The sequence below is a fragment of the Micromonospora carbonacea genome (assembly GCF_014205165.1).
Lineage (GTDB): Bacteria > Actinomycetota > Actinomycetes > Mycobacteriales > Micromonosporaceae > Micromonospora > Micromonospora carbonacea.
Genome location: NZ_JACHMZ010000001.1, coordinates 2,307,843 through 2,423,185, shown reverse-complemented (window position 1 = coordinate 2,423,185; position 115,343 = coordinate 2,307,843). Strand labels below are relative to the sequence as shown.

Genomic DNA, 115,343 nt, shown 5'->3' with positions numbered 1-115,343 from the left:
AGGTGGGTGCCGACGACCTCGTCCAACTCGTTGGCGAACCCGGCGGCCGCCCGACGGTCCTCGGGGCCACGCACCCGCGTCAGGACGTCCGCTGCCCGGGTGAGCAACACGTCGAGCCGGGTGTGCTCGGCCTCCATCTGTCGCAGGGACGCGTCGGCCGACGGGAACACCGCCGCCACCCTCGGAAAGATGGCCCGGTCCTCGTTCTCGTGGTGGTGCTGCAACACGGCGGCGAGACCGCGCCAGTGCTCGACGAGGGCACGCTGCCGCGCCTCGTCGATCTCCTCCCCCGAGCTGAGCAGATCGCGCAGCCTGGCGAAGTCGCGCCGGAAGCACTCGTGCGCGCGCAGGAAGGGCAGCAGGTCAAACTCGGTCACCATGTCCGTCGTCACTCGGTCAACCTCATTCGCTCGGGCCGGTCTCCCACCGGCCCGCCCGAGGTCGTCTCGAGGTCAGTCCGGTTCGTCGTCCGGCAGGTTCTCGCCGTTGTCGCCGTAGTCCAATGCCTTGCCGATGCGTTCGAGCAGGCTGTCGAGGGTCTTTCGCTCCTGCTCGGACAGGAGCGCGAGCGCGTCCTCCTCCAGGCCCCTGGTGATCGCCGGCACCACGTTGCGCAGCTGGTCACCCCTGGGGGTCAGCCACACCCGGACTCGCCTGCCGTCGCGCTGGTCGCCCGCGACGCGCAGCAGGCCGGAAGCCACCATCCGCTGGATGGCACGGGTGACCGTCGGCGCCTCGACGTTGATCGCCGTCGCGATCTCGCCCGGGGTCAGGCCGTCGCGTTCCCAGAGGCGGCCGAGCACGAACTGCTGGCCGGAGTGCACGCCGTGCTGGGCGAGGCGACGCTGCGCCTCGCTCTTCAACCGACGCGACACCAGCGCGATCCGTGAGAGGAAGACGTCTTCACCGGCGTACACAGGCTGATGGTAACCCCGTGGCACCGCCGGGTGTACGTCACGAGCTTCCTGCTCAGCGCCCACAGGAGCGGCGCGAGGTCACCGCCCGCACACACGCACGCTCCCGCACCAGAAACAATCGGTAAACCGGCACCCCCCAACGGTCAATTAGTGGACGCGGCCGTTCACATAATGCGGGGAACGCAATGTACCGTACGACAGCAGCGGAGAAGAAGGCAACCACGTATGGCCGAGGCAATTCCAATACGGACTTGTTCCGAGTCGCTATCAACCCGACGCGACCAACTCGTTGACGACCCCGCGCACGCTGTATACGCTCACGAACGTGAATGTGACCACACCCCGCCCTTTTCGGTTCGCCGTGAACATGATGGCGCCCGCCGCCCGCGCTGAATGGATCGCTAAGTGCCGAAAGGCCGAGCGTATCGGGTTCGACGTAATCGTTGTTCCCGACCATCTCGGAATGCCTGCGCCGTTTCCCGCGCTGGTGCTCGCCGCCGAGGCGACCGAGCGCCTGAGGCTCGGCACACTCGTGATCAACACCAGCTTCTACAACCCAGCCCTGCTCGCTCGGGACGTCGCGGGCACCGACCAGCTCACCGGCGGACGCCTCGAGCTCGGGCTCGGCGCGGGCTACGTCAAGGCCGAGTTCGACGACGCGGGCCTGCCCTTCGGCTCGCCGGGAAAGCGCATCGACCACCTGGAACGGACGGTCACCGAGCTCCGTACGCGCCTCAACGACCCGGAGCACCAGCCCCGGCCGGCACAGAAGCAGGTGCCGTTGCTGCTCGCCGGGCGCGGCGACCGCATGCTGCGCCTCGCGGCAAGGCACGCCGACATCATCACTTTCAGCGGGGTCGAGAAGCCGGCCGAGGACGGCCAGATGGCTCCGCTCGCGACCGCCGAACGGGTGGCCGAGCGCGTCTCCTACGCGCGGAACCTGCTCGGCGAACGGGCCCAGGAGGTCGAGTTCAACTTCCCGCTCCAGATGGTCCGCATCACCAACGACCGGCGCGCCGCCGTCGCGGAGTGGGAGGAGCGGGCCGGGCTGAGCGTCGACCAACTGCTCGAGATCCCGGGCATGCTCGTCGGCACCCCGAAACAGATCGCGGAGCAGTTGCGGCACACGCGGGAGACGCTCGGTGTCACCTACCTGACCGCCCTGGAACCGGACATGGACGACTTCGCCAGGGTTATCGAGGAACTCCGGTGAGGAACACGGCGGGTCCGCCTGCCGCACGTCAACCCCGGGGCAACGAGGCGCCCACCTCCTGACGTCGGCGAAGCTCGCCCCGATGGGCACATGGGATTGCTCGAAAAGGAGATCTCCACCGTGAGAATTGGCTACAAGGCCTCGGCCGAGCAGTTCGGCCCACGACCGCTCGTCGAGCACGCGGTGCGCGCCGAGGAACTCGGGTTCGACAGCGTGTGGGTTTCCGACCACTTCCTGCCGTGGCGGCGACACGGTGGGCACGCGCCGGCCGCACTGGCCTGGATGGCGGCGGTCGGGGAGCGCACCCGGCGGATCCAGATCGGCACGAGCGTGATGGTGCCGACGTTCCGGTACAACCCGGCGGTCGTGGCGCAGACCTTCGCCACCCTCGCCCTGCTCCACGACAACCGGGTCGCGCTCGGTGTGGGCACCGGCGAGGCGTTGAACGAGGTCGCCGTCTCCGGTCGCGCCTGGCCGGAGTTCAAGGAGCGGTTCGCGCGGCTACGCGAGGCCATCGGCCTGATGCGGGCGCTGTGGACCGAGGACGAGGTGACCGTCGACGGCGGTTACTACCCGCTGGTCGGCGCGCGGATCTGCGATCGCCCCGCCGCGCCGGTGCCGATCTACGTCGCTACCGGCGGCCCCCTGGTGGCCAGGTACGCCGGCCGCGTCGCTGATGGCCTCATCTGCACGTCCGGCAAGGGGATGGAGCTTTACGTCGACAAGCTCCTGCCCGCCGCCGTCGAGGGCGCCACAGCGGCGGGACGGGACGCGGCCGATCTCGACCGGATGATCGAGATCAAGATCTCGTACGACCGGGATCCCCACCTCGCACTGGAGAACACTCGCTTCTGGGCACCGCTGTCACTGCCGGCGGAGCACAAGCACTCGGTGTCCTCGCCGGACAAGTTGGAGCGGCTCGCCGACGAGTTGCCGATCGAGCAGGTCGCGGGACGGTGGATCGTCACCGCCGACCCGCGCGAGGCCGTGGCGCAGATCAGGCCCTATCTCGACGCGGGCATGAACCACCTGGTCTTCCACGGCCCGGGACACGACCAGGAGCGGTTCCTCACGCAGTTCGCCACCGACGTGGTACCGCGGTTGCGCGCGCTCGAGGGCACGGCGGCGATGGGCCGCCTTGGCACGATCCAAAAGCCGGCCTCGGTTATTTAGCCAGCTAATTAAAAGACCCGGGGCGAAAGCCCTGGTGGCGCACGTTTCGACCGCGCCCCGTTTCGAATTTGCGCGCCCGGGCGATGCCCTGTCAGCACTTGCGCCTGCGTTCGCTTCTGCTAGCGTAGACAGAAAGACCTGCGCCAATAAACGAAGGGCGGAGAATCAATTACACGCCATTCTTCGGGGAAGCCGCGTTTCCGCATCCAGTGACGACCACCCTCGCCATTGGAACAGGGGGAAGATCGTTAGATGGCGCATATCGAAACGGAACGCATGGTGGCCTCGGGGCGTTGCGTCCCCTGCGCGCAGGGCAGCGGAAAGCGGGGCCCGCGCCCCGTCTACGGACGCCACGGCAGGCTCTCCCGGCACGAGCGGCTGACTGGCACAGTCGGCTACGCGGACGAGCCTGTCCACGTGTCCGACGCGCCGGCGGAGCCACTCACGCCGGTCGCCGCCACGCCACGCCGGGGCCGACCCTGGGCAGCGCGAAGGCGTCCAGGGGAGCCTGAGGCGACGCCTGTCGCGTCAGCGCACGCCGGCGGAGTGCCGCTCGCCGGACGGCCACAGCCGTCCGGTTCCTCGGCGGCGCCCCGGGGACACCACTCGACGGCCAGAACGGACCGGCGGCCACGGGCGGGCGACGACGCCCCTCCCGTGACGGCGGCCGGCGACCCCGTGCCGACGGGCCGCAGGCGATCCGCTCGGCCCTCTCCTCGAAAGGCCACGCCGCGCCCCTGTGTACGTGGGAAACCGTCACGGTCGCCCGCACGCTCCACCAGATCGACACGACACTCGGCACGGTCACCGGCACCAGCCGGACGAACTGGCAGGAGGCAGACACGCACGGCGGTGGTGCTGCGACGCGGAACCAGATCGGACCGGCACTGATCACGGCGACATCACGAGGGGAGAACTGGTGTGACAACGGGGGAAGAGAGTTCGGGGCAGCGGTTAGAAGTCCTCGGCGCGCGGACGGGACGGCCGGTTGTCAAGCCCGCCGCGGGCCCGCGTCGGGGCACCGCCGGCGCCGGGGACATCATACGGATGCCCGGCACCCCGACCGGCGCGGCCGTGGAGAAACCGCGGTGAGCGCCGGGCGACCAGCCGTCGCACGCCAGGTGCCGCACCACGGCACCGAGGCGCATCGCCGGCATCCACGGACCAAGCCGGAGCAGCGGTTGCCTGGTCGACCACGCAGTGAACAGGCGAGCAGGGCGATCATCGCCGCGACGCTGGAGATGCTGGCCGAGGGCGTCTCGTTGGACTCGTTGTCGATGGAGGCTGTCGCCACACGGGCAGGGGTCGGCAAGGCGACCCTCTACCGCCGGTGGTCGAACAAGGCGGCGTTGATCTCCGATGCGTTGGTGTCGCTGTACGAACCGCCCGTCCCGGTCCTGCGCGGATCGGTGCGCGAGGAACTCACCACGGCGGTGGACGACCTGCGCCGGTGGACGCGGGACTCCATCGCGGGACGGCTGCTGACGCACTTCACCAGCGGACCCTGCTGCTCCCCCGAGTTGCGGGCCCAGTACTTCCAGTCGGTCATCGAACCCAAGAAGGCGGTTTTCCGCGAGATCCTGCGTCGGCGGATCGTCAACGGCGACGTCCATCCGAGCATCGACATCGAGGCGACCCTCTGGATCGTCTTCGGCTCGGTCCTGTTCGGCTACGCACTCTCGGAGGGGGCCGGGGAGGAACAGTTCTCGTCGGACAACATCGTCGACCTGATCCTCCCCGGCATCTCGTCCGCGTCACCGCCGCAGTGACCTCACCTCGCCACCGGAACGGCCTCGATCATGCTGTCCACCCGGGGGCTGGTGCCGACCGGCCCGTCCCACTGGGCGGTCACCGCAAAGCCGGCGGCGGCCAGCAGGGCACGCAACTCCCCCTCGGTCCGGTCCTTGCCGCCGAGCACCACGAGCATCTGGAGGTCGGCGAGCAAGGCCGGGTGGAAGCCGTCGGCGTCGGGCAGCAGGTGGTCTACGACCAGCAGCCGCCCCCCGTCGGCGATCCGGTCCCGCACACCGGTCAGCAGCGTGACGGCCTGCTCGTCGCCCCAGTTGTGCAGCACCCTGGACAGGACGAAGGTGTCCGCCCCCTCCGGCAGCGAGTCGAAGAAGCTCGCCCCGACGATCTCGCACCGGTCGGCGACGCCGTACGCGGTGAGGTTCTCCCCGGCACCGCGCAGGGCCTCCGGCAGGTCCTGCAGGATGCCGCGCAGGTGGGGGTGCGCGCGAAGCACGGTCGCGAGCAGGGTGCCAATGCCGCCACCGATGTCGGCGACCACCCGCGAGCGCGCGAAGTCGTAGTCGCCGAGCACCTCCGGCGGCCGGTCGGTGACACCCATCGTGCGGTGGAAGATGTCGTTGTACTCGGGGTGGGTCGCCAGGTAGTCGAAGAACGGCGTGCCGAAGGTGTGGTCGAACGCGGGCTTTCCGGTCCGGACGGTGTGCAGCACGTCGCTCCAGGAACGGAAGGTCTCGCCACCGTGCAGCATGATTCCCCAGCGCAGCGTGTTCGGCACGTCGCTGCGCAGCGCACGGCCCAGCTCGGTCAGGGAGAACGCCCGGCCCGAATGTGCCTTCAGCACACCGAGCCCGGCGAGCGCCCGGCAGAATCGGAAGAGCGCGTCCTCGTTCGCCTGGCAGGCCTTGGCGAGGTACGAGATCGGCACCGGTTCGGCGTCCAACTGGTCGGCAATTCCGAGACTGGCCGCGACATATAACGACTGGTTTATCCAGGGGCCACCCATGAGATGCAGTCTCAGCAACTGCTCTCCAGGGTCGACGCCTTCCGCGATGGTCATGGAGCCTCCTGTCCAACGTTGAATTCATGCTCTCAGGAGGCAATGTTTGTCGTCAAGCACCTATAGCAGGGTAATCGAATCCACAATTAGATACGGATCGGTATTGTTTGCAAATGCGGAAGGGCGGGGTTCGTCGGCGGTCGCCGACGAACCCCGCCCGGGTTTATCGTGAGGTCAGAATCCGAACGCGAGCAGGACGCGCCCGGGGATCCCGTAGAACGAGTAGTAGCCGGACTGCACGTAGAGCATGCCGTTGGCCACGACCGCCCCACCGTTGCCGGACACCGAGCCGCCGGAGCCCGTGGCACCGTTCACACCCGTGTACTGGCGGATGGTGTCGTACTCCCAGACCACCTGCCCGTCCCTGGCACGGTAGATCCGCATCTTGCCGTCGGCGCTGCCCTCGTACACCAGGTCCGGAGTGGTCGTCACCGCCGAGATGTGCGACAGGTTGCAGTTGCTGGGGAAGGCGATTGCCCCGCCCGTCGAGCAGCCGTTCGCCGGGTTCGGCGTGCGCCACAGGATGTGCCCGTCGGCAGGGTCGAGCGCGAACAGCGTGCCGGGGTTGGCCTGCCAGGTGGCGACGTAGAGACGCTTGCCGTCAAAGCTCGATCCCCATTGCACACCGCCCCAGCCGCCGTTGGGCTGCGGCACCCCCACCTGCTGCTGCCAGACGATCTCGCCCGTCCGCGCGTCGAAGGTGTGGTAGACGCCGGACTTCTGCCCGATGCCGACGAGCCGGCGCCCCTGCGGCGTGATGAAGACGTTGGGCGAGGCGCCGAAGTCGTAGTCCAGGTTGGTGCCGCCCTCCAAGCCCTCACAGTGCGGCTGCGGACTCGGCACGATGCACCCGACGGTCCAGGTGTCCTCCTGGTTCATCTGCTGCTTCCAGCGCAGGGCACCGGTCTTCGCGTCGAGCGCGATCACCGAGTTGTGGTCACCCGTGGTGCCGGAGTAGCTCTGGCCGGTGCCGAAGTACACGGTGTTCGAGATCGGGTCGATCGCCGGGCTGTTCCACACCGGTGCGCCGGCCGGCGCGTAGCGGGGCGACCCGTCAGGCCACGTTCCGTCGAGCACCGGCTGCGGGGTGGTGTAGTAGCGCCAGTCCACCGCGCCGGTCGCCAGGTTGAGCGCCACCAGCTGCCCGCGGAAGGTGCAGCACGGGTAGCCGGGGTCGGCGGACGCCTTCGCCTCGCTGCTCGACACACCGATGTACACCCGGCCGCGGTGCACCAGCGGGGAGCCGGTCAGCGCGGCGAGCGCGTGGTCGGACACCCTCGTCGCCCAGATCAGCGCCCCGGTGTCCTTGTTCAGCGCGTAGACGTAGCCTCGGTAGTCGCCGAAGATGACCTTGTTGCCGACCACCGACGGCCCGTCGCGCAGGGCATTGGTGTTCGTGGCGTCGATGGGGCCGGAGATCGGCGTGACGTCGAAGACCCACTTGGTCGCCCCGGTCGTCGCGTCGAGCGCATAGAACTTCGCGTCGCGTGACCCGACGTACAACGTGTTGTCCACGACGGCGGGCTGGCTGGAAGTGGCGCCGTCCACGTCCGGGAACACGAAGGCCCATTTGAGCTTCAGGCTCTGCACGGAATGTTCGGTGAACTGCTTCTCTTGCGGGTTGAACCTGCTGCCGATCACGTCCTTCTGCCACGTCGACCAGTTGCTGCCCGTCCGGGGGCCAGTGGCCGGAGCGACGGCGGCGGACGAAACCGGCGACATCACGGACAGGGTCAGCGAAATAGGCACCAACGCAGCCATGAATAAGGCGGCATACTTTTTTCGGCGCAGCACAATCAACGACACAACTCCCCCATGGCAGTTAGTTCCAAGGCAGATAATTACCCGGGTAACGAACGGTAGTGTACACGACCTCACCAACCTGACAACGGCTTAAGTAAATCCCTCTTCGCAATCAGACGATCACCCTGAGCTATTCCACGAGAACGGGCGACAGTATGGGTGACTGTCTGGAATGCCGGGAAGGAGTGAGACGCGCCAGATCTGTCTGGCGCGGAAAGAAGACGTGGCATCTCGATACGAAGTGGTTCTTCACAGACCTACTTCGTAGCGGTCCCGCATCGACACGATCGACACATCCACCGCCGCACAGTCGATACGCGAGGGGGCGGTGGACCGTCCGGCCGGGTCGCTCGACGCCGCACGCGCGTCGGGACACCACCGCGGGGCCCGGGCGCCGTCCTACCGCGAGGCGGATGGCGGTGCGGACGGCTTGGAGGTGTTCGTCGGAGAGGATGACGACGGCGCGGCGAGTGCGCGCTACGGATCAGCCGTCCCCGTGCGAGCCGTAGGTGACCTCACCTGCACGCCGGTACGTGCAGACCAGCGCGCCGGCGGCTGTGGCGCGGCTGTCCACCAGGGAGAACGCGGCGGCGCGGGCGGCCTCGGCGAACAGTCGCTTGCCGGAGCCGAGCACAACGGGGAACACCATGATCCGGTACACGTCCACGAGGTCGTGCTGAACGAGGGTGCGGAGCAGCCCCGCGCTGCCGACGACGTGCAGCTCGCCGCCGGGGCGGGCGCGGAGCCGCGCGATGGCCCCGAGCGTGTCCGCACCCAGCAGCGTCGAGTTCTCCCAGTCGGCCGTGCGGAGCGTGCGCGACGCCACGTGTTTCGGCATGGCATTGAGCGCGGCGGCGGCCGCCGCGTCCGGGTGATCGGCGGGCACGGCCGGAAAGTGTCGGGCGAAGACTTCGTAGGTCCGCCGGCCGAGTAACAACCCCTCGCAGGCCACGATCCCCTCGTTGACGAAATCCACCGCCGCCTGGTCCATGTACGGCACCTGCCATCCCCCGTGCGGGAATCCGCCGTCCCTGTCTTCGTCAGGGCTTCCGGGTGCCTGCATGACTCCGTCAAGGGTGACGAATGCATCGACTACGATCTCGCTCATGCAGGCCAGTCGATCATCTGGTCGCGCTTGGTCGCAAGGCTTTCGGTCGGAACCGCGTCGCGGGGCGATGCGACGGCTGTCGCGCACTGCGATGGGGCCCGCGCCTTCCACGATGACGTCCGCAAATCACGGGTCAGGCAGCCTCACAATGAGTTTCCCCGCTTCGATGGAGCTCCTGATGGTCCCCGGACCGCCTGGCGGTGCGGTTCTCCTGGAGCCGCTTCCTCATCGCTCGACAGTTGCCGGCCGGGTCGTCGGTGGGGTTTCGCGGCGCGTCAAGCGCCCTGCCGGGGGCGGGGGCGACTCGCGCACCCGCCCCCGTCGCATTGGCCGGTCAGCCCCTGCGCCACTTCTGGTTGGCCGTTCCCACGCAGTCCCAGAGCTGGAGGCGTGCGCCGTCGCTGCCGTTCGCGTCCTTGATGTCGACGCACTTGTTGGCCTGAAGGTTGACCAGGTCCCCGGCCCCGTTCAGGGTGAACTGCTGGGCGCCGGTGCCGTTGCAGGCGTAGAGCTGCACCACCGCTCCGTTCGCCGTGGACCCGGCGTCGATGTCCATGCACTTGTTGTTCTGGCTCTTCAGCGCCGTGCCGCTGAACGTCCACTTCTGCGCGTTGGTGTTGTTGCAGTTCCACATCTGCAACGGCGCGCGGTCGACGAAGTTGGAGCTCGGCACGTCGATGCACTTGTTGTTCCAGGTGCTGACCACGGGCACCCCGGTGGCCGGGTTGCCGCCGGTGCCGCCGGTGAACGGGCTGAGGATCAGTCCGGCCGCACGTGGGTCGCCGTCGTGCACCAGCGACTCGAATCCGCCGACGTCGTCGAAGGCGAACGCGTACGCGCGGCCGTCGGTCATGTTGGCGTGGATCAGGCGGGCGTACTGGTTGGTGGGGTTGTTGCGGTAGAAGTCGGCGGCGTTGGTGCTGGGCTGGGTGTCGATGGTGCCGAGCGTGCCCCGGTTGAGCGCGGCGCAGAGCGTACGCGAGATCGGGCCGACCACCTGGTCGTTCGGCGCGGGCAGGTCGCCGTCGCAGCCCCAGACGCTGGCCGAGGAGGGCCGGTTGAAGGAGGCGACCACCTGGCCGCTGCCGTTGGTGAAGGTCATGGTGTTGCCCGACGTGCGGCCGTAGTACCTGATGGCCGGCTGGTCGGCGAACGGCGCCACGGTCAGGGTCTTCGTGGTGTACGCGTTCCACGCCGAGGCGATGTAGGAGTCCAGGTAGGTGGTGCTCAGCAGGCCGGCCCCGGCCGCCTTGCCGGGGGCCAGGACGCGCAGCACGGTCCCGTCGGAACGGGTGTGGACGGTGTTGGCCCAGCCCGGCTGCGCCCTGATCCCGTCGATGACCGCGTTGCGGCCGTTGGCCACCACGTCGCCGGTGCGCCTGGTGACGCCGCTGGCGCCGGTCACGGTGACCGCGTGCGGGATCGCGAACATGTCGACCTGAGAACTGTTGAGCCACAGGCCGGAGTCGTTGTAGGTGAACTCGCTCCAGTCGAAGAGGATGTCGCGGTTCGCGTCACCGGCCGCCCAGGGAGCGGGCTGCACCAGCCCGTCCGGGGTGAGGAAGAACTTCAGCTTCTGCCCGAGGGCGAAGTAGACCCGGCCGGAGAAGCCACGGGGGAACTGGATCGTGGTGCTGCCGCCGTTGCCGGGGCCCGGTATGGAGACGTCCGGCGCGGGCGACGGCGGGATCTGCCCGCCGGTCCACGGCGCGAAGGCGCCGCCGGAGTTGACGTAGCCGAGCCGGCCGGAGGACAGCTGGACGCCGATGACATAGAGGTAGACCGCATCGCTGCGGCCGGTGGTGTTGGTGACTGTGACGGGCAGCAGGGCCGGTCCGACCGCGTGGGCGGGCGTGGCGACGACGGCGCCCGCGAGACCGGCGAGCAGTGCGGACGCGGCGGCGAGCAGCCTTCTTCGGAGACGCATGGCGACACCTCGCTGGAGACGGGACGGGAGAGCGCTCTCTCAGCAGGGTCCAATTGTTAACAATGTTTGTCAATAGGTGATTGCCTAGGCCCGCCGGCGACCCCGCCCGCTCCCCCGGCGCCCGATCGACCACGCCTCCGGCCCCGTGGCGGATCGGTCCGCGCCCCGGGGCCGTGGGGTGACCTGGCCGGGTGGCCGCCGACGCAGCGGTGCTGCGCCGGCGGCCACCCGGGGACCGGTCAGAGACCGGCCGCGTGGGCGGCGGTGGTGCCGCCGACCACCGGAAGAACGATCTTGCTGCTCTTCAGGGCGACCGTGATGTTCGCGGCGGTGGTGTCCGCCTGGCTGGAGTACTGCGGGTAGCTGGCCACGATGATCACGCCGATCCGGTGGCCCGGCTTGAAGACGTAGTCCTCCGGCAGCAGCGGGAAGGTGAAGTTGTACGACTCCCCCACCACCAGCGGCACGGCGGTGCGGATGGACTGCCGGTTCTGGGCGTCCATGATGCCCTTGGTGACCAGCTCGTTGTCGGCCGTGGCGACCCGCTTGGCGGTCTGCTTGTAGCAGCCGTCGTCGGTCGGGCTGTTCAGCCCCCAGCAGTCCTCGGTGGCCAGGGTGACGATGCCCTCACCGGAGGCCCGGTGCGCCACCCGCTCGTCGGTGCCGTAGTCGACCAGGATCGCCCCGAAGTTGGTGTCGGTCTGGTCGGCCGAGGCCCGTAGCTGCACCGTCGGCGTGCCCGAGATGTGCAGGGGCGCGGTCAGCGGCGCGGACAGGAACGCCAGCCGGTTCGGCTGCACCGTGTCCGGGTTGAGGATCATGGTGTTCTGGCTCTGGGTACGGCTGTCCTGGAACGCGCCGGTCGCCGGCTTGGCCGTCGGCACCAGCTTCAGGCCGCCGGCCCCGGTGGTGCCGGGCTGGAGGAACACCTCGGTGTCGGCCTTGCCGGGGACCGGCCAGTCGGCGTGGGTCTCCCACACGTCGGCCGCCCGCTCCAGGTCGACCCGGGGCTCGTCCATGATCCCGTTGGCCACCCCGTGCAGCCAGAAGTCGAACCACCGGTGCAGGGTGGACACCCAGACCGCGCGGCGCGAGTCGAACGGGTCGACGTGCCCCTCCTGGGAGAGCCACAGCTTGCGCGGGACGTTGTTCTCCGCCAGGGCGTACCAGAACTTGCTGAAGTGGTCCGGGCGGACGTTGTCGTCGTTGAGACCGTGGTAGAGCAGCACGCTGGCGGTCATGTTGGGGACCTTCTTGACGTAGCTGCGCTCGTTCCAGAAGGCGGTGTAGTCGCCGTGCTCGTCGCCGTCGGCGGCGGCCATCGCGTCGCGCACCGGCTTGCAGTAGTCCCGCCGCTCGGGGTTGGTGACCGTGTTGGCCAGCGACGCCACGTAGCTGTTGCCCCGGGTGACCACCCCGTTGCTGCGCACGTAGTCGTAGTACTCGGTGGGACCGCTGATCGGCACCACCGTGGTCAGGCCCTTGACGCCGGTCACCGCCGTCGCCATGGCCAGCGACCCGTCGTACGACTTGCCGATCATGCCCGACTTGCCGTTGTGCCAGTCGGCCGTGACCACCTCGCCGGCCGCGTTGCGCGCGGTGGCCCGGCCGTTGAGCCAGTTGATCGCCTGCTTGGCGCTGAGGTTGTCCTGGTTGGCGTTGGTGGTGGGGCAGCCGGTGGAGTTGTTGGTGCCCACCATGTCCAGCAGGATCACCGCGTAGCCGCGCGGCACGAAGTAGTTGTCGTAGAACAGCGGCCACTTGTCGAGCAGGCCGTCGCCGTCCAGGTCGGCCTTGCACTCGGACTCGTTGCCCCGGCAGACCGTCGAGTAGTAGGGGCTGGCGTCCATGATGACCGGCACCTTGAGCCCGTTCGCGGTGGCCGCCGGTCGCATCAGGTCGAACGCGATGATGTCGCGCAGACCGTCGTTGTCGCTGTCGAAGGTGGAGTCGATGAACAGGCGTTCCCGGATGGCGTCGGCGTAGCCGAACACCGGCTGGGTGACCCCGTCCTGGACCACGATCGCCGGTGCGTCCGACGCCGCCACCGCCCGTGGCGCCGCGCCCAGGGCGGCGAGCAGCACCGCGGACAGCACTGCCGCCCCGGCGCGAAGGGGTGTTCCCGTTGCAGCCATGCAGTCTCCTTGAATGTCCCGAGAACCGCACGCTATGGGCCGACCGACCGGCACCACCACCTGCACCTGTAGGAACTTTGCCTACACCGCTCCGACGACGCCGACGCGACGCGCCCGACGGCGGTGTGCCGCGCCGGTCAGTCCCGGTAGCCCCACTGCCGCAGCGGCTTGTCCAGCACCCGTTCCACGGCGGCGAGCTGCGCGTCGCCCAACTCCTCGTGGTAGGCGGCCTGTCGACCGGCGTGGAACCGGTACCGTCCGAAGCCCTTCTCGAACGCCGGCGACCAGTCCAGGTCGAGGAAGTCGAGCATCCGGGCCACCTCGCCGCGCGGGTCGGCGAGCAGGTCCTCGTAGCGCACGTCGAGCCACCGCGCCTCGGGGTGCGCCGCGCGGGCCTCGGCGAAGGAGTCCATCAGCAGCTTCCAGCCCAGCGCGGCGAGCACCGGGAACGACCTGTCGTACTCCTCCCACTCCCGGCGCAGGTCGGTCGGCAGCGGGCCGAGGAACCAGTTGTCCGGCCCGCGCCAGCCGTCCCACCAGCCCATCTGGAGCCAGGAGTTGGTCACCGCCCGGCCGTCGCGGACCACGTTGACCACCCGCAGCTCCGGGTAGCCGGCCCGCAGGAACCCGGTCCTCGGCCAACCGGTCACGTGGTGCAGCAGCAGGCGGCAGCCCTGCCGGGCGATCCGGGCGTCGAAGAAGGCGCGCAGCCGCCGCCGCAGGTACGGGGTGAGATCCTCGGCGGTCAGGTCCCGGCACGGGCGGGAGAACCCGGCGAGCACGTGCCGGTCCAGCAATTGGTATGCCTCCGACGGGGCGACCCGCAGCCGGCCCTTCTCCAGCAGCCGGCGGCTGTGCCGCAGCGAGGTCATGCCCGCCGGACGCGGCGCCGACCGCCGGTACAGCGGGCCGTTGAACCGGCCGGCCAGGTTGAGCCGGGACAGCTTGTCGTCGACGCCGGAGACGAACCCGACCCCGGGGTGCCGGGACAACAGCTCCTGCACCAGGGTCGACCCGCACCGCCCGGTGCCCACCACCACCGCCAACATCGCTCAGCCCTCCTCGTGCCGCGCCGGCCCCGACCGCCCGACGCCCACCGGCCGCCCACCGGCCGCGGCGGGCCCGTCCTGCGCGGACCGTCCGTCGCCCGCCGGCCGTCCGTCCCCCGCCGGGTCCGGGCGGCCGCGCCGCCACGGGTAGCCGAACCGGCGCAGCCCCGCCGCGGTCAGCGCGGTGACCAGCGCGTACGACCCGCGGGACAGGTCGCGTCGCCACTGCACGTCGGCGGTGATCGGCACCGGGCCGGTCCGGTGCCGGGACGGGTTGCCGGCCACCGAGTGCGTCGGCGTCAGCCGGACCGTCGCCGGGCCGGTGAACGGGCCGCCGTCGGGGTCGGCCCCGGCGAAGGCGGCGATCCGGCGCAGCGTCGGCTCCGGGTCGGCGGTCAGGTCCTCGTAGCGCACCCGCAGGTAGCCCCCCGGGGCGCGGTCACCCCACAGCCGGACGGTCACGGTGTTCCACACCAGCCAGAGCAGGGCCGCCTTCCACACCGGCGGCCGGCTCATCAGCTCCGGATCGGTGTCGCCGTCCAGCCCCCGGCGGCGACGCCAGGAGAAGGCGGTGGCCCGGGGGTCGCGGACCAGGTGCAGCACCCGCAGGTCGATGCCGGGCAGCGCGGCGACCAGCGCGCCGTACGGGGGCAGCTTCGACGAGTCGACCACCACCCGGGCCCCGGTGTGCCGGGCCACGGCCGCGTACAGGCCGGCCAGCGCCGCGTCGTCGGGGTGCGCGGGCACCGGCCGGTCCCCCCGGCGGTGGCGACGCAGCAGCGCCGGCAGCCCGCGCAGCCGCAGCCGGCCCCGCAGTCCGGCGGCGATCGTGGCGGCCCGTTCCACCGGCAGCTCCCGGCGCACCGCACGCCACAGCGGACAGTCCCGCAGCGGCCGGCCGCAGCCGCAGGGCCGGTTCTCCACCTCGCCGCGCTGCCACAGGTAGCGCAGCTCCCCGGCGGCGAAGACCCCCGGGTACTGCCCGAGGACGGTGGTGACCAGGGTGCTGCCGCTGCGTCCGCTGCCGGCCAGGTAGAGCACCCGCACCGGCGGGTTCACACCGGCTCCCGCACGGTCCGCGCGGCGGTCGCGTAGACCTCCCGCAACCGGGTCAGGTGCGCCTGCGGGGAGAAGTCCCGCTCCACCCGCGTCCGGCCGGCCCGCCCCATCCGGTAGGCCCGCGCCGGGTCGGCCAGCACCCGGGCCAGCCCGGCGGCCAGCGCGACCGGATCGTCGGCGGGCACCACCTCGCCGTCCACCCCGGCGGTCACCAGCTCGGGCAGCCCGCCCAGGTCGGAGGCGACCACCGGCACCCCGCAGCCGTACGCCTCCAGGACCGCCATCGGCTGGTTCTCGTTCCACCGGGACGGCACCGCCACCACCGTGGCCGAGCGGACCAGCTCGTGCAGCCGGGCCTTGTCCAGCCGGCCGTGGAAGCGGACCCGGCCGGGGGCCCGCCGCCTGGCCAGCTCGGTCAGCCCGGCGCGGGCCGGGCCGTCCCCGGCCACCTCCAGCACGACGTCGTCGGGCAGTCGGGTGAGCGCCTCGATGAGCACGTCGACGCCCTTCTCCGGGGCCAGCCGGCCGGCGAAGACCACCGGCCCGCCGGGGGCCGCCTTCACCGCCGTCGCGGCGACGTCGACGAAGTGCGGCACCACGTGCATCCGGTCGGGGAAGACACCGGCCCGGCGCATCACGTCGGCCAGGAACCGGCTGGGGCTGACGAACGCCTGCACCGGCCCGTACGCCCGGGTGGCGCGGTGCAGCCAGGACTCGACGGCCAGCAGCGAGCTGGCCCCGAACGAGCCGTCCTTGCAGCGGCGACGGGCCGCGCGCAACGGACCGCCGGTCACGCAGGCGTCGCAGACCGCCCCCCGGTCGAGCATCTGGTAGCTGGGGCAGGCCAGCTTGTAGTCGTGCAGGGTCATCACCGCCGGCACCCGGGCGGCCCGCACCGCGGCCAGCACCGACGGGGAGAGCTGGTGGTAGATGTTGTGCAGGTGGACCACGTCGGGCCGGAACTCGTCGAGCACCCGGGCCAGGCCCCGCCGGCTGGCCGGCGACCAGATCATCCGGGCCGCCACCGCCGCCCGGGGGCCCGCGCCGCGCGGCGCCGGGTCCAGCTCCACCCGAGGCGGGAAGTGCCGGGCGTACGGGGTGGGGGCGTCGTTGTCCGGGTGGGTCATGCCGAAGAAGGCCACCTCGTCGCCGTCGCCCCGTTGCAGCTCGGCGACGTCGAGCAGGTAGCCCTCGGCGCCGCCGCGCCGGTAGAGGAACTTGTTGACATGGAGGACACGCATCGGCCTGCTCCGGGGGTGGCTGCTGCGGTTCGTCGGGGTCCGGGGGTGGGGTGGTCGCCCCGGACGGCAGCGGTGACCAGGGGCCCCACCGTATGCACCAGCCGCGTCGTGAGTCCAGCTCATGATCCCCAAGCTGACCACACGGCCCATCGCCGGTTGACCACACGGCCACGTGGCCAGCCGCGATGATCTGCCGGTACCGTGTGCCCCACCCCGCCTGACGTGCCCGAGGAGGACCCGGTGCCGCACCCCGACGAGCCCTCGGCGCTGGCGTACACCGCCCGGCGGGTCCGTCGGCACCTGCGCTGGGCGCGCACCGAGGGCGTCCGGCGGCTGATCGAGGAGGACCGGCTCGACCCGGTCGAGCGGGCCCGCACCGCGCTGGCGAAGTGGCGCTGGCGGCGGGCCCATCCCGGGCCGCCGGGCCGGGCCGTCCCGGTCTACCTGGTGGGCCTGCAACGCTCCGGCACCAACATGCTGACCCGGGGGCTGGACGCCGACCCGTCGGTGGAGGTCCGCAACGAGAACGACCGGGCCGTGTTCCACCGCTTCCGGTTGCGCCCCGACCCGGTGCTCGGCGCCGTCATCCGGCGCAGCCGGCACCGGTACGTGCTGGTCAAGCCGCTGTGCGACACGCACCGGGTGGACGAGCTGCTCGACCTGGCCGGGGTCGCGCCGGGGCGGGCGCTGTGGGCGTACCGGGACGTCGACGACCGGGCCCGGTCCGAGGTGGCGAAGTTCGGCGACGCCAACCTGCGGGCGCTGCGGGCGATCGCCGACGGCACGATCGGGGACCGCTGGCAGGGGCAGCGCCTGGACGCGCCGACGCGGGACCTGATCGCCGGCTTCGACTACGACCGGATGACCCCGCACACCGCCGCCGCCCTGTTCTGGTACGTGCGCAACTCGTTGTACTTCTCCCTCGGGCTGGCCGACCGCCCGGACACCCTGCTCTGCTCGTACGACCTGCTGGTCGCCGACCCGGCGGGGTCGACCCGGCGGCTGTGCGCCTTCCTCGACCTGCCGTACGACCCGGTGCTGCACGCGCACGTCGGCGCGCGCACCCCGGCGCGGCCCCGGCTGGAGATCGACGCCCGGGTACGGGCGCTCTGCACCACCCTGGCCGGGCGGCTGGACGCGGCGGCCGGCCGGCGGGAGGCGGTGGGCCGTGGCTGAACCGCACACCCCGGCGGCGGGGGCGGGGGCGGCCCGGGGGCCGATCTTCCTGGTCGGCTGCCAGCGGTCCGGCACGACGATGCTGCGGCTGGTGCTGGACTCGCACTCCCGGGTCAGCTGCGGCCCGGAGACCCGCTTCCTGGCCGACATGCAGCGCATCGTCGGGCGGGACTGGGAGCGGCTGGCCCGCTTCGGGTTCCCCCGGGAGTACTGGCTGGGCCGCATCGCCGACTTCTTCGGCGGCATCCAGGCCGACTACGCCCGGTCCCGGGGAAAGACCCGCTGGGCCGACAAGACTCCGCTCTACGCGCTCTCCATCGACTTCCTGGCCGAGGTCTTCCCCGACGCGCAGTTCGTGCACGTCGTGCGGGACGGCCGGGACGTGGTGGTGTCGCACCGCAAGCGGTTCGGCTACTGGTCGGCGGTGAAGTGCGTGGTGAAGTGGCCGCGCTACATCCGCGTCGCCCGCGCCGCCGGGGCCCGGCTGCCGGCCGACCGCTACCACGAACTGCGCTACGAGGAGACGGTCACCGACCCGGAGAAGGCCATGCGTGCCCTGTTCGAGTTCCTCGGCGAGCCCTGGGAGGCGGGCGTGCTCGACTACGACGGCAAACAGCACGACGTGGCGGGCAAGTACACCGCCGAGGCGGACCGTCGGCGGGCCGCCGCCGGCACCGACGCCCCGATCTACGGCTCCCGGGTCGGCACCTACCGCCGGGAACTGGACCCCTTCCTGCGGGTGCTGGTCCGGATCTTCTCCGGTGCCACCCTGCGCGAACTGGGCTACCGGTGAGCCGCCGGACCGGGCGGCGGGTGCTGCTCGCCGGGGTGGCGCTGGCCGCCCTGGTCGCCGGGGCGGCCTGTTCGGACGACCCCACCCCCCGCCCGGCCCCGGCGGCGACCGGCCCGTCGGCGGCCACCCCGTCGGCCGGTGCCACCGGCGCGCCACCGGCCGCCGCGTCGGCCCGCAACCCGTTCGGCGCGCACTGGGACTGGTCCCGCCACGACCAGTTCGTGCCCTACCTGGAGAAGCTCTCCGGCTCGGCGACCTACCACGAGCTGAGCTGGTGCGACATCGAGAAGACCCAGGGCAGCCCGGACTTCTCGGCGGTGGACCGGATCGCCGAGCGCAGCCGGCAGCTCGGCATCACCCTGCACCTGAAGATCCGTACCGGGGTCTGCTGGGCCACCGGCGGGACGGCGAAGTTCACCCGGGGTCAGGCCAACAAGACCGAGTCGGCGATGCCCCGGGACCTCGCCGCCTACCAGACGTTCGTCCGCGCCCTGGTGCAGCGGTACGCCCCGTACGGGGTCCGCGAGTACGCCATCGAGAACGAGGTCAACGCGCAGCAGTACTGGGCCGGCAGCCCCGAGGACTACCGCCGGCTGGTCACCGCCGCCGCCGAGGCGATCCGGTCGGCCGACCCGCAGGCCAAGGTGGTCGACTCGGGCATGAGCAGCGTGGCGTACGGAATGGGGGTGGCCGACCGGCTGTTGCGCGCCGGGCAGCCGGACCAGGCCGTCGCCGCCTACCAGGCGTACTTCCAGCGGCGGATCGGCACCCGGGGGCGGCTGATCCCGGCGGTCGCCGACCCGGCGGCGCTGCGCGCGGCGCTGGACAACGCGCAGAACTCCCGCAACCTGGCCTACCTGGCGGTCACCGAGAAGCTGCTCGACGACCGGGTGGTCGACGTCCGGCAGCTGCACTTCTACGAGCACTTCTCCGGGGTGCCGGCGCTGCTGGACTACCTGCGCGCGGAGACCCCGGCCGGGGTGCCGGTGCAGGCGTGGGAGGTCGGCCAGTTCTGGAAGGACGGCGCGGACGACGCCGTGGCCCGGGGCGACGAGATGGTCAAGGTGGTCGGTCAGTTGGTCGCCGGGGGCGTCCACGAGGTGCTCTGGCTGCCGCTGGCGTACAACCCCGACAACCGGGCCGGGGCGGAGGTCCGCTACGGCCTGCTCGACCCGGACGGCACCCAGCGGCAGGCCGGCGCGATGATGGCCGCCCTGGCGGCGGCGGCCCGGGACGCGACCGTCGAACCCGTGAACGCCAAGGGGCTGACCGGGGTGGCGTTCCGCCGGGGCGCGGAGAGCACCCTGGTGGTCTGGTCGACCTCCACCGACACCGTGTCGTTGCCGGCCACGGCCGGGGTGACCGGCGGCCCGGTCGGTGCCGACCCGGCCGCCCGCACCGGCGCGCTGCCGATCGGGCCGAGCCCGGTGCTGCTGCGCGCGAAGGGCGCCCCGGCCGACGTCCTCGCCCCGATCCGCTGACGCGGTGGCCGTTCACCAGGTGCGGGGCCAGCCGAGCAGGGCGGCGAGGCGGGCGTTGTGCGGGGCGAACCCGGCGGACAGCTCGGCCCGCAACTCGGCGGTGAGCTGCGACGGGCCGCTGTCCGCCCGGCGGGTGTGCCGGGCGAACTCCGTCGGGGTGTACGGGGCCAGCCCGAGGAACCGCAGCACGCCCGCGTAGGTGGTCGCCGGGGCGGCGTACAGGTCCTCGCTGCGGATCACGTGCAGCCGTTCGGCGGGCAGGTGGGCGTACCAGCGGTCGAGCTGTTCGGCGTAGCGGCCCCGGGCGGCGTAGGAGAAGTTGCGCAGCGCGTGGTGGGCCGCCGGGGTGTCCGGCCCGTCGGCGAGCGCTGCGGCCAGCCGCCCCGGCTCGGCGACGAGCGCCTCGGCGAAGCCCAACGGCTCCAGCCCGTACGAGCGGGTGTGCAGGTAGTGCGAGTAGGCCCGCTCGACCGGGTCGCGCAGCAGCGCCACGAACCGGGCCTCGGGCAGCGTCGCCGCCACCCGGGCCGGCACGCCGGGGTGGAACAGGTAGTAGGGGCTGGCCTCGAAGCTGCGGCGGCCGGGGGCGGCCGGTGGGAAGTGCGCCCGGTACCAGCGCGGCCCCCGACCGTAGTGCAGGCTGAAGAACTGGAGTTCCTTGCCGGTGGCGGCCCGCACGTCGGGATGCGCGGCGAGGTAGTGGTGCAGCGAGGTGGTGCCGCACCGCTGCCCGCCGATGATCAGGAAATCGGGCAGCGCGCCGACCGGGCCGGGCCGCGCCGCCCGCGCCCACGCGCGGGTGCCGCGTACCATCCGGCGCAGCCGGTCCACGGTGGCCCGCCGCGGCCCCGCGCTCACCGCGACACCGCCCGGCCGGCCCCGTCGACGGCCGGGGCCGGATCGTCTCCGGCGGCGTCGGGCGGGCCGCCGCGACGGCGTCGGCGAGCCAGGGTGCGCAGCACCATCACGTCCTCCCGGCTGAGGCCCAGCGCCAGCACGGTCCCCAGGTAGACGGCCACGATCGCGGTCAGCCCGGCGGCCGGCCGCCCCGGCCAGCCCGGCACCAGCCAGCGCACCAGCAGGCCGGCGAGCAGCGCGGCGACCCCGGCGGCCAGCCCCTTGGCCATCCCGACGGTGAACGGCAGCGCGCCGGTCAGGTGGCGGACCTGCACCACCCGGGCGACGTTGACCACGATCAGCGAGGCGCTCCACGCCGCCGCCGCGCCGACGATCCCGTACGTCGGGATGAGCCACAGGTTGAGCAGCACGTTGAGCAGCAGGGCGACCAGGTTGTCGGCCATGTTGAGGGCCACCCGGCCGGACATGTTCAGCACCGTGCCACACGGGCCGGTGGCCGCGTTGACCAGCTGGCCGAGGGCGAGGATCACGGTCACGGCCGCGCCGGTGGCGACCTCGCCGCCGAAGACGCGCAGCAGGTCGCCGGGGAGGACCAGCAGCGCCACGAACGCCGGCAACGACAGCCGGACGACCCAGCCGGTGGCCACCGCGTAGACCCGGCGGACGTCGTCGAGGTCCCCCCGGTGGTAGAGGTGCGCCAGGTACGGCCCGAACGCGGCGTTGACCGGCGCGAGGACGAAGATGGCGACGGTGACCAGCCGGGTGGCGACGTTGTAGACGCCGATGTCCGGGTTGGCGAAGAAGCCGAGCAGCAGGGTGTCGACCCAGATCAGCCCGGTCGACGACAGCGACGACACCCAGCTGACCGTGGAGAAGCGGAACAGCTCCCCCGGCCGGTGCACCGGGCGGGCCGGCGGCACCCGGCGCACCAGCCGGCCCAGCGCCAGCAGGGCGAGCAGGGCGGCCGACCAGCCGGCCACCACCAGCGCCCAGAAGGCCCCGGTCAGCCCCGCCCCGGTGACCAGGGTGAGCGCGGTGAGCAGCAGCCGGGCGCCCGGCTCGTAGAGCTGGCCGATGAAGGTGAACGGCCGCTGGGTGCGCCAGCCCCGGGTCGCCGCGAGGGCCGCCTCGCAGACCGTCGAGGCGGGCAGGGTGAGCGCGACCAGCCGCAGGCCGGTGACCAGCCCCGGGTCGTGCAGCCGGTCGGCGAGCCAGGGCGCGCCCGCCGCCAGCGCCCCGGCCAGGACGACCGACGAGCCGGCCGAGACGGCCAGTCCCAACCGGATGGTGCCGCGCAGCGCCGGGGCGTCCGCGTCGGCCAGGTGCACCGCCACGAACCGGGTCAGCCCGGCCCGGAACCCGGACAGCGACAGCAGCCCGGCCAGCGACAGCACCGCGTAGCACTGGGCGTACCGGCCGACCTCCCGGATGCCCAGCACCCGCGCCAGCAGCAGCATGATCAGGAAGACCGCCGCCTGGCTGAGCAGGGCGCCGAGCAGGTTGAGCCCGCCGCCCCGGGCCATTCCCCGGACGTGCTGGTCGCCCCGCGCGGAACCTTCCGGCACGCCCGCCTACCGGTGCCGGGAGTGCTGCTCGGGCACGCTCGCCGTGACGGCCGGCAGCACCGCCGTGTCGTCGCTGCCGCGCCACCCACCGGCCGGGGCCGCCCGACCGACGGCCGACGGCTGGCCGGCCCGGCGACTGCGCGACAGCCACTCCAGCACCGCGACCAGGAGCACGGCCAGCAGCAGACCGGCGCCGAGCACCGGGAGCACCAGGCCGACCAGCGCCTTCACCCGGGACACCGGCTGCACCTCGCCGACGCTGGTCACCTTCTCCGGGTCGGCGGCCTGGGACTGGGCGCGGGCCTGTTGCAGCCGCTGCCGGGCCGAGGCCAACGCGCTGGCTGCGCTGTCCCGCTGCGCGATCAGCGCCTGGTAGTCGGGCAGCTTCGGGCCGAGCCCGTCGAGCCGCTTCTGCCCGGCGCTGATCGACTCGGCGGCGGCGTTGGCCCCCCGGGTGTTGCCGACCGCCTGCATCTGCAACTGCTGCTGCCGCAGGCTGGCGATCTCCTGGAGGGTCGACTGGTAGAGCTTGTCCGGCTGGCTGACCTTGTTGGCCTTCTCCCAGTCGTTGATCGCCCGGGTGGCGGTGGTCAGCTCGTCGGTGGCCGTCTTCACCTCGTCGGTGGCGATGCCGACCTGGCTGGCGAAGAGGAAGGCCAGGGCCCGCTTGCCGGTCGCGGCGAGCACCGGGTCGACCGTGGACCGGTCGGCGGCGGTGTAGGTCACGGTGAGCTGACTGCTCGCGCCGACCTGCTTGACCGCCAGCCCGTCGCGCAGCGTGTCGGCGGGCACCCCGGTGTCGGCCGCCACCTGGTCGACCACCTGCGGGGAGGTCACCGCCGCGGCGAAGGCTGCCGCGAACTGGCTGGCCGCCTGGGTGCCGGTGTACTGCTGGGCCGCGCTGCCGCCGACCAGGGCGGGCGCGGCGACGTACGAGGTGGCCGCGTACTGCTGCGGGCCGAGCAGGACGACCAGCGCGGCCGCCGCCCCGGCCACCAGCGGAATGCCCACCAGCAGCCAGAGTCGACGCCGCGCGACCCGCAGATAGTCGACGATCTCCACCCTGCCGCTCCCCACTGCTCGTTGCTTCATCGGTTGTGCCACCCGGTGCCCACCGGTCTGGGCGTCGCCACCCGGGTCGGCTCGGCCGGTAGCCCCCGGGCGACCGCGCCGGCTGCCGCGGCGAACGCCGCGAAGTACCACAGGGTGACCACGTTCGAGATCACGTTGGACGCCGCGCTGACCGCGACGAAGGCGACCGCGCAGCCCAGGAACCCGATCGCGATCCCCCGGCCGAGGCTCCCCGGTGGGGCCCGGCGCAGCGCGTTCAGCCCGGTGTGCAGACACAGCGCCAGCATCGCCAGGTACGCCAGCAGCCCGGCCAGCCCGGTCTCCACGTACGCGCGCAGGAAGTCGTTGTGTGGCTTCTTCGCCTCGTCGGCCTCGAACTTGGTCATGTTGGGGCCGATCCCGGTGACCGGGTTGCGGTTGGCCAGCGACACGATCTCCGACCAGTAGCCGACCCGCCAGGCGAGGGTGTTGCCGGTCGGGCCGCCGCCCACGGCAGTGCTGTCGGCGAGCTGCCCGAAGCGGTGCGCCACGCTCGGCAGCAGGGCCACCCCGGCCACCGCGACCAGGCAGAGCGCCACCAGCATCCGCCGGCTGCGGTGCAGCACCGCCACCACCAGCAGGCCCAGCCCCGCGCCGAGGATCGCGCTGCGGGTGTTGGTGAGCAGCAGGAACAGCAGCGACGCGGCGAGCAACGCGCCGAGGCCGAGCCGGAGCCGGCGGCCCAGGTAGCGGTGGATGCCGAACCCGAAGATCACCATGAACATCAGGTAGCGGCCGAAGGTGGTGGACTGGCCGAACGGCCCGCTGATCCGGGTGAAGCCCCCCTTGACCTCTGCCGGTGGGTGGCCGAGCAGGGACAGCACGACGGTGTAGCCGACCGCCAGCGCCAGCGAGGCGTACGCGGCGAGCAGCACCCGGCGGACCGCCGGCAGGTCCGGCATCAGTTGCTCCAGGACCACGAACATCACCACCACGGTGCCGATGCGCAGCGCCTCCAGGGCGCTGGGCACCGGCTGGGCGGCCCCCGCCGCGCTGACCAGGGAGGTGGCCCCGACCAGCAGCATCGCCACGCCGAGCGGCGAGCCGCGCAGCCGGCCCCGCTGGCGGAGCTGGGCGGCGAGCCAGAGCCCGGCGGCGAGCAGGAACAGCACCGCGAGGATCGTCGACGGGTCCATCGCCCGGGTCGCCGCCGCGCCGTCGGCGCGGCCGGCCGTCGGGCCGCTGAGCTTGAACAGGTCGACGCAGGAGCGGACCGCCAGCATCAGCAGCACGTACGCCGCGAACCGGGTCAGCGCGAGGACGCCGACGGCCAGCCCGGCGAGGACCGCCAGGGGCAGCACCGCGCCGACCCGGCCGCCACCGGTGGCGGCCAACCCGACGGCGACCGCCGCCACGGCGCAGAGCAGGGCCGCGCCGACGGTCAGCAGGCGGGCGGTCGGATCACCGGCGGCCCACCGTCGCCGCCCGCCGCCGGGCAGGGCGAGGTCACTCTCCGTGCCGTGTCGCTGTCCGTCCACCGCTCGCCGACCACTCGTTTCCAGGGAACTGTTGCCGGTCGCCGCCGACGGCCGGAGGAACGGCCTAATCTAACGGTCGCCGAGGTCGGGGGGCATGGGCCGTTACGCCGACCGTGGGCGACCCAACGTCCGGTTCCCCCCGGCGGGGGGCGCGCAGGGCCAGCGAGAAGTAGAGTTCCTCCAGCTCACGGGCGGCCGCGTCCCAGCTGTACTCGGCGAGCACCCGGTCCCGCAGCAGCGCGGCGCCGGCCCGTTCGGCAGGCAGGTCGGCGGTCACCGTGTGCAACGCGCGGCGCAGGTCGTCGACGTCGCCGTCGCGGAACAGCCGCTGCCCCGGGCCGTCGCGGTCGAGCATCTCGCGGTGGGGTTCGATGTCGCTGGCCACCACCGGCAGGCCGTACGAGGCGGCCTCCAGCACGGTCAGCGGCAGCCCCTCCAGGCGGGACGGCTGCACGAAGGCCGCCGCGTGCGAGTACAGCTCGGCCAGCACGTCGCCGTAGACGAAGTCGGTGAACACGATGCGCGGGTCGTCGCCAGCGGCGGCGCGGAGCTGGGCGACGTACCCGTCGGTGAAGGCCGAACCGCCGACGATGGCCAGCCGCAGGTCGGTCGGCAGCTGACGGAACGCCCGCACGAGCAGGTCCGCGGCCTTCTCCGGGACGAGCCGGCCGACCAGCAGCAGGTAGTTGCCGGGGCGCAGGCCGAACCGGGACAGTTCCCGGGGCGGCAGGTGGGTGGGGGCGACCACCCCGTTGGGGATGTAGCGGGCGGGCCGGCCGAACCGGCTGGCGTAGTGCGCGGCCAGGCCCCGCGACACGGTCACCCGGGCGTCGGGCAGGTGCCCGCTGAGCCGGTACGCGGTGCCGAGCACGGCCTGCGCCGCCCGGCCCCACTTGTCGCGCTGGTTGTCCAGCCCGTGCACGGTGAGCACCACCCGGGCCCGGGAGGCGTACCGGGCCAGCGGCGCGGTCAGCACCGGGCCGAGGCCGTGGTAGTGCACGATGTCGGGGCGCTCGGTCAGCGCCGCCACGGTGGAGGTGGCCGAGTGCACGATGGCGTCGAGGTGCTTGCTGGGCACGGTGCGGGCCCGCCGTAACCGGATGCCCCGGTGCCGGGTCTCCTCGACCGCGCCGTAGCTGTCCCGGCAGTAGACGGTCACCTCGTGGCCGAGGCCGGCCAGCCGGCTGGCCATCTCCTCGACGTGCCGTTCGATCCCCCCGTAGGTGGCCGGCACGCCCTTCTGGCCGATCATCGCCACCCGCAGGGGACGCCAGCCCGGCGGGCAGGTCACGCCCGGCCCCGGGCGGTCGGGGCGGGGCTGTCCCCCTCGGTCGGCGGCATCGTTACGGAACGGCACGGTCCCCCCTCGTTTTCGCTGCGTGCCGGGGCGGGGCGTGGCCCCCGGGCGCACGGGACGCTAGATCATCGACGGTCGGCCGGCCACTGGCCGGTCAGTCAGACCTGGTCGGCCACCGTCGCCACCGGCCGGGTCGGGCACCTGCGGGTGCCGCCCGGCCGGGTGCCGGTGGCCGCCCCGGTGCCGGTGCGACGCCGGGAGGACGGAGTCTCCGTCCTCCCGGCGTCCGGGCGGTGACGTCAGGAGGTCGGGCCGCCGAACTCCACCCAGTTGAGGTTGAACAGGCTGGTCGTGGGTCCGCCGGAGACGGGCTTGAAGACCAGGTAGAGCGCGTGCGTGCCGGCCGCCTGGCTGACCGGGAAGGTCTGGCTGGCCCAGGCGCTGGTGCCGGTGGTCGCGTTGAGCGTCGCGCTGGTCACCAGCTCACCGGTCGGCGAGTCGAGCCGCAGCTCGACGATGCCGCGCGGGGTTCCGGCGGTGGCCGTGGAGCCACCGGCGTACCGGAAGGTGATCGTGTCGATCCCGCCCAGGTTGATCGGGTCGAGCGCGATGTGGTCGCCGTCGTCGATGCCGGCCACGTGCTGGCCGCCACCGGCGTCGGTGGTGTTCGCCAGGCTGACGCCCTGCTGCACCTGGGCGAACTCGGCCTGCTGCCGGAAGGTCTGCAGGACCACCTGGTCGAGGGAGGACAGCGCCGGCTGGCCGTTGGCGCCCTTGTCGGTGTAGGTGGCGCTGATCGCGCCGTACAGGTAGCCGCCGGCGTGGTCGGCGCCGTCGGCCGGGGTCTCGAACGAGCCCGAGCAGCCGTTGGCGTCGCTCATGCCGTGGCCGTGGGTGTCGTGGCCCAGCACGAACGAGACCGTGACCCGGCTGCAGTCGATCGGGCCGTCCTCGGGGTCGGTCACGGTGACCGTCCACGGCACGGTGTCACCCCAGTTGAAGAAGGTGCCGGACAGCGGCGAGGTGACCTTCACGGTGGGCGCGGTGTTGCCCACCGTGATCTCGCGGGTGAGCACCGCCGTCTTGCCGCTGGAGTCGGTGACCGTCAGCTTGGCGGTGAAGACCCCGTTGGTGGTGTAGGTGTGCGACGCGTCCCGCTCGGTCGAGTCGGTGGTGCCGTTGCCGTCGAAGTCCCAGGCGTAGGTGATGGTCTCACCCGGGTCCGCGTCGTAGGAGCCCTCCGCGGAGAACTGCACGGTCAGCGGCGCCTGCCCGGAGGTCGGGCTGGCGTGCAGCTCGGCCACCGGGGCGCGGGTGCCCTTGGCGTAGCGGATCACCGACAGCGCGGCGTCCGGGTTGGCCCGGAAGAAGCCGTCGCCGTACTCCAGCAGGTAGAGGTTGCCGTCCGGGCCGAACTCCATGTCCATCGGGTTGTCGAAGACGAAGCCCGGCAGGAACTGCTCCACCCCGACCAGCTTGCCGCTGCCGTTGGTGCGCATCATGAAGATCTTGTCCCGGGTGAACTCCCCGAAGACCACCGCGTCGTGGTAGTACTCCGGGAACTTGGTCTCGGAGGCCAGCGCGGCGTCGTACTTGTAGACCGGGCCGCCCATCGGGCCCACGCCGCCGGTGCCGAGCACCGGCCACTGGAACTCACAGGTGCCGGGCGGGTTGGCCAGGTACGCCTCGGCGCAGGTGGTGGTGGCCCGGAAGGTGTAGTTGAGCTGCGGGTCCTGCACCGGCGGGAGGACGCGACGGCCGGTGTTGCGCGGCGAGTCGTTCACCGGCGCGGCGCAGTTGAACGCGCCCTTGGACTGCTTGGTGACGAAGTCGTAGTCGATGTACGGCAGCGTCGGCGAGTAGCAGTACGGCCAGCCGAAGTTGCCGGCCTTGTTGGTGGCGATCCACCGACCGGTGCCCTCCGGCCCCCGGGCCGGGTTCGGCACCTGCGAGTCCGGCGAGTAGTCGCCGATGTAGACGAAGCCGCGGGAGTCCACGTCGAAACGGAACGGGTTGCGCAGACCCATCAGGAAGATCTCCGGGCGGGTCTGGTCGTCGCGGTCCTCGGACTCGGGGAAGAGGTTGCCGGCCGGGATGCTGTACGACCCGTCCGCCTTCACCTTGATCCGCAGCACCTTGCCCCGCAGGTCGTTGGTGTTGCCGGCGGACCGCTGGGCGTCGTAGCCCGGCCCCTGCGTCGGCGACTCGTTGATCGGGGTGAAGCCGTCCGAGCCACCGGCGTTGGTGTCGTCACCGGTGACCAGGTAGAGCAGCCCCTTGCCGTCGAACTTGACCTCACCGGCGACGTGGCAGCAGATGCCCCGGTCGGTGTCGACCTTCATGATCTTCTGCTCGCTGGCCAGGTCCAGGTGCGGGGTCGGCTCCTCCACGAACTTGAACCGGGAGAGCTGGTTGTGGCCCTTGTAGACGTCCCACGCGGTCGGGTCGGTGCTGGTCGCCGGCGCGTCCGTGGTGGGGGTGTCGAGCTTCGGCGCGTAGTAGGCGTACACCCACTTGTCGGTGGCGAAGTCCGGCCCGATGGTGACCGACTGGAGGCCGTCCTCGTCGTGCTGGTAGACGGGGATGGTGGTGATCACCGGGCTGGCGCCGGTCTCCGGGTCGTACAACCGGATCTCACCCGCCCGGGTGTTGTGCAGCACCCGGCCGTCGGGCAGCACCGACAGGGTCATCGGCTCGCCCGGCTCGTCGTTGAGGATGACCTTCTCGTAGTTGGCCTTGACCGTCGCCCCGCAGTCCCCCTCGACGATGCCGGCCGACCACTGGATCGCGCCGAGCAGGTGCTTGCGGAACACGCCGTTGGCGTACGTGTCGGCGGAGTCGCCGAGCCCGGTGTAGAACGACCGGCCGCCCTGGAAGTCCTTGCACCAGGAGATCGGGTGGTCGTAGCCCATGGTGCCGCCGGTGAACGTCTTCTCGTCCACCGTGGCCAGCACGTGCGCGGTGCCCCGGACGTTGGTGGTGAAGTTGTACCACTGGTCGTTCAGGCTGACCTGCCGGGCGAGCGGCTTGCTCGCCGGGTGCGCCCGGTCGGCCACGTCGATGCTCGCCGGCCCGCTCGACGCGGTGCCGGCGGCGGTGGTGCCGACGATGTCGCGGTAGAACGTCCACGACGGTTCGGCCTCGACCGCGGCGTGCACGCCGAGGTAGCCGCCACCGTTGCGGATGTAGCGCTCGAAGGCCGCCTCCTGGCTGCTGTTGAGCACGTCGCCGGTGGTGTTGAGGAAGACGACCGCGCCGTAGCTGGCCAGGTTGTCGTCGGAGAACGCGGTCGAGTTCTGGGTGACGTCGACGGTGAAGCCGTTGCCGTTGCCCAGGGTGCGGATCGCGTTGACGCCCTTGTCGATCGACGGGTGACGCTCACCGTCGGTCTTGGTGAACACCAGGACGCTGGTCTTGTCCTGGGCCGGCTGGGCCAACGCCGGGGCGGCCGCGGCGAGCGGGACGACGATCCCGACCCCTGCGATCGCGGCGAGCCATCGGTGTACCGATCTTGCCATCTGGTTCCTCCGGTGGGGGGACGATGTGCTGCCTGCTCCGGGCGGGTCGCCGGGGCCACCCGGGTGGTCTGTGCTGCGTCTCGCTCTCCGGTGGGGTCGGGACGACGCCGTCCCGGCCCCGTGCGGTTCGCCGACCGGGGAGCTGCGTGCGGCCTGGGCCCGTGCCGGGGCGCGCGGCAGCGCGGCCCGGGGTCACGGGTCGGAAGAGGTGACGGGCTACGGGGGCGGTGCGCCCGGTCGCCGTCCGGGGCCGCCGGGCGGCGCGGACGGTCGGGGCGGGGCCCGGGAGAGGTGGCGGTCACGTCGGGGGACGCGACCGCCACCTGGGTGCCGGCGGCGGTGCGGCCGGGCGGTGCCCGGCTACGGCCGGCGGGCGGTCAGTCGTTGGTGTAGATGGTCAGGTCGGCCATGTTGGCGTAGCTGAGCCGGGCGAAGTCCAGCGACTGGCCCGGGTTGGCGGTGCCGCCGGGGGCGGTGTCCATCTCCCAGTTGGCGTGGTGGAAGTCCGACTCGCCGATGGTCTGGAAGAACTGCTGGAAGTTGATGTCGCCCTCACCGAGCGGGATCATCTCGTAACCGTTGGGCAGCGCGGTGTTGCGGTTGCCGTCCTTGGCGTGGAACAGCGGGAACCGCTTGGTGCGCCGGGCCACGTTCAGGATCGGGTCGAACAGCGAGGTCTTCTGCTGGCCGGCCGAGTTGGTGTACGTGGTGTGCTTGTGCCGGGCCACGTACGCCCAGTAGATGTCGCACTCGAAGAAGACGTACTTCGGGTCGGTCTTGGCGAAGAAGTACTCCAGCCGGCGCACGCCGGAGGAACGGGTGGGCTTGCCGTTGGCGTCCAGCGGGCCGCTGTCGAGCAGGAACGAGTAGGCCACGTCGTGGTTGTGGGTGTAGAGGCGCATCTTGCGCTCCTTGGCCTGCCGGCCGAGCTCGTTCCACAGGTCGGCCGCGGCGTCCCAGTCGGACTGGTAGGCGCTGTTGGTCGGGTCGCTGCCGGTGCCGATGTTCTTCATGCCGAGTTCCTCGGCGATGTCCAGCTGCTGCTGGAACGTGGCCGCGTTGATCGACGTGTGGGTGCCGTTGGCGACCAGCCCGTTGTCGTCCAGGATCTTGCGGATCTCCGTCGGGGTGATCTGCCGGCCCAGGATCGAGGTGTGCTGGTTGTAGCCGGCGAACTCGATCTCCTTGTAGCCCATCTCGGCCAGGCTGGCGAGCACCCGCTCGAAGCCGTAGGGCACGCCGCTGTCGTCCGGGGCGGCGGAGATCCGGTCCCGGACGCTGTAGAGGATGATGCCCCGGTTCTGCGTCGGGATGAGCGGGTCGACCCGCCACTTGCCGTCCGCGCGGGCGGGACCGTTGGTCTGGAGCACCGGCAGGCCGGCCGCGCCGAGCACGGCGGCGGCACCGGCCGACGCGGCCAGCAGCCGACGGCGGGTGACCTGGGCGCGGTACTGGGGGTCGGAGGCCATACGGCGCTGATCCTCGTTCACAATTTCCACCTTTCGAAAGCGGCCCTGCGGACCGTGGAGACGTGCGAAGTCCTGCTAGGAGGGTCGAAGGACCTGCGCCGCCGAATACGCGTGGCCCGGTAGATGGCTGGTCGATCAAGGGGTGATGTCAACCGTGTTACGTCCGTGAACCGGACACTAACGGTGGCCGACGGCTAAAGATAGACCTCGAACGGAGAAACTTTTGTTCGCGCGAACAGAAGTTCCCGATGGTCGGCGGGGAGCGGCCGGACGGTCGCCCGCACCGGCCTCCCCCGTCGATCCACCGGCCCCCACCAGCGCGAACACCGACCGCGACGGACCGAGAGGGACCCAGGCACGCCGCAGGGCGCAGCGTCGACCTCCCGTCGGTTCGACGCCACGCCCGCACGGGCCGGCGGGGGCCGGCCGTCCTCACCCGGGGCGGCTACCCGGAGCCGGCCAGCACCAGTTCCCCGAGCCGCTGCTCCAGCGCCGCCGCGTCCAGCCCACCGGGCCACCCGCGCAGCAACGCGCCGCCCTTGGCGACCAGCACGACGGCCGGTGGTTCCCGCACCGCGTACGACCGCCAGATCGTCTGCTGCTCGTCCACGACGACGGGATACTCCACCCGGTGCGCACGCAGGTAGTCCTGCAACTCGTCGGCCTGGTCGGCGCCCGCCACCCCGACGAAGACCACCCGGTCCCGGTGGCGGCGGGCGAGGTCGCTCAGCGCGTCCTGCCGGTCGACGCAGGTGGTGCACCAGGAGCTGAAGAAGGTGAACACCACCGGTCGGTCGGCCCACAGCCGGGCGGCGGTGAGCGGGGTGCCGTCGGTCAGCCCACCGGTGAACGCGGGGGCGGCCGGCGCGGTGCCGGGCGCCGGGCGCAGCGCCAGGTCGGCGGGGACCGGGCCGGGCAACGTCGACGCGCCGCCGGCGAGCGCCGGTGCGGGCTCGGCGACCGGCCGGGCGGTGCAGCCGGCCAGCACCAGCACCGCCAGCAGCGGCGCGAGCAGCCGCCGCCTCACGTCGGCACCACCGCCACCAGCGCCGGACCCTCGCTGGTGTCCGGGGTCAGGTCGAGCGCCGGCCGGCCGGCCACCTCCAGCCGGTACCCGGCCCGCTGCGGCACCTGCACCGGCACCGCGAACTCGCAGTAGGTCGGCACCCGCTCCACCCCGAGGTCCTCGGCGAAGGCGGCCACCGCCGTGCCCGCCGGCAGCGTCCCGGTGACCAGGGCCGCGCCGTCCGGGTCGAGCACCCGGAACGGCGCCCGGTGGTGGAAGTACAGGTACGGGCCGGTGCCGGCGCAGTCCACGCCCTCGGCCCGGATGTTGATGTCGCGGACCAGCACCCGGACGGTGGTCTGGGTGACCGCCTCCGGTTCGGCGTCGGGGCCGCCGCAGCCGGTGGCGCCGGCCAGCAGCAGGATCGCCAGCGCGCCGACACCGCGGCGGGCGCTCGTGGTCAGCCGCACGTGGTCTCCTCCCACCCGCGCCGTGGGTCCGTGGCGGCCTGCGCCACCACGGACCCACGGCGTCGGTCGATTCCGGTCAGGACTTCTCCACCCGGCACTGCTTGGTCACCGTCTTCGACGGGTCGCTCTCCGAGGTCGCGGTGAGCTTGACGAAGCCGGTGTCCGCCGCGGCGGCGGTGGCCCCCACCGACACCCGGACGGTGGTGGACTTGCCGAACTGGGCGGTCGCCAGCGGGTTGGGCAGCCAGGTCCGCCAGCCCTTGCCGGCCACCTCCGCCGAGAGCCGGTAGACGTCCGACTTCAGGTACGCGGTCGCGTCCTCCGGGTGCTGCTGCCCACCGGCGGAGTAGCTGCCGCTGTTGGTCAGCTCGAACGAGCAGGTCACGCCCCGGTTGGTGGGCTTGCCGGTGCTGGTCACCTCGCCCTTGCCCAGGGTCACGCCGTGCGTGCTCGGGCCCCCGGTGCCGTCCAGCGACCGCACCGCCACCGTGTACGACAGCGAGCCGGCCGAGTCCCGCTTGAGGTCGATGATGTAGAAGTGCAGCCGGTTTGCCTCGTCGACGTACTCGTACTGGCTGCCGGTGTCCGCCCCGGCGTGGAACAGCGCGTCGGAGAGCTGCCGGTAGTCACCCATGGTGATCTTCTGCGGGGTGCCGTCCGGCCGGTAGAAGTCAATCATGTCGATGTCCTGCGGGTTGGCGTCCACCACCCACTGGAACGGCGCGCTGTCGGCGTTCTTGGTCTTGCTCAGCAGCACGCCCCGGTCGGGGGTGAACGAGTCCGCCCCCATCCGGTCGACGACCTCGACCGTGTAGTTGTTGAAGCTCCCGCCGTCGCACAGCGGGTTCGTGGCGACCGTGCAGGCCGGCGAGAGGTCCTTGTTCAGGGCGATGTTCACCCCGGTCAGCCCCTTCGGGCCGGCGTCGACCGCACGGGCGGTCACCTGGGCGACGACCAGGCCCGAGGAGGCCAGCGCCTCCCGGGACAGCCGCAGCACGTGCTCCTCACCGAGCAGGCCGATCTTGAGCTTGTCCCGCACCGTGTGCAGCGACCCCATCGAACCGCCGTTGGTCGGCGGGATCTGCCAGCGGGTGTGCGGGCCGCCGGGTCCGTTGAACGAACCGCGCGACATCATGCTCCAGATGCCGGTGTACGCCCTTCGTAACGGCTCGCCGTACGGGTTGTTGTAGTTGTCGCCGATGCCGAGCAGGTGGGTCAGCTCGTGGGCGTACACCCCCATGCCGGAGCTCTCCCCCTGGGTGGAGGAGCCGGAACCGGCGTTGGGCCACAACGTCGCCGCTGCCTTCCAGGAGGTCCACTCCACGTAGCGGGTCTTGGCCCAATTCGGCAGGTTCGGGTCCGGCGGGCCCCAGGAATCCGGCACGTCCTCCTTGTTCTGGAAGATCATCTGCCCGAACTCCTGCCAGGTGGACGACTCGTCCTGCCCGGCGCTGAGGATGAAGACCAGCTCGTACTGGTTGGCGACCTCGTCACCGACCGCCGCCCGCCAGGCGCCCAGCCCGTCGGTGCGGATGTTCTTGTTGCAGGTGTCCCCGCTCGGGCAGGCGCCGGGGTTGAAGCTGTTGTCCAGGCCGTACTGGTAGGACTTCGCCGGCATCTGGTACGGCCCGAACCCGGCCAGGTCCACGCCGTAGCGCCCGTTGGAGTCCTGCATCCAGTACTCGTGCAGGGTGTGCCCCTTGTTCAGGGTGTTCGGGGTGTTGAGGAAGTCCTGGTAGAACTTCGGCACGTCGGCGCGGGGGATGTTGGCCGCGACCGACTGGGGGTTGCCGAAGACCGTCGAGCGGGCCCGCTGGGAGACCGCGAACGTCTGGTCGGGATAGTCGAGCGCGACCAGGGCGATCTTGAAGTTGCGGATCGAGCCCCGCACACTCGGATCGGCCCAGTTCCTGCCGGGAACCGCCTGGTAGTCGTCCCAGGTCATGGTGTCGGGGTTCTGCCAGGCCTGCGGGTCGAGGACCTGGAACGGCGCGGTGCCGCCGGCCGGATTGGCCGGGGCCGCGGCGGCCTGCGTCGAGGCGGTCGCCACGAGCGTGCCGGCCAGGACCGCGGCCAGCACGCGACGCCGCAGTCGGGGGGTGTTGCGGGGAGCACGGTGCACGGGTTCACCTCTCGTCGGGAGGGACGCGGCCGCCGGTGACCGGTGTCCCGAGGGATGGCCGCCGGGACAGCCGCGCACCGGGCCGCGCAGCGAATCTAGGAGGACGGGCCGGGGCGGGTCACCGTGCAGATGTCGGCAGGTGAACCGGCGGCTTCCGACACCTGAAGGACCGGCATCCGGCCGCGACCGGCCGGGGCGACCGGCCGGGGCCCCGGACCGGACCGGCCGGCCCGGCCCGCCGGTGCGCCCCGGGCACCGGCCGGAGCAGCCCGGACGGTTCAGCGGGGACGGCCGTCGGCAACCGGATCGATGGTGACGGACAGGGCCCGGACCAGGTCCCGGCGCAGCCGGGCGGCGACCGGCGGCGGCAGCGGGCCGCGCGGCGGGCGGCACCGTCCACCGAACCGCCCGGCACAGTCCATCGCCAGCTTGATCGCCTGCACCGCCTCCGGCCGGGAGCCCCAGCCGAACGCCGGGTGCAGCTCGGCGTAGAGCGGCAACGCGCGGGCCAGGTCACCGGCGGCACAGAGGTCGTAGAGGCGCAGGGCCTGCCGGGGCAGCGCGTTGGACAGACCGGCGACCCAGCCCCGGGCCCCGCACAACACGAGTTCCAGCAGCACGTCGTCCGCGCCGGCCAGCACGTCCACGTGCGGGCAGAGGTCCCTGATCCGGTGCACCCGTCGGACGTCACCGGAGAACTCCTCGACCGCGACGATCCCGTCGGTCTCGGCGACCCGGGCGAGCAGCTCCGGGGTGAGGTCCACCCGGGTGTCGTACGGGTCGTTGTGTGCCACCACCGGCAGCCCGACGGCGGTCACCTCCCGGTAGTGGGCGACCACGTCGGCGTCGCCGGCAGGGTAGCCGTCCGGGGGTGGGGCGAGCACCCCGTGGGCCCCGGCGGCGGCGGCCTGCTCGGCCCAGCGGCGGGACTGCCGGCTGCCGTACCCGCCGACGCCTGGCAGCACCGCGCAGCCGGGCGGCGCGGCCTGCACCGTCGCCCGCACCACGTCGGCCCGCTCGTCGTCGGACAGCGCCCGGTACTCCCCCACCGACGCGCACGGGGTCACCCCGTGGCACCCCGCCTCGGCCAGCCAGCGCACGTGTTCCTGGAGCCGGTCGAAGTCGACGGCGAGGTCGTCGCGGAACGGTGTGGTGACGGCGACCAGCACCCCCCGCCAGGGCCTACCAGCTGTCACTCGGGCGTTCCCTCCTGCGCGCCGGCGGCCCGCTGCCCACCGCACCGGAACCTTACGATCGGCGATCACGGCGGCGCTTCGGACAACTGCCGGAACAGTCGCCCCGGGGGCCGTCCTTTTGTCGGTAGATCCCCGGTGGACCTTGCGCCCGGGGCCACCGGCCGCAGAGGGTAGGGCACCGGCTGTCGCACCCCTGCCGCGCAGCCAACCAGGGGAGATCCATGCACGGTGAGCTTCAGCGCATAGTCGATGCCGTCGCCGCCCGGGTGGGGCGTCCCGCCCTCATCGAGGACCGGCGGCAGCGGGTGGTCGTCTACAGCGAACACGACGGGCCGATGGACGAGGTGCGCCGGATGTCGATCCTGCGCCGGCAGACCACCCCTGAGGTGATCGCCTGGTTCCGCCGGATGGGCGTGCTCACCGCCCGTGAGCCGGTGCGCACCCCGGCCGACGTCGACCTCGACCTGCTCCCCCGGGTCTGCGTGCCGATCTGGCACGACGACCTGCTGCTCGGGTTCGTCTGGTTCATCGACGACGACGGGTCGATGACCGACGCCGACATCGCCACCGCGACCAGCGCCTTCACCGACCTGTCGCTGGCCCTCTACCGGGAGAACCTGCTCGGTGAGCTGGCCTCACAGCGGGAGTCGGAGGCCACCCGGACGCTGCTGGTGGAGAGCGCGCAGGCCCGCACGCACGCCGTCCGGGCGCTGCTGGAGGAGGGCACGGTCGCCGGTGACGGCCCCACCACCGCCGTGGTGGCCCAGCTCGTCCCCGCCGCCGGGCGGCACCTCGACGAGGTGGCCCGGATCGCGCTGGAACAGGCGCTGGTGGCGACCCGGCGGTGGCTCGGCGTGCGGGAGTCGCTGCACATGGTCTGGCCCGACCACGGGGTGCTGCTGATCTCTGGCGGCCGGATCGCCGGCCAGCCCACCCCGAAGGTCGCCGCCGAGCATCTCGAAGAGGCGCTGGCCCAGGCGACCCGGGGGCTTTCCTCGGTGGAACGGACGGTGACCGGGATCGGCCAGTCCCGCCCGGGGCTGGCCGACGCGGTGGAGTCCTACCGGGAGGCGGTGCAGGCGGCCCGGGTGGGCGTGCAGCTGCCGGCGCTCGGCCGGGTGGTCTCCTGGTCCGGCCTGGGCATCTACCGGGTGCTGTCCCAGCTCGACGGCCGGGACCTCGACGCCGCCGGGGTGCACCCCGGGCTGGAACGGCTGCTGCGCGACGACGCCCACCAGGTGCTGCTGGAGACCCTGGAGGCCTACCTCGACCTGGCCGGCAACGCCCACGCGACCGCCGAGAAGCTGCGGCTGCACCGGACCACCCTCTACTACCGGCTGCAACGGGTCGAGCAGCTCGCCGACACCGACCTCAAGGACGGCAACGAACGGTTGTGCCTGCACCTGGCGATGAAGCTGGGTCGGCTCACCGGCCACTACCGGTCGGGGTCCTGACCGTCGCCGCCGGATCGACCGTCGGGAGAGGACACCCGCGCCGCCGCGCTGTGACAGTCCGTGTGCGGCCGGACAGATCATTGACAGATCAGAGCAGGCACGGCCAGGATGGGCGCACCGATCGGCAACGCCCCCACGACCTACCGTAACCAGGTTCGCCCCCCGCCCGTCACGCGGACCGGATCGGCGCCGGTCCGTCGCATCCGCCCGTTCGGGAGACATCCCCGTGTCCCCCGTCGTCCGCGGGTGGACGTCGTGTTCGGTCGCCACCGTCGCCCGACTGTCGGCGTCCGACCTCCCTGTTTCGCACACCCGCCCGACGGCGGGCGCTGCCGCGCGCCGTCGGCCCGTCTCGCACCTGAGGAAAGGTGGCCCGAATGTCCCGTTCCGCGCTCCCCCGCCGCTGGCGGCGGCTACCCGCCGCCACGGCCGCCGGCGTGGCGTTGCTGCTGATCGCCGGCCCGGCGACCGCCGGCACCGCCGCCCCGCCCGACCGGGAGGCCGACGCCCCGGTCGTGCTCGAACGTTCCGCCGACGAGCAGGCCGACGTGGTGGAGGTGACGGTCGACGGCAGCGCCCAGCTGGACGCGCTGGTCGCCACCGGCGTCGACCTCGACCACCACGTCACCCCCACCGAGGCGGGCATCGTGGTGCACGCCGTGGTCACCCCGACCGAGGTCGCCGCGCTGAAGCGGATGGGCTACCGGGTCGGCGCCGTGTTGCACGACGCCGCCGACTCCGCGCAGCGGATCAGCGAGCGGGACGCCACGATCGCCGCCCACCAGGCCGAGAACCGGGCGTACACGGCGACCCTGGAGCGCAGTGCCGCGACCTCCGACGTGAAGATCATCCGGGCCGACTACTACACCTCCGGCACCAACCAGGTGCTCTCGGTCGAGGCGAAGTGGGCCCAGGGGCAGACCTCCACCAGCGCGCTGACCGTGGCCCGAGACAGCGGCCCCGGCACCGAGATCGGCACCGGCGGCACCCAGAACATCTCCCGGTTCGTCGACGCCGGGGTCTACCTCTACCACCGGGGCGCCGCCGCCGTCACCGCCCGGCCGGAGCGCATCCAGATCACCAGCCCCACCGGCGACGTGGCGGTCGCCGAGGTCAAGGAGTGGCTGCCGATCCCGGCCGACAGCCCGGAGGGCCCCGGCTACCAGAAGGACTTCGTCACCAGCTACCTCACCCCCACCGAGCTGTACGACCGGATCAAGCGGCTGGCCGACGCCTACCCGCAGCTCGCCGAGGTGGTGAAGCTGCCGTACCAGACCAACGGCTACCGGCGTAAGGCGCAGGTCGTGCTCGGTGGGACCAGTGCCACCCGGGTCGCGGTCGACTCGCTCGCCTGGGGGCACGAGGGCGGCAACGACATCACCGTCGAGCTGGCCGACCCCGGCGCGGCCGACCGGCCGCTGTCGGTCACGGTGACCGGCAAGGCCGTCCGGGTCAGCCTGGCCACCGACGCCGCCGGGGCGGTGACCAGCACCGCCGCCCAGGTCGCCGCGGCGCTGACCGCCGAGGCGGGCGCGCTGGTCACGGCGTACACCTATCGGGGGGACGCCGGCGCCGGGGTGGTCGCGCCGGTCGCGCCGACGCCGCTGTCCGACAACCTGAAGGCGCCGGCCGGGGTTTCCCGCGACCCGCACCCGGTGTACGCCATCCGGATCGGCAAGTACCGCGACGGCTCCCGCACCGGGGTGCTCGCGTACGCGCAGGAACACGCGCGGGAGTGGGTGCCGCCGCTGGTGACCATCGAGACCGCCGAGCGGCTGCTGCGCAACCACGCCACCGACGAGAACACCAAGCAGTTGCTGCGCACCCTGGACATCTGGATCGTCCCGTCGATCAACCCGGACGGCGGGCACTACTCGTTCTACGACTACGCCTCGCAGCGGCGCAACATGACCAACCACTGCGCGCCGGGCGGCGCCACCGACGCGCTGGCCCGCAACTCGTGGGGCGTGGACAACAACCGCAACTACTCCGAGTACAGCCTCTTCGACGGCTACTCGGGGGCGTCGGCGAGCTGCACCGGCGACACCTACGCCGGGCCGAGCGAGCTGTCCGAGCCGGAGAACCGCAACGTCGACTGGCTGGCCCAGCGGCCGAACATGAAGTTCTCGATGAACCTGCACTCCTCCGGCAACTACTTCATGTGGTCGCCGGGCGCGTACGCCACCCCGGGCCGGGTCTCCGCGCCCCGGCCGACGCTGGCCGAGGAGTCGTTCTTCTGGGGCGCGTCGTCGCGCATCCTCACCGCGATCAAGCGGCACCGCAACATGGCGGTCACCCCGGCGCGGACCGGCCCGATCTCCGACGTGCTGTACTCGGCGGCCGGCAACTCCGGCGACATGCTCTGGTACAAGTACGGCATCTACGCCTGGAACTTCGAGGTCGGCACCAGCTTCCAGCCCACCTGGGAGGAGGCGCACCAGGAGACCATGGAGTTCAGCAACGGCCTGGTCGAGCTGCTGCGGGTGGCCCGGGACTACGACAAGGACAAGAAGCGCCCGACCAGCACCCTGTCGGTCACGCCGAGCGCCACCGAGGGCGCGGTCAGCGTCCGGTTCGACGTCAGCGAGCCGGCGGCGGTGTTCTACACCCTCGACGGCAGCCGACCGACGTTCGAGTCCACCCTGTACGCCTCGGCGGGCATCCGGGAGGGGGCCGAGACGCTGACCGTCCCGGTCGGCACCAAGATCCACTGGTTCTCGGTGGACGCGGCCGGCAACATCGAACGCAACTACCGGCCGGACGAGGACAGCAAGACCTTCAACCGGGGCTGGGCGACCCTGCCCACCGGCTGAGGCCCGGAACGCGCCAGCGGGGGTCCGCGCCGCGGACCCCCGCTGGTCGACCCCGCCCGACCCGTGACCCGTCAGCGGTGGCAATCCGTCGCCACCTCGTCCCCGCGAAACCGGAACATGCCCGAGCCGCAGAACCGCGGCTCGGGCATCTTCCGTTGTGCCGTCGACCGGCTCGCCGGGCACGTGGCGACCCAGGCTGCCGCTCGACGGGCGGCGGTCGCCCGCGCGGATGACCACCGCCGATCATCGATCCCGCAGGTAGGGGGCCCGATGCGGAGGTGAATTCGCGTCTTGCGCGGCCCGGACCACAGGTGTACAACTATCGGAGCTAGGTACACATCTAGCTTTCGTTGGTACGCAACAGTGGGGGCCGGGTGTGGACCGCTTAAGGGTCGGTGTCGTCGGAGTCGGGGTCCAGGGACAGCTGCACGCCCGTGCGCTGCGCGACGTGCGGCAGGCCGAACTGGTCGCCGTCGCGGACGTCTCGCCGCGCAACCGGGAATGGGCCGAGACCCACCTCGGCGTCCGGGCCGTCCCGGACGTCGTCGACCTCCTCGACCAGGTCGACGCGGTGAGCATCTGCACGCCGGACCACCTGCACGAGGACGCCACCCTCGCCGCGCTCGCCGCGGGCAAGCGGGTGCTGCTGGAGAAGCCGATGGCGCTGTCGCGGGCCAGCTGCGACCGGATCATCGCCGGCCGGCCCGATCCCGACGCCCTGATGATCGGTCACGTGCTGCGGTTCGACCCCCGGGTGCGGCGACTGCGTGAGGTGGTGCGCTCCGGCGAACTCGGGGACATCTGGCACGTCAAGGTGTGGCGGTGCACCTCGCAGGCGGTCGGCGAGGGGATCTGGGACCGGACGTCGGTCGCCTGGTTCCTCGGCATCCACGACGCCGACCTGCTCCGGTTCGTGACCGGCCGCGAGGTCGAGGTCACCAGCGCGGTCGGCCGCAAGGTGCTCTCGCCCAGCCACGACGTCGTGCACGCCACGGTCCGCTTCGACGACGGCGCCATCGGCACGATGGAGAACAACTGGACGCTGCCGCACTCCCGCCCGTCGCGGGCCGACGCCGGTCTGCGGATCGTCGGTGAGCACGGGATCCTCGAGATGAACCTCTCGCACAACGACCTGCTGTACGCCCACCGCGGCGGGGCGGCCAGCTTCATGGACACCTACTTCTGGCCCAGTCGCGACGGCGGCGGCGCCTACAACCTGCGGTCCGAGCTGGAGGCGTTCGTCGACGCCGCGCTGACCGGCGGGCCGACACCGGTCAGCGGCGAGGAGGGCCGCGCGGCCGTCACCGTCGTCGAGGACATCGAGGCGGCGCTGGCCGGCGACCCGCCGCCCGGCAACTGAGGGGTCCGAGATGCTGCGGTACGCGCTGCGTCGCCTCGCGATCTCGGTACTCGTCCTGTTCGGCGCGGCGACGGTGGTCTTCTTCGCGATGCGGGCGGTCTCCGGCGACCCGGCGACCGCGGTGCTCGGCCCGGACGCCGACCAGTCGGCCGTCGAGGCGCTGCGCCGGGAGTACGGGCTCGACGCCTCACTACCCGTCCAGTACGTCCAGTTCCTCCGGCGGGCCGTCACCCTCGACTTCGGTGAGTCGTTCCGGCTCCACGACGCCGCGACGAACCTGGTGCTCACCCACCTGTCGGCGACGGCCGCCCTGGCCCTGACCGCCTTCGCCATCGCCCTGGTCCTCGGGTTCGCCCTGGGCACCCTGGCGGCGACCCGGCCCAACGGCGTAGTGGACCGGGTGGTCTCGGTGCTGTCGATGCTCACCCAGTCCCTTCCGACGTTCTGGGTCGGCATCATGCTGATCCTGGTCTTCTCCCGGTTCCTGCACCTGCTGCCCAGTTCCGGCGCGGGGTCCCCGGCCGCGATGGTCATGCCGGCGGTGACGCTCGCGCTGCCGCTGCTCAGCGTGGTGCTCCGGCTGGTGCGCTCCGGGCTGCTCGACGTGCTGCACGAGGACTACGTGGTGACCGCCCGGGCCAAGGGCCTGTCCGAGACCCGGGTCGTCGGCTGGCACGCGATGCGCAACATGCTCATCCCCGTCGTCACCGTGGCCGGCCTGGAGTTCGGCAGCCTGCTGGGCGGCGCGGTGATCGTCGAGACCGTCTTCGCCTGGCCGGGGGTGGGTCGGCTGATGACCGACGCCATCGCCGCCCGCGACTACTCGGTCGTGCAGGCCTGCGTGATCACCGTCGCCGTGATCTTCATCGTCATCAACCTGCTCGTCGACCTGCTGTACGTCCGGCTGGACCCCCGGGTCCGCGAGAGCGTCTGAGAGGTGACCACCGTGTCCGACGGCGTACCCGGCTCGGCCGTGCTCGGCACACCGGTCGTGCCCACCGACGGCGGCCCGCCCGACGGGGCCTCGACCCCGCCGGCCGCCCCACCCCGCCGCCGACGTCGCCGGCTGCGGCTGTGGCTCCCCCTCGGGGTGATCGCCGGCTACCTGGTGGCGGGGGTGATCGGGCCGCTGGTCGCCCGGTACGACCCGATCGCGACCTCCGTCGCCGACCGGCTGCTCCCCCCGGGCAGCCGGATGTCCGACGGCGGCCTGGCCCTGCTCGGCACCGACCAGGTCGGCCGGGACCTGCTGCCCCAGATCATGCAGGGCGCCCGGATCTCGTTGCTGGTCGGCGCGGCGACCCTGCTGCTGGCCGGCACCGTGGGCGCCGCGCTCGGCATCCTCTGCGGCTACCTCGGCGGGGCGGTGGACGCGACCCTCATGCGACTGGCCGACATCCAACTGGCCTTCCCGTCGATCCTGCTCGCCGTCTTCGTCGCCGGCGTGCTGGGTTCCAGCGTCACCAACGTCGTGCTCACCCTGTCCATCACCACCTGGCCGATCTTCGCGCGGGTGGCCCGGGCGCAGACCCTGGCGACCCGCTCCCGGGACTTCGCCAACGCGGCCCGCACCCTCGGCGCCGGCCCGTGGCACGTCGTGCGGCACTGCGTGCTCCCCGCGGTGGCCAGCCCGTTGCTGGTCATCGCCACCGTCCAGCTCGGATTCGTCATCGTCGCCGAGGCGTCGCTGAGCTTCCTGTCCCTGGGCATCCCGGCCGGCACGCCGAGCTGGGGCACCACCATCGCCAACGGACGCGACTACCTGGCCAGCGCCTGGTGGATCGCCACCCTGCCAGGCCTGGTCCTGGCCGTCTTCGTGGTCTGCGTCGGCGTGCTCGGCGACGAACTACGGGACCGCTCCGACCCGAACCTCTCCACCCGGTAACCCGTCAGCGAAATGGGCAGACATGAGATCTTCGACCACCCGACTCGGCGCGCTGGCTCTCGCCGCCGTGCTCGGGCTGACCGCGTGCTCCTTCGGCTCCGCCGACCCCGCCGGTGACGGCGGCGGCGTCACCACCCTCCGGGTCGCCAACCCGACCCCGGTGGTCTCGTTGAACCCGTTCGCCGCGAACTCGGCGGACCAACCCACCCTCACCGTCGTCCAGGAGGTCTTCGAGACCCTGGTGGTCCGCCAGGACGGGAAGATCGCCCCGAAGCTCGCCGAGAGCTGGACCAACCCCGACCCGTTGACCTGGCAGTTCGTGCTGCGCAGCGGCGTCACCTTCGCCGACGGGACGCCGATGACCAGCGCCGACGCCAAGGCGTCGCTCCAGGCGCTGATCGACGGCAAGGGGCCGCTGGCCGGGCTGTGGGCCACCGTCGACGACATCCGCACCCCCGACGAGCGCACCCTGACCATCCACACCAAGAGCCAGCTCGGCACCGTGCTGAGCAACCTCACCCTGCTCTGGATCGCCCCCGCCGCCAAGATCGGCGACAGCGCGTTCTTCGACGCCCCGTACGGCACCGGCCCGTTCAAGGTCTCGTCGTTCACCGCCGGCCAGAGCGTGAACCTGGTCCGCAACGACAAGTACCGCGGCGACCAGCCGAAGCTCACCGGCATCTCCTACCGCTACATTCCCGAGGTGTCCGGCCGGGTGACCGCGCTGGCGAACAACGAGATCGACGTGACCTGGGGCCTGCCGCCGGACCAGCTCACCGGGCTGCGGGACAACAAGGACCTGACCGTCAAGTCGTTCCCGACGTACGCCAACTACTACATCTGGTTCAACAGCTCCCGCAAGCCGTTCACCGACGCGCGGGTCCGGCAGGCCATGTGGCACGCGGTCGACTTCGCCAAGATCAGCAAGTCGCTGTTCGACCAGGCCGGGACCCCGGCCACCGGCCCGCTGCCGGAGGCCGTGTTCGGCGCCGCCGGGCAGAACCCGTACGCCTACGACCCGGCCCGCGCCCGGCAGCTGCTCACCGAGGCCGGCTACCCGGACGGGTTCAGCACCACGATGATGTGGAGCAGCGGCTGCTGCACCAACGGCAACTCCTTCGCCGACGCGATGATCAGCGACTGGGCCAAGGTCGGCATCGTGGTCAAGCCCCAGGAACTGGAACGGGCCACCTGGCTGGACAAGCTGCTCAAGCTCGACTGGGACAGCACGATGACGACCGGCAGCACGATCACCGGCGACGCCGACTTCACCCTGGCCCGGCTCTACCTGTCGACCGCCAAGCGCAACGGCTACGCCAACCCGGAACTCGACCGCATCCTGCTCGCCGCCCGCGCCGAACTCGACCAGGACAAGCGGGCCACCCTGTACGCCCAGGCCGGCAAGATCGTCTGGGACGAGGCGGTGGGCATCTTCCCGCTCGACCTCAACGGCAACGTCGTGCTGCGCGGCACCGTCGAGGGGTTCACCCCGACCCCCAACGACCTGCCCGACTTCGCCGGCGTATCGCTGCGCTGACCCGAGAACCGGACCCGGAGGACCCGATGGTCGCACCACCGCACACCCCCCACCCCCTGTTGACGGTCGACGATCTCGTCGTCTCGTTCGACGGCCCGCTCGGCGCCTACCGGGCGCTCAACGGCGTCTCGTTCTCCGTCGGCAGGGGCGAGACGCTGGCGATCCTCGGGGAGTCCGGGTCCGGCAAGTCGGTCACCGTCCGCGCGGTCATGGCGCTGCTGCCCCGGCACAGCGCGACGATCGAACGCGGCACCATCCGGTACGACGGCGAGGAGATCTCCGCGCTGCCGGTGCGGCGCACCCGCGAGTTGTCCGCCACCGAGATGGCGATGGTCTTCCAGGACTCGTTGACCGCGCTCAACCCGGTGGTCCGGGTCGGCCAGCAGATCGCCGAACTGTTCCGGGTCCGGCAGCGCACCTCACGCCGGGAGGCCTGGCGGCGGGCGGTCGCCGGCCTGGAACGGGTCGGCATCCCGAACGCCGCCCGCCGGGCCCACGACTACCCCCACCAGTTCTCCGGCGGGATGCGCCAGCGGGTGGTGATCGCGATGGCCCTCGCCCTGCGTCCCCGGCTGCTCATCGCCGACGAGCCGACCACCGCGCTGGACGTGACGGTGCAGGCGCAGATCATGGACCTGCTACGTGAACTGCGCGAGGCCGACGGCATGTCGATGATCCTCATCACCCACGACCTCGGGGTGGTCGCCGACGTGGCCGACCGGGTCGCCGTCATGTACGCCGGCACGGTCGTCGAGTCGGGGCCGCTGCGCACCGTGTACGACGCGCCGGCCCACCCGTACACCCGGGGGTTGATGGCCTCGGTCCCCGCCCCCGACCGCCCCGGCGAACGGCTGACACCGATCGAGGGGATGCCGCCGTCGCCGCTGGCGACGCCGGCCGGCTGCCCGTTCCACCCCCGGTGCCCCGTCGCCCGCAGCGCCTGCCGCACCGACCGGCCGGCCCTGCGCACCGTCGCCGCCGGCCACGAGGCGGCCTGCCACTACGCCGAGGAGGTGATGGCCGGTGTCGACGTCCGAGACGCGGCTTGAGGTCCGACAGCTCCGGGTCAGCTACCCGACCCACGGTGGCCCGCTGCGCCGGGCGGCGGCCGTGCACGCCGTGGAACGGCTCAGCCTCACCGTCACCACCGGCCGCACCCTGGGCCTGGTCGGCGAGTCCGGCTGCGGCAAGTCCACCCTGGCCCGGACCATCGTCGGCCTGCGCCGGCCGACCGGCGGCGAGATCTGGTACGCCGGCGAGCGGGTCGACAACGCCGACGCGGCCCGACGACGCCGGCTGACCGCCGAGATCCAGATGGTCTACCAGGACCCGTACTCGTCGTTGAACCCGCGCAAGAAGGTGTCCTTCATCGTCACCGAAGGGTGGCGGGTGCACCGCGGTTCCGTCCCCCGCGACCAGTGGCCGGCCCGCACCGCCGACCTGCTGGCCCGGGTCGGTCTCGCCGCCGAGCTCGCCGACCGGTATCCGCACCAGCTGTCCGGCGGCCAACGCCAGCGGGTCGGCATCGCCCGAGCCCTGGCCATGTCGCCCCGGATCCTGGTCTGCGACGAGCCGGTCAGCGCGCTGGACGTGTCCGTCCAGGCGCAGACCCTCAACCTCCTCGCCGACCTCCGGGCCGACCTGGGGCTGGGCTACCTGTTCATCGCGCACGACCTGTCGGTGGTCCGGCACATCAGCGACGACCTCGCGGTGATGTACCTGGGCCGGATCGTGGAGACCGGACCGGCGGCGACGGTGTACGACACCCCGGCCCACCCGTACACCCGGGCGCTGATCTCGGCGGCCCCCGTGCCCCGCCCGTGGGCGACGCCGCAGGCCGAACGCATCCTGCTCACCGGCGAGGTGCCGTCCCCGGCCTCGCCGCCGTCCGGCTGTCGCTTCCGGACCCGGTGCCGACTCGCCCAGCCGCGCTGCGCCGAGGTCGAACCGGAGCTGCGGACGGTCGCCGGGCGCGAGGTCGCCTGCCACTACGCCGAGTCCAGCCTCGCTGACGCTTCGCCGTCGACCACGGCGGTGAGCCGGTGAGCGGCGCCGAACCCGTCCGCGTCGGGGTCGACCTGGGCCAGGGCGGCTGTCGGGCGGTGGCCCGGCACGGCCGCTCGACCGGGCACGCCGAGACCCCCGGCTTCTGGACCGGTGACGCCGACGCCCGGATCGCCGACGCGGTGGCCGGCGCGGTGGCCGGCCTGGGCCCGCTCGGCCCGGACACCACGGTGCTGGTCGGCGTCGGCATGACCGGGCTCAACGGCCGGCCACCGGCGACCGACGCCCTGCGGACCCGGCTGCGCGCCCTCGGTCGACCCGGGCGGCTGCGGATCGCCGACGACAGCGTGACCGCGTACCTCGGTGCGCTCGGCCCGGTCCCCGGCGCGGTCGTCGCCGCCGGCACCGGCGCGGTGGTCCTCGCCGCCGACGCCGCCGGCCGGACCGCCCGCTCCGACGGCTGGGGCGCCGACCTCGGCGACCGGGGCTCGGGGCACTGGATCGGCCGGACCGCGATCCGGCTCGCCCTGCGCGACCGGGACCGGGCCGCGCCCGGCCGGCTGGCCGACGCGGTGACCGCCGTCTGGGGGCCGGTCGAGACGCTGCCCGCCCGCTGGCGGGCCGATCCACCGACCCCGGAACGGATCGCGGGCTTCGCCACCACGGTCGCCGACCTGGCCCGCGCCGGTGACGACGACGCCGGACGGATCTGGCGTCGGGCCGGCGAACTGCTCGCCGAATCGGTGGTCGGGGCGCTGTTCCGGGTCGGCCTCGACGCGACCCCGGTCCCGGTCGCCGGCACCGGCGGGGTCTTCCGGGCCACGGACCTGGTGTGGTCGTCGTTCACCGCGGCGCTGCGGGCCGCAGCGCCCGCGGCGCAGCCGGTTCCGGCCGCCGGGGATCCCCTCGCCGGTGCGCTGGCCCTGGCCGACGGGCCACCCGGCCCCGGCCCGTTTCCCGGACTCACCGTCCAGATCGACTTCGACGCAAAGGCAGAACACCGATGAACGTGGCCGATGCCATCCGTGGACGCCTGATCGTGTCCTGCCAGGCCCAGGGCCGCAGCCCGTTCCGGGACACCGGACACATGATGGCGATGGCGGCCGCGGCCGTGCTCGGCGGCGCCGCCGGCCTGCGCGGGCAGGGCGTGGACCACGTGCGGGGCATGGTCGGCCTCGGGGTGCCGGTGGTCGGGCTGGTCAAGCGGCACACCCCCGGCAGCCCGGTCTACATCACCCCGTCCGAGGCCGACGTGACCGCGCTGACCGGCGCCGGGGCGCAGATCGTCGCGGCCGACGGCACCGGCCGCCCCAGGGCCGGCGGGGAGAAGCTGTCCGGCCTCGTCGCGGCGGCCCATGCCGGTGGGGCGTTGTTCATGGCCGACGTCGACAGCCTGGACGCGGCGATGGCCGCCGTCGACGCCGGCGCCGACCTGGTCGGCACCACGTTGTCCGGCTACACCGCCGGCACCGTCCCCGACGGACCGGACATCGCCCTGGTGGGGAAGCTCAGTCGGCATTGTCCGGTTCCGGTCATCGCCGAGGGGCGATACCGTACCCGTACCCAGGTCGCGGCGGCGTTCGACGAGGGCGCATGGGCAGTCGTCGTCGGCACCGCCATCTCGGACCCGGTCAACACCACGCGCAGGTTCGCGCAGGCCTGCCCGCATCCCCGGTTGGACTCGTGATGACCACCAAACTGAGCCAGATCCGCACCGAACTTCGGCACCGCGTCGCGGGACTGCCGGCACACTCGGCCCTGCCCCGCGAGCGGGACCTCGCCGAGGAACTCGGCGTGAGCCGGACGACACTGCGGCAGGCGCTGCGCGAACTGCTCGACGCCGGCCTGATCTACACCATCCGGGGCCAGGGCACCTTCGTCTCCGACACCCGGATCGCCAAGGGCACCAGCCTCAGCGGGTTCACCGAGGACATGCTGGCCCGGGGCCTGCTGCCGAGCAGCAAACTGATCGTCGCGGACGCGATGGTCGCCCGCGACGCGGCCGCCTCGGAACTCGGCCTGCCCGAGGGGTCACTGCTCTACCGGGTGGAACGGCTCCGGCTCGCCGACGGCGCGCCGATGTGCCTCGAAGAGGTGCACCTGCCTGCCGACCTGTTCCCCGGGCTGCTGGTCGAGAACCTCGACACCGGGCTCTACGGGATCATGAAGGACCGCTACCACGTCCAGGTCACCGTCGCCCAGCAGATGATCGCCGCCGTCGTGCCCACCCGCCGGCAGTGCGACCTGCTGGAGATCCCGCCCTCGGCGGCGCTGCTGGAGGTCCGCCGGATCGGCTACGACGGGCGCGGCCGGGCCGTCGAACGCGCGGTGTCGCTCTACCGGGGCGACCGCTACCACTTCTCCCTGACCGCACGACGAGGCGAGGCAGACTGATGCGTACCACCACACCGACGGCGGAGCAGCACACCGACGTCCTGGTGGTCGGCGGGGGCGTGGGCGGGATCGCCGCCGCGCTGGCCGCCTGCGAGGGCGGCGCCCGGGTGGTCGTCGTCGAGCCGTACGGGTGGATCGGGGGACAGCTCACCTCGCAGGCGGTGCCGCCGGACGAGCACCCCTGGATCGAGACGCACGGCTCGACGGCCAGCTACCGGCGGTTCCGGCAGGCGGTACGCGACCACTACCGCACCTGGTATCCGCTCGCGTCCGACGGGGCCGCCCGACCGCTCAACCCGGGCAACGGCTGGGTCAGCCCGCTGTGTCACGAGCCCCGGGTGGCGCTGGCCGTGCTCCAGGCCATGATCGCCCCCTGGCGCGCGGCGGGCCGGCTGACCGTGCACACGCGGGCGCAGGTCGAACGGGCCCACACCGACGGGGACACGGTGACCGCCCTGACCGTCCGACTCGCCGACGGCACGCTGCGCCACCTCGCCGCCAGCCTCGTCCTGGAGGCGAGCGAGACCGGCGAGCTGCTGGCCCTCGCCGGCATCGAACACCGCACCGGCACCGAGTCACAGGCGCAGACCGGCGAGCCGAGCGCCCCCGACCGGCCCGCGCCGCTGAACATGCAGGCGGCCACCGTCTGCTTCGCCCTCGACCACGTCGACGGCGACCACACGGTGGACCGGCCGGCCGACTACGACCACTGGCGGACCCGCACCGCACCCGGCTGGCCGGGCCCCCTGTTCAGCTGGACCTACCCCGATCCGCGGACCGGCCGGCCGGTCACCGGCCGGTTCACCCCCAACCCCCGCTCGACGGCGACCTCGATGGAGGAGGGCCTGATCGCGCCGGAGCTGTGGACGTACCGGCGGATCCTCGACCGGCGGGCGTTCCGGCCCGGCCTGTTCCCCAGCGACGTGACGCTCGTCAACTGGCCGATGAACGACTACCTGGACGGGCCGCTGTTCGACGTGCCGGATGCCGCGCGGCACGTCCGGCGGGCCAGGGAGGCCAGTCAGGCGTTCCTGTACTGGCTGCAGACCGAGGCGCCCCGCCCGGACGGCGGCACCGGTTTCCCCGGCCTGCGGTTACGCCCCGACGTGACCGGCACCGCCGACGGCTTCGCGCAGGCGCCGTACATCAGGGAGGCCCGCCGGCTGGTGGCGGTGACCACGCCGACCGAGCAGGACCTGTCGGTCGCGGTGCGTGGGGCCGCCGGTGCGGTCCACTATCCCGACACGGTGGGCACCGGTCACTACCGGATCGACCTGCACCCGACGACCGGCGGCGACGGATACCTCGACGTGGCGGCGCACCCGTTCGAGATCCCGCTGGGGGCGTTGCTGCCCGAGCGGGTCACCAACGTGATCGCCGCCGGCAAGGCCGTCGGGACCACCCACATCACCAACGGCTGCTACCGGGTGCACCCGGCCGAGTGGTCGATCGGGGAGGCCGCCGGCGCGCTGGCCGCCTACTGCCTGGACCGCCGGACATCGCCGCACGGGGTCCGGGCCAGCGCGAAACTGCTTGAGGACTTCCAGTCCGAACTGGCCGGGCGGGGGGTCGACCTGCGCTGGCCGACGACCATGGCGACGGCCCCGCAACCGGCGGGAGGCGACGCGCTGCCGAGCTGAGTCCGGCCCTGCGGCACGCCGCCCGGTGACAGCGAGGGGGACGTGAGAGCGAGCCCCCGCGAGCGCACCGGGAGGAAACCCCACCCAGGTACGTGGTGGGTCATGGGCGGTGGTGGCGGCTACGCGTGGGCGGTGGCCTGGCGTTGTCTGAGTCGTTCGAGGAGCCGGGCCGGGGCGGCCCCGGGGGCGTGTCTCTGTCGGGCGAATCGTTCGAGCACGGCGATCTCGGCGGTGGGGTCGCCCAGGCCGGCGAGGATGACGGCGGCCCTCTCGTAGTACCAGGGAGCCACCCCGTGCCCGTTGACGCGTGCGTCGTTCTCCACCGCGTCGATGCACCGGACGGTCAGGAGCAGAGCCGCGTGGAGGTCGGTCTTCTGCATGGTCGTGATCTGGTCGGTGAGGGTGTGCGGCTGCTGGCCGTCGACCAGTCCGTCCGTCGTGGGCGCACACCACAGCGGTAGGCCGGTGCTGTCCGACCAGGTGCGGCCGTCTCCCGCGCTGGCCCGCTCGGTCCAGTTTCTGCCGTCCCAGAAGCGGTAGGTCCACCGCCCGGACGGATCCAGGTACCAGCCGGCGACGACCTGCGGTGAGCGTGGGGTGGGCACGGGTGCCGCGGCGGCCGGTGTCGGCTCGGCGCGGGACTCGTTCTGTTCCACGCCCACCGTGGCGGCTCCAGGCTGGTGGGGTGCCGGGGAAGGCGTGGCGGTGGTCCCCAGCATGTCGTCGAGGGCCAGGTCAGAGCGGATCGGTATGGCGAGTTCGCGGGCCCGCGCGACCTTCGCGTCGTCCTGGTCCGCCGCGGTGATCACGGCGACGACGACGTTGCGGGTCAGGTTCACCGCCAGGACGAAACCGGCCTGAGTGAGGCGGTCACGGGCGTCGACGGACACGGACGGGCTGCACCAGACGCGTTGTCCCTTCTGCTTGACCGCCCGGGTGCGGTGCGTGGTTTCCGCCTCGGGCGCAGTGAGGTCTGCGAAGTAGTCCGGTTCCCCGAGAAGTCGGGCGGCCGTGACGAGTTGCTGGTACTCGGTGCTGGTCAGGATGTCATCGGCGAGCGCTGCGTCCCGCAGTCCGTCGAGGTAGCGGTGGTGCAGGTCCCGCACCTGCTGGGCGCCCATGCCGGACTGCCCGGCCAGTCGGGCCAGCGCCTTGGCCTCGACGCCGGTCAGCTTGCCGTCGCTGAGGGCATCCCCCACGGCGGCGAGGTACGCCTCGGCGGACGCCGGGTCGGCGTCGCTGGTGGAGCAGGGCAGCTTCCCGAGCAGCGACTGGATCCACCCGTCCGTGCCCTTGCGTAGGCCGGTTGCCCGGGTGCGGGGCTGGGCGTGGCGGGGGTACCGAGGCAGTGGCACGGGCGCGGACGGGAACCGGAGGGCAGGTGCCTCCGCCAGGAGCCGGGTGAGGAGCTGGGCGGTCGCCCGGGTGTCACCGAGAGCGGTGTGGGCGTCGTGCAGCTCGATGCCGTACGCGGCGCAGCAGGACACGAGCTGGAAGTTCGGCGCGGCCAGGACCTGTCGGGCCAACCGCAGGGTGCACACCGCCGGCAGAGGCGCGGTGTCGATGCCGGCGCGGGCGAACTCCTGCGCGATGAAGCCCTCCTCGAAACGGGCATTGTGCGCCACCGCGACAGCACCGTCGAGTCTGCTCAGGATGTCCCCCGCCACGTCGGCGAAGGTCGGCGCGCCGGACAGCATGTCCGCCGTGATGTGGTGGACGAACGTGGGGCCGGGGTCCCGGCCGGCGTCGACGAGGGTGGCCCACTCGTCGACCACCCGGCCTCCCTCGACGCGGACCAGGGCGATCTCCACGATCCGGTCGGATTTCGACGACAGCCCGGTGGTCTCCACGTCCACCACCACGAACGGCGCGTCGCCCAGGTCGACACCTCCGCTTCCGCCTGCTGACCCGAAGGCGAACAATCCAACCGACGACATACGTACCTCTCCAACTTGGCGATTCCGCTGGCCCGACCGGCCCGCACCGGTCCCGGCTGTCCACGATCCCGGCACGTCAGGTGAGCGCGCCCGCGTGCTCCTGCGCCTGGGTGAGGCTCTGCCGGTACTCCAGGGCCTGCGGGACCTCCTCGTACTGCAGCAGGCTGCCGGTCAACGCCAGCAGATGCTCCTTGGCCTCTTCCGGGGTGGCGTAGAAGAACTCGCGGCGGTGGTTGACCAGGTTGACCCGCCGGTCGGCCAGCCGTGCGTGCATCTGCGCCTCGATGCCGACCGCGTCTTCGGAGAAGAACAGGGCGTGGACGTCGAAGTTGAAGGGCACCGAGGCGTCGCTGAGTTCCCGCACCCGGTCCAGCGGGTCCAGCCGGCGGGTCATGCCGACCTTGACCATCTTCTCGCCGAAAGCGCCGAGGTTGGAGATCACGTAGACGTAGCCGGCCCGGACGTTCGCGGCCCGGTGGTCGACGTCCTGGATCGCGGTGTCGATCTGGGCCAGCCGGTCCTGCATCTGGGCGACGCCGTCGGCGTCGCCCTTGGCCTGCAGGGCGGCTAGGGCGTTGGCGTAGTGCTGGCGTTCCTTGTCGAGCCGGGCGCGTTCGCGTTCGATCTCCTGCTGCGCGCGTCGCTCCTCGCGCAGCCGGGCCTTCTCCTCCCGCTCCCGTTCCTTCTCCTCGGCCAGTTTCTCCTGGTAGTCGGCGGTGAGCTCCAACTCCTTGATCCGCAGCCGGTGGTAGTCCTCGGCGATCCGGATCTGCATCGTCTTGCCGAGTTTGGCGATCGTGGTCGCCACCTTCCCGAGCCGGTCGACGGCCGAGTCGAGCTTGTACGGCTTCAACCCGCGTACCAGGTTGTCCGCCTCGGCGTTGTAGGCGCGGAGCATCAGCTTGGAGAAGTCCCGGACCATCGCCCGGCCCTCCGTGGCCGAGCCGTTGACCGTCCATCCGGTAGCGGCCTTGACCGCGCCGCCGTCCTTCCTGGCCATGGCCTTGGTCTGGTCCTGGATCCGGCTGAGCTGGCTCTGGTAGGCGACCGCGTCCGACAGGGGGTGCCGGTACTGGTAGACGCCGGCCTCCTGCAGCAGCGCGGTCTCCTCGGTGACCACGATCTGCTGGCGAAGCCCACGAAGTCGGCGGTCGAGCTCGGCCTTCTGCGCCTTGCCCTTCGCCGTCAGGTCGGCGAGCTCACGACCGAGCCTGGCCCGCTGCTGTTCCAACTCCAGCACCGACAGCATGCCGAGGCGCGACATCTCCGCCCGCAGCCCCGCCAGCTCGGCGCGCGCCTGCTCCAACTCGCTGCGCAGCCGCGTTCCCTCCGCGGCCAGTTCACGCGCCTTCCCCCGGGCACCGAACAGGGGAATGTCCGGCTCACTGACGCTGTGCTGCTGCGGGACGACGGCCGGAGCACCCGCAGGCTGCGTGGCAGCGGCCGTCATGGGCGGTGCCACCGGAGCCGGGGCCGGAGTGTCCGGAAGCCACAACTGCCAGCCCGGCGGCGGAGGGCCCCAGGTGGGATCCGGCGTCCAACCCGACGGTGGAACCCATCCGGCAGGAGGCGTCGGCCAGTTCGGCGGTGCGTTGAAGCGGTATCCCATCGCTCTCCCCAGGCATCACTACGGCCCGCCGAAACTAGCGCCGCAGCCCACGGGCGGGCATCGACGACTCAGACCGGCAGTCCGGCCCGTCCAGACGGCCGCGGATACCCAAACGGGGACTTCAGTCCGGTTGCCGACAGAAACGAGCATTGCCGTAAAACAGGCGGGCGGAGGCCAAGGTCCGGACCGGGGTCCCCGCCGGTCAGGACGGGGCATGCCCGTCCCCGCCTGCCGGTCCGCGGCGGGACTCAGGTGCCGGCACGCTCCGCCGCGCGCGGTCGGGGCGGCACCGGGCCGGCCAGCCGCCAACCACCTCCACCTGTGACGATCCGGTCAGGCCCGAGGTGTTCCCGAAGCTGGTGGATGACGGCACCCACCGCGGCGATCGTGGCGGGCCGGTCGTACGGTGGCACCGAGGACCAGATCCGCCTCCCGCTGCGCGGCATCCCCCGCGCCTCGACGAGCACCCGCAGCACGGCGAACGCCTGCGGGCCGAGCCGGACGAGCCGAGCCGGCCCGTCGAGGACACACCGGTGTTCGACATCGAGTCGCAGGCCGCCGAACGACAGCACGTCGGCGCCGTCGAGCGGTTCCGGCGCGATCGGGTCCCGCATCCACCAGCCGTCCGCCCCGGTGAGGATGCGGGCGGCGCCGATCTTCCTTCGGATGTTGGCGATCACCACGCCGACCTGGGCAGCCGTTGGCGGCCGGTACCCGCGCGGCAGGGCGGCCCAGATCGCCTCCCGGCCCAGGGGGACTCCCCGCGCCGTGAGCAGGACGGCCAGCACGGCGGCCTGCTGGCCGCTGAGCATGACCGCGCTCGATTCGGCGTGCAGCCGGACCAGGCCGGTGGACGTCTGCAACTCCACCCCGGCGTAGCACAGCGGGACGTCGAGCACGGGTATGGACAGCTGACGCCGACCGGTGCCGGACCGTGGGCGCCCTCCTTGACGGCACCGCGGGATGGCCACCAGCGCGCCGCCGGCCGCCGGAGAGGCGTCCTCAGCCGGGAGCCGGCCGGCCATGGCTTGATCAACCATCATTGTCAAGAACCTCACCATCCGGCCGGCTGACGGCCACTGCCCGGCCGGCCCCAGCCCGAGCCTCAGTCCGTGCTTCTGAGCCAGGCCCTCGATCGGACGGGGTGCCCGGTGCCGCGGCGAGGGCCGCGGGTGTTCGTCGCTACCGGCGCGGCCCCGTCGCCGTCCTGCCGCAGGCTGCGACGGCGGCGGGAACGGTGACGGTGGCCGGCACGCTGTCCGGACGACGGACCGGGGTGGGGTCGGCGGAGCCCGGCCCCACCCCGGCCGTGGACCCGGCTTCGGGTGCCGGGGGTCGGGATGCGCGCTCCCGCTGGTCGTGCCCGGCGCGCACCCCGGGATCCACCTCCCGCTACTTCCCCGACCCGGCGAGGACGCCCTGCACGAAGTAGCGCTGGAAGGCGAAGAAGACCGCCAGCGGCACGAGCATGGACAGGAACGCGCCCGGACCGATCGTGTCGAGGTTGGACGAGAACGACCGCATCTGTTCCCGCAGCGCGTAGGTGATCGGGGCGTTGTCGGAAGTGGCGAAGACGAGCGAGACCAGCAGATCGTTCCAGACCCAGAGGAACTGGAAGATGGCCAGCGAGGCGATGGCCGGCCAGCCGATCGGCAGCACCACCCGGGCGAAGATGAGCGCCTCCCGGGCGCCGTCCATGCGGGCCGCCTCAAGCAGGTCGCGCGGGATGTTCAGGAAGAAGTTCCGCAACAGGAAGATCGCGAACGGCAACCCGAAGGCCACGTGGAAGGCGACCACCGCCGATATCTCGCCGTAGATGCCGAGGGTCCGGAAGATGCGTGCGTCCGGCACGATCGCCACCTGGACCGGCACGACGATCAACGCGACGACCAGCGCGAACAGCCAGTCCCGGCCGGGGAAGTCCATCCAGGCCAGGGCGTACGCGCCGAGCGCGCCGAGCAGCACCACGAGCAGGGTCGACGGTACGGTGATCAGCACCGTGTTCCACAGCGATTCGACGATCCGCTCGTTCTGCAACACCTGAGCGTAGTTGTCGAGGGTCAGCTGGGCCGGCGCGGTGAAGACCGTCCACCAGCCGGTGGCGCTGTTGTCGGCGCTGCTGCGCAGGCTCGCCACCGCCAGACCGAAGGTCGGCAGCAGCCAGAAGGCGCCGATCAGGACCACCAGCAGCCGCAGCAGCGCCTTGCCGAACCGCATCATGAACCGGGTCCAGGGCCCCGGTCGTGGCCGGCCGCCCCGCGCGGTGCCGGCGGGCACCAGTTCCAGCACCGTGTCGGTGGTGGCGTGGCTCATCAGCTGTCCCTTCTCAGACGCCGGATGTTGAACAGCATCGCGGGGAGCACCAGGGCGAACAGCAGGACCGCGAGGGCACTGCCGAGCCCGTAGTCCAGGCCGCCGCCGAAGGACACCCGGTACATCTCCAGGGCGACCACCGTCGCGTCGTTCTGGGACGACTCGGGTGCGAGCACGTAGACGAGGTCGAAGATCTTCAGGACGTTGATGGTCAGGGTGACCAGCACCACGACGAGCACGGGCCGGACCAGCGGCACGGTCACGTGCCGGAAGGTCTGCCACTCGTTCGCGCCGTCCATCCGGGCCGCTTCGATTGCCTCCCGGGGCAGGGCGGCCAGGCCGGCCGACACCAGCACCATGGCGAAGCCTGCCCAGATCCAGATGTACACCCCGATGACCGCGGGTGTGATGAACGAGGGCCCGAGCCAGGTGACGCCGTTGAACGGCTCGGTGAAGTTGTCGGCGGGCAGCCGGACGAGGTACGGGCCGGAGCTGAGGTCGGGGAACGCGAACCGGCCGGCCGCGTCGGTCCGGGTGGTGGCGACCACCGTGCCCCCGTCGGTCACCGCCTCGACGGTCATCTGGGGTAACCCCACCTCGCCGGGATCGACGATCCCCGCCCTGCCGCCGCCGCCTCGGATGAAGTCGAGCCACACCACCCCCTGCAGTCCGGGGCCGCCGGTGGACGCCGTGGCCGGCTCGGCGTCGCTCGGGATCCGGTCCGGCGGCAGACCCACGAGGGCGAGCTGCACGGGCTCGCCCGGCCGCACCGGCCCCCTGGACTGGAAGCCACCGTCCGTCGGCACCAGTTCGCCCTGCTCCCGGGCGTTGACGCCGTGGTAACGCGACGGGGACACGAAGGCGTCGTGCACCGACACGACGGCCGCGTTGAGCACGCCACGGTCGGGGTTCTCGTCGTACACCAGCCGGAAGGTGACGCCGGCGGCCAGGAACGAGATGGCCATCGGCATGAACAGGACCGCCTTGAGCACGGCCGGCCGGCGTAGCCGCTCGGTCAGTACCGCGAAGATCAGCCCGAGGGTGGTGGCCACGGTGGGCGCCACGATCACCCAGACGAGGTTGTTCAGGATGGCTCGCCGGGTGTTCGACGAGGTGAACATGGTGACGTAGTTGTCGAAGCCGACGAACTTCGATCCGTCACCGTTGCGGAAGCTGAGCCACAGCGTGTAGACGATGGGGTAGCAGACCAGCACCAGCAGCAGCACCAGGGCGGGGCCGAGGAAGAGCGCGGCCATCAGGCGGGTCTCCCGCGACCGTCGGCTGGCCGCGGTCTCGGTGGTGCCCCGTCGGCCACGGGGGGCGTCCCGGTGACCCGGGCCGCCGGGGCCACCGGCCACGCTCGCCCGGCCGCTCGTTGTCTGGGCAGGGAGCGGACGGTTGCCCTGGGCCGGGTCGGGCGTGATCGTCATCAGTTGCCTCCGAAGTCCTTCTTCGCGGCGGCCTCGAGCTGCTGGGCCAATGCCTCGGGGGCTATCGGCTTGGCGAGGAAGTCCTGCAGCAGCACCCAGAGGTGGGCACTGGTCCCTCCGCCGAACGTCTGCGGCGTGAGGTCGGACAGGTCGAAGCGCAACGATTCGGCCTGCACCACCGCTTCAGCGAGTTCCCGGGTCGTGCCGTCCGGGTACGTCGCGAGGTCCAGCCCCGAGTTCGCCGAGATGAACCCGCCCTTGGCCGCCATGATCTTCGCCGCCTCGGGCGAGGCCAGGAAGGCCATCAGCGCATTCGCCTCCGGCGTGTCCTTGAAGGCGACCGCCTGGTCGCCCGCCGTCACCACCGCCGGCTTCGAGCCGTCGACCGACGGCCAGTCGAAGAACTTCGCCGACTCGCCGACCTTCAACTCGCCCAGCTTGTTGATCTCAGAGGCCACGAAGTCACCCTCGAACAGCATCGCCCCCTTGGGCGACTTGCCGAACACGTCGGCGATCGCCTGGGTGAAGGCGGTCTGCGTCGGGTTGGCGGCCAGGAAGCGCGGCGTACGCCAGTAGTCGGCCAGCAGGGTCAGCGTCTTGACCACGCTGGGGTCGGTCCAGGGGATCTCGTGCCTGGCCAGCTTGTCGTACATGTCCGGGCCGGCGACCCGGAGGTAGATGTTCTCGAACCAGTCGGTCAGCACCCACCCGTCGCCACCGGCGGCCACCATGGGCGTCACTCCCGAGTCGGCGAGCGCGGTGGACACCGTCTTGAGCTCGTCCCAGGTCTTCGGCGGTTGCACCCCGGCGTCGGCGAAGCTGTCGACCCGGTACCACATCACCGACTTGTTGGCGACCTTGAAGTAGACGCCGTAGAGCTGCCCGTCCACCGTGCCCAGCTCCTGCCAGGCAGGGCTGTAGTTCTCCTTGATCGCGGCGGCGGCGTCACCGGTCAGCGGCTTGACCGCGCCCCGCTTCACGAACTCGGCCACCACCCCGGGCTGTGAGATCAACGCGACGTCCGGCGGCGAGCCCCCGGCGATCCGGCTGTTGAGCAGCACCGGCAGGTCGTTGCCGCCGGAGGTGTACTTCACCGTCGCGCCGGTCTTCGCGGCGAAGACGTCCAGCAGCGCCTGGAAGTTCGCCTGCTCTGCGCCGGACCAGGTGGCCGCCACCTCGACGGTCCTGCCGGCGAGGTTCGCGTCCGGCGAGCCGGACGTCGGGTCGGCATCGCCACCGCACCCTGCCGCGGTGGTGAGGACCGCCGTCGCTACTGCGAGCGGCACCCATCGTCGTACCATGGACCCTCCTGAATCTGGTCTGCGGATCGGGACTGGACCGGAGCGGGCGGCTGCCCGTCCGCACTGCGTCCGGCGTCGACCGCGGTTGAGTGGTAGCTCAGCCGCGGTCGACGAACGATTGCCGAGGCAGGTTCCGGATCGGTGGCCGAACCGCCCCGTCCGTCCCTCTTGGTCGGAACTCGTCGATCAGATCGCGTCGGGCGATCGATGATTGCGCCGAGTCTTCAACACCGCCGCGTTTCCCGGAAGTCACCCGGGTGTTACGTGACGGGACCGACGAACACCTCACAAGATCAACTTGCGAAAACCCGGCCCGACCCGCCAGTAACAACTTGGCAATCCAGCTTGAGCAGGCAAAACGCCGCCCACATCGGAGCGCGGTCCCACACTTCGGAAGCACCGATCGGTGATCGAACCGTCGTGGTGTTGAGATTGGACACCGCTGCCGTGTCGACGTTGTTACGGCGACACTTCTTTTCGACAAGGCTCGGGGCTCCCTGGCGGACGCCCACCCCGGTGACACGTCCCACCGGGTGAGCCAGGCGGCGTCCGGATCCGTTCAACCTGCGAGGTAAGCCGGTGTGACAGGAGGACAGTGTGGAGGATCTGGCGGGGTACACGGTCGCCGTCCTGTCGGAGCGGCGTCGGCACGACCTCGCCACCCTGCTGGAAGCCACCTCCGCACGGACGATCAACGTTCAGGCGGTCCGCTCGGTGGCCCAACCGGTGGCGGAGGCCGTCGCCGGCGCGACCCGCGCCAGCGTGACGAGTCCGGTGCACGAGGTCATCGTGTCGTCCGGGCTGGGCCTGCGGGCCTGGCTGCGCGTGGTCCGGCAGACCGGCCACCTCGACGCGCTCATCGACCGGCTGACGCATGCCCGCCTGTTGGCCCGCGACGGGCACGCCGCCGACACGCTGCGGGACCTCGGCCTGAGCCAGATCTGGGCGACCACGTCCACGACCACCGAGGATCTGTTCCGCTATCTCCTCGCCCAGCCGATGATCGGCCGCCGGGTGGTGGCGCAGATCGAGTCGGAGCCACACCGGGAGTACTGTGACGCCCTGCGCCGCAGCGGGGCGACAGTCGTCGAGGTCGTCACCAACCGGTTCCTCCCGCCGCTGCGCAGCGACGTCCTGCGTCGGCTGTGCGCGGTCATCGTCCGCCGGCAGGTCGACGCCGTCGCGCTGACCGGGGTGACCGCCACCGAGAACCTGTTGCGCCAGGCCGAAGCCGACGGCGTGCTCGGCGAGGTGCTCAACGCGCTGACCGCCGACATCGTCCCGGCCTGCCTGGGTCACCTGGCGGCGCAGCCGCTCCGGGCGCTCGGCCTCGACACGTACGTGGCGGCCAGCCCCGCCCTGCCGGACCTGGTCGAGGTCCTGGCGGACAGGCTTCCGGGGCGGTCGCTCCGGCTCGACGTGCAGGGGCACCGGATGGAGATCCGCAGCCAGGCGATGGTGATCGGTGACCAGGTGATCCCGGTCCAGCCCGGCCCGATCTCGGTGTTGCGGGCCCTGGCCCGCCGTCCCGGGCGGGTGCTGTCCCCGGCCGAGATCCGGGCGGACACGCCGAGCTGGACGGACGTGGACGACCACGCCGTCGAGATGGCGGTGTCACGGCTGCGGCGGACCTTCGACGACACCCCGCTGGACGGCGTCGACCTGATCCAGACCGTGATGAAGCGTGGCTACCGGTTGGCGGCCTGACCCCGCCGCGCGAACCGGCCCGACACCTTACCCAGCACCCTCGCGCGGGGGGTTCGCGTGCCCCGCCGTCGACGGGGTGACGGTCACCGGAATCGTCGGCGCCTGCTCGCGCATGACGTAGAGGCCCCTCTCCACGTCGACGAGCAGGGTGCCGTGCGGACCGTAGATGATGGCCGTGACGTCGTAGCGGTACTGGTGGAACGTTCGTCTCGCCTCCACGTTGCGCTCGTTGACCTCGCTCATCTCGGCCGCGTGGGCTTCGCCGTCCTCATGCTCGGCACCGAAGCCGTCGCCGTTCCAGCCGACCTTCCTGATGCCGGCGAAAGCGCCACCCTGCGGGCCGAACGAGAACTCCCGGCCGGAGGACGAGTCGCCCTTGTTGATCGGGCCCGACTCGTTCTGCTGGTACCGCCGGGCCTTCTGCGCGAAGGCCAGGGGTCGGCCGTCCTCGTCGACATAGACCTCCGCCCGCCGGAGGTCGAGCCCGAGAGTGATGCCGGCGCCCGGCACCTGGTAGCGGTGTTCGAGCAGCGGTTCGAGGCGAGAACGCAGCATCATCTCGGACGCGTGGTGCGCCAGCAAACGGTCGAGGTCGCTGCCCGCGCGCACGCCGGGCACTCGCCATGCGCCGTCGGCGCTCAGGTCCAGGCCCTGCCGCAGCCGCGACGGTCGGGTGGTCAGCGCCGCCCAACGTCCGAACTCCCGGGCCACCCGGTTCAGCCGCCAGGGATGGACGTTGCGGTCGTCGATCAGCTCGTGGTTCGACGGAGCCGGGGGGACGCCGGACTCCCGCCACCGCGGCACCGGCCGGCCGGCGTCGGGCAGGGCCGGAGCCGGAGCCGGGCCCAGCCCCTGCCAGTTGCCCGGCTGTTCGGCCGCCGGCCGGGTCAGGTATCGCGGCACGATGAGCCGGACATCCCCGGTGACTTGAACCTGTTCGTGCCAGCCGAGCCCGGGGACGTGGTGCCAGAGGTCGCGGACCGACCGTTCCAGGTTCGGCTGCCAGAGGCCGGCGAGCCGGGCGCCGCCGAACAGCACGTCGCGCACCGCGTCGAGCACGAACGTGACCGCTTGGGGCAGCTCCGTGGTCAGCGTCATCTCGACGGTGAAGTCCAACGGGTACTCGAACTCGTGCGACCTCTTGGGCCCGGTCCGGAAGATGTCCTTGGACTCGGACTGCGTGCCGCGTTCGCTGGACTCCGCGCTCCCCTGCCCGTAGTCGCCGTACCCGCCGAGGACTTCCCGCTGAGCGGGCCACGCGGCACGGCCGGTGAGGGTGGCCTCCCCACCCCACGACCGGCCGGAGCTGTCCGTGTTGGACTGGGCGTCGTGCGTCTCACCGCGCAGGGTGAGGCTGACCTGCTCCCGTGGGCGGTCGCTCGACGGCGCGGCGGACGGGGTGGCGCTGACCCGCACCCACAGGTACTGCGTGGTGTGGTAGGGAGTGGGCACCGGGAACCAGCCGTACACGCCCTCGCCGGACAGCGGCAGGTACTGCGGCTCCAGGTTGCGGGACGAGAACCGGTTCACCAGCGCGCGCCGCAGGTGGTCGGGGATGCCCTCGCCGGAGGCGAACAGGCCGCGCTGCCGCAACCGCCGCAGGATCGTGTCCAGCACGGCGTTGGCCCGCAGCCGCTCGGGGTGCCCCACGGCGGGCAACAACTCAGGGTCGATGATCTCGCGCGTCGGCGTCGGGTCCGGCGTCGGCGTCCGGGGACGGTCCAGCCCCAGGTCCTCAGCCGCACGATCGGTCGCCAGGAGATCCACCGCGTCGTCCACGTCCAGGTGGACGGGAGCGGTCGCGGTGGTCTCGCCGTCCCTGGTACGCAGGGCGGTGACCTCGAAGGCCACCCGGCCGTGATAGGCGTGGACGACGTCGTTGTAGGTGGCCCGGGTGATGTCGATCGCGCCGAAGTCCCTGCCGTCCGAACCGCCGGACGACACCCCACCCTCGACGTACAGGCCGCCCCCGACACGGCCACGCTCGTGGGCCTTGCCCGGGTCGCCGCTGCCCGGATCGCCGCTGCCCGGGTCCCCCTGCTTCGCGGTCCTCGCGTGGTTGAGGTACTGGCCCCCGACCCCGGCCTTGCCGCCGAGGCTGAGCTCGCTGCTCGTCCCGGCGGAGTGACTGATCGCCGACTGCCGGTACTGCTCAAGCTCGACGCCGTTCGCGCTGTCGATGCCGTCGCTGCTGTACCGGTACGCCAGGCCCGCCGCGAAGAACCGCTCCCGCACCCGCACGACCTGCTGATAGCCGTCGTGGGCGGGCAGTCGCAGCTCCCACCCGTGCTCCTCGACCGCCTCCGGGAACCCGCCGGCCAGCGCCGAGCCGGCGCCGAGATCGAAGATCGCGTCGGGCCAGTTCATCGGCTCGTCGAACCACTCGTCGGGCAGGCCGTTCACCTGCTGGTACAGCCGCGCCGCGGTGGCCGGCAGCTCCGGCACGTGCCGGAAGGCCGCGTACAACCCGGCGCTGCCCTGGACGTCCAACGGCAGGTGCGGCGGTCGGCCGGCGGGCGCCCACGCGGCCTCGGGCCGTAGGCTCGGACGGGTCGCGCCCGCGCCGTCGAGCCGCGCCGGCGGGACGGCCCGCTCCTCGCCGGTGCGCGGATCACGCGGCACGTGCTCGACCGGCACCGCGACGTGGGTCACCACCTCGCCGCCGGGCCCGGCACCGACCAACCAGGTCTCACGGGGTCCCCAGCCGCTGCCTGTCCGCTCGCGGATCGCGACCTCGAACACCGTGCGGTAGCGGTGGTCGACGACGTGCCCGTCGGTCTCGGTCCGGCGGTATTCCTGCACCACCTGGCTGAGCCCGTGCTCGGCCGACCGCGTGTGCTCCGCCGTGACGCCGAGCCGTGGGAAGAACACCCTCCCCTGGTGTTCCGTCCCGGGCTCCGACGTCCGCGCGGGCTGGTCGGGCTGCTCGCTGGTGGGCACCGGGACCGACACCCGGCCACCCAGCTGGCCGCTGAGGCTGCCCTCGGTCGACCGGGAACCCGACGTGGTGGCTCCGGTCAGGGCGCGGGCGTTGACGGTCATCGAATATTCCGGGCTGTCCAGCAGCTCCCTGCGGTGCTCGGTCACCAGGATCTGGAACCGCTCGCGGCCGACCCGCACCGTGAACTTCCTTCCAGCCTGCGTCCGGGTCGGATCGGCCTCCATCGCGGCCCGACCCACCTGCGCCAGGACGGTGCGGCTCGCCACGGCGCCGATGTCGGCACGCCCCGACTTCTGTCGCAACACCGACTGCACCAGGTCGGCGACCTGTTCCGCCCCGGGCATGTTCGCCGCGATCCCCAGCCCCTGACCGCGCCGCATGGCCAACGCCAGCGGCTCCCGGGCGGCCGGGCCGGCGGGGGGCAGGTAGGGCTGCCGCGCCTGCGGCGCCCCGAGCACCCGCGGCGACAACCGGGCGGCGAGCTCGCCTGCCGCTGCCGGCGCGGGTGGGGGGACCGGGACGGCGGGCGGGACCACCGCCTGCGGCCGCCCGGTGCCCGGCCCACCGAGCTCCGGGGTGAAGACCGTCCCGAAGACGCTGCGCTCGAACTGCCGCGCCTCGCTCAACGGCACGCCCAGCTCACCGACCACCTGCCGGGTCACCGGCGCCACCGAGGAATCACCGTGCGTCGTCATCGTGACGTCGAACACCGCCCGGTACCGGGCCTGCGCCTCCCTGCGGTTCAGCACCGTGTGGTTGAGGACCTTGCCGCCCACCTCCAGCGCGGCCTCCCGGGCGGACCCGCCGCCGAAGCCGAACGAGAAGCCGCCCGTCGGCCTGTCGGCGGCCTCCTCCCGGCCCTGCGGGTCGGCCGGCGCGCGGGTCAGTCCGAGGACCACGGCGTCCGCACCGAGTCCGACGCCGCTCGTGCCCGACACCTCCTCGCCGGAGGTCGCGATCACCCCGAGGTCGTCCCGCACCGTGACCCCCTCGGTGACCCCCACCAGTTGCAGCCTCCGGATCACCGCCCTCGTGGCGACGTGGCCGCGGAACCTGCCGACCGTGCGGCGCTCGTCGATCGTGTCCGTCATGTCCCCGTTCGACAGCACCCAGCGGCTGCGGTTACGAATCGTCCGCTCGTTGAGCAGCTGGCGGGTGACCTTCGCGGCGACCCCGGCAGCGGTGTCGGCCGGAAGCGCGGCCGACAACACCCGGTGCCAGCCGGTCACGAGTGGGGTCAGGTCGATCGCGTTGAGCACCTCGCGTGCCTGCGACGTCGACAGCGTCGGCGGCCCGGGCGGCGACGGCGCGACCTGAGCCGCCGCGTCCGGCGCGGCGCTGCCGTTGGCGTACAGGGTCGGCAGGGACAGTTCGAGGAGCCCGGTCTCCGCCGGCACCGACGGCCGCCCCCACTCGACGCCGTTCACGAAGACCTGGAACGACACCCCGCCGGTGAACGACGTCGACGCGGTCACGAACATCTTCCGGCCCCAGATGACCCGGGTCTCCCGGGACATCGCGTGCTGGCGCTCACCCTTCACCGACAGGGTGGGGAGTCCCGCGATCAACCTGGACGCGCGCCCGGTCGAGATGTCGAAGGTCTCCTCCAGCCCGCCATCGAACTTCCGTCCGCTGGACACGGACGTGTCGTTGCCGACCTTCGTCGAACCGAAGGAGACCCCGAACACCCGCGGGCCACCGGCATCCCCGGGGGGCGTCGGTCCCGGCTCGTGCGGCACGGGACGGATCCACACCAGCCGCCCGCCCGCGCTGAGGGTCTCCCCGGCGAACAGCGCCCGCTCCCAGCGTTCGCGGTGTTCCTCGGTGGCACGGGAATCCCCCTGGTCCGGCGTCGCCAGCAGCGTCCGCAACACCGCCGACACACGTGCCCGGATGGCCGCCTCCTGGGCAGCGGCGCCCAGGTCCAGCCGGTCGGTCGTGCCCATCTCGATGTCGTCGGCCGCCCCGGCCGGCCACCCTGACGGCAGCTCGTCCACCAGCCGGGTGACCGTGTCGGTCACCTGCTGCGGCGTCAGGCGCCGCACCGCCGAGACGCTCAGCTCACCGAGGGCCCCGTCGGCGAAGTACCACGGGGTCGCCGGCTCGGGGGCCCCGTCCGTCCCCTCGGCCGCCGCCCGAGTGGCATCGGCCCGATCCCGCTCCTCGACCGCACGCTCCCAGGCCGTACGCGCGTCGGACGCCGCGTGCCGGGCGCGGTCGAGCTGCGCCTGGTGGCGAGCGACGTGCTGCTCCAACCGGGCCCGTTCCGCCGTACGCGCCGCCGCGTCGACCGCGTCCCTCAGCTCGGCCCGACGCCACGTCTCCGCCTGCCGTTCCGCGCTGTCGGCGTCCCGCCGCTCCGCCTCGACGCGCTCGCGTTCCGCCTCGACCGCCCGCTGTTCGGCCCGCTCCCGCTCGTCCTCCTGCCGCCGCGCGTCCTCGTCCGCGCGTACCCGACCGGCCTCCGCGAGTTCGGCTTCCCGCCGGCCGTCCTCCCACCGCCGCCGGGCCTGCCCGGCCGCCTGGTCGTCGGCGCGCTGCTCGTCCCTGCGGGCCTGCGCGCGTGCCGCCGCCCGTTCGTGTGCCTCCCGACCCGCCGCCTGGCGCTGGGCCGCCCGGGTGGCTGCCTCCTGCCGGGCGGCCTCCCGCTCGCCGGCCCGCCGGGCCGCGAGCCGCTCGGCGGCCTCCCGCACCGCGTCCCGCTGCCGGATCCGCTCCGCCGCGCGGTCCGCCGCTGCTGCCCCGCCGGCCTGCAACGCCTCCAGGCCGTCCGTCCACTGCCGCACCGCCGTCCGCCACTCCGCCTCCCGGGTGGCGGCGTCCTGCTCCAGCGCCCGTCGCCTCTGGTCGGCCAGCCGCACGGCCCGCTCCCGCGCCTGGTGCCCGCGCCGGTGCGCCGTCGCGTGCTGCCGCTCCAGCTCGGCAACCCGGTCCTGGGCCCTGGTGAGCCGCTCCCACGCCGCACGCTCCGCCGCCTGCGTCTCGGTTCCGTCGGTCAGCGCCTGCGCTGCGGGCGTCGGCGGCCCGGCCGCGCGGGCGGCGACCTGTCGCGCCACCTCCTCCCGAGCGGCGGACAGCTCGCTGCGCGCCGCGGCGAGGTCACTCTCGACGGCCGTGCCGGGGCCGCCGGCCCCGGCCAGGTCCAGCTCCTGCGGGCTTCCCACGAATGCGGCGCCGCCCACCGTCGACGGCACCCGGGGAACGCCCACCCCCGGCGTCGTCGCCACGAACCGCAGCCGACGGGGCTGGGCCGGCCCCCGGGCCAGTCCCCCGCGCTGACCGTCGAGGAACACCACCTTCCCGTCGTGGGTGCGCAGCACGTTCACGGCATGGGAGATCTCGTCGCGCTCGCCGGTGGTCACCAGCACACCGCGGGCACCCGGCGTCGCGGCGGTCATGACCTCGACCACCGCCGCGTAGTCGGCCGCCTCCACCAGCGGCCGGCCGGCGTACCGCTCCAGCCAGGCCACCGGGCTGGCCTTCTCCGGCGGCACCTGGTGCCCGACCCCGTCGGCCAGCGACAGGTCGGTGCCGATCGCCGTCAACACGCAGTTCGTCTCGAAGTCCCCGCCACGGTACGGATTCACCCCGCCCAGCCACGGGAACCGGCGCAACGCCTCGGCCTGCGACAACCCGCCCGGCAGCAACTCGTCCTCAGTCGCCCGGCCGGCCAACCCGGCGGACGCCGGCCCCGGGGACGGGACCGCGACGACGACGTCGGCCCGGCGGAGGTCGTCGGTGGCTGTGACCCGGTCAGCGACGGCGCCGCCCGGGTCACGGCCCTGAGAGTCCGAGGTGAGCACGATGTCGGCCGCCGTCACGTCCTGCCCGCCATCGAGCAGCGTACCCAGGTCCTGGGCCAGGTGCCGGCCGAGGACGTCGCTGACGCTGTTTGCCCGTTCCCACCCGGTGGCCACCGCGCTGCCCGGCCACAGGCGGGTGCCGTTGCCGTATCCGGTGACGTCGACTGCGGGCAGGGGAAGGCCGTTGTCGTGCCGCCACACGGCGAGCCTGCTGGTCTGCCGCGACACCCACCGCAGCTTGCCGAGTTCGACAGGCCCCGGAGTCTTGGACCCCGGATCGAAGCTGATCCGCACCGGCTCGGGAACGGTGGCGCCGCCGACGACGACCGTGGTGAGGGGGTTGGACTGCGCGACCGGCACGCCGGCGTCGTAGAGCACCGCCCGTTGCTCGTGGAAGGTCTCGCCGGGGCGCTGGCTGAACATCCTGAAGTGCCACATGTCGCCCGCCCGCGGCAGATCCATCACCTTCGCCATGGCGGCGCGGGCGGACCGCCACGCCTCCGAGGCGGAGCCGGCCGCCCCGGTTCCCGACCGCTCGACGACGGCGAGCGCCTCCGCCAGGTCCAGTCTGCGTCGCCGCGCGTCGACCGCCCGGGGGTCGCCGCCGACGTCCGCCACCGCCCGTTCGAGCGTCGCCCTGACGGTGTCGAACCGGCCGCGATACGCGGCCAGCGTCCGCTCGATCGCCTCGTCGACGGCGCGTCTGCGCCCGCCGACACGGGCGTAGTTCTCCAGGGTGATCTGGGTCTTTCCGTCGGCGCTCTGCGCGACGACCGCTGCGAAGTGGCAGCCGGCGCCGTTGGCGACCGTGCCGCCACGGGCGAAGTCAGCGGTCATCGAGGCTTCGCCGTCGGCGTCCCGAGACGTGATGGTGCTGACGGCGTAGGCCTCGCCGATCCTGGGCCAGGCATGTTCGTTGATGCCGATCCGCCTCGCGACCTGACTGAGCCTGGCGTGCTCGGCGCGGCTCGCCCGATCGTTCCGCAGCGCCACACCGTACGCGGCACCAGGAAGCGGGGGTGGGGTGAGGCCGCCGGTCAACCGCCCGTCGGCAGCGATCCTGGCCGCCGCCCATCCGGGATCGACGGCGGCGAGGGGAAGGTCGCCGGCGGCGACGGCAGCCACCCCCTCGGCGAGATGATGCACACCCAGCAACTCCCGCCCGTTGCCGGCGTCGGTCTCGGCCAGGAGGGTCCGACCTCCCGCTCGGAACACCACCCCGTCGGGTACGCCACCGAGGACGACGCCCGCGAAGTCGACGCAGACGTCCGGCGGGGGGTCGTCGAAGTCCGCGCTCACCTTGCGGAGGGTCACGGGTCGGCCACCGTGGTCGACGGTGACGGTGGCGGCGCTGTCCACCGTCAGCCTGACGTTGGCCCCGGCCCTCGCCAGTGCGCGCCGTGCCGCGTCGATGACCTCGTCGGTCGCGTAGAACTCGGTCGCCTCGGTCACCGGGCGGGCGCCGCTGACCGAGGCGATGCCGTTGATGGCGAGCGTGCCGTCGTCGGACAGCCGCAGCGGTGGGTGCCGGTGGGTGACGAGCTGTTGTGCCGGAACGTGCGCGGGAAAGTCCGCCTCGGTGGGCCGGCCGTCCGGGCTCGTCCTGACGTCCAGCCGCTGGTACGACCGGAACGGCGCGCTGCTCTGACCCACGCTCGGGCCACCCGCGGACGCCTCGATCTGGTACGCGCTCGTCGTCCTGGGCCTCGGCCGGGGATGCGGCAGGGGTGTTCTCGTCAACCGCGGCCGTTCGACCTTCGCCGTGCTCCCGGACGCCGTGGCGTCCACCGTCGCGGATGACGTGCCGCCGCCGATCGTGGCGGCCCGCCCCTCGGCGTCGACCGGGCCGCCCGGGTCGGCCGGAGGGGGCCATTCCTCCAGTACGGCGTCGAGCCTGGGCGAGTAGTCGGATCCGAGCGGGCTCGGATACGGGTCCTCCGGGAACGGGCCGGGTTCGGCGTCGGTCGAGTCCAGCGCGGTGTTGCGCCGGGTCGGTGGCACGAGAATGCTGGCGATCGAGCTGGACAGGCTGCCGGCCGTGCCCGTGTTCACCCGCGAGAGGCCGGTGGCGAGGTCGACGAACGACGATTCGCCATCCGAGGTCTCCCGGTCGTTCTGCGCGTACTCGAGCACGGCCAGAATCTGGTCCAGTTGGGCCAACGGGTTGTCGGCGGTCTGGCTCTCCAGCGCCATCGACCATTTTCTGGTGAGGCTCTCTGGGCTCTCGTCGACCTCGGGTTGGTTCGCGTCCGACACGACGAAGACGTAGTCGCTGCCCTTGCGTTCGACCGGCGGGAGATCGGGGATCGAGTCCTGGAGGCCGATCCGGTTGTACTCCTCCCGGCGGTAGGTGAGCTGCTCGTAGAGCTGTTGCTGGCGCTCGTCGAACGTCTTCGAGGTCTTGCCCTTCTCCAGCTTCGGAACCCGCTCGTTGTAGGACCCCTGGGAACGGACGACGTACTCGCCCGCCTTCGCGATCTTGTTCTTGGCGACGAACTCCCAGGCGACGACACGCAGGCCCTCGATCTCGCGCCGGTCGACCTTCTCGAAGAGGATCTTCGCCTCGGTGTTGTGCAGGACACTCGGCACCATCACCCCCCGGTACACGTGCGCGTCGATCATCCCGTCGGTGACCGCCACGAGCTGGTGGGAGAACTGTTCCCACATGCGGTTGAAGCCGGGCGGGTAGTTGAAGAAGCTGCCGGTGCCGAGCATGATGTTGTCGAAGATCTGCCCACCGGGCGTCGCCTCGAGCATCCGGTTGCCGCTCTGCTCGGTGATACGTTCGGCGACGGCGGGGCCGATCTTGCCCCAGAGGGCGAGCCTCGACCGGAACTCCTGGACGGCTTCCCGGAACTGGGCGTCGAAGTCGCTGTCGTGCTGGTGGTTGAACCACCACTTGGCCGGGGCGGAGAAGGCGTGGTTGTCCGCCATCAACTGCGCGAACGGGGCGACCCGGTCAGCGCCGAACCGCTTGACGACCTCGGCGTCGATCTCGTCGTTGGTCCTGCCCTCGGCCTTCAGCCGGAGCTCGAGCTTCAACTGCTTCTTGAAGCCCTCGTAGGCGGCTCTCAGCTCGTCGTTGTTCCACAGCTTGTCGTAGCGGGACATCCGGAACTCGATCTTGTGCCAGTCTTCCCTGGCCTTCCGGAAGTCGATCGTCGAGCCCGGCACGGGGAGGTCCTCGGACGAGGAACTCTCCGACGGGGGCCGGGTGGCCCCGTCCATTCCGGCCAGGTCCTCGTGCTCCGCAACGGCGTCGGCGTCAGCCGGGGGGTGCCACTCCATCGCCGCCGGCCCGCCCGGCAACGAACCAGAAACCCGCTCCGACGACCCGACCACCGACCCGGACGACCCCGACCCCGACCCCGACTCCGACGACCGGGCCGGCCGGGGCGCGACCGTAGGAGCCACGTACGAAGCGGCCGTCGCCCGGATCTGCTCAAGTTCCCAGGTGGTGAACCCCGGCTCGTGCAGATGATCGTCACCGACAGTCCTGGCCGTCCTGAGCAGGTCACCCGGCGACCCGTCGTGCGGCACCCCGGCGAAGTGCTTCAACTCATGCCCGTAGGCGCGGGACGGAAGACCCGCAAGCCAGTGCAACTGGGTAATCCGACCCTCGGTGCCATCAGCACTCACATAGACGTTGTCGCTGACCCTCAGGTCACTGCCGTACCGGCTGAGCCGAACCACCGTCTCCGCACCCGGATCGAACACCACCGCCACCGACCGCACCCCACCCCCCGACCCCAACCGCTCATTGGTCCCCACCACCCACCGCTCCACCGCAGCCAACGTGCCCAGGATCGACTCCCGACCCACGTCCGCGTCGGGCTCCAACCGCAGACGGAACACCACCCGCCCCGACCCACCATGCACCCAATGGTCAACGAAAACCCGAACCCCCGCGTCCTCCCCCGCCGTCTCCACCCGGAACGGACGCCCCGCCCCCGGCGTCCCCACAAACCGCAACGGCTCCCCACCCCGCCACGTGAACCGATCCGAATGCACCCGCGTCATCTCGTCCCAGCGGGGCAAACCCCCCACGCTCCGATACGACACACGCCAACCACCACCAACCCACTCCACCGACGGCCCCGCCCCAGCCGCCCACCCCGACGACGGCACCTCCCGCACACCGCCCCGGGACGAGCCCTCCCCCGGACCCCAGGTAGACGCCCCCGGCAGCGACACGTCACCGCGTACCGCACCGGCGACGCCGGCCGGAGGGGTCGGCTCGACCGGCGGGGTCGACGTCGGTGTGGTCCGCGCCGCCACGTCCGCGTGGTGCGCGAGGGCCGACGGGTCACGGGGGCGGTCGGTCGCGTCCGGTGTCAGGACGATGTACCAGATGTCGTCCGGTCGGGCGTCCCGGCCGGCCCGACCCTTGGCCCAGGTGCCGAGCATCTGCATGCTGCCGGTGTGGATCTGGTTGCGGGCGGGTTCGTACCAGTGCAGTTGCGTGGTGGGCAGGACCACCCCGGCGGCGGCCGTGGACCCGGCCACGGCCAGCACCCGGACGCCCGGGGGTTGGTCGGCCGGCAGTTCACGGGTCGGTCGGCTCACGGTGAACCCGAGCCCGGGGACGGCGTCCAGCATGTCGACGAGCATGTCGGCGCGGTGCTGCGGGACGTACGCCAGCCAGGCGGCGGCCACGGCGTCGGGGCGGCCGGTCTCCACCGGTCCGGCCGGCGGCGTGCTGGTGGGCTCCGGCCAGGCCCTGGTGTCCAGGCCATGGGCCAAGGCCCGCAGGCCGGCGGCGTCGACCGGCGGGACGGCCTGGGTGATCCACCGGTGGGCCAGGTATCCCTGGTGTCGGTTCAGGTTCTCCACCAGGGCGGCCACCGCCGTGGCGAAGTCCTGCCGCGACTCGATCTCCGCCTCGTGCAGGATCTCCAGCCGGGAGTTCACGTCGGGCCGGCCCCGGTGGGCGGCCAGGTCGTCCTGGACGCGCTGCGGCAGCCGCCGCACGGCGTCGTCGAGGGTCTCCGGGCGGCCGGTGACGTCCAGCCGCACCGCCTCTCCACCCGGGTAGGCGAGGTACGGCGGCTCAGCGCTGGCACCACCGTCGACCCGCAGTTCGACCGGGACCGCCAGGGTCGCGGCGAGGTCCCGGGCCAGTTGCACCCGGTCCAGTTCGTGCACGGCGGTCTCGTCCGCCGGGGCGGTCGCGGCGTTACCGGCCTGCCGGGTCGGGTCGGTGCTCAGCACCACGCGCGCCGGGACCGCGCCGCCGTGGCGGGCGCGTACCGCGCGCTCCAGTTCCGGGACGACGGACCGGCCGTGGCCGGAGCGGGCGATGTCGGCCAGCGCCGCGTCCACGTCCACGACCGGGGCGCTGCGCGGGACCGGCGGGACCGGCAACGCCAGCGCGTCCACCTGCTGTCGCGCCGCGTCCCGGGCGGCCTCGCGGACCATCCTGGCCTCGTCGAGCATCCGTACCGTGTGGGTGTGCGCCTGCGCCGAGACGTCGCGGGCCCGGAACTCCTCGCTCGCGGTCTCGACCTGCCGGCGCAGGTCCGGCAGCTCCGCGCGGACCCGGTCGAGGCCCTGTCGGGCGTCCCGGAGGTCGCCGGTGGCCTTCTCCAGCGCCGTCCGGGCCGCGTCCAGCTCCCGCCGCGCCTGGCCAAGCTCTGCCTGGGCAGCGGCCAGCCGTGGCCCGTGCTGGCTGGTGGCGGGGTCGTCGGCGGTCTGCCGGGCCGCCGACTCCTGCCTCTCCCGTCGCGTCACCTCCGCTTCGAGTTCCGGCACCGCCCGGTCGAGGTGGTCGATGGTCTCCTCGAGCCGGGCCCGGTCGCCTTCGGCCCGGGTGACGGCGGTCCTGGCGGCGTCGAGCGACGCCTCCGCGGCGTCCTGGGCACCCTGGGCGACGGCCTCGTTCCGGCGGGCCCGGTGGAGGTCGTCGACGGTGCGCTGGAGTTCCTGGGTGGCCTGCTGGAGGCGCTCCCGTGTCACCTGCCGCACCCGGGCCACGTCGGCGTCCGAAGCTTCCGAAGCGGCCGGGGCGTCCGGGGCCGGGTCGGGATCCGGTGTCGTGGTGAACAGGCGGTCGGCGAGGTGACGCAGCGCCGGCCCACGGGTGCCGGTGGCGGTGTCAACGAGGTGGCGGATCGTCTCGGCCCACTGTTGCCGCTGCGGCGCGGAGAGGGTCTGCCGCGCGTCCCGCACCAGCGTGGTGATGGCGGCGTCGGGGACGGTCAGGCCGGCGAGCGCGTCGGCGGTCAGGCGCAGGATCGCCGCGTCCACGGCGTCGACCGGGCCGTCGAGGGTGGCGGCCAGGTAGCCGAGGGCCGACACGGCGGCCGGGTCGGCCACGTCCGGCCGGGCCAGCAGGGTGGTCAGCAACTCCTGCCGCCCGGTCGGCGACCCCGGCGGCGGGGCCGGGTTCCCGGCCGCTGCCGGTGGGGTGGGGCCGAGCAGGTACCGGTACCCGTCGTCGAGGTGGCCGTAGCGGGCCAGGGTGAGCAGCGCGTCGCGGGCGGCGAGGTCGGCGTCGTGGGGCAGTCCCGCCCGGCGGATCTGAAGGGCGCTGTGCGCCCGGTCGGAGAGCAGGTCCGCGCGGTGGCCGTCCAGGAAGGCGCGGGAGTCGTCCCAGTTGTCGATGGCGAGCCACCGGTCGAGGGCGGCGGCGACCGGGGGCATCGGATGCCGCACGACGTGGGCCGGCGGCAGTGCCGTGTCCGGCGACGGCCGCGTGTCCGGCGTCCCGGCCCAGGCGCCGGCCGGTGGCGGCAGCGCCGGGACGAGGTCGGCGGGGGTGGAGACGTCCCGCCACGCGTGGGCCAGGCCGGTCGCGGTGGTCCCGGACGCGGTCACCGCGGCGGCGACCTCGGCTGCGGCGTCGGGGGTCAGGCCGTCGAGCAGGCCGGCGACGCCGTGCAACCGCTGCCGCTCGATGATGTCGAGCGCGTCGCGCAGCGTCGCCACGTCGCGGCCGGCTGCCGTGGGCAGCTCGGTCAGGGCTTGCAGGGCGTCCGGCCAGTTCTGCGGGGGGTTGATGGTCCACGCGGCGGAGGCGATGGCCCGGAGGGTGTCCAGTGCGCCGACGGCCGGGTCGAGGATGTCGGCCACGGCCCGCAGGATGCCGGCGTCGGAGACGGCCTCCGGGCTCGGCCGGGGCCGGGTCGTCCGGGCGTCGGCGTCGACGAGGTCCGCCAGGGCCCGCAGCCCGGCCGGCGCGGCCGGGTCGGCCGGTACCACCGCGGCCACCGCGTCGGCGAGCACGCGGTGCCGGGCCGCCGCGTCGGCGGCGTCGAGGAAGTCGTACGCGGCGGTCAGTCGTCCGGCCCGGATGGCGTCGAGGAGGGCACGGTGCCGGTCGAGCACCGGATCGCCGGCGGGTGCCGGGGTCGTCCCGGGTCGGGTCGCGTCGGGCCGGGACGGCGGGGTCTGGGGTGACGCGGGCCGGGCCTGCTGCTGGTCCCGCGTCAGCCGCGCCGCGGTCGGGTCGGCGCGCAGCACCCCGAGGTTGTCCTCCGCGAACCGCCGGGAGGCCGCCCAGTCGCCGTCCTGGAGCAGCCAGCTCGTCAGCACGTCGGGCTCGACCAGGGTGACGGCCTGCGCCCCGGCGAGCACGTCCCGGACCTGCGGGGCGTCGAGGGTCCGCTCGGCCGTGCCGAGGGCGAACGGGTCGTAGAGCCGGTGCGTGCCGTCGGCGTCGACGCGTGCCGCGGCGGCGCCCTGGGGGCGGGTGATCCACACTCGGGTGCCCGGGCGCAGCGTGTCCGGCGCCTGGGGCAGCGGCCCGGTGGTGGTCCATCCCGGCGGCAGGACGGGGGCGAGCAGCCGCCGCGCCCGACCGGCCCGGGTCTGGGCGGTGTCGGTGTCGTCCCGGGCGGTGTGGACGGCAGGGGCATCCGCGGGTCTGGCGGGCAGGCCCTCGGTGATCCACTCGCGGGCCCGGTCGTCGGCGTCGGCGCGGGCCCGGCGGATGTGCGTCTCCAGCTCCGGGCCGAGCTGCGCGGCGGCGTCCATCTGCACCGGGGTACGGCCCAGCAGCTCGTGGTAGAGGGCCGCCTGCCGTCGCAGGCGGATCCCGGCCGCGTCGGCCCGCAGCTTCAGGTCACGGTCCAGCTCGAAGATCACCTCGGGGGCCGTGACCGGGGCGAAGGTGCCGTCCGGGCCCTCCCGCAGCGCGACGATCCAGCCCTGCGGGTCGATCCGGTACCGGCTGGCCGTGCCCTGGTCGTCGGTGACGGTCAGGTCGAGGTGGGTCTTCAGCTCGAACGCCACCACCCGGGCCACCGTGCGCGGGTCCTGGGCGAGCAGCTCCACCTCCTGCGGTGGGGTGATCGGCGCGACGCCGGGCGGCTGCACCGCCTGCACCCGCTCGACGATCCGGGGGATCCGCTCGGCGAACTGCCGCACGTCGGCGGCGGGCAGCACGGCGCCGACCGCGAGCTTGCCGGCCCGGTTCTTCCAGGCGGTCAGCTCGGCGAGGCCGGCGGCGGCCTGCTGCACGGGGTTGAGCCGCTGGAGGTGGCCCACCGCCCAGTCCAGCACCACCTCGTACCGGCGGCGGGTCTGCTCGGCGGCACCGGCGGTGAGCCGGAGCGGGCTGACCGGGTCGTAGTGGTTGCCGAGCTGGTCACGGATCAGCAGGGCCACATGCTGGGGCGCCTGGCCGGGGTCGAAGTCGCCGGCCTGGATGACCCGGTCGGCCACCGGGGCGGCGGCCATGCCCGCCGGGGTGGCGCGTTGCAGCAGGCCCTCCAGGCCGATCGTGGGGGCGTCGGCCGCCGGCGCGGGCCAGCCGGCCGGGTTGTTCGCCGTCCAGTCGTACCGTTCGGAGAGCGCGCGCTGGAGCTCGTGCACCTCGTCGGCGAACATCTCGTAGAATCCGTCGCCGCTCATCCAACCGGTGCCGGGGGCGTCGTCGGCCTCGAACCGCGCCGGCTCGATCGGCGTCAGGCCGGCGTCGCTGTCGAACGCGCTGTGCCGGTGCGGGACCACGACGAAACGCGCCTGGGTGCGGATCCGGACCAGATACGTCGGCCCCTGCATCTTGAGGTGGTTCTCGAGCCGCTTGGTGTCGTCGAAGGTGGCGCTGTGGCTGGCCGGCGCGGTCCGGTTCGCGCCGGTGGAGATCCCGCCGGTGGCCGTCGTGTCCTCCTGCGGGCCAAGGTTCGTCTTCCCGATCGGCGCGCCGTGGGACAGCCCCGCGTCGAGGTTGGGCCGCCACCGGCTGCGCGACTGGGTGGCCGAGGTGGTGAACGCGAACTTGGCGTATCGGCCGGTGCCGGTGGTGGCCATCCTGCTGATGATCTCCAGCGAGTGCAGCTTGACGTACATCCGCATGGCGACCCGGTTGTTGGACGCGCCGGCGACGAACAGGTGCGAGCCGAGCAGGTATCCGCCGTCGCCCAGCCCCTCGGAGAGGTGGTTGTCGACGTTGAGCCGGGACAGCAGTCCGTCGAGCGCCACGCTGCCCCGGTACAGCGGGGCGTTGGCCTGCGGGCCGAGCACGCTGCCCATGAGGTGCCGGGCCGCCGGGTAGAGGTCGTCGAGCAGGGCGCCGCTGACGTAGGCGTCGCCGGGCAGCGACGGCAGCGCGCGCAGGTCGAGCTGCGGCGACCGGGGGACGGGGGTGGCCTCGGCCAGCCCCCGGGGCACCTTGAAGTCGATCCGCCCCTCGTAGTGCCGGGTCTGCACCGGCTCCACCGGCGCGAGGGAGATCCAGTCGGCGAAGCCGGCGGGCGCGCGGTGCAACGCCCAGTCCGCCGCGTCGTTCAGGGTCGTCAGCACGTGGTTCACCAGGTAGCTCGGCTGCCAGCCGTGCATCTGCACCCGGCTGAGCTCCAGGCTGACGCCGACGCCGTCGGTGGTCCGGTAGTGCCCCGTCCAGTCGTAGACGGTGCGTTCCCGGACGACCTGCGCGGCACCCTTGACGCCCCGCCCGGCGCCTGGCGCGAACGACAGCGACGCGGCGGTGGACACCGGGACGCCGTCGGCCGAGAAGCCGAACCGGGCCGGCGTGAGGTTCCAGCCCAGCGCCTGCCCGATGATGCGGGCGGTGGCGCCGTAGGCGTGCTCGTAGTTCTCGATGCCGTAGTCGGCGACCCAGCCGGTGTACCGCGGGCGGCCGTCCAGGGTGGCCGAGACCTTCAGCTTGAACATCTGGGCCGCCACCGGGTTGCGCTGGTCGACCAGGTAGAACGTCACGCCGTTGTAGCGGTGCAGCATGTCGGCGAACACGATGTTGGCGCGCTGGCCGGCGAGCGTGGACTGGAGCGTTTCGAGGCCGCCGGGCAGCGCGCCGACCACCGACTCGTCGGGCGAGACCATCAGCACGCCCCAGCGGTTCCCCGCCCCCGGCCAGTTGTCGTGGCTGGCCCCGAGCAGGCCGGGCCGGCCGGCGTCCACCAGTTCCCGAACGGCGTCCAGCACGGTGGTGGTGGGACGCGGCCCGCCGTCGGCCGGGGCCGGCCCGGTGAAAAGCACCAGCTCGTCGACGCCCGCGTGGCCCAGCGTGCGGTCACCGGTCCGGGTCAGGTAGGGCGGCAGGGTCAACGCGCTGAACGGGTTGACGTCCGGGTCGAGGGTGATCCCGAAGTCGGTGGCGAACCGCGCGCGGCGGCGCGGGTCGAGCACCGCGCCGCGCTGGGCCAGGTCCACGTGCCGGTCGGCGAGCGCCAGCGCCCACGTCTGGACCTGGTGCCGGATCAGGTACGCGCCGAGGTCGGGCAGGCCGCCGGCCACGCGGCCGGCCAGCTCGCCACGCCACCGGCTGAGCGCCCCCGCCACGGTGTTGCCGCTGAGCACCAGCTCACCGCGGGACCACCGGCCCAACGCGTCGACGAGCTGCACGTCGCTGACCGGCAGTTCCCCGGCCGCGTACTGCGCCAGGGCCTCCGCCTCCGGCAGGATGAACAGCATCGTGCGGCCCCGCAGGTCGGCGCCGGGTGGCACGTCGACCCGGCTGACGACGAACCCGACCTGCGTACGGACGCCGGCGCGGACGTTGACGTCGAACTCCGCCTCGAAGGCGTACCCCCGGCCGAAGGCCAGTTTGAGCATCTCCAGGCCGCCGACGCGCTTGGTCTCCGCCGACTCGCTCTCGCTGACCCGCACGCCCGCCGACTCGCCGAAGCCGACGTTCAGCGGGCCGAACTTGTGCGCGATGCCGATGTTGGGCAGGTTGAACGCCTTCGCGAACGACCGGTTGGCGACGTTGACGGTCTCGGCCAGGTACAGCTCGATCAGGCCGGTCACGTACTGGTCCGGGGTGGCGCCGACGAACCGCGCCCCCCGGATCCGGGGCACCTTCACCGAGAGCGCGGCGTTGGTGTTCGCCCAGAAGCCGGGCTCGACCAGGGTGGTCGCGCCGTACTGGCCGAGCACCGCCTCCTTGAACCGCGCCTGGAAGGTGACGTGGTTGGTCAGGCTGGCCACCGGCCCGGTCATCGGCCGGCCGGCCAGGGTCAGGTCCCGTGGCAACTGGTTCCGCGCCGCGGCGCGCAGGCCGTGCGCGTCGACGAAGTACACGATGCCCTGGTCGAGCGCCGACGGCGCGGTGTCGCCGGGGGCTACCTCGCTGAAGGTGGCCGGGTCGGTGTTGAACGTCAGCAGCGCGGCGTGCACGGTGGCGGGGATCAGCGTCGGCGAGGTGATCGGGGCGTCCCGGTCGCTGATCCGGACCACGTAGCCCAGGTCGTACGGCGCGTTGACGAACATCACCCGGCCGCCGTACTCCTTCAGCTCCGGCCGGTTGACCACGCGGGTCACCCGCTCGGCGGCGCCGACGTTGCGGCTCACCGATCCGCCGACGAGTCCGACGGACCGGAGCTCCTTGACGCTCGGCGGCAGCGCGGTGTTCACCCCGCCCTCCACCGACCAGCCCTGGTTGCCGCTCGCGCCCTGGCCGGCGATGCCGAGCGACATCCCGAGGGTGACCGTGCTGACCTCGTCGCTGAGCCGTTCGAAGTGCACCGAGTTGCCGTCCGCGTCCACGTCCGCGGTGATCCGGGGGATCGCGTAGACGGTCACCTCGGCGGTACGCATCACCGCGTTGCGCCAACTGTGCAGGGTGAAGGACATGCCCGCCTCCGGGGCGGGCCCGTCCGGGTCGTCGACGCGCGTGGCGCCGTCCTGGACGAGCGAGTCGAAGTGCGACTCCAGGCCGTCGCCGCTCACCATCTTGTGGAACAGGTCCAGGTTGTCGATCGCCGCGTCGGTGTCGCGGTGGACGACCTCGTCGTAGGCGTACCGCGCCCCGTCGACCATCCGGCCCAGCAGCGGCCGTTCCTCGATGGGCGTGCCGGGGTCCGGGGTCGCCGGCCGGCTCCGCTCCCCGTGCGCCCACGGCCGGTCCCCGTCCGCCGGAAGGAACCCCTCACCGGCCAGCACCTGCACGAGACCGGCCCGGAGCCGCCGCACCGCCGGCTTGTCGATCCTCGGCAGGGCCTGACCCAGCAGACCCCGCCCCTGAAGGACGTGCCGGGGCAGCAGGTTGCCGCCGGTGTCCTCCGGGTGCACGCCGGTGTTGCGCAACCTCGGCCGCCACCGGTCGTGCGGCACCGACCGCGGTCGTCCGCCTACGGGCGCCACCGCCAGGCCACCGTCCGCCAGGCCGGGGACGGTGTCGGGGGCGAAGGCGTCCGCGTCGACGCTGAACCCGTGGTCGAAGGCGTCCGGCTCGGACATCCGGAGCACCGCCGACCCGTGCACCACCGGCGTCGGATGCGGCCACTCGCGCGGGCGGCGGGAGGTGGCCACCTCGGCGTGCCACTCGAACGGCACCTCGTGGCCGACGGTCTGGCCGGTGTACCGGCCGACCACGACGTTCAGCGAGGCCACCGTGACGCCGCCGCCGTCGTTGCTGGTCCAGCTCATCCCGGCCCGGGCGGACAGACCGAGCTTGGCGCTCTCCTGGTACGCCTGCGGATCGTCGAGACGCCGGGCCAGCGGCAGGTCCACCGCGCCACCGAGGGACAGCCCGGCCGACTGCCCGAGGGTGAACTCGCCGCCCTGCCCCACGATGCCGGTGCGCACCTGCTCGATGTGGGCCTTGTCGCTGCTGGCGCCCACCCGCGTGGAGCCGCCGCCGAGGCCCACCTGCATGGAGCCGCCGAGACGACGGCCGTACACCCGGATGCTGGCCGCCGCGTGCCCGTCGTCGTGCAGCGTGAAGGCGTAGCCCCGGGTCAGCGCGCCGGCGTCGCCGTCCGTCTCCGGCGTCCGCCGGTTGTTCACCGCCTCGTCGAGGTGCGTCTCCAGGTTCCACAGCTTGCGCTGCAACTCACCCCGCAGCGGGCTCTCGACGGACATGTCGAAGCCGTCGGCGCGCAGCCGGTCGATGATGTGGTCGTACAGCTCGTTGAGCCCGGTGATGTTGCTGGCGGAGAAGAGCTCCGGCACCCGCGTCAGGTTGTCCCGTAGGTGCTCGGGCAGGTCGGCGACCACCTGCTCGTCGGTGCTCTCCAGCAGGTGGTCGGGGATCGCCACCACCAGCCGGGCGGCCTCCTGCCCGTCCGGCGGCTCCGGAACCTCCACCGCCTGCCACGGCTGCCCGTCGCCGCGTGCCTCGATCGACCACCCCGGCTCGTACGAGTAGAACGTCGAGTCCGCGCGGGTGTCGAGCACCCGGCCCTTCTCCGCGTCGATCAGGTAGGCGGACTTCTGGTCGACCTTGTTGAGGGTGGCGTTGAAGTTGGGTCCCCAGTGGGTCGTCGGGCCGAGCGGCACGTCGACGTTGAAGCCACCCCGCAGCCGCACCGCCCGCGTGGTGGTGCCGTCGGACTGGCTGTGCGCACCGGTCTGGAAGACACCCTGGGTGAACTGGTTGGCGTGGAAGCGGCCGTCCTCGCTCGTCCGGCCCTCGGTGTCGTCCAGCGACGGACCGGGCGTCTCGGTGTCGAACGATCCGGCCGGGTTGGGCACCGGCTGCGGGTCCTCCGGCCGCAGGCGGGCCCGCACCTCGATGCCACCCAGCGTGAACAGGTGCCCGTCGGCGGAGACCACCTGCGGGTAGTTGTTGAGCAGCCGCTCACGCAGCTGTTCCCACTCGTCGTCCCGCACGGTGACGCCCCGGCGGGCCGCCTCCGCGCGCAGTCCCTGCTCGATGCGGTCGACGTCCGGCAGGTTGGCCTTGGGATCGCCGAGCGCCAGCGCCCGCCGGTCCGGGGTGGCCGGCCGCGCCGGAGCCGACGCGGACGACCCGCCGGGATCGGGTGCGGCCGGTCCGGCGCTGGCCGCGTTGCCGAAGACCCGGACGTCCCGGTCGGCCTCCGGAACACCGGACAGCAGCCGGGCGACCGTGTCGGCCACCTCGCGCGGGATGGGGCCACCCCGGGACTGGACCGCCACGGCCACCCCGCTCGCGGGGGCCGCCAGGGCGTCGGGGGACAGCGTGTTCGGGCTGGTGCCGTTCTGCGCGAACAGGACGACCCCGGCCTGCTCCCGGACCGTCCAGCCCCGGTGCACCGCGTATCCGCCGGTGGGAGCCGGTCGCAGGCCCAGCGGCCCGGATCGCCGGGACGGCGCCGGTCGGGACGGCGCCCGCCAGGCGTGCGCGGCGGCCGGGAAGGTCTCCTGCCCCCGGGCGTCGACCGGGATCAGCTCGTCGGCGCCGGACGGCTGCCGGCCCACCACGGAGACCGGCAGCACCAGCTCCAGCCGCCCGCCGAACCGCTCCCGCAACAGCTCCGCCACCCGGGCCGCGTCCCCCGCACCGGACGGCGTGCCCGGGGTGCCGGCGGCCGGCGGCGCGACGAACACCTGGAGCGGGCCGGCACCCGAGGGAAGCCCTCGACGGACGGCCTCCACGACGGCGACCGGGTCGCCGACCGACTCGTCCAGCACCAGCCGGGGCCGGGCCGGGGTGGTCAGGTCGGACCAGCGCAGGGTCGTGGCGCCCGCCGGCGGCCGTGGACCGGCGTGGGCGAGCACCCCACCCGGGACGTGGCTCAACCGGACGCCGGCCGGCAGCCCGGACACCTCCGACGGGACGAGTGTGCGCCGGTCCAGCCCCATCCCGGAGGTGATCAGGTTCGTCGGTGACGCGGCCGGCATGCCGCCGAAGATCCGGCCGACCCGGTGACCCACCTCGACCGGCAGCGCAGTCGCTTTCCAGCCCAGGAAGACCACCGGCTCGGCCAGCCAGCCACCGGTGTCCGGCAGCAACCGCCGCGCCCCGTCCAGCTCGGTCGCCGGCCCGATCCACAGGTGGCTGCCGCCGTCCCACACCACCCAGCCGTCGCCGAGCCCGTACACGCCGGGCGACTGCTCGGGCAGGCCGTACGGGGCGGGCCGGCGCGGCGCGCCGGTGACGTCGGGCAGGAAGAGGTACCGCTCGGGCCGCCCGCTGAAGAAGGTCACCTCACCGTCGTCGTCCAGCGGCACGACCTGTGGGCTGGGCGTCGGCCGGTCCCGCAGCGCCGACCGGGGCACCGACAGCATGGCCAGGGACTGCGGCCCCAGCACCTGCGCGGTGACCTCCAGCGCCCGGGCCACGGTGACCGGCTGGTCCTGCGGCCAGTGCAGGACGGCCATGGTGGCGTCCTGCGCCCGCAACCCGGCCAGCGCGACGCCGAGCCGGCCCGGGTCGAGCACCGAGGAGTGCAGCAGGATGGCCGGGCCGGGGCCGGTCGGGGGCAACACCCGCGAGCTGATCGGGCCGGGTGCGACGTCGCCGTCGTGCAGCAGCACACCGCCCACCGCGCGCTGGAGCCGCAGGTCGTCCGGCAGCCCCTCGGCCATGACGACCAGCGGCGCGTCCGGGGACGCGGCCAGCGCGACGACCTGCTGCCGGCCGTCGTCGGCGGCCGGGGCCGGCGGTTGCGGGGCCGGCGCGAGCTGCTGCGGGGGTACGGCCGACGGCTCGACCGCCGCGGGGGTCTCCGGCACGAGCGCGTCGAAGTGGACGCCCGGCCGTTCCGGGTCGACTGCCGCCTGGGCCAGATTGACCGGGGCGCCCACGGTCGGGCCGTACCCGCCGACCGGCCGTACCCCGTCCGGGGTGACCTGGGAAACCTGCATCCGGGCATCGGTCGCGTGGGCCAGCAGCGGTGCCAGGAACCGGCCGGCGGGGCTGTCCGACAGGTTCGCCCAGTCGCTCACGGCCGCCTTCACCGCGGCCAGTTCCCCGGGGTCGAGCTGGCGATCGGGGTCGGTCAGCACCTCGAACAGGTGACGCCCGGCGTCCGCCGGATTCGCCCGCATCTCGTCGAGACGTGCCCGCGCGGTGTCCGGGTCCAGAAGACCGGCGTCGACGAGTTCACCGACGCGCCGCAGCGCCTGGTCGGGGCTCAGCGCCGCCACGTCCCGCTCGTGTTGCGGCCGGAAGGCGATCCGCTGCGCGGTCACGTCCGCCGGCAACCGCCCCGCGTTCGCCGCCAGATAGTCCGACACGTGGGTTCGCAACAGCTCGGTGACCCGGCCGAGTTCGGACCCCCGGAGGGCTCCGGTGCGGACCGATTCGGCGGCAGCGGCCCGTACCCCGGCCGGGTCGGAGAGGAACTCCCGCAGGTCCGCCGGCAGCCGCGTGTCCAGCGCGGTGCGGACCAGGGCCGGTGCGGAGGCGACGAACGCGGACAACAGGTCGAGACCGTCGCGGGGCACGCCGAGCGGGACCAGGGCCGGCCGGGGCGCGACCGTGGGAGCGACGTACGAAGCGGCCGTCGCGCGGATCTGGTCGAGTTCCCAGGTGGTGAACCCCGGCTCGTGCAAATGATCGTCGCCGACGGTCCTGGCCGTCCTGAGCAGGTCACCCGGCGACCCGTCGTGCGGCACCCCGGCGAAGTGCTTCAGCTCGTGCCCGTAGGCGCGGGACGGAAGACCCGCAAGCCAGTGCAACTGGGTGATCCGACCCGCCGAGCCGTCCTCGCTGACCCACACACCATCACTGGCCCGCAGACCACTGCCGTACCGGCTGAGCCGAACCCTCGTCTCCGCGGCCGGGTCGAACACCACCGCCACCGACCGTGGCCCACCCCCCGGCCGCAGACGTTGGTTGGTCTGCACCACCCACTGCTCGACCGCACGCAGCGTGCCCAGGATCGACTCCCGCGCCACGTCCGCGTCGGGCTCCAACCGCAGACGGAACACCACCCGCCCCGACCCACGGTGCACCCAGTGATCAACGAAAACCCGAACCCCTGCCTCAGCCCCCGCCGTCTCCACCCGGAACGGACGCCCCGCCCCCGGCGTCCCCACAAACCGCAACGGCTCCCCACCCCGCCACGTAAACCGATCCGAATACACCCGCGTCATCTCGTCCCAGCGAGGCAAACCCTCCACACTCCGATACGACACCCGCCAACCACCGGCAACCTGCTCCACCAACGGCCCCACCCCAGCCGCCCACCCCGACGACGACCCAACCCCCGCATCGGCCGAAACCACACCAACCCACTCGAACGCCGCCGGCCCACCCGGCAACCCACCCCCGGTACGCGGGCGCTTCTCGAGTGGGCCCGCCGGCCATTCCGGCACGGCTGGGCGTTTGCCGCTGTCGGTCGCCTCCCACTGCGTCGTGAACTCGTCGAACCACTCGTTCGGCAGGTTCGTGTCGATGAGCCGGTAGGCGTATCCGGAATGGTCGGCCAACGGTGCCTCGACGGCGGCGAAGATGCTCGTGACGACGTTCGACTCCTCCAGGCGGAGGAATCGGCCGACCCGCAGGGCGACTTCCGTCCCAGGAGAGAGATCCACCTGCTGCCCGTCCAGCGTCCTGGCCGAGAGGTCATCGCCGAGCGTGAGCGGCAGCGGGTGGGGCGTGCGCCCGTCCTCCTGCATGACGAGATCGATGGATACTTCGTCGAGGAGCGCCCCTGGCTCGGCTGGCTCCCACAGCGCCATCGAACGCAGCCGCTCGATGTCGTAGGCGGTGGGGGCCGGCGAGGACAGCTCCAGGTACAGGGGCGCTCCGGTGCCGTTCCTTCCGGCCGGTGCTTCCAGGACCGCCAGGGGTCGACCATCCATGCCGTACCCGAGCCGGAAACGCCCCTCCCCCAGTTCGGCGGCGATGACCGGCGGAAGTCCGTCGGCCATCTCGACCGGTGGGAGCGTGACTCGCTGGCCGCCGAAGGTGATGTCAAATACTCCGCTTTCGCTCACCGGCGCCGTGACGTGGTAACGATTGCCGAACGTCCACCGGTCGACGGTCTCCCACACCGGGCCGGCTGTCACGCTCCACAGTTCGGCCAGCTCGCTGTCGGTGAACCTGCGGGCGATCTCCTTGTAGGCGAACCTCTCGGTGCCGTCGGGCGCGGTGTACGGGATTCTGGCGATCCCGACACCCTCGCCGTCAACCTTTCCGAGATCCACAGCGACCCTGTCGCCCGGGACGGCGACTCGATCGGCATATCCGAGGATCGTGTCGTCCCCGTCAAGCCGGAGCCGAAGAGTCGGACGACCCGCGGTGTCCTCGACGAGGACGGGGATGGTGAACGGGTCTTGTAGGTTCCAACGGTTCTCGCTTTCCCACGTACTCTCCTCGCGGAGGGCGGCGACGTATCGGCCGTGTTCTTCGAGTACGTCGGCGTGCCTCCGGGGCGAACTGGGCTGTTGGCTGATAGCCGCGAGGTTCCGGTGGAAGGTGTCCCGCAGGAGCGGCCAGTGGCGGAGTGTCGTGTTCAGTTCCGCCGTGTCGACTTCGGCTTTCAGCGCCTCGAGCGCCTCGTCGAACACCACGTCCAGTCTGCGCAGTTCGGTGAGGGCTGCGGGTGACGGGAAGCCCTCGACGATCCGGGCACCGTGCGGGTCACGAGGCTGGGCGAGCCGGTAGGCGCCTTCCAACCAGACGACCGGTTGCGGGACCTCACCGTCTTCGGTCGGCGGACCGATGACGTACGGGGCAGCGTACGGATGGTGGATCGCCATCGGCAGACCCAAACCCCAGGCCACGATGTGGGGAACCACGTGCACGACGTCGGGATAGCCGGGCTGGCGGTGCAGGAGTTTGTTGAGCAGGTGCTGGTGCAGTGTCTCCCGTCGCTGCTCGGACATGCTCTCCGGAGAGGGGAGAAGTGCTCTGAACATCGACTGGTCACCCTGGCGCAGGTCGGCGTCCAGGTGGCGGGCCACCAGCACGCCCAGTCCAGCCACGGTGGTGACGCCCGACTGCGCCAACCGTTCCCGATGGGTCTTCAACACCGTCCCGTAGAAGGCTTCGAGCGGCCTTCCGCCGCCCTCCGCGCGACCGATGCTAAAGACCTCATAGGCCCAACGCTTGAATGCCGACCCCTTCTGGGCTTTCCTGTTCGTCAACTGGCCGATCGCCGGTTCAACTGTCCGCCACCGGGCCTCCGTTGCCCGCGCATTCAGAACATTCAGATCTTCCGCGGTAAAGTCCGTGACATAGTCCCGGTAGATGAATCTCTCGGTTCCGTCGGGCGCGCTGTAGGGAATTCTGGCAACAGCGAAGACCTCTTCGCCGTCCATCCCGAGGTCGACAGCGATCCGGTCGCCCGGGATGGCGACGCTATTAAGGTGGCGGAGGCGCAGGCGCTTGCCACCCACTGCAACAAACGCCGCCGCCATCGAATCACCTTGGGAGCCGACGTTGAGGTGGAGAGTGACCCGACCTCCCTGAGGCCTTGAATCCTCGCCGCGCCAGGGGCTGGACTGGAGAATGCTGTTGAGGTACCGGCGGTATTCCGCCAGGATGTCGGCCTGCTGCCGGGGCGATTCGGGGCGTTGCCGCTCGGCGAGATCTGCCCCGCCGACCCCTTGACGGATGACCGCGAGCCTACGCTCAAGGTGTTCCCGCTGGACGGGCCAGTGCCTGCCGGCCGTTCGGAGGTTCTCTTCCACCGCACCGATTCTCGCCAGCAACATACCAAGCGCCTGGTCGAACAGTCCGTCCAGTCGCCGCTCCTCACCATCTGGTATTGACGTCCGATCGGGCCCCCTGGCGATTCTGGCGACGAGGTCGGCATCGTTTGGATCAGCGGGCCGGCCGAGGTGGTAGGAACCCTTGTAGAAGACAACTGGCAGCTTGTTGGAATCGGACCCCGGGCCGCCGACGTCGTACGGTGCGTCGAACGGTTGGTAGATGCGCACCGACTGCGGTATGAACCGGGCCAGGACATGGACAGCCACGTGCGCGACGTCGTGATCGCTGCCGTAGCCGTACGCGATCTTGCCGATCCACTGCCGGTGCAGGTCCTCTCGTCGCTGGTCGGACACGCCCTCCGGATACGGAAGCAAACGCCGAAACTCCGACGCGTCACCCAGACGGAGATCGGCGGCGAGGCTGCTGGCCGTCCACTCGTGCAGTCTCTGACGGTTGATCCCCAGGTCCGCAAACTGCTCTTTGAAGGTGCGGAAAACCGAGTCGTAGAAGTTGTTCGATCTCGCTCGCGTGAGATCGATTCCGAACACCTCGCCCGTCCACCGCACGAAGTTCTGCTCGTCGAGGTTGCCCACGGCTGACAACTGTTCGATCGCCGTGGCAACCACCGCCTGCGCCGAGCCCTCCGCTAGGTTCGCCTGCGGCAGGTCCCGCGCCGCATCGTCGGACCTCCCCGCCAGCATCTCCGCAACCGATCCCGGGTTTGTCAGCGCCTCGGTGATGTCGCGTTTCAGGTCGTCGAAGCGCTCGTTGTCCACACCCGTGTCAAGGAGCCGGTAGACGTGTCCGGACCCGTCGACCAACGGCGCGCGGACCACGACAGGAATGGTGCCGGCAACATCCGCCCCGACCCGTCCCTGCCACTGCCCCACCGACAGGGTGACCGACGTCCCCGGAGAGAGATCCACCTCCGCCCCGGCCACCGTCCTGGCCGGGTCAGGACCGCCGACCGCGATGGGCAGCGGACCGGGCGTCCGTTTCCCCTGCGCCAACACGGCGTCGAATGACATCTGCTCGGAGAGAGCCCACCGATCCTCCGGTTCCCACAGCGCGTTCCTCCGCAGGCGCCTGATGTCGTCGACGACGAGGGCGGGCTTGCCCACTTCCAGGTACAGGGGCAGTCCTGTGACGTTCTTTTCGGCCGGCGCTACCAAGACCGCAGTGGGTCGACCGTCCTCGGCGTACCCGAGGATGAGACGGCCGTCCAGCTCGGCAGCGAGGACAGGCGGAAGCCCACCGGCCACCGGGACGTGTGGGACCATGATCCGTCTCTCGTGCCGCCGGGCCGCCGGGTCGCCGTAATGACCGGTTAAGTACCCGCGTCCCGTCAGAGGCACTACCACCTGGTAGTGGTCGCTCGACAGCGGCCGGTGGTGAAGGTCCCACACGCGGCCGGCTGCCTTTCCCCTCAACTCGAGCAGGTCACCGTCGCTGAAGGTGTGTTCGAACTTCCGGTAGAGGATCCTGTCGGTGCCGTCGGTCGCATCCGTGTACCGGAATTCCGCAAAAGCGATGCCTTCTTCGCCTCTCGCCCCGTAATGAACAGGAAGCCGGTCGCCCCGTATGGCCATTCGGCCGATGTTCAGAGCTACGGCCCCGCCGTCCAGCGGCACGCTCAGCTCCAGGGACTTACCGCTCTTGGCTCGCTTGGCGCCGACGTCGAGCGTAAAGTCGTAACGGAAGTCCGTCGTTTCTTCCTCCCACCGATGATCCGCACGGAGGTCGTCGAAGTATCGGCGGTAGGCGACGAGTTCCTGGGCTTTCCTGTTGTGGGGAGAGTCGGGATGTTCCCGGATGACCGCGAGCTCACGCTGAAGCGTTTCCCGCAGGAGGGGCCAGTGCCTGGAGTTGGTCGGATCAGGGTTGCTCTCCGCCTCCGCGATCGCCGCCAGCAGCAGATCGTGTGCGTCGACGAACAGTCGGTCGAGCCGCTGCTGCTCCTCTTCGGATATCTCTGTCCGAGGGAAGCCCTCGGCGATGCGGCGAGCGCGTCCGGCATCTGCCGGGTCAGGCAATCGTCCCAGGTAGTAAGCACCCTTGTGGAACACGACCGGATGCCGGGCGGCACCAGCACCGGGCTCCGGACCGACGTCCTGCGGAGCGCCGAACGCATCGTGGACCCGCATCGACACGGACAACCCCGAGGCGATGACATGCGGAACCACATGCGCAACGTCCTCATCGCCAGTCCTGTGGGAAGCGATCTTGTTGAGCCATTGCCGGTGCAGTTCCTCCCGCCGCTGCTCGGACACGACCTCCGGATACGGAAGCAACCCGCTGAACTCCGACTCGCCACCCCGACGAAGGTCAGCAGCCAACTCACGGGCCACCCACGCACGCAGCCCAGAGGCGCTGGGCTCGACCCCCACACCCGCCAACTGCTCCCCGAAGCTGTGCAACACGGCGTCGTAGAAATCGTTCGGCCTCGGGTCCACCAGAAGATCGATCCCGAACACGTCGCGCGTCCACCGCACGAACTCCGCCGCGACATCCCGGACTCCACCCGCCTCACCACGGGTCCCCACGGCCGACAACTGCACGATCGCCGACGCCACGACCCGCTTCCAACCCTGCGGAACACCGCCGGGCCCACCGACGGCCGGGGCCGCGCCGATCCCGCTTGTCAGGTCGTCGAAGCGCTCGTTGTCCACACCGGTGTCGAAGAGCCGGTAGACGTGTCCGGACCCGTCGGCCAACGGCGCGCGGACCACGACAGGAACGGTGCCGGCGACACCCGCCCCGTCCTCCCCCTGCCCCGGCCACTTCCCCACCGACAGAGTGACCGACGTCCCCGGGGAGAGATCCACCTCCGCCCCGGCCAAGGTCCTGGCCCGACCACTACTGCTGACCGCGATCGACAGTGGACCCGATGCGGCGCGGGTCGACGATGATCCATGGCCGCTCCACGCCCCCGGCTGCAACACGACGTCGAAAGACACCTGCTCGGAGAGAGACCACCGATCCTCCGGTTCCCACAATGCTCTCTTGCGCAGCCGTTCGATGTCGTATCGAGTGATGGCAGGTTTGGACAGTTCCAGGTACAGGGGCTGACCTTTGACGTTCTTCCCGGCCGGTGCTTCCACGACGGCAGTGGGTCGGCCGCCGTCCCGGGCATACCCGAGCAGAAGCCGGGCTTCCTTCAGCTCGCTGGTGAGAACGGGCGGAAGCCCGCCGACTACCGGGGCCGGCGGGATCCTCGCCGCCAAGACATCCCGGCCGGGGTGGGTTCTGCCGAGCCCCACGCCCAGTTCGCCATTCCCTTGCAGGGGCGTCGTCAGGTAGAAGTCGCGCACCAGTGGCGGACGGTCAAGGTCCCAGACCTTCCCGACCGCCCTGCTCCTCAGCCTGGCCAGCTCCGAGTCGTCCAGTCTGCGGCCGATCTCTCGGCGAGAGCGGACTTCGGTGCCGTCAGCCGCGGTGTACGAGACTTCAGCGAAGCCGGTGCCCACTCCACCGACCGTGCCGAAATGGACAGCGACCAGATCGCCCGGGACCGCCATCCGCTCGACATCAAGAGCGGTCGACTGGCTGTTACGGAGCCACACGCGCACATGCCGGTACCCCGCGCCCCTTGCGCCGACGAAGACGGGCAGGTGGATGGTGAACTGGTTTTCCAGGTTCTGCCGGTTTCCGGACTCCCATCTGCCGCCGGTGAGGAGTCTCCGAAGGTACTGGACGTGCTCAGCGAGCTCTCGGGCCTTCCTGTTGTGGGGAGAGTCGGGGTGCTGACGGATGACCGCGAGTTGGCGGTGGAAGGTTTCCCGCAGGAGGGGCCAGTGCCCGGAGTTGGTCGGATGGGGATTGCTCTCCGCCTCCGCGATCGCCGCCAGCAGCAGATCGCGTGCCTCGACGAACAGTCGGTCGAGCCGCTGCCGCTCGTCTTCGGACACCTCTGCCCGGGGGAAGCCCTCAGCGATGCGGCGAGCGCGTCCGGTATCTGCCGGGTCAGGCAACCGGCCCAGGTAGTAGCCACCCTTGTGGAACACGACCGGATGCCGGGCGGCACCAGCACCGGGCTCCGGACCGACGTCCTGCGGAGCGCCGAACGCATCGTGGACCCGCATCGACACGGACAACCGCGAAGCGACGACGTGCGGAACCACATGCGCAAGGTCGAAGTCGCCGGTCTGGTCGCGCGCGATCTTGTTGAGCCATTGCCGGTGCAGCTCCTCCCGCCGCTGCTCGGACACGACCTCCGGATACGGAAGCAACCCGCTGAACTCCGACTCGCCACCCCGACGAAGGTCAGCAGCCAACTCACGGGCCACCCACGCACGCAGCCCAGGAACGCTGGGCTCGACCCCCACACCCGCCAACTGCTCCCCGAAGCTGTGCAACACGGCGTCGTAGAAATCGTTCGGCCTCGGGTCCACCAGAAGATCGATCCCGAACACGTCGCGCGTCCACCGCACGAACTCCGCCGCGACATCCCGGACTCCACCCGCCTCACCACGGGTCCCCACGGCCGACAACTGCACAATCGCCGAAGCCACGACCCGCTTCCAACCCTGCGGAACACCGCCGGGCCCACCGACCGCCGGGGCCCCACTCGACTCCGGGTCCGGCCCGATTGGTGCGGGGTTCTCCGGCGGGATCCCGAAACCACGCGCCGAGACCCGCTGATCCCACGCTGCCAGCAGCCGCACGGCTTCGCCCGGGTGGGCATCCGCCAGCCAAGGGACGTCAGCCACGGATGCCGGCATACGAGTCCCCGCCCGCGGATTCCCGGAGTCGACCGAGCCGGTGCCCGCCGGCGGCTCCCCGTCCTCGGACGTCGGTGAATCGGCCCCTGCCGGCAGGTCCGACTCGACCTGTTCGGGATCAGCCAGCCGGTCGCCGTCGGACACCGGCGGCGGCGAATCGACCAACGCCAGCGGATCCCAATAGTCGACCGGGCCGGACTCTGTCCGCCAATCGACTCCAGACACCCCTTCCAGCGGCTCCCAGGGGTTGTTCAGGTCGGCATCCGCCAGCCAATCGGTGCCGGACTCCGATGCCGGCGAATCCACGCCCGCCAGCGGATCCGAGGGGTCGGCCGGCTCGGCGCCCCTCGGCGTGTCCCAGTCCATGCCGGACGCCGGTGAGTCCGCTCCTGGCGGCAGGTCGATCGGTTCGGCACCCCCCATCGGCCCCCAGTCCGCGGGTGGCAACGGTGGAGTGCTCAGATTCAACGCGTTCAGATCCTGGAATTCCGGATCAAGGAACGCCGGGTCGGTGCCCGACGCATACGGGGACGGCTGCCAGGGGATCCCGGACGGTTCGGGGGAGCTGGAGCCCGCCTGCATCGCCTGGGACGGGCCGCGTGGCGCGGTGGTGGAGGCAAGCAGGACGGCGCTGGGGTCGATGCTGGTCGTGGTGGTCGGCTGCGGGAGTGCGGTGATGCGCTCGGGAAGAAGGTCGGCGATCGTGGTGGATCGTCCGGTGCTGTCGAACGCGGCGAGCCGGGTGCTCGATGCGAACAGGTGCCGCAGCCACGGGTCGCGTACCGGATCGGTCGGTTCGGGTCGGTCCTCGGCGTCGGGCACCAGGCCGTCGCGCACCCTGATCGTCGGTGGTCCGGATGGTTGTGGCTGGCTGTGGAGGGCGAAGACGTGTTGTGGTTCGTTGGGTGGTGCGACCCTGACCACGACCATCGATCCCGGTGCCGCGCGCAGCGCGGCGAGCACATCCTCCGGGGTGACTCCGTCGGGGTGGGCGACGCGCTCGGGTGTCGCGTCGAGGACGTCCAGGAGTTGCGGCCAGCTCGTGGTGGGTGCGAGCCGGCCGTCGGGTCCGATGATCCGGTCGTCGAACACCGACCGGTTTCCGGGCCGTCCGTAGGCGGTGGTGAAGGCGTCGAGGGTGGCCTGCACGCACCACCACCACGGGTCGCGGATGTCGTCGGGGCCCACCGGGGTCTGCTCGACCCAGTCGACGACCCGCCGCGCGGACTCGGCCGCCGCGGCGGGCTGCCCCGCTGCCGCGACCGCCGGCTCCGGTGCCGTGCTGGCCGGCTCGCCGCGTCCGGCCGGGTCACCACCGACCGGCTCGTCCAGCGGGGACATGTTGCTGAACGAATCCCTGCCGCCGAAGTCGCGCCCGACCGGGTCGCCGCTGAGCAAGCCGTCACGCGAGGAGGTGTCGTTGAACGGGGCCGTGTGCCTGAGGGCGCGCTCGGCCGCTGCACCGTTGTCCGGCTCGTCGAGCGACGGGACGCGGCTGATCGAGTCCCCGTCGTCGAGGTCGCGTTTGACCGGGTCGCGGCTGACCGGCTCGTCGAACGAGGAGAGGTCACTGACCGTCATGGTCTCGTCGAGGCTGACCAGCTCGTCCGGCGACGAGAGATCGCTGACGGTCACGGTGTCGTCGAAGCTGCTGTCGCGGCTGAAGCTGCCACCGCTCGCGTCGTGGTGGTTCGACGTGCGGTCGGTGCGGGAAGCCGCGCCGGCCGCATCCGGAGCGCCCGGCGCGTCCGGTGCAGCCGGCGCACCGGACGCGCCGGGCGAGGCCGGCACCCCGGACGCGCTTGCCGCGCTGGGCACACCCGGCGTGCCGGCGGCGGTGGCCTGGGCGAGCACCTGGTCGTATCCGTTCACCCAGTCCCGCTGGAAGGACCCGGCGAGGTTGTCCCGGCTGGCCGGCTCGACGCCGTACTCCCTGGCCAGGGCGGTGAACTGTTGTTCTGCCAGGCTGGCCGCCGCCGCGGTGTGCTGCTCCGGGGTCACCGGCGCCGTCGGCGCGCCGGTGCGCCGGTCTGCCGGGCTGGCCGCCGTCGTGTCCGGGGCGGTGGTGTCGGCGATGGCCGCGGCAGTGAAGCGGGCGGGCAGGTCGGTGACCACCTGCCGGACCACGTCCGCCACGGCGTTGACCTGCGCGGCGTCGGGCCTGGCCACCGCAGCCTGCGGCGCGGTCAGTGGTGCGGTCAGTGGTGCGGCGGACGATGGGGTGGGGCCGAGGATCGCATCGAGGCTCCGGTCCACGTGGGCCCGCACGTCACGCGCGACTGCGGCGCGCTCGGCGTCCGACGGCACCGCCGCCGCCCCGCCGGCCCCCGGCACCCCAGCACCGCCGGGCACGCCAGCGGCCCCCGGCACCTGGGCAGCCCCTCCTGGCAGGACCAGTCCGCCTTGCAGGGTGACGGGCGTCGGTGTGCCGGCGGTGAGGTACCGGTCGACGTGGTGCTGGGCGGCCAGGTGCACGGCCGCGCGCAACGCCTGCCGGTCGAACTCCGCCGGCAGCGCGGCGACGACCTGCTCCGGGCGTAGCCCCGCCGGGAGCTGCCCGCCGGTGGTGGCCGACTGCGCAAGGGCCTCGGTGACATGGGCGACGGCCTGGTCCCGGACACCGATCAGGTACCGCTCGGTGAGGGCGGTGGCGGGCAAGCCGATCTGGGACAGGAAGGCGGGGACGGCCGGGTCGTTCTGCCGGGCGTCGGCCCACTCGGCGAAGACCTGCTCGACCGGCACGGGAAGCGCCGCCAGGAACTGCCGGGACTGCCCCGTCCCGGCGAGCAGCCCACCGTAGCGGTCCACCAGTTCCTGCTGGAACCGCTGCCACTGCTCCACCACCGGCGCGCCGGCGACCGCTACCCACTCCGGCACGGGCACCGGCGGCACCGCCGGCACCGAGAAGTTCGGCACGGACCACGACGGGACCGGCAGGTCCGGTGTCGACCACGACGGCGCGGACAGGGTCGGTGCCGACCACGCGGGCACCGGCGGCGCCGGTTCAGGTGCCGCCGGAACCGGTGTCGACAGGGTCGGCGCCGGCACCGGCGGGACGGGCACCGGGGCCTGCCCGCCGGACCCCGCACCCGCAGGATCGCCGGCCTCCGGCTGGTACGTGGACGGGTCCGGGGTGACCGGGGTGGGCGGCGGCACCGGCGCCACCGGCTTGCCGTCGGCGGTGAAGCCGGGGCCGGCGGGCATCCGCCACCGGGGCCGGGTCGGGTTGAACCCCAGGCTCACCGCGCCTCGACGCGCACCCATCCCGGCCCCGGTCGCACCCAGCTCACCCGACCCCGACAACGCCCCGGAGAGCGCGTCCGGCCCGAGACTGCCCGTGTCGTAGTGCCCATCGACCATGTAGCCAGCGCCGATGCCGCCGACCACCTCCATGCCGACCTCCGACACCGGCACCATCGCCAGGCTGGTCAGGATGTCGCGCGTGGAACCCGTGACCCCGAGGTGCGACAGACCACCGCCGACGGCGCCGGCGAACCGGCCCAACGCCGGCGCCGCCGCCGTGGTGACGCCCGCCACCGCCAACCCGTACAACGCCTGCTTGCCGACCTGCCCCCAGTCGATCTCCGGCACCAGTCCGTCAGCGAGCATGCTGATCTGCGCCAACAGCGACGACCCCGGCATGAACAACATCTGGATCGCCGTGCTGCTCGCCGCCGCCCGCACCATCGACGACCGCAGGATCGTCTGGATGATCGTCCGAACCTTCACGATGTGCGCCGCCGCCTCCACCGGCAGGAAGAACGCCATCGCGAACGCGACCGCCAACTCGGTCATCATGAAGATGAACATGACGAGCGCCTGGCGATCCGTGAGCTCCATCTGGTTGAGGAAGACCCGCATCGCCTGGGCGAGGTTGACCTTCAGACCGGCGACCCGGTCCAGCATCTCCACGAACGGGGCCGTCTGCGCGACGAACCGCTCGTAGATCTCGCCCTCCCCCGCCGCCCGAACCACCTTGATCGCCTGGGCCAGCTCCGGAACCAACAGGGTCCGCACCCGATCCGCCAGCGTCTCCAGCGCGTGCAGGTCGTACGCCAACATCGGCAGGTTCGACCGGTGCAACCGCATCCCGGTGAACGCCTCCAGGGCCTGCTTCGACGACTCGCTCAAACCCACGGAAGGAACGGCGGCCTCACCCATCGCCAACGCCCCTTCCCCGCCCCCGATCAGGGGCAATCAGTGCGAATCGCCCGGCGGCGCAGACCACCGCCCCAGCCCTCGGCTGTCCCGTCTCCGCGGATCAGCTCCGCGTGCCACCGCTCATGTCCGGGACCATCTCGGTGCCGGTGGCCTCGGTGTTCTCGCCGACCCGGCGAACCATGTCCAGCTTCTCGCCCTGGAATCCGGCCGCCTCAGCCAACTTGGCGTACGCCGCGAGCACGATGCCCGCGAGGACCTGCTGCACGGCCGCGCGGGCCTGGAGGCTCAGTTCGTCGTTCGCGGGGACGCCGGCCGCCCACCGGCACTCGGCGATCTGGCGCACCGGGTCCACCGTGCCGATCAGGTGGTCCTTGAACTGGCCCACCAACGGCACCTGCCGGGCCAGGGCCTCCCCGTTGAAGGTGATCCGTGACCCGCTCACGACGCCGCCGGCCCGGTCCGCCGGTCGGCACCGCGGGAGACCATGCTGGCGATGCCCTCGACGAGCTCCTCGATGCTTCCGGCCGACTGCGCGGCGTCGTCGAGGCCGGTGAGGTGACGCGTCAGCTCGGCGGTGCCGGCCATCGTCTTGCGCTGGGCCTGCTCGCGAGCGGTGCGCGTCGTCGTCACGATCAGGTCGGCCAGCTCGGCTGGCGCGAGTCGCCGGTAGGCGTCCCCGTTGAAGGTGATCCGGCTCAGCTCGCCGTGCCCACCCACGGTCACCGACAGCAGCTTCTTCTTGTCCTCCACCGTGGTCTGCGCCCGAGCCACCCGCCGACGTACCCGGTCGGCCGCCTCATCGACGTCCTTCAGGGCCGCCCGCATCTCGGCCAACAGTTCCTCGTCGCCCAGCATGCTCATCCCGACTACCTCCTCCTCTTGTCCCACGGCTGACCCGCCCCACCGGGTTCACATCGGCGCAACAGTGTTCACCGGCCCCGGTACCGGCGACGCTCGTCCTGGCTGCCGGGGCGCTCGTCGACCGGCATGCCGAACTCGTCCTCTTCGACCCGGGCGTCACGACCGCGCCGGCCGACGACCGCGGGCGCGCAGTCGGGGTCGGTGCCCCAGACCTTCTCGTCCTCCTTCAGCCAGGTGCTGCGCTGGCGATCACGGTCCTGTCCCTGGTGGGGCAGGCCGCCCATGCCCGGCATCATCGGGGGCATGAACGGCATCCCACCGCCCGCCATGCCGCCCCCGCCGGACTGCGGGAGACCAGGGCCGGCACCCGGACCCGGGGTCAGGTTGGCCCCGACCGGGCCGCCGACGGGCACCCCCAGCTTGTCCGGGTTCAGCGCTCCGGCCGAGCCGGACACACCCGGCACCGCCGACAGGCCCCCGGTGCCGACCTGCACCCCGGGGACGTGCGGGAAGCTGGCCGAGCCGGGTCTGGTGACGTCGCCGAGCGCCGGAGGAGCGGTGATGCTCCCGGTCATGCCCGGCTTCGGCGACACGTCCTTGCCGTCCACCGTGGTCGGGAACGGATTCCGGTCCACCGGCGCCGTCGGCCCGGCGTCGGGCCACGGCAACCGACCCGTGTTCACGCCCGGCACGGATCCACCCCCGCCGGTGTCGGGCCACGGCAACCGACCCGTGTCCAGGCCCGGCACCGATCCGGCCCCGCCGGAGTTTCCTGACGGGTTGGGCAGCCCGAGTTTCGCCCGCTCGGCGGGCGACAGTGGGAGTTCGTCCAGCAGCCCGCCGCGTTGCAGCGCGTCGAGCTGCTCCGGACTGAGCTGACCGAGGTTGCTCGCACCCCCCGGCGACAGACCGTTCCTCCGCAGGTGGTCAGCCTGCTCAGCCGTCAGCGGCACATCGTCGAGCAGCCCGGCCCCGTCCAGTTGCCGCAACTGCGACGGCGTCAGGTCACCCAACGACTGCGGCCCGTCCAGGCCGAGCTTCGCCCGCTGGTCGCCGGTGAGGGGGGTTTCGTCCAGCAGTCCGCCGCGTTGCAGCGCGTCGAGCTGCTCGGGACTGAGCTGACCGAGGTTGCTCGCACCCCCCGGCGACAGACCGTTCTTCCGCAGGTAGTCAGCCTGCTCAGCCGTCAGCGGCACATCGTCGAGCAGCCCGGCCCCGTCCAGTTGCCGCAACTGCGACGGCGTCAGGTCACCCAACGACTGCGGCCCGGACGGACTGCGGTTGAGCCCGAGGTTCTTGGTCGGCAGGTTGCCGCCCCCGCCGCCCCCGGTGAACGGATTGCCCACACCGGCGCCCCCGGTGAACGGATTCTCCGCGCCACCGCCGGCGGACGGCATGCCCGACTTGACCTTCAGGTCGGTGGGCAGGCCGCCGCCCGCGCCACCACCGAACGGACCGCCCGCGCCACCGCCGCCGAGCGCGCCGTCCAGGTTGCCGTTGGCGAACGGGATGCCCGCACCGCCACCGGCGGACGGCATGCCCGACTTGACCTTCAGGTCGGCGGGGAGGCCGCCGCCCGCGCCACCACCGAACGGACTGCCCGCGCCAGCACCGAACCCACCGACCGAGTTGGGCATCATGCCGGCGGGAAGGTTGCCGCCGGCCCCACCAGCGAACGGATTACCGGCGCCAGCACCGGCAAAGGAGGCACCCAAGCCATTGGCGAACGGATTGCCGGCGCCACCGCCGGCGCCCGCGTTGGGCACCAGGCTGGTGGGGAAGAAGGCGCCGGCGCCGCCGCCATTGGCGAACGGGTTACCCACGCCGCCGCCGTTCGGGAACGGGTTGCCGAAGTTGGCTCCCACGTTCGCGAACGGGTTGCCCACGTTGGCAAAGGGATTGCCCATGTTCGCGTACGGATTGCCGATGTTCGCGTACGGGTTGCCCACGTTGGCGAAGGGGTTTCCCATGTTCGCGAACGGGTTGCCCCAGTTGGCGAAGGGGTTGCCCATGTTGCCGAACGGGTTGTTGGGGAAGCCGCCGTTGGGCATCCCCACGTCGTTGGGCATCGGGTTGGGCGGGACCGGCTTCGGGTCGGTGATGCTCATCGGGTTGCGCGCCTCGGCGAACACCGACACCAACTTCTTCGCCGCGAGCACCGCCGGCGCGAAGGTCTCGATGGCGTTGTCGGCCCACATCTGGCGCAGATGCTGATCCAGCTTGTTCCACTCGGGGATGCTGAAGGCGTCGAACGGGTGGTACTTCACCCATGCGGGCGGCGTCCACGTGACGGTGCCCGCGTCCGAGCCGCCGAACTTGGTGCCCTGGCGGTCGTATCCCGCCGTGTCTCCGGTGTCGGCGTACTGCTGGCCCAGGTCCCAGGCGTTCGACTGGCCGTCGTGCAGGTCGCCGTACTGGAGCGTGCTCTCGTTGAACATCGTGGCGATGACCCGGTACGGGTGCTGCCAGGTGCCGGCCGGGTGGATCGAGGACCACTTCTCGAAGGTGTCGGCCACCGCCGTGATGAAGTCCCTCATGGCCTGCTCGACCTGGGACAGCGAGGTGTCCCAGGTCTTGAACTGGGGCAGGACGTCGGCGAGGTACTTGTTCGCCTCCTGCACCCGACGCCGCCAGGCCGATTCGGCGGAGCCCTTGAAGTCGGGGCTCTTGGCGTTCACCGACTTGACCTGATCGGTCAGCTCGCTCGAGATCCCCACCGCGTGGGTGGTCAGGTTGGCCAGGATCTCGCGGACCGATCCGATCGAGTCCGGGTCGAACGCCTTGTTCGGCCCGGCCACCTTGGGCAGGTCGACGATCATCCGCTCCCACGCGTTGCCGAGCGAGACGACCGGGTTGCCGTCGGCGTTGGTCGAGCTTCCCGGGTCGGTGGAGTTGCCCTTCTGCCCCTGGGTGTCGTCCCGGCTGGTCACGCCCACCCACACCGTCAGCCGGGTGATGTGCTTGGTGGCCCCGTTCTGCTTCCACCGGTAGAAGGTGACCGCGTCCTTGTTGTACTCCGGCATCCAGCTACCGGTGTGTTTGAGCGTGCTCGTCTGGGAGATCAGCCAGTAACCGGGCCCCTTGATGGTCCGCGGTCGGAAGTTGTCGTTGATGGATGCCTTTTCGCCGCCCTCTCCACCGCCGAGCACCAGCCCCAGAATGCTCGCCAGGGCATCCTCGAACGTCGCGGTGTTCGCCATGACTAACCCCCGGCTTTGGGCATGAAGTACTCGAACTGCTCGGCGCTCAGCGTGCTCGTCTGCTCGACGGCGTCGGAGTCGGCCAGCAGGAACTTGATGCCGTTCTCCAGGTTGTTGAGCTCGCCCCGGGCGCCCTTGAGCCGGTTGGCCAGGCCGGCCCGGACGACGTCGATCGCCCCCGTCAGGTCCTCCGCCTCGGTGAAGCCCTTGCCGCCGAGGCGCAGCTTGAACTGCTTGGTGATGTCGACGGTCGAATCCGGCAGGGAGCCGTACGGGTAGTTCTTGCCGTACATCAGATCGATCTCGTCGACCTGCTTGGTGTAGGTGCCGTGCAGCTTCCGCAGGTAGCTCTCGTTGATGACGATGTTCTTCATCGGGGTGTTCCTCTCGGATGGAGACGGGCCAGCCGGACTCGGCTGTCCGCCGGCCGGGGCCGAGGTCCGGACGAGTCCGTGGACGGTTGCGGGTCAGGCGCGCTGGTCCACCCGGTGGTGCGGCGGACCAGCGCGCCTGACCCGGTGTCGGCTCGGCGGGACTGCCGCCCCGGCCTCGTGCGAGGTCGGGTTCGGCGGGGTGCTAGCTGAAGATGGCCGCGCCCCGGTTGTCGCCGTGCTGGTAGTTGACGTTGATCTCCTGGAGGCGCTGCTGCCCTAGGGCCAGGGCCGCCCGCATCTCCTGCTGTCCCTGGTTCCACAGCGCCTGGGCGGCCTTGTACGCCTCCGGCGCCTGACCGTTGTTGGCGGCGGTGAACCTCGCCACCGAGGCCTGGAGGTTCGCCAGCGACTGGTCGAGTTCGCGGGTCTCCCTGGCCATCTCGTCGGCGACGGCCTGCACGGCAGCGGGATTGATGCTGTAGTTGGCCATTCTCGGCCTCCTTGTCGTTCGTCGGGCGGGGTTCGTCGGTCCGGGCTGCACAGGTGCGGGCCGGGCGGTCAGCCGACGGCCCAGCCGCCGGCCCGCATCGCGCTGTCGTCTTCGGTCGTGGTGGTCAGTTGCGCGTACTGCTGCATGTTCTGGTTGAGCATGTCCAGGCCCGCCTGGACCTTCTGGAAGCCGTTGAGCCACTGCTGGACGGCCTGGAGGAACCGCGGCGCGGCCGAGTCGCTCTGCCACTGGGCGGACAGGTTGCTGCTGGCGGCCGTGACGGCCTGCTGGCTGTTCTTGGCCTCGGCCTGCGCCTGGCCGAACGCCATGACCATGCCCTTGATGGTCGCCTCGTCGGCGACGATTCCCTGCTGGTTGATCGGCATGACTCTCCTTGTCTGCTATCGGTCGGGTGGTTGCGATGGGTGGGACACGTGCTCTCGCGGCCTGCCGCGTCCGGCCGAGGGGCGGGCCACGGCGGCGGGACGTTCGGGTACCCCGCGGCCTCACCTCCCTTCCGGCCGGGCCAGCGCCGGCCCGGCGGGCAGCATGGCGACCAGTGGCTTGGGCATGACCACCGCCTGGTCGAGCGAGTAGCCCAGGGTGGTGACGTCGCCGCCCAGGATCGGGTAGGCGATCCCCCGCTCGTTGACCAGCAGGCCCTGCTGCCGCCACCGGTCCGTGTCGGCGTCGGCCGGGGGCATCAGCAGCGCTCCCCCGCCCGACGGCACCCGCACCGTCACGCCGGGCTTCCCGCCGCTGCCGCCGCTCGGCAGGCCGGCCCCGTTGGCCAGGACGACCTTGGGTTTCTCGTCGGCCTGCCCCGCGTGCTCCGCGCAGACCACGGCGTCCTCGGGCATGGACGGTGGCGCCGGCGGGGTGGCCGGAAGCGCGGTCAGCGGCCGCACCGGGCTGCGCTGGCCGGCGGCGACCAGGTCGGCAGCGGTGATGGCGGTCTCCTTGGCCGCGCCCGGCGTGGCCCGCTGCAACCGGTACTCGGTCTCGGTCAGCGGGGCCAGCCCGTCGGAGGTCATCAGGTAGTGGCCGACCTTGCCGTTGCCCATGTCCACGGCGAACAGCTGGCCGATGGACGTCGGCCGGCCGGCCACCCTCGGGCCTGCGCCGCCGGCCCGAGCCACCTTCGGCGGGCCGACCGTGCCGTCCAGCGGGATCGACTCCAGCCAGGCGGTCGCCACCGGCACCGGGGCGAGCAGCCCCAGCCCCAGCACGTCGGCCATCCACGGCTGGGGCAGGAGCAGCCGTCGCCCGCCCCACAACAGGTACGTCCTGCCGCCCGCGGTGACCGGCAGCGCCTGCCCGTCGCCGAGCGGATCGGGGGCCGCCGGCACGTCGACGTCGAGCACGACCCGGTTGGCGTCCCGGCTACAGGCCCGCCACACCCCCTGGTTGACCCGGCCGGCCGCGGGCAGCACCTGCGGCCCGGCCGGGGTGCCCACCGCCGGGCCCTGCGGCACGCTGGCGAGTCTGGCCGAGGACACGGTGACCGGGGTGAGTCGCCCGCCGGCCAGCAGGGTGGCCGTCGCCACGTCGTTGACCAGGCGTAGCCGACCGTCGACCAACACGTACCGCGCCCCGGTCGAGGCGTCCACCACCAGCATCCGCGGCTGCTGCCAACTGGTCGAGCCCGATCCCGGCATGAGCGCCCAGATCGCGACCCCGCCCAGCAGCAGGACCCCGAGCACCAGGCCGACGATCGTGCCGGTGCGGTCCCGGCGGGTCGGTGACTCGGCGGTCTCCGGCTCGGCCCGCACCAGCGCACCGGTCACCCGGGCCATCATGTACCGCTGGGCGTCCACCTGGTCACGACGCGACGACACGTCAACCCACCCGCGCCCGGATCACGTCGATCAGGCCGGTGATGACCACGACGGTCGGCCCGAGGGCGGCCACCATCGCGGTGTGCGCCAGGTCGCCCGTCCGGCCCCAGATCGGGTTGAACCGCCGACCGACCGGTATCCGCGCCGCCACCCCGCACGCCACCGCCAGGAGCAGGCAGCAGCCGATCGCCAGTTGGGCGGCCAACGGACTCCGGTCCGTGGGTGCGGTCAGGCACCAGGCCGCCATGGCGACCATCGCCGGACCGGCCAGCGCCGCCCGGTGCCAGACGCTCGTCATCGGCCGGGTCGCCAGGATCTGGGCGATGGCGGCCAGCCAGGCGGCCAGCGGCGCGGCCCGGCCGGGCGCCGTCGCCAGCCACACCATCGCGGCCCCGGAGACCAGGCCGAGCGCCGCGTACAGGGCGGTCATGAACTGGTCGGCGACGGCGGCCCGGGTGAGCACCCCGGCGGCCGGTTCCGGGTCGATGCCCTTCTGCAGGTCCGCCGGTTCGACGGGCATCTCCGGCAGGGTGAACCCGGCGAGCTTGAAGGCGGCCGACGGCACCGCCGGACGCAGCGCCGTGGTGACGACGACAGTGACCGCGGCGATCGTGGTCCAGTCCAGCGTGGCCCTGGTGTGCAGTGCGAGCGCGGCGGCGACCAGCAGCCATGCCGCCAGCAGGCCGACGGCGATCGGCCACCAGCCGGTGCGCGGGAAGACGAACGCGGCCACCAGCAACGCGGCGACGGTGCCGGCGGTCGCGCCCAGGAGGACCAGCCGGGGCACGGTGGCACCGCCGGCCGTGTCCAGCGCGGCGACCACGGTGCCGACCACACCGGCGGCGCCCAGGATGCCGGCCGTGGCCCGGTCGGCCAGCTTGCGCACCACCGCGAAGCCCGCGACGAAGCACAGCACCGCCATCGCCGCGAGCAGCACCGGGTTGCGGGACTCGGCCGGCCACCTCCGGGCGGCGGCCAGCCAGGCGGTCAGCCAGGCGGCCAGCAGCAGCAGGGCGGTGACCCGGGTGGTCTGCGGACGCCACAGCCCGGACCGCTTGCGGATGCCGGCCGAGACGCCGTCGACCAGGTCGTCGTAGGCCAGCGGCGGAATCTGGTCGGTGCGTGGACGTACGTGCACGACCTCGCCGTCGACCAGGTCGAGATCGGCGACGGTGCGGGACTCGTCGAAGACCGGTCCACCCAGCCGTTGCACGATCCAGCCGCTGTGCTCCAGACCACGATCGGCGAGGTCCGGTCCCAGCGCGCCCAGCAGGGCCGGCATCATGTCGGCCAACGGAATGTGGGTGGGCAGACTCACGTCGACCTGGCTGGTCGGCCCGACCACCAGCAGTCGGCACAGTTCCCCGCGCTCGGCGCTCATATTCCGAACACGTGCGCGCGGTCACGGGAGTTCACGGCTTTCTTGCCCGTCCCGGGTGTCCGTGCGGGGCGGCGGGCAGGAGCCGGGCCGGGACCGTGCGCTCGCCCAGGAACCAGTGCTCCCGGCCGGCGGCCTCCGCTGCGGCTTCGGGGTCGTCGCCGGAGCGGACGGAACCGAACCAGGTCACCGGTGTGGCGGAACGGTCCAGCAGCGCCTCGGCCTCGGGCGGCAGGGTCACCACGTCGAGGGTCTGGTCCTGGTTGCGTCGCCGGTCGGTGACCGACGTGACCGGGCCGAGGTCGGTGGAGAGGTGCCCGAACGCGAGCAGCAGCGCGGTCCACGCGGTGTCCGGTTCGGGCAGCCCGCGCACCAGCGGAGCGACCGCGGTGAGGCACAGGTCCCCCGCGCGCGACAGGTGCTGCCAGCGCAGCAGGTCCACGCAGGCGACCAGGGTCGGCAGCGGGTCCGGGTCGGGGCAGGCGACCGGCGGCTGGCCGTCGACCGGCGGCAGCCAGCTCAGCTCGCTGTGCCCGCGTACCGCCGGTGCCGGCCTGACCAGATCGGCCACGCCGATGCCCAGCCGGGCCAGCAGCCAGTGGTGCACCCGCCCGGTGCGCATCGCGGTGACCGCCCAGGTCCAGGAGGCCGGTTCCCCATGCCACCCCGACGCCCCCGCGACCGGCGGGCCGGACCCGGCTCGCGGGTCCGAGGTGGGCGGGTCCGGGTCGGCCGGCTCGGGGGTGTCGGCGGCGTAGAGGTCGCGCGGGTCGCGCAGGTAGTTGTACCGCGCGCCCTCCAACCACAGTGCCAGCGCGGGGTGCCCCGCCGGGGCCAGGATGACGTCGTTGAGGACGATCTCGTCGGTGAGCGCGTGCAGCGTGAACCCGTGCGCCGACGCGGCGACCCGGTCGAACAGGTCCGGCAGCCGGGCCGGTCCGTCGGCCGCCGGCGGCCCGTCCCACCGGCCGCGGAACAGCCGGTAGCCGCCGCCCGGCACACCTTCGGCACCCGGCCCCTCCGGGCGGTCGGCCCGCTCGGCCGGCGGGGGCGCGGCGTCGGGCAGGAAGCGCAGGTCACCGTCGGCGTACAGGCCGCCGAACCGGTGCACCACCTCGACCCGCAGGTGGTCGCTGGCCGCCGCGAAGCCCTGCGGCAGCCTGCGGTTCAGCTCCAGCGCGTACGGGGTGTGCAGGGTCATCGGCGCGTTCGCGTGGAACAGCTCGGCCACGCTCACCAGGTGGATGCCGTGGGTGCCGGCCCAGGCGAGCAGGGCGCGCGTCGGGGCCAGGGGATCGGGGTGGCCGGCCGGGGCGGGCGGGGTGGCGCGGGCCGCGTCGAAACGGGACCGTGGGATGTCCGTCCACAGCACGAAGTCGACCTGGCCGGCGTAGCTGTCGGCCGCCGCGCCGTAGTTGACCCAGAAGCCGTTCGACTCCGGCAGCGGACGGCCGAGCCAGATGCCGTGCACGACGTGCGGGATGGTGGTGGTGTCGGGCAGCGGCGGCGCGTGCTCCGGTTGGCCCCAGAGCCGGGCGGCACCGTCGCGCCGGAACGTGCTGACCGGGCCCCCGTCGGCGGCCAGGGCCGCGGGCGTCAGGTCGGCGGCGGTCGGGGCCGGACGGGTCATGCTCACCCGCCGCAACAGCGGCGCGACCAGGTGCGGGGCGAGCCGGCGCACGTCGACGCCGGCGAGGAACCCCGGTGCCCGCGGCAGGAGGCGGGAGCCGAAGACGTCGCCGCCGATCCAGCGGCGCGCCAGGTTCTCCTCGGCCGCCCAGGTGTAGAGGTCGGGGTAGGTCATCCGGCGCAGCCAGTCCAGCAGCCCGGTGTCGCAGGGCCAGGCGGTCGGCGTCGCCGACGGTCCGGGCAGGCAGGCCAGGGCCCGCAGCCGCCGGGCCAGTTCCTCGGCCGCCGCCGGTTCGGCGGTGCGGGCCGACGGGGTGGGCGTACGGGGCGGGCGGGCGGCGGTGCGGGTCATCGGCCGGCCTCGGTGGACACCTCCGGCGCGGGTGCCAGCGCCGTCTGGATCAGCCGGCTGCCGCGCCGGGTGCACAGCAACGCCCGGCCCGGGGGCAGCGGACGGGGCTTGGTGTTGCCCAGCAGCGGGCCTTCCGTCGGCGGGCAGGACAGCGCCACGTCCGGAGTGTTCAGTTCCTGGATGCGGCGCAGCAGCGGGTCCATCGACAGCCGCATCGCTCCGGCCGCGGCCCGCGCGACGACCACGTGCAGGCCGATGTCGCCGCCCTGGGGCAGCAACGGGATCAGGTTGGCCAGCGGGTTGTCGTGCCCGGCGAGCAGCTCGTAGTCGTCGACCAGGACGTACAGCGCGGGGCCGGTCCACCAGTCGCGGGCACGTAGCTGCTCCGGGGTGATGTCGGGGCCGGGAACCCGCGGCCGGAGGCCGGCGAGCGCCTCGGCGGCGGTGTCCCGGGTGCTGTCCGGCGAGACCGAGTAGCCGAGCCGGTAGGCGGCCGGCACGTCGTCGAAGAGCTGCCGCCGGTAGTCGACGGCCATGATGCGCGCCTGGGCCGGGGTGTGGCTGGTGACGATCGCGTGGGCGACGAGGCGCAGCAGGTTCGTCTTCCCGCTCTCGGTGTCCCCCAGCACGGTCAGGTGCGGCATCGCCCGGAAGTCGTGCCACACCGGCGCGAGCTGGTCCTCGTCCACGCCGAGCGCGATGCGGGCTTCCTGCGGCGCCGGCAGCTCGGCCATCGGCAGCGAGGCCGGCAGGGTGCGCACGGCGGCGGCGCGTTCCCCGGGCCAGCTGTCCGCCACCGCGGACACCAGGTGCTCGGTGGCCGCGGCGAGCCCCTCGGCCGACTGGACGCCGTCGATGCGCGGCAACGCGCCGAGGAAGTGCAGCTTGGCGTCGGTCAGCCCGTGCCCCGGCCGGCGGGGCACCTGGGCCGCCGCACGCAGGTCGATCCCGGACTCCACCGGGTCGCCCAGGCGCAGTTCGAGGCGCGTGCCGACCTTGTCCCGCATCGACATGTGCAGCTCCGACCAGCGGCCCATGGAGATCATCATGTGGACCCCGTAGTTCAGGCCCCGGGCGGCGATGTCCCGGGCCGTCTCCTCGGCCGGCTCGAACTCCTGGCGCAGCACGAACCACCCGTCCACGACCAGGAACACGTCGCCGAACCGGTCCTCGGTGATGCGGCCGTCGGCCTGCGCCTGCAGGTAGGCGTCCCGGCCGTGGATGCCCAGCTCCGCGCAGCGCCGTTCCCGCTCGACGAGGATCGAGCGGACCTCGGCCACCGTGCGGCCCACCCGCTCCGGCTCGTGCCGGCCGGCGACCCCGCCGATGTGGGGCAGGCCGGCCAGCCCGGCCAGCGCGCCGCCGCCGAAGTCGAGGCAGTAGAACTGCACCTGCCGCGGCGAGTGGGTGAGGGCCAGCCCGCACACCAGCGACCGCAGCAGCGTGCTCTTGCCGCTCTGCGGCCCGCCGGCCACGCCCACGTGCCCGCCGACCCCGGCCAGGTCCACCACGAGCAGGTCACGCAGCTGCTCGAACGGCTTGTCGATGAGGCCGACCGGCACCTGCAGGTGCCCGTGCCGGCCGGCGTCGATGGGACGCAGCCCGTGCTCGGGGTCGGGCAACAGCGGCGGCAGCACGTCGTCCAGGGTGGGCGCGTCCTCCAGCGGCGCCATCCACACCTGGTGTGCCGGCGGACCCTGGTCGACCAGCCGGTCCACCAGCGCGTGCAGCACGGTCGTGCCGGTGTCGGCCGGCTCCTGCGGCGTCGGTTCCGCCGGCGGGAGCGGCGCCGGGACGGCGGGCGCGGCGGCCGCGGCGGTGAACGGGACCACCTGGCTGGCGATCACCTCGCGGCGCAGTCCGGTGCTGCGCACCCGGTGCGGGCCGGACACGTACGCGGCCTTGAACCGGGTGATGCTGGTGACGCTGGAACGCAGGTATCCGTTGCCCGGATCACCCGGCAGCTCGTACGCGTCGGGCACGCCGATGACCGCCCGCGACTCCATCGCGGAGAACGTGCGCAGCCCGATGCGGTACGACAGGTGCCCTTCGAGCTGGTGGATACGCCCGTCCTCCAGGCGCTGCGAGGCCAGCAGCAGGTGCACCGCGAGCGAGCGGCCGAGCCGACCGATCATCACGAACAGCTGGATGAACTCGGGGTTGGCCGCGATCAGCTCGCTGAACTCGTCCACCACCACGAACAGGGTGGGCAGCGGTTCGAGCTCGGCGCCCTGGGCGCGGGCCTTCTCGTAGTCGCGCACCGAGGTGAAGCTGCCGGCCCGGCGGAGCAGCTCCTGCCGGCGCACCAGCTCCCCCTGGAGGGTGGTCTGCATCCGGTCGACCAGCGCGGCCTCGTCGGCCAGGTTGGTGATGAGCGCGGAGACGTGCGGCAGCCGGTCCAGCCCGACGAAGGTGGCGCCGCCCTTGAAGTCCACCAGCACGAAGTTGAGGGTCTCCGAGGAGTGCGTGGCGGCCAGGGCCAGCACCAGGGTGCGCAGCAGCTCGCTCTTGCCCGACCCGGTGGCGCCGATGAGCATGCCGTGCGGCCCCATCCCGCCCTCGGCTGATTCCTTGATGTCCAGCTCGATCGGGGAGCCGTCGGCGGCCACCCCGATGGGCACCCGCAGCCGGTCGGCGGGCGTGCGGGCCTCCCACCGGGCGCGCGGGTCGAAGGTGTCCAGGTCGGGGATGTCCAGCAGGTCGGGCAGGTCGAGGACGGCGCTGAGTCCGCTGGCCGGCTGCTCGCCGGTGACCCTGGTGGCGTGCCGGGCCATGATCCGGGCCACCGCCCGCAGCCGGGGCACGTCCAGGTGGTCTGGTGCGGCGAGCCGCGTGCGCACCTCCCGGCCCACGTGGTCCTTCTCGATCATGTCCACGTCGGTGGCGGACACCTCCAGGTTGAGCACGTTGTCCCCGTCGGCGAGGCCACGGCCGTCGAAGTCGACGAGGACGGCGTTGCGGTACCCGGAGACGGTCAGCCGGGCGCCCGCCGGGATGACGCCGCCGTCGCAGACCACCACGACGAACGGTTCCTCGCGGGAGGGCTGGGCGTCGTCCTCGTACCGGGAGCGGGCCGCGAACTCCGCGCCCAGCAGCCGCTCCACCTCTTCGAGGGTGGCGCCGAACAGCCGTACCGGCCCGGCCACGTCGACGTCGGTGGCGTGCTTGGCGTGCGGCAGCCACTTGGCCCACTCCCACTGCTCGGCCTGCTCGACGCCGATGCACAGCGCCAGCCGCAGCTCGTCCGGGGCGTGGAAGGTGACCAACTGGGCGAGCATGGCGCGCACCATGCCCCGCGCCACGTCCCGGTCGCCGCTGATCCGCACGTGCGCGAAGCCGGGCAGGCACAGCGCGACGGGCTGGTCGGGCACCGTCGTGTAGGCCCTGATGAACCGGCGCAACGCCTTCGCGCACACCGGTTCCAGGTCCTCCACCGGCTTGGTGTCCAGCGGGGTGATCCGCACCGCGAGCCGCTGGGCGCCGGTGCCGACCCGGATCTCGCCGAAGTCCGGATGCGTCGGCCGGCGCTCCCACAGCCGGCTGGTCATCGCCAGCGACCACAGCGACTCCGGGTCGGGGTGCCGCCAGGCCAGCGCGCTCTGCTGCTCCGCGGCGTACTGGCGGACCCGCGCCCTGGTCTGGGACAGGTAGCGGAAGTAGTCGCGCCGGTCGCCGTTGATCTGCTGCTTGCGGTTGCCGTTGGCCATCGTCATCTGGAACACGGCCATGCCCGCCATGCCGCCGCCCATCATGACCAGCATGACCATGCCCATCGGGCCCTTGAGCGAGTTGCTCATCATCATGAACATGAACCCGCCGGTCATCAGCAGGCTCGGCAGGATCATCCCGAGCGAGCGGAATCCCGCAGGCTGCACCTCCGGAACGACCGGCGGCTCCTGCAGGGTGATCTCGCCGTGTGGCAGTTCGGGTCCGTTGCGGCGCGCCGGCCGCCGGAAAGGTCTGGTGCTCACATCCGTCACACGGCTACGGGCCGGAAAGAGTTGACCGGTGCCCGGAATCGACAACTTTCCGCACCGGGGGCGTCGCGCGACGCCCTCCCCGGCGGCGGCCGGCAGGCGGACAGGCGCACACGCCCGGTCGCCGCGGGGCGTCCCCCCGCGGCGGCCGGGCGCACGGACAAGCCGCAGCCGCCGGCGATGCGCCGGCCGGCGCTACCCGGCTGCGCGGGCGATGCGGATTCTGGCGTTGAGGCGGGGTCCGGCCTCGTAGAGCATGTACTGGACGCCGCCGTCGGTGCCGAATGCGGGGGCCGCGACGCGGCCGTCGTCCGACGCGATCGGCCGGTGGAACACCCCGAGGTGGACCTCCCGGTCGAAGTTGACGCCGACCTCGGTGAGGTACATGTTGCCGCTGTTGCCGTGGTAGGCGAGGTACGCCGTGCCGTTGCGTTTCAGCAGGTGCGGCGCGGAGATGTCGGTGAGTCCGTCGCCGGAGGGTGAGACCAGCGGGTTCGGGTCGAACTGCCAGCCGCTCCAGCCGTTGGGCGACCAGCCCCAGAAGATCTTGCGAGCGCCGGGCCCGATGGTGTGCAGGCCCATGAACACCATGACGTAGCGGTTGTTCCTGCCGGCCACCGAGTGCTCGAAGACCCGCGCGTAGGAGGTCTCGGTCGTGTTGGGCACGAGCCTGGTGGAGAGGATGGGCGTCTCGTCGGTGAACCGGATGCCGTCGGTGGAGCGGGCCACGCGGGTGGTGAAGTTCTCGCCGTGGAAATAGAGGTAGAACTGCCGGGTGGGCGCGTCCCAGACGACGTGGGGTGACGACACGTGGCTGACGGTCGTGGTGGGGAGAACTCGGTCGACGATGGGGTTGCCGGGGTATTCGGTGTAGGGGCCTTCGAGCCGGTCGGCGTAGGCGAGGCAGATTCCGCCGGGCGCGTCGTGGGGCGCGTAGTAGAGGTAGTAGCGGCCGAGGTAGCTGTCGAGTTTGTCGTAGACGCCACGGACGCAGGGGAAGATGAACTCGCCGGTGGGGTTGTAGCGCAGTGGACCGGCGAAGGCGTCGCGGACGTACTGGTAGGTGGGGAACCCGCCGGGTGCGGCGAGCGCCGGTGTGGGCGCGGCGGTGAGCGCGCCGCCCGCGGCGGCGACGCCGGCGGCGGCCGCGCCGCGCAGCAGGGCGCGCCGGGTGACGGGGCCTTCAGGGGTACGGGTCATCGCGGTCCCTCCGTCGAGTCTGCGTATGGCGTCTCAAGAATCACCACGGCCCTCTCCGCAGGGGAACCCCCGCCCCCTGGCCACCGTACGAACGCTGCCGCTCCTGCGGCGCCTCGAGACCGTCCACCGATGGGAGCATCGGCGATGGCGGCAGCTCGGGCAGGTCGACGTCGACGGCGAAGGGCGAGCCGCCCGCCGCCTCCTCCGGGGAACCCGCGGGCGCGGGGCGGGTCAGCAGCACCTTCAGGTCGTCGTGTTCACGGTCACCGCTCCAGAACACGTCCTTCGTCGCTATCAGCCGCTGGAGCTCGTTGCCGTGCCGGACGATGGCGCCCGCCTCCACCGAGACGTTCGGCCGCCAGACGCCGTCACCGCGGTCGTGCTCGAACCGGAGCGCCCACCGCCTCCCACTCGCTGACGCCGAGGTCCCGACGTCCAGGTTGAGCATCTTCTGCACGTCACCGGAGAACACGATCCGCTGCGCGAAGAGGGACTCCTTGCTCACCACCCTGATCCGCCAGGCACCCCGCATACTCACTGCCGGCATTCTCAAGCACCTTTCTTCCGTATCCAGGACAGGGGTCAGGCCGCGATGGCCGCCCGCACGTCGGCCGCGCGCAACTGGCGCATCTCCTCCACGGTCGGCGCGGCGGCCCCGCGCAACCGGTTGGCCTGCTTGGTCATGGTGCGTTCGAGCAACTGGCGGGCGTACCGGCCGTTGCCGAAGGTCTCGTCCCGGGTCAGGCTCTCGAAGTGCGCGTACAGCAGGGGAATGCTGTCGTTGCTGAAGTCGAAGCCGCCGTCGCGGGCCAGCGCCTGCAGGATCGACACCAGTTCCGACGAGGTGTACGACTCGAACGGGATCTGCCGGCTGAACCGGGAGGCCAGGCCCGCGTTGTTGGCCAGGAACCGGCGCATGTCCCCCGTGTAGCCGGCCGCGATCACCACGATGTCGTCCCGGTGGTCCTCCATCAGCTTCACCAGTGTGTCGATGGCTTCCCGGCCGAAGTCGTTGCCCTGGCCGGTCAGCGCGTACGCCTCGTCGACGAACAGCACGCCGCCGCGCGCCCGGTTGAACACGTCGGTGGTCTTGACGGCGGTGTGCCCGACGTACTCGCCGACCAGGTCGGCCCGGGAGACCTCGACGAGCTGACCGGTGCGCAGCACGCCCATCGCGTTGAGCAGCTGGCCGTACAGCCGGGCCACGCTGGTCTTGCCGGTGCCGGGCGGCCCGGCGAAGACCAGGTGCCGGGATACCGTCGGGGTGGGCAGACCGGCCCGGGTCCGGGCCTCGGTGGAGGCGATCAGGTCGATCACGTCGGTCACCTCGCGCTTGACCGCGTCCAGGCCGACCATCGAGTTCAGCCTGCCGAGCAGGTCCTGGACGACCTGCGCCACGCCGGCCGGCTCCGCCGGCCCGGCCGCCTGTCCGCCCAGGTCCTCCGGCAGCAGCCGGGCCAGTTCGAGGTCGCTGGCCTGCGGGTTGCTCGACAGCCGGTACGCCTGACGCCCCAGCATGTCCTCGAAGACCTGCCGCGCCACGCGGGCGTTGCCGAAGGTCTCGGTGCGGGCCATCTCGCTGAAGTGCCGCACCAGGGCCTGCCGCGTCTCGTACTCCAGCGCGTAGTGGTGGGCGCGGCAGAGCCGCTCGACGATCTCGGCCAGGTCGTCGTCGGAATAGCTGTCGAACTGGACGGTGCGGGCGAAGCGGGACTCCAGGCCCGGATTGGCGGCCAGGAAGGTCCGCATGTTCGGGCTGTAGCCGGCGACCACCACGACCACCTCGTCCCGGTGGTCCTCCATCAGCTTGACCAGGGTGTCGATGGCCTCCCGGCCGAAGTCGTGGCCGCCGCCGCCCCCGCCGGACGAGAGCGTGTACGCCTCGTCGATGAACAGCACCCCGCCCAGGGCCTCCTCGAACCGGGCCGTGGTCTTCACGGCGGTGCCACCGACGTGCTCGGCGACCAGGTCGCTGCGGGACACCTCGACCAGTTGCCCGCTGGCGAGCACCCCGAGGGCGGCCAGGATCCGGGCGAAGATGCGGGCCACCGTGGTCTTGCCCGTGCCGGGGGGCCCGGCGAAGACCAGGTGCCGGGACATGGGCGGCACGTGCAGCCCGGCCTCCCGGCGACGCTTGGCGATCTGGTTGAGCCCGACCAGGGTGGACACCTCGTGCTTGACCCCGGCCAGGCCGACCAGCCCGTCCAGTTCGCGCAGCAGCGCGGCCACCGGCCCGTCCTCGGCCCGGCCGCCGCCCGTGGCACGGCCCGACGCCCCGACACTCGGCGGACCGTCGCCGGGCCCACCGGCACCGGGACCGCCGTCGGCGGGCGCCAGGGAACCGAACGGCTCGACGCCGGACGGCGCGGGGCCCCGCGGGCGGGTGTCGGAGGGCTCGCCGGCCGGGGTGACGCCCGGGCTGGCGCCTCCGGTCGGGGCGGGCGCGGCTCCCGGGGCCGCGTCGGCCGCCGGCGCGTCCCGCCGCCCGGCCGCGGGCGGCGGGAGGGAGACCGGCCGCCCGTTGTGACCGGTGTCCACGTCGGACAGCTCGACCGCCGCGGTCGGGCTCGGCGCGTCCACGGCGACGCCACCGTTGCCGCGCACCACCCCGCCGCGCAGTCGCACCGGCGCGTTGGTCTCCACGAGGACGCCCGGGCCCTGGTTACCCACGATCTCGCAGTCCGACGCGGTGACGCTGCTGCCGGCGCCGGCCCGGATCCCGGGGCCGCGGCTGCCGCTGATCCGGCTGCGGGACACGGTGACCACGCTGGGGCCGCCGGTCAGCAGGCCGGCACCGGCCGAATCCTCCACGGCCATCGAGGACAGGGTGGGGCGGGCGTTTCCGGCCACCTCCACACCGACCCGGCAGCCGGTGAACCGGGAGTTGGACAGCACGGCGGTCGCGTCGTCGGCGAGCTTCGCCCCGGCGGCCCGCGCCCCGGTGACCTGCCCGCTGGAGAACCGGCCGGCGCCGCCGGTCGCGTGCAGGCCGTACCGGACGCCCTCGATGGACAGGTTGTGCAGGTGCGGATCGGCGTCCTGCTCGATCGCCACGCCGATGGGAACGTCGCGTATCCCCACCCCGTCCAGCCGCGCCGTCGACCGGCCGGTCAGGAACACGCCCGCGTCGGCGCAGCCCGCCACCGTCCCGCCGGTCAGGTGCGGCGCCGCCGCGTCGCCGACCACCACCCCGGCCGCGCCGCAGTCGCGCACCTCGCAGTCGGTCAGCCTCGGCCGGGAGGTGCCCCGGCAGTCGAGGCCGTGGCCGCGGGCCCGGGTGATGACCG

60 protein-coding genes (2 of these 60 cut by a window edge) are annotated in these 115,343 nt (G+C 72.4%); 19 read left to right on the top strand and 41 right to left on the bottom strand.

What is annotated here, in order from left to right:
- Positions 1-392, bottom strand: partial view of a hemerythrin domain-containing protein gene (locus tag HDA31_RS10525; RefSeq protein WP_074473049.1) — the 5' portion only. The gene continues 280 nt to the left of window position 1, outside the view; the window shows 392 of its 672 coding nt (coding positions 1-392); its start codon is at positions 390-392; its stop codon lies beyond the left edge, outside the window.
- 60 nt (positions 393-452) lie between these two features.
- On the bottom strand, positions 453-917 hold the full coding sequence (locus tag HDA31_RS10520) for a MarR family winged helix-turn-helix transcriptional regulator (protein ID WP_074473048.1): 465 nt from the start codon (positions 915-917) through the stop codon (positions 453-455).
- Positions 918-1,242: 325 nt separating this feature from the next.
- On the opposite strand from HDA31_RS10520, the gene HDA31_RS10515 reads away from it, so the two are divergent.
- The 3 genes from HDA31_RS10515 (at position 1,243) to HDA31_RS10505 (ending at position 5,072) form a co-directional block, all read left to right on the top strand.
- Positions 1,243-2,130, top strand: coding sequence for an LLM class F420-dependent oxidoreductase (locus HDA31_RS10515; protein WP_219824891.1), 888 nt, complete (start codon positions 1,243-1,245; stop codon positions 2,128-2,130).
- A gap of 96 nt (positions 2,131-2,226) precedes the next feature.
- Entirely contained in the window at positions 2,227-3,303 is a 1,077-nt protein-coding gene (gene fgd / locus HDA31_RS10510) for a glucose-6-phosphate dehydrogenase (coenzyme-F420) (RefSeq protein ID WP_246383855.1), read from the top strand.
- Between the two features lie 1,088 nt (positions 3,304-4,391).
- Positions 4,392-5,072 (top strand): TetR/AcrR family transcriptional regulator, encoded by a 681-nt coding sequence (locus HDA31_RS10505; protein WP_178064905.1) that lies wholly within the window; start codon positions 4,392-4,394, stop codon positions 5,070-5,072.
- A gap of 2 nt (positions 5,073-5,074) precedes the next feature.
- Here the strand turns inward: HDA31_RS10505 and HDA31_RS10500 are convergent, their stop codons facing one another.
- The 8 genes from HDA31_RS10500 to HDA31_RS10465 all read right to left on the bottom strand — a co-directional run bounded on the left by HDA31_RS10500 (position 5,075) and on the right by HDA31_RS10465 (position 16,434).
- Entirely contained in the window at positions 5,075-6,112 is a 1,038-nt protein-coding gene (locus HDA31_RS10500) for a methyltransferase (RefSeq protein ID WP_074473047.1), read from the bottom strand.
- A gap of 174 nt (positions 6,113-6,286) precedes the next feature.
- Positions 6,287-7,906, bottom strand: coding sequence for an outer membrane protein assembly factor BamB family protein (locus HDA31_RS10495; protein WP_246384688.1), 1,620 nt, complete (start codon positions 7,904-7,906; stop codon positions 6,287-6,289).
- Between the two features lie 493 nt (positions 7,907-8,399).
- Complete coding sequence (locus tag HDA31_RS10490) at positions 8,400-9,023, bottom strand: dihydrofolate reductase family protein (RefSeq protein WP_178064904.1); 624 nt, start codon at positions 9,021-9,023, stop codon at positions 8,400-8,402.
- A gap of 334 nt (positions 9,024-9,357) precedes the next feature.
- Complete coding sequence (locus HDA31_RS10485; protein ID WP_178064903.1) at positions 9,358-10,950, bottom strand: beta-1,3-glucanase family protein; 1,593 nt, start codon at positions 10,948-10,950, stop codon at positions 9,358-9,360.
- A gap of 239 nt (positions 10,951-11,189) precedes the next feature.
- The gene (locus tag HDA31_RS10480) at positions 11,190-13,085 is read right to left on the bottom strand and encodes a CocE/NonD family hydrolase (protein WP_178064902.1); all 1,896 of its coding nucleotides are present in this window, start codon (positions 13,083-13,085) and stop codon (positions 11,190-11,192) included.
- Between the two features lie 137 nt (positions 13,086-13,222).
- Positions 13,223-14,134 carry a sulfotransferase family protein gene (locus tag HDA31_RS10475; RefSeq protein WP_178064901.1) on the bottom strand — a complete coding sequence of 304 codons (912 nt, stop codon included), beginning with the start codon at positions 14,132-14,134 and terminating at the stop codon, positions 13,223-13,225.
- Positions 14,135-14,137: 3 nt separating this feature from the next.
- Positions 14,138-15,193, bottom strand: coding sequence for a sulfotransferase family protein (locus HDA31_RS10470; RefSeq protein ID WP_178064900.1), 1,056 nt, complete (start codon positions 15,191-15,193; stop codon positions 14,138-14,140).
- Complete coding sequence (locus tag HDA31_RS10465; protein WP_178064899.1) at positions 15,190-16,434, bottom strand: glycosyltransferase; 1,245 nt, start codon at positions 16,432-16,434, stop codon at positions 15,190-15,192. Before HDA31_RS10465 ends, HDA31_RS10470 begins: the two co-directional genes overlap by 4 nt.
- 222 nt (positions 16,435-16,656) lie before the next feature.
- On the opposite strand from HDA31_RS10465, the gene HDA31_RS10460 reads away from it, so the two are divergent.
- From HDA31_RS10460 to HDA31_RS10450, 3 genes are read left to right on the top strand one after another with little or no spacing between them, the layout of a single operon-like run.
- Positions 16,657-17,610 (top strand): sulfotransferase family protein, encoded by a 954-nt coding sequence (locus tag HDA31_RS10460; protein WP_178064898.1) that lies wholly within the window; start codon positions 16,657-16,659, stop codon positions 17,608-17,610.
- Entirely contained in the window at positions 17,603-18,403 is an 801-nt protein-coding gene (locus HDA31_RS10455) for a sulfotransferase family protein (RefSeq protein ID WP_178064897.1), read from the top strand. Before HDA31_RS10460 ends, HDA31_RS10455 begins: the two co-directional genes overlap by 8 nt.
- Positions 18,400-19,884, top strand: a complete 1,485-nt coding sequence (locus HDA31_RS10450; protein ID WP_178064896.1) for a hypothetical protein — start codon at positions 18,400-18,402, stop codon at positions 19,882-19,884. Before HDA31_RS10455 ends, HDA31_RS10450 begins: the two co-directional genes overlap by 4 nt.
- A 12-nt stretch (positions 19,885-19,896) precedes the next feature.
- Here HDA31_RS10450 and HDA31_RS10445 read toward each other — a convergent pair whose 3' ends face one another.
- From HDA31_RS10445 to HDA31_RS10395, 11 genes are all read right to left on the bottom strand, one after another.
- Entirely contained in the window at positions 19,897-20,742 is an 846-nt protein-coding gene (locus HDA31_RS10445; RefSeq protein WP_178064895.1) for a sulfotransferase family protein, read from the bottom strand.
- Positions 20,739-22,307 carry an oligosaccharide flippase family protein gene (locus HDA31_RS10440; RefSeq protein ID WP_178064894.1) on the bottom strand — a complete coding sequence of 523 codons (1,569 nt, stop codon included), beginning with the start codon at positions 22,305-22,307 and terminating at the stop codon, positions 20,739-20,741. The genes HDA31_RS10445 and HDA31_RS10440 overlap by 4 nt, the downstream gene beginning before the upstream one ends.
- Positions 22,308-22,313: 6 nt before the next feature.
- Positions 22,314-23,399, bottom strand: coding sequence for a Wzz/FepE/Etk N-terminal domain-containing protein (locus tag HDA31_RS10435; protein ID WP_178064893.1), 1,086 nt, complete (start codon positions 23,397-23,399; stop codon positions 22,314-22,316).
- On the bottom strand, positions 23,396-24,895 hold the full coding sequence (locus tag HDA31_RS32915; RefSeq protein WP_178064892.1) for an O-antigen ligase family protein: 1,500 nt from the start codon (positions 24,893-24,895) through the stop codon (positions 23,396-23,398). The genes HDA31_RS10435 and HDA31_RS32915 overlap by 4 nt, the downstream gene beginning before the upstream one ends.
- 64 nt (positions 24,896-24,959) lie before the next feature.
- The gene (locus tag HDA31_RS10425) at positions 24,960-26,186 is read right to left on the bottom strand and encodes a glycosyltransferase family 4 protein (RefSeq protein ID WP_178064891.1); all 1,227 of its coding nucleotides are present in this window, start codon (positions 26,184-26,186) and stop codon (positions 24,960-24,962) included.
- A 305-nt stretch (positions 26,187-26,491) separates the two neighbouring features.
- Positions 26,492-29,710 (bottom strand): ThuA domain-containing protein, encoded by a 3,219-nt coding sequence (locus HDA31_RS10420; protein WP_178064890.1) that lies wholly within the window; start codon positions 29,708-29,710, stop codon positions 26,492-26,494.
- 377 nt (positions 29,711-30,087) lie between these two features.
- Complete coding sequence (locus HDA31_RS10415; RefSeq protein WP_246383854.1) at positions 30,088-31,200, bottom strand: sugar phosphate isomerase/epimerase family protein; 1,113 nt, start codon at positions 31,198-31,200, stop codon at positions 30,088-30,090.
- Positions 31,201-31,624: 424 nt separating this feature from the next.
- The gene (locus HDA31_RS10410) at positions 31,625-32,206 is read right to left on the bottom strand and encodes a TlpA family protein disulfide reductase (protein WP_178064889.1); all 582 of its coding nucleotides are present in this window, start codon (positions 32,204-32,206) and stop codon (positions 31,625-31,627) included.
- Positions 32,203-32,655 carry a hypothetical protein gene (locus HDA31_RS10405; protein WP_178064888.1) on the bottom strand — a complete coding sequence of 151 codons (453 nt, stop codon included), beginning with the start codon at positions 32,653-32,655 and terminating at the stop codon, positions 32,203-32,205. The genes HDA31_RS10410 and HDA31_RS10405 overlap by 4 nt, the downstream gene beginning before the upstream one ends.
- A 76-nt stretch (positions 32,656-32,731) precedes the next feature.
- Entirely contained in the window at positions 32,732-34,777 is a 2,046-nt protein-coding gene (locus tag HDA31_RS10400) for a M6 family metalloprotease domain-containing protein (protein ID WP_246383853.1), read from the bottom strand.
- A gap of 278 nt (positions 34,778-35,055) precedes the next feature.
- Positions 35,056-35,973 carry a dihydrodipicolinate synthase family protein gene (locus HDA31_RS10395; RefSeq protein WP_178064887.1) on the bottom strand — a complete coding sequence of 306 codons (918 nt, stop codon included), beginning with the start codon at positions 35,971-35,973 and terminating at the stop codon, positions 35,056-35,058.
- A 221-nt stretch (positions 35,974-36,194) separates the two neighbouring features.
- Here HDA31_RS10395 and HDA31_RS10390 point away from each other — a divergent pair, with 221 nt between their 5' ends.
- From HDA31_RS10390 to HDA31_RS10335, 12 genes are all read left to right on the top strand, one after another.
- A complete protein-coding gene (locus HDA31_RS10390; RefSeq protein WP_178064886.1) occupies positions 36,195-37,427 on the top strand; it encodes a PucR family transcriptional regulator in 1,233 nt (410 codons plus the stop codon).
- A 377-nt stretch (positions 37,428-37,804) separates the two neighbouring features.
- Positions 37,805-40,240 carry a M14 family metallopeptidase gene (locus tag HDA31_RS10385; RefSeq protein ID WP_178064885.1) on the top strand — a complete coding sequence of 812 codons (2,436 nt, stop codon included), beginning with the start codon at positions 37,805-37,807 and terminating at the stop codon, positions 40,238-40,240.
- A 376-nt stretch (positions 40,241-40,616) separates the two neighbouring features.
- Positions 40,617-41,600 carry a Gfo/Idh/MocA family protein gene (locus HDA31_RS32910; protein WP_178064884.1) on the top strand — a complete coding sequence of 328 codons (984 nt, stop codon included), beginning with the start codon at positions 40,617-40,619 and terminating at the stop codon, positions 41,598-41,600.
- A gap of 10 nt (positions 41,601-41,610) precedes the next feature.
- Complete coding sequence (locus tag HDA31_RS10375; protein ID WP_074473024.1) at positions 41,611-42,534, top strand: ABC transporter permease; 924 nt, start codon at positions 41,611-41,613, stop codon at positions 42,532-42,534.
- Between the two features lie 3 nt (positions 42,535-42,537).
- Complete coding sequence (locus HDA31_RS10370; protein ID WP_219824889.1) at positions 42,538-43,485, top strand: ABC transporter permease; 948 nt, start codon at positions 42,538-42,540, stop codon at positions 43,483-43,485.
- A 22-nt stretch (positions 43,486-43,507) separates the two neighbouring features.
- Positions 43,508-45,022 (top strand): ABC transporter substrate-binding protein, encoded by a 1,515-nt coding sequence (locus tag HDA31_RS10365; RefSeq protein WP_178064883.1) that lies wholly within the window; start codon positions 43,508-43,510, stop codon positions 45,020-45,022.
- A 26-nt stretch (positions 45,023-45,048) separates the two neighbouring features.
- The gene (locus tag HDA31_RS10360) at positions 45,049-46,071 is read left to right on the top strand and encodes an ABC transporter ATP-binding protein (RefSeq protein ID WP_178064882.1); all 1,023 of its coding nucleotides are present in this window, start codon (positions 45,049-45,051) and stop codon (positions 46,069-46,071) included.
- The gene (locus HDA31_RS10355; protein ID WP_178064881.1) at positions 46,046-47,068 is read left to right on the top strand and encodes an ABC transporter ATP-binding protein; all 1,023 of its coding nucleotides are present in this window, start codon (positions 46,046-46,048) and stop codon (positions 47,066-47,068) included. The genes HDA31_RS10360 and HDA31_RS10355 overlap by 26 nt, the downstream gene beginning before the upstream one ends.
- Positions 47,065-48,033 (top strand): N-acetylglucosamine kinase, encoded by a 969-nt coding sequence (locus HDA31_RS10350; RefSeq protein ID WP_178064880.1) that lies wholly within the window; start codon positions 47,065-47,067, stop codon positions 48,031-48,033. The genes HDA31_RS10355 and HDA31_RS10350 overlap by 4 nt, the downstream gene beginning before the upstream one ends.
- The gene (locus tag HDA31_RS10345) at positions 48,030-48,713 is read left to right on the top strand and encodes an N-acetylmannosamine-6-phosphate 2-epimerase (protein ID WP_178064879.1); all 684 of its coding nucleotides are present in this window, start codon (positions 48,030-48,032) and stop codon (positions 48,711-48,713) included. Before HDA31_RS10350 ends, HDA31_RS10345 begins: the two co-directional genes overlap by 4 nt.
- Entirely contained in the window at positions 48,713-49,420 is a 708-nt protein-coding gene (locus HDA31_RS10340) for a GntR family transcriptional regulator (RefSeq protein WP_074473018.1), read from the top strand. Before HDA31_RS10345 ends, HDA31_RS10340 begins: the two co-directional genes overlap by 1 nt.
- Positions 49,420-51,060 carry an FAD-dependent oxidoreductase gene (locus tag HDA31_RS10335; protein WP_178064878.1) on the top strand — a complete coding sequence of 547 codons (1,641 nt, stop codon included), beginning with the start codon at positions 49,420-49,422 and terminating at the stop codon, positions 51,058-51,060. Before HDA31_RS10340 ends, HDA31_RS10335 begins: the two co-directional genes overlap by 1 nt.
- A 119-nt stretch (positions 51,061-51,179) precedes the next feature.
- Here the strand turns inward: HDA31_RS10335 and HDA31_RS10330 are convergent, their stop codons facing one another.
- The 6 genes from HDA31_RS10330 to HDA31_RS10305 form a co-directional block, all read right to left on the bottom strand.
- Positions 51,180-52,997: an exonuclease domain-containing protein gene (locus HDA31_RS10330; RefSeq protein ID WP_178064877.1), complete on the bottom strand. Its 1,818-nt coding sequence runs from the start codon at positions 52,995-52,997 to the stop codon at positions 51,180-51,182.
- A 76-nt stretch (positions 52,998-53,073) separates the two neighbouring features.
- Positions 53,074-54,447 (bottom strand): SNIPE associated domain-containing protein, encoded by a 1,374-nt coding sequence (locus HDA31_RS10325; RefSeq protein WP_246383852.1) that lies wholly within the window; start codon positions 54,445-54,447, stop codon positions 53,074-53,076.
- A gap of 407 nt (positions 54,448-54,854) precedes the next feature.
- Entirely contained in the window at positions 54,855-55,505 is a 651-nt protein-coding gene (locus HDA31_RS10320; protein WP_178064876.1) for a helix-turn-helix domain-containing protein, read from the bottom strand.
- Positions 55,506-55,998: 493 nt separating this feature from the next.
- A complete protein-coding gene (locus tag HDA31_RS10315; RefSeq protein WP_178064875.1) occupies positions 55,999-56,919 on the bottom strand; it encodes a carbohydrate ABC transporter permease in 921 nt (306 codons plus the stop codon).
- Entirely contained in the window at positions 56,919-58,175 is a 1,257-nt protein-coding gene (locus tag HDA31_RS10310; protein ID WP_219824888.1) for an ABC transporter permease, read from the bottom strand. Before HDA31_RS10310 ends, HDA31_RS10315 begins: the two co-directional genes overlap by 1 nt.
- A 173-nt stretch (positions 58,176-58,348) precedes the next feature.
- Positions 58,349-59,650: an ABC transporter substrate-binding protein gene (locus HDA31_RS10305; RefSeq protein WP_178064873.1), complete on the bottom strand. Its 1,302-nt coding sequence runs from the start codon at positions 59,648-59,650 to the stop codon at positions 58,349-58,351.
- Positions 59,651-60,247: 597 nt separating this feature from the next.
- On the opposite strand from HDA31_RS10305, the gene HDA31_RS10300 reads away from it, so the two are divergent.
- The gene (locus HDA31_RS10300; RefSeq protein WP_178064872.1) at positions 60,248-61,357 is read left to right on the top strand and encodes a uroporphyrinogen-III synthase; all 1,110 of its coding nucleotides are present in this window, start codon (positions 60,248-60,250) and stop codon (positions 61,355-61,357) included.
- 27 nt (positions 61,358-61,384) lie between these two features.
- On the opposite strand, the gene HDA31_RS10295 is transcribed toward HDA31_RS10300, so the two are convergent.
- The 14 genes from HDA31_RS10295 to HDA31_RS10230 form a co-directional block, all read right to left on the bottom strand.
- Positions 61,385-96,757 carry a toxin glutamine deamidase domain-containing protein gene (locus tag HDA31_RS10295; RefSeq protein ID WP_178064871.1) on the bottom strand — a complete coding sequence of 11,791 codons (35,373 nt, stop codon included), beginning with the start codon at positions 96,755-96,757 and terminating at the stop codon, positions 61,385-61,387.
- 100 nt (positions 96,758-96,857) lie between these two features.
- Positions 96,858-97,199, bottom strand: coding sequence for a hypothetical protein (locus HDA31_RS10290; RefSeq protein WP_178064870.1), 342 nt, complete (start codon positions 97,197-97,199; stop codon positions 96,858-96,860).
- The gene (locus tag HDA31_RS10285; protein ID WP_178064869.1) at positions 97,196-97,618 is read right to left on the bottom strand and encodes a YbaB/EbfC family nucleoid-associated protein; all 423 of its coding nucleotides are present in this window, start codon (positions 97,616-97,618) and stop codon (positions 97,196-97,198) included. The genes HDA31_RS10290 and HDA31_RS10285 overlap by 4 nt, the downstream gene beginning before the upstream one ends.
- A 68-nt stretch (positions 97,619-97,686) precedes the next feature.
- Positions 97,687-100,818 carry a hypothetical protein gene (locus tag HDA31_RS10280; protein WP_178064868.1) on the bottom strand — a complete coding sequence of 1,044 codons (3,132 nt, stop codon included), beginning with the start codon at positions 100,816-100,818 and terminating at the stop codon, positions 97,687-97,689.
- A 2-nt stretch (positions 100,819-100,820) separates the two neighbouring features.
- A complete protein-coding gene (locus HDA31_RS10275) occupies positions 100,821-101,192 on the bottom strand; it encodes a hypothetical protein (protein ID WP_178064867.1) in 372 nt (123 codons plus the stop codon).
- 202 nt (positions 101,193-101,394) lie between these two features.
- Positions 101,395-101,682 carry a WXG100 family type VII secretion target gene (locus tag HDA31_RS10270; protein WP_178064866.1) on the bottom strand — a complete coding sequence of 96 codons (288 nt, stop codon included), beginning with the start codon at positions 101,680-101,682 and terminating at the stop codon, positions 101,395-101,397.
- Positions 101,683-101,750: 68 nt separating this feature from the next.
- Positions 101,751-102,068 (bottom strand): WXG100 family type VII secretion target, encoded by a 318-nt coding sequence (locus tag HDA31_RS10265; protein ID WP_178064865.1) that lies wholly within the window; start codon positions 102,066-102,068, stop codon positions 101,751-101,753.
- A gap of 120 nt (positions 102,069-102,188) precedes the next feature.
- Positions 102,189-103,520: a type VII secretion protein EccB gene (eccB, locus tag HDA31_RS10260; RefSeq protein WP_178064864.1), complete on the bottom strand. Its 1,332-nt coding sequence runs from the start codon at positions 103,518-103,520 to the stop codon at positions 102,189-102,191.
- Between the two features lies 1 nt (position 103,521).
- Complete coding sequence (gene eccD / locus HDA31_RS10255; protein ID WP_178064863.1) at positions 103,522-104,901, bottom strand: type VII secretion integral membrane protein EccD; 1,380 nt, start codon at positions 104,899-104,901, stop codon at positions 103,522-103,524.
- A 31-nt stretch (positions 104,902-104,932) separates the two neighbouring features.
- Positions 104,933-106,879, bottom strand: a complete 1,947-nt coding sequence (locus tag HDA31_RS10250) for a hypothetical protein (protein ID WP_178064862.1) — start codon at positions 106,877-106,879, stop codon at positions 104,933-104,935.
- Entirely contained in the window at positions 106,876-110,850 is a 3,975-nt protein-coding gene (eccCa, locus tag HDA31_RS10245; protein WP_178064861.1) for a type VII secretion protein EccCa, read from the bottom strand. Before eccCa ends, HDA31_RS10250 begins: the two co-directional genes overlap by 4 nt.
- A gap of 201 nt (positions 110,851-111,051) precedes the next feature.
- Positions 111,052-112,056 carry a glycoside hydrolase family protein gene (locus HDA31_RS10240; protein ID WP_178064860.1) on the bottom strand — a complete coding sequence of 335 codons (1,005 nt, stop codon included), beginning with the start codon at positions 112,054-112,056 and terminating at the stop codon, positions 111,052-111,054.
- 40 nt (positions 112,057-112,096) lie between these two features.
- Positions 112,097-112,594 carry a hypothetical protein gene (locus HDA31_RS10235; RefSeq protein ID WP_178064859.1) on the bottom strand — a complete coding sequence of 166 codons (498 nt, stop codon included), beginning with the start codon at positions 112,592-112,594 and terminating at the stop codon, positions 112,097-112,099.
- A 44-nt stretch (positions 112,595-112,638) separates the two neighbouring features.
- A protein-coding gene (locus HDA31_RS10230) for an AAA family ATPase (RefSeq protein ID WP_178064858.1) crosses the window boundary here: on the bottom strand, positions 112,639-115,343 show its 3' portion. Its footprint extends 790 nt past the window's final position; only the last 2,705 of its 3,495 coding nucleotides appear in the window; its start codon lies beyond the right edge, outside the window — the gene reads right to left on this strand; it ends in the stop codon at positions 112,639-112,641.

Excerpts from the sequence above, each read along its gene's own strand:
- HDA31_RS10500 (WP_074473047.1), bottom strand. The coding sequence starts at position 6,112 with ATGACCATCGCGGAAGGCGTCGACCCTGGAGAGCAGTTGCTGAGACTG.
- HDA31_RS10490 (WP_178064904.1), bottom strand. The coding sequence starts at position 9,023 with ATGAGCGAGATCGTAGTCGATGCATTCGTCACCCTTGACGGAGTCATG.
- HDA31_RS10485 (WP_178064903.1), bottom strand. The coding sequence starts at position 10,950 with ATGCGTCTCCGAAGAAGGCTGCTCGCCGCCGCGTCCGCACTGCTCGCC.
- HDA31_RS10480 (WP_178064902.1), bottom strand. The coding sequence starts at position 13,085 with ATGGCTGCAACGGGAACACCCCTTCGCGCCGGGGCGGCAGTGCTGTCC.
- HDA31_RS10475 (WP_178064901.1), bottom strand. The coding sequence starts at position 14,134 with ATGTTGGCGGTGGTGGTGGGCACCGGGCGGTGCGGGTCGACCCTGGTG.
- HDA31_RS10465 (WP_178064899.1), bottom strand. The coding sequence starts at position 16,434 with ATGCGTGTCCTCCATGTCAACAAGTTCCTCTACCGGCGCGGCGGCGCC.
- HDA31_RS10435 (WP_178064893.1), bottom strand. The coding sequence starts at position 23,399 with ATGAAGCAACGAGCAGTGGGGAGCGGCAGGGTGGAGATCGTCGACTAT.
- HDA31_RS10420 (WP_178064890.1), bottom strand. The coding sequence starts at position 29,710 with ATGGCAAGATCGGTACACCGATGGCTCGCCGCGATCGCAGGGGTCGGG.
- HDA31_RS10390 (WP_178064886.1), top strand. The coding sequence starts at position 36,195 with ATGCACGGTGAGCTTCAGCGCATAGTCGATGCCGTCGCCGCCCGGGTG.
- HDA31_RS10385 (WP_178064885.1), top strand. The coding sequence starts at position 37,805 with ATGTCCCGTTCCGCGCTCCCCCGCCGCTGGCGGCGGCTACCCGCCGCC.
- HDA31_RS10375 (WP_074473024.1), top strand. The coding sequence starts at position 41,611 with ATGCTGCGGTACGCGCTGCGTCGCCTCGCGATCTCGGTACTCGTCCTG.
- HDA31_RS10365 (WP_178064883.1), top strand. The coding sequence starts at position 43,508 with ATGAGATCTTCGACCACCCGACTCGGCGCGCTGGCTCTCGCCGCCGTG.
- HDA31_RS10360 (WP_178064882.1), top strand. The coding sequence starts at position 45,049 with ATGGTCGCACCACCGCACACCCCCCACCCCCTGTTGACGGTCGACGAT.
- HDA31_RS10345 (WP_178064879.1), top strand. The coding sequence starts at position 48,030 with ATGAACGTGGCCGATGCCATCCGTGGACGCCTGATCGTGTCCTGCCAG.
- HDA31_RS10340 (WP_074473018.1), top strand. The coding sequence starts at position 48,713 with ATGACCACCAAACTGAGCCAGATCCGCACCGAACTTCGGCACCGCGTC.
- HDA31_RS10335 (WP_178064878.1), top strand. The coding sequence starts at position 49,420 with ATGCGTACCACCACACCGACGGCGGAGCAGCACACCGACGTCCTGGTG.
- HDA31_RS10330 (WP_178064877.1), bottom strand. The coding sequence starts at position 52,997 with ATGTCGTCGGTTGGATTGTTCGCCTTCGGGTCAGCAGGCGGAAGCGGA.
- HDA31_RS10325 (WP_246383852.1), bottom strand. The coding sequence starts at position 54,447 with ATGACGGCCGCTGCCACGCAGCCTGCGGGTGCTCCGGCCGTCGTCCCG.
- HDA31_RS10315 (WP_178064875.1), bottom strand. The coding sequence starts at position 56,919 with ATGAGCCACGCCACCACCGACACGGTGCTGGAACTGGTGCCCGCCGGC.
- HDA31_RS10310 (WP_219824888.1), bottom strand. The coding sequence starts at position 58,175 with ATGGCCGCGCTCTTCCTCGGCCCCGCCCTGGTGCTGCTGCTGGTGCTG.
- HDA31_RS10305 (WP_178064873.1), bottom strand. The coding sequence starts at position 59,650 with ATGGTACGACGATGGGTGCCGCTCGCAGTAGCGACGGCGGTCCTCACC.
- HDA31_RS10295 (WP_178064871.1), bottom strand. The coding sequence starts at position 96,757 with ATGGGTGAGGCCGCCGTTCCTTCCGTGGGTTTGAGCGAGTCGTCGAAG.
- HDA31_RS10285 (WP_178064869.1), bottom strand. The coding sequence starts at position 97,618 with ATGAGCATGCTGGGCGACGAGGAACTGTTGGCCGAGATGCGGGCGGCC.
- HDA31_RS10280 (WP_178064868.1), bottom strand. The coding sequence starts at position 100,818 with ATGGCGAACACCGCGACGTTCGAGGATGCCCTGGCGAGCATTCTGGGG.
- HDA31_RS10275 (WP_178064867.1), bottom strand. The coding sequence starts at position 101,192 with ATGAAGAACATCGTCATCAACGAGAGCTACCTGCGGAAGCTGCACGGC.
- HDA31_RS10270 (WP_178064866.1), bottom strand. The coding sequence starts at position 101,682 with ATGGCCAACTACAGCATCAATCCCGCTGCCGTGCAGGCCGTCGCCGAC.
- HDA31_RS10265 (WP_178064865.1), bottom strand. The coding sequence starts at position 102,068 with ATGCCGATCAACCAGCAGGGAATCGTCGCCGACGAGGCGACCATCAAG.
- eccD (WP_178064863.1), bottom strand. The coding sequence starts at position 104,901 with ATGAGCGCCGAGCGCGGGGAACTGTGCCGACTGCTGGTGGTCGGGCCG.
- HDA31_RS10250 (WP_178064862.1), bottom strand. The coding sequence starts at position 106,879 with ATGACCCGCACCGCCGCCCGCCCGCCCCGTACGCCCACCCCGTCGGCC.
- HDA31_RS10240 (WP_178064860.1), bottom strand. The coding sequence starts at position 112,056 with ATGACCCGTACCCCTGAAGGCCCCGTCACCCGGCGCGCCCTGCTGCGC.